58 protein-coding genes, 3 tRNA genes and 1 pseudogene (1 of these 62 running past the window's edge) are annotated in these 115,343 nt (G+C 69.5%); 25 read left to right on the top strand and 37 right to left on the bottom strand.

Annotated features, from left to right (window positions below):
* The 13 genes from FMP39_RS10315 to FMP39_RS10255 form a co-directional block, all read left to right on the top strand.
* Nucleotides 1-1,500, top strand: the 3' portion of a protein-coding gene (locus FMP39_RS10315; RefSeq protein WP_141589755.1) for a WD40 repeat domain-containing protein. 903 nt of this gene lie to the left of the window's left edge; only the last 1,500 of its 2,403 coding nucleotides appear in the window; the start codon falls outside the window, past its left edge; its stop codon occupies nt 1,498-1,500.
* Between the two features lie 221 nt (nt 1,501-1,721).
* Entirely contained in the window at nt 1,722-2,903 is a 1,182-nt protein-coding gene (locus tag FMP39_RS10310; protein WP_141589754.1) for an acetyl-CoA C-acetyltransferase, read from the top strand.
* Nucleotides 2,904-2,984: 81 nt separating this feature from the next.
* The gene (locus FMP39_RS10305; protein WP_090492653.1) at nt 2,985-3,683 is read left to right on the top strand and encodes a CoA transferase subunit A; all 699 of its coding nucleotides are present in this window, start codon (nt 2,985-2,987) and stop codon (nt 3,681-3,683) included.
* 11 nt (nt 3,684-3,694) lie between these two features.
* Nucleotides 3,695-4,351 carry a CoA transferase subunit B gene (locus tag FMP39_RS10300; protein ID WP_141589753.1) on the top strand — a complete coding sequence of 219 codons (657 nt, stop codon included), beginning with the start codon at nt 3,695-3,697 and terminating at the stop codon, nt 4,349-4,351.
* A 62-nt stretch (nt 4,352-4,413) separates the two neighbouring features.
* On the top strand, nt 4,414-4,782 hold the full coding sequence (locus tag FMP39_RS10295; protein WP_090492651.1) for a TIGR02266 family protein: 369 nt from the start codon (nt 4,414-4,416) through the stop codon (nt 4,780-4,782).
* Between the two features lie 7 nt (nt 4,783-4,789).
* Nucleotides 4,790-6,085, top strand: a complete 1,296-nt coding sequence (locus FMP39_RS10290; RefSeq protein WP_141589752.1) for a class I SAM-dependent RNA methyltransferase — start codon at nt 4,790-4,792, stop codon at nt 6,083-6,085.
* A gap of 253 nt (nt 6,086-6,338) precedes the next feature.
* Nucleotides 6,339-7,736, top strand: coding sequence for a VWA domain-containing protein (locus tag FMP39_RS10285; RefSeq protein WP_140862901.1), 1,398 nt, complete (start codon nt 6,339-6,341; stop codon nt 7,734-7,736).
* A 33-nt stretch (nt 7,737-7,769) separates the two neighbouring features.
* Nucleotides 7,770-8,279, top strand: coding sequence for a hypothetical protein (locus FMP39_RS10280; protein WP_141589751.1), 510 nt, complete (start codon nt 7,770-7,772; stop codon nt 8,277-8,279).
* Nucleotides 8,280-8,352: 73 nt separating this feature from the next.
* The gene (miaB, locus tag FMP39_RS10275) at nt 8,353-9,741 is read left to right on the top strand and encodes a tRNA (N6-isopentenyl adenosine(37)-C2)-methylthiotransferase MiaB (protein ID WP_090492642.1); all 1,389 of its coding nucleotides are present in this window, start codon (nt 8,353-8,355) and stop codon (nt 9,739-9,741) included.
* A 4-nt stretch (nt 9,742-9,745) separates the two neighbouring features.
* Entirely contained in the window at nt 9,746-10,261 is a 516-nt protein-coding gene (locus FMP39_RS10270) for a gamma carbonic anhydrase family protein (RefSeq protein ID WP_090492640.1), read from the top strand.
* A gap of 41 nt (nt 10,262-10,302) precedes the next feature.
* Nucleotides 10,303-10,773: a Crp/Fnr family transcriptional regulator gene (locus tag FMP39_RS10265; protein ID WP_141589750.1), complete on the top strand. Its 471-nt coding sequence runs from the start codon at nt 10,303-10,305 to the stop codon at nt 10,771-10,773.
* 407 nt (nt 10,774-11,180) lie between these two features.
* Complete coding sequence (locus FMP39_RS10260) at nt 11,181-11,960, top strand: DedA family protein (RefSeq protein ID WP_141589749.1); 780 nt, start codon at nt 11,181-11,183, stop codon at nt 11,958-11,960.
* 153 nt (nt 11,961-12,113) lie between these two features.
* Entirely contained in the window at nt 12,114-14,645 is a 2,532-nt protein-coding gene (locus FMP39_RS10255; RefSeq protein ID WP_228557851.1) for a patatin-like phospholipase family protein, read from the top strand.
* On the opposite strand, the gene FMP39_RS37890 is transcribed toward FMP39_RS10255, so the two are convergent.
* On the bottom strand, nt 14,632-60,816 hold the full coding sequence (locus tag FMP39_RS37890) for a non-ribosomal peptide synthase/polyketide synthase (RefSeq protein WP_228557850.1): 46,185 nt from the start codon (nt 60,814-60,816) through the stop codon (nt 14,632-14,634). The genes FMP39_RS10255 and FMP39_RS37890 overlap by 14 nt on opposite strands.
* 142 nt (nt 60,817-60,958) lie before the next feature.
* Nucleotides 60,959-63,277, bottom strand: a complete 2,319-nt coding sequence (locus FMP39_RS10225; RefSeq protein ID WP_141589747.1) for a TIGR02266 family protein — start codon at nt 63,275-63,277, stop codon at nt 60,959-60,961.
* 174 nt (nt 63,278-63,451) lie between these two features.
* On the opposite strand from FMP39_RS10225, the gene guaB reads away from it, so the two are divergent.
* Nucleotides 63,452-64,909 (top strand): IMP dehydrogenase, encoded by a 1,458-nt coding sequence (guaB, locus tag FMP39_RS10220; protein ID WP_141589746.1) that lies wholly within the window; start codon nt 63,452-63,454, stop codon nt 64,907-64,909.
* 120 nt (nt 64,910-65,029) lie between these two features.
* Here guaB and FMP39_RS10215 read toward each other — a convergent pair whose 3' ends face one another.
* Entirely contained in the window at nt 65,030-65,677 is a 648-nt protein-coding gene (locus FMP39_RS10215) for a hypothetical protein (RefSeq protein ID WP_141589745.1), read from the bottom strand.
* An 86-nt stretch (nt 65,678-65,763) separates the two neighbouring features.
* Here FMP39_RS10215 and guaA point away from each other — a divergent pair, with 86 nt between their 5' ends.
* Nucleotides 65,764-67,317: a glutamine-hydrolyzing GMP synthase gene (gene guaA, locus FMP39_RS10210; protein ID WP_141589744.1), complete on the top strand. Its 1,554-nt coding sequence runs from the start codon at nt 65,764-65,766 to the stop codon at nt 67,315-67,317.
* A 122-nt stretch (nt 67,318-67,439) separates the two neighbouring features.
* Here guaA and FMP39_RS10205 read toward each other — a convergent pair whose 3' ends face one another.
* Both FMP39_RS10205 and FMP39_RS10200 read right to left on the bottom strand, forming a co-directional pair.
* Complete coding sequence (locus FMP39_RS10205; RefSeq protein ID WP_141618081.1) at nt 67,440-69,533, bottom strand: S46 family peptidase; 2,094 nt, start codon at nt 69,531-69,533, stop codon at nt 67,440-67,442.
* Nucleotides 69,534-69,837: 304 nt separating this feature from the next.
* Complete coding sequence (locus FMP39_RS10200) at nt 69,838-72,258, bottom strand: ABC transporter permease (protein ID WP_141589742.1); 2,421 nt, start codon at nt 72,256-72,258, stop codon at nt 69,838-69,840.
* Between the two features lie 282 nt (nt 72,259-72,540).
* On the opposite strand from FMP39_RS10200, the gene FMP39_RS10195 reads away from it, so the two are divergent.
* A complete protein-coding gene (locus FMP39_RS10195) occupies nt 72,541-73,146 on the top strand; it encodes a hypothetical protein (protein WP_228557849.1) in 606 nt (201 codons plus the stop codon).
* Between the two features lie 28 nt (nt 73,147-73,174).
* Here the strand turns inward: FMP39_RS10195 and FMP39_RS10190 are convergent, their stop codons facing one another.
* From FMP39_RS10190 to FMP39_RS10130, 13 genes are all read right to left on the bottom strand, one after another.
* Entirely contained in the window at nt 73,175-73,987 is an 813-nt protein-coding gene (locus FMP39_RS10190; RefSeq protein ID WP_141589740.1) for a DUF3014 domain-containing protein, read from the bottom strand.
* Nucleotides 73,988-74,143: 156 nt separating this feature from the next.
* Nucleotides 74,144-75,025 (bottom strand): ribonuclease H-like domain-containing protein, encoded by an 882-nt coding sequence (locus FMP39_RS10185; RefSeq protein ID WP_090492618.1) that lies wholly within the window; start codon nt 75,023-75,025, stop codon nt 74,144-74,146.
* Nucleotides 75,025-75,450 (bottom strand): (deoxy)nucleoside triphosphate pyrophosphohydrolase, encoded by a 426-nt coding sequence (locus tag FMP39_RS10180; protein ID WP_141589739.1) that lies wholly within the window; start codon nt 75,448-75,450, stop codon nt 75,025-75,027. Before FMP39_RS10180 ends, FMP39_RS10185 begins: the two co-directional genes overlap by 1 nt.
* Nucleotides 75,450-76,613 (bottom strand): PQQ-binding-like beta-propeller repeat protein, encoded by a 1,164-nt coding sequence (locus tag FMP39_RS10175; protein ID WP_141589738.1) that lies wholly within the window; start codon nt 76,611-76,613, stop codon nt 75,450-75,452. Before FMP39_RS10175 ends, FMP39_RS10180 begins: the two co-directional genes overlap by 1 nt.
* Nucleotides 76,614-76,624: 11 nt before the next feature.
* Nucleotides 76,625-77,428: a tetratricopeptide repeat protein gene (locus tag FMP39_RS10170; protein ID WP_090492612.1), complete on the bottom strand. Its 804-nt coding sequence runs from the start codon at nt 77,426-77,428 to the stop codon at nt 76,625-76,627.
* Between the two features lie 71 nt (nt 77,429-77,499).
* Nucleotides 77,500-78,879, bottom strand: a complete 1,380-nt coding sequence (gene der, locus FMP39_RS10165; RefSeq protein WP_011553779.1) for a ribosome biogenesis GTPase Der — start codon at nt 78,877-78,879, stop codon at nt 77,500-77,502.
* Between the two features lies 1 nt (nt 78,880).
* The gene (gene era / locus FMP39_RS10160) at nt 78,881-79,825 is read right to left on the bottom strand and encodes a GTPase Era (RefSeq protein ID WP_090492610.1); all 945 of its coding nucleotides are present in this window, start codon (nt 79,823-79,825) and stop codon (nt 78,881-78,883) included.
* A 120-nt stretch (nt 79,826-79,945) separates the two neighbouring features.
* Complete coding sequence (locus tag FMP39_RS10155; protein WP_141589737.1) at nt 79,946-80,542, bottom strand: peptidylprolyl isomerase; 597 nt, start codon at nt 80,540-80,542, stop codon at nt 79,946-79,948.
* A gap of 3 nt (nt 80,543-80,545) precedes the next feature.
* Nucleotides 80,546-81,253 (bottom strand): peptidylprolyl isomerase, encoded by a 708-nt coding sequence (locus FMP39_RS10150; RefSeq protein ID WP_141589736.1) that lies wholly within the window; start codon nt 81,251-81,253, stop codon nt 80,546-80,548.
* Between the two features lie 47 nt (nt 81,254-81,300).
* Nucleotides 81,301-82,083, bottom strand: a complete 783-nt coding sequence (gene rnc, locus FMP39_RS10145) for a ribonuclease III (RefSeq protein ID WP_141589735.1) — start codon at nt 82,081-82,083, stop codon at nt 81,301-81,303.
* The gene (locus FMP39_RS10140) at nt 82,080-82,943 is read right to left on the bottom strand and encodes a hypothetical protein (RefSeq protein ID WP_171452231.1); all 864 of its coding nucleotides are present in this window, start codon (nt 82,941-82,943) and stop codon (nt 82,080-82,082) included. Before FMP39_RS10140 ends, rnc begins: the two co-directional genes overlap by 4 nt.
* Nucleotides 82,943-84,088: an acyl-CoA dehydrogenase family protein gene (locus FMP39_RS10135; RefSeq protein ID WP_140862874.1), complete on the bottom strand. Its 1,146-nt coding sequence runs from the start codon at nt 84,086-84,088 to the stop codon at nt 82,943-82,945. The genes FMP39_RS10140 and FMP39_RS10135 overlap by 1 nt, the downstream gene beginning before the upstream one ends.
* Nucleotides 84,089-84,159: 71 nt before the next feature.
* Nucleotides 84,160-85,689 (bottom strand): acyl-CoA carboxylase subunit beta, encoded by a 1,530-nt coding sequence (locus tag FMP39_RS10130; protein WP_141589734.1) that lies wholly within the window; start codon nt 85,687-85,689, stop codon nt 84,160-84,162.
* 203 nt (nt 85,690-85,892) lie between these two features.
* Here FMP39_RS10130 and FMP39_RS10125 point away from each other — a divergent pair, with 203 nt between their 5' ends.
* Nucleotides 85,893-86,252, top strand: a complete 360-nt coding sequence (locus FMP39_RS10125) for a YtxH domain-containing protein (protein ID WP_141589733.1) — start codon at nt 85,893-85,895, stop codon at nt 86,250-86,252.
* A 98-nt stretch (nt 86,253-86,350) separates the two neighbouring features.
* On the opposite strand, the gene FMP39_RS10120 is transcribed toward FMP39_RS10125, so the two are convergent.
* Nucleotides 86,351-87,127, bottom strand: a complete 777-nt coding sequence (locus FMP39_RS10120; RefSeq protein WP_141589732.1) for an enoyl-CoA hydratase-related protein — start codon at nt 87,125-87,127, stop codon at nt 86,351-86,353.
* Nucleotides 87,128-87,232: 105 nt separating this feature from the next.
* Between FMP39_RS10120 and FMP39_RS10115 the strand changes: the two genes are divergently transcribed.
* Complete coding sequence (locus FMP39_RS10115) at nt 87,233-89,197, top strand: TIM44-like domain-containing protein (RefSeq protein WP_141589731.1); 1,965 nt, start codon at nt 87,233-87,235, stop codon at nt 89,195-89,197.
* Nucleotides 89,198-89,272: 75 nt separating this feature from the next.
* Here the strand turns inward: FMP39_RS10115 and FMP39_RS10110 are convergent, their stop codons facing one another.
* The 6 genes from FMP39_RS10110 to FMP39_RS10085 all read right to left on the bottom strand — a co-directional run bounded on the left by FMP39_RS10110 (nt 89,273) and on the right by FMP39_RS10085 (nt 97,355).
* The gene (locus FMP39_RS10110; RefSeq protein ID WP_141589730.1) at nt 89,273-90,832 is read right to left on the bottom strand and encodes a methyl-accepting chemotaxis protein; all 1,560 of its coding nucleotides are present in this window, start codon (nt 90,830-90,832) and stop codon (nt 89,273-89,275) included.
* A 155-nt stretch (nt 90,833-90,987) separates the two neighbouring features.
* Entirely contained in the window at nt 90,988-91,965 is a 978-nt protein-coding gene (locus FMP39_RS10105) for a hydroxymethylglutaryl-CoA lyase (protein ID WP_090492594.1), read from the bottom strand.
* A complete protein-coding gene (locus tag FMP39_RS10100) occupies nt 91,958-92,686 on the bottom strand; it encodes a class I SAM-dependent methyltransferase (RefSeq protein ID WP_090492592.1) in 729 nt (242 codons plus the stop codon). Before FMP39_RS10100 ends, FMP39_RS10105 begins: the two co-directional genes overlap by 8 nt.
* Complete coding sequence (locus FMP39_RS10095) at nt 92,683-93,873, bottom strand: aminotransferase class I/II-fold pyridoxal phosphate-dependent enzyme (protein ID WP_141589729.1); 1,191 nt, start codon at nt 93,871-93,873, stop codon at nt 92,683-92,685. Before FMP39_RS10095 ends, FMP39_RS10100 begins: the two co-directional genes overlap by 4 nt.
* Before the next feature lie 36 nt (nt 93,874-93,909).
* Nucleotides 93,910-94,857 carry a phosphatase PAP2 family protein gene (locus tag FMP39_RS10090; RefSeq protein ID WP_228557848.1) on the bottom strand — a complete coding sequence of 316 codons (948 nt, stop codon included), beginning with the start codon at nt 94,855-94,857 and terminating at the stop codon, nt 93,910-93,912.
* The gene (locus tag FMP39_RS10085; protein ID WP_228557847.1) at nt 94,854-97,355 is read right to left on the bottom strand and encodes an RND family transporter; all 2,502 of its coding nucleotides are present in this window, start codon (nt 97,353-97,355) and stop codon (nt 94,854-94,856) included. The genes FMP39_RS10090 and FMP39_RS10085 overlap by 4 nt, the downstream gene beginning before the upstream one ends.
* 431 nt (nt 97,356-97,786) lie before the next feature.
* On the opposite strand from FMP39_RS10085, the gene FMP39_RS10080 reads away from it, so the two are divergent.
* The 3 genes from FMP39_RS10080 to FMP39_RS10070 are packed head-to-tail and all read left to right on the top strand — an operon-like array spanning nt 97,787 to nt 101,534.
* Entirely contained in the window at nt 97,787-99,325 is a 1,539-nt protein-coding gene (locus FMP39_RS10080; protein ID WP_141589727.1) for an aminotransferase class I/II-fold pyridoxal phosphate-dependent enzyme, read from the top strand.
* A 7-nt stretch (nt 99,326-99,332) separates the two neighbouring features.
* Nucleotides 99,333-100,505 carry an N-acetyltransferase gene (locus tag FMP39_RS10075; protein ID WP_141589726.1) on the top strand — a complete coding sequence of 391 codons (1,173 nt, stop codon included), beginning with the start codon at nt 99,333-99,335 and terminating at the stop codon, nt 100,503-100,505.
* Between the two features lie 27 nt (nt 100,506-100,532).
* Nucleotides 100,533-101,534, top strand: coding sequence for an NAD(P)-dependent oxidoreductase (locus FMP39_RS10070; RefSeq protein WP_141589725.1), 1,002 nt, complete (start codon nt 100,533-100,535; stop codon nt 101,532-101,534).
* A 68-nt stretch (nt 101,535-101,602) separates the two neighbouring features.
* Here the strand turns inward: FMP39_RS10070 and FMP39_RS10065 are convergent, their stop codons facing one another.
* Both FMP39_RS10065 and FMP39_RS10060 read right to left on the bottom strand, forming a co-directional pair.
* The gene (locus FMP39_RS10065; RefSeq protein ID WP_141589724.1) at nt 101,603-102,208 is read right to left on the bottom strand and encodes a phospholipid-binding protein MlaC; all 606 of its coding nucleotides are present in this window, start codon (nt 102,206-102,208) and stop codon (nt 101,603-101,605) included.
* Nucleotides 102,209-102,263: 55 nt separating this feature from the next.
* Nucleotides 102,264-104,015 (bottom strand): TolC family protein, encoded by a 1,752-nt coding sequence (locus FMP39_RS10060; RefSeq protein WP_194858332.1) that lies wholly within the window; start codon nt 104,013-104,015, stop codon nt 102,264-102,266.
* A 247-nt stretch (nt 104,016-104,262) separates the two neighbouring features.
* Between FMP39_RS10060 and FMP39_RS10055 the strand changes: the two genes are divergently transcribed.
* Nucleotides 104,263-105,186 carry a class I fructose-bisphosphate aldolase gene (locus tag FMP39_RS10055; RefSeq protein ID WP_026114127.1) on the top strand — a complete coding sequence of 308 codons (924 nt, stop codon included), beginning with the start codon at nt 104,263-104,265 and terminating at the stop codon, nt 105,184-105,186.
* Between the two features lie 62 nt (nt 105,187-105,248).
* Here the strand turns inward: FMP39_RS10055 and FMP39_RS10050 are convergent.
* The 6 genes from FMP39_RS10050 to FMP39_RS10025 form a co-directional block, all read right to left on the bottom strand.
* Nucleotides 105,249-105,321 (bottom strand) — tRNA-Ala (locus tag FMP39_RS10050).
* Nucleotides 105,322-105,400: 79 nt separating this feature from the next.
* Nucleotides 105,401-105,473, bottom strand: a tRNA-Ala gene (locus tag FMP39_RS10045).
* A 56-nt stretch (nt 105,474-105,529) separates the two neighbouring features.
* On the bottom strand, nt 105,530-105,931 hold the full coding sequence (locus tag FMP39_RS10040; RefSeq protein ID WP_026114128.1) for a hypothetical protein: 402 nt from the start codon (nt 105,929-105,931) through the stop codon (nt 105,530-105,532).
* Between the two features lie 56 nt (nt 105,932-105,987).
* Nucleotides 105,988-107,274 (bottom strand): RsmB/NOP family class I SAM-dependent RNA methyltransferase, encoded by a 1,287-nt coding sequence (locus tag FMP39_RS10035; RefSeq protein ID WP_141589759.1) that lies wholly within the window; start codon nt 107,272-107,274, stop codon nt 105,988-105,990.
* A 101-nt stretch (nt 107,275-107,375) separates the two neighbouring features.
* Nucleotides 107,376-108,050 (bottom strand): response regulator, encoded by a 675-nt coding sequence (locus FMP39_RS10030; RefSeq protein ID WP_141589722.1) that lies wholly within the window; start codon nt 108,048-108,050, stop codon nt 107,376-107,378.
* A 102-nt stretch (nt 108,051-108,152) separates the two neighbouring features.
* Nucleotides 108,153-108,238 (bottom strand) — tRNA-Leu (locus FMP39_RS10025).
* A gap of 96 nt (nt 108,239-108,334) precedes the next feature.
* Here FMP39_RS10025 and FMP39_RS10020 point away from each other — a divergent pair.
* The 3 genes from FMP39_RS10020 to FMP39_RS10010 all read left to right on the top strand — a co-directional run bounded on the left by FMP39_RS10020 (nt 108,335) and on the right by FMP39_RS10010 (nt 112,216).
* Entirely contained in the window at nt 108,335-109,078 is a 744-nt protein-coding gene (locus FMP39_RS10020; protein ID WP_141589721.1) for a M48 family metallopeptidase, read from the top strand.
* A gap of 399 nt (nt 109,079-109,477) precedes the next feature.
* Nucleotides 109,478-110,434 (top strand): diguanylate cyclase, encoded by a 957-nt coding sequence (locus FMP39_RS10015; protein WP_090492562.1) that lies wholly within the window; start codon nt 109,478-109,480, stop codon nt 110,432-110,434.
* A 48-nt stretch (nt 110,435-110,482) separates the two neighbouring features.
* Entirely contained in the window at nt 110,483-112,216 is a 1,734-nt protein-coding gene (locus tag FMP39_RS10010; protein WP_141589720.1) for a response regulator, read from the top strand.
* Here the strand turns inward: FMP39_RS10010 and FMP39_RS10005 are convergent.
* The 4 genes and pseudogenes from FMP39_RS10005 to FMP39_RS09990 form a co-directional block, all read right to left on the bottom strand.
* The gene (locus tag FMP39_RS10005; protein WP_194858334.1) at nt 112,204-113,130 is read right to left on the bottom strand and encodes a bestrophin family protein; all 927 of its coding nucleotides are present in this window, start codon (nt 113,128-113,130) and stop codon (nt 112,204-112,206) included. The two genes, FMP39_RS10010 and FMP39_RS10005, sit on opposite strands and share 13 nt — an antisense overlap.
* A gap of 118 nt (nt 113,131-113,248) precedes the next feature.
* Nucleotides 113,249-113,866 carry an HdeD family acid-resistance protein gene (locus tag FMP39_RS10000; protein WP_194858331.1) on the bottom strand — a complete coding sequence of 206 codons (618 nt, stop codon included), beginning with the start codon at nt 113,864-113,866 and terminating at the stop codon, nt 113,249-113,251.
* A 176-nt stretch (nt 113,867-114,042) separates the two neighbouring features.
* The gene (gene miaA / locus FMP39_RS09995) at nt 114,043-114,969 is read right to left on the bottom strand and encodes a tRNA (adenosine(37)-N6)-dimethylallyltransferase MiaA (protein WP_141589718.1); all 927 of its coding nucleotides are present in this window, start codon (nt 114,967-114,969) and stop codon (nt 114,043-114,045) included.
* A pseudogene (locus FMP39_RS09990) lies at nt 114,962-115,343 on the bottom strand (hypothetical protein); the annotation flags it as partial. The gene miaA and the pseudogene FMP39_RS09990, both read right to left, overlap by 8 nt.

Raw genomic sequence — 115,343 nt, 5'->3', positions numbered from 1 at the left:
GCCAGCATCAGCAACCTGGACACGGGCGGCGGGGAAGTGCGCTTCTGGTCCGCGGACACGGGGACGGAGCGCCGGGAACCCTTGCTGACGGAGTATCCCGTCCACCAGATCCACTGGAGCCCGGATGCACGCCGTATTGCACTCGAGGTGCAGGGCGAGATGGTGGAGATCCACCCGCTTGCCCCAGCCGGGCCGCTCTACCGGCAGAGCAATGCCCATGGCTTCGCCTGGAGCCCGGACGGAGCGCGGTACGCGGTGAGCAGCTTCCGCTACGTGCGAGTGTATGAGGCAGCGACCCACGAGCAGCAGGCCATGTGGACAGGTCCGTGGGGCCTGCTCGCCCGTCTGGACTGGAGCCGCACGAAGGATTGGCTCGTAGCGGTGGATGGACTCCGATCGCTGACGGTCCTGGAGGCAAACACCGGGACGGTGGTGGCGGATGGCTTCGAGCCTCTCCCCAACCCGCTGAGTGCATCCGGCTACGACGCTGTGCGGTTCAACCCGGTCGACAACACGTTCGTCGCGATGGAGAGGGAGCCCGCCGCGGTGTCCGTCTTCCAGGTGGATGAGGAACGCGCGCGCGTGCGGCGCACTGAGTTGCTGGCGCATCTGCGGGCGGTCAACGCCACGGCGTGGAGTCCTGCGGGAGAGCGGCTGGCATCGGCCGGCAGCGAGGGCAAGGTCCGACTCTGGAGCGATTCAGGCCAGGCGCTGGGAGCGCTGGACGGCCATGGGGGGCGAGACGTTCGTGCCTTGGGGTGGAGCGAGGAGGGCACGCGACTCGCGACGGGAGGCGATGACGGCCGGCTCTGCGTCTGGGACGCGAATGCGGGCACCCGGGTGCGCACGCCTGTCGTGCTGACGCCGTGGTCTCATGGACAGCAATCCAGGGTGGAGCACGCCGCGCTGACGCCAGACGGCTGGACCCTTGCGGGCGCAGGCACGACGTTTTCGCCCACCGGGAGGAAAGGAACCGTCCAGGTCTGGGACGTGGGCAGCGGCACGGAGCTGCTGCGCATCCCAGAAACGCCGAGCCCTGTCGTTGAGCTGGAATGGACGCCCAATGGAGCGTCGCTGATCATCGTCTACAGCCATGGGGCGTGGGACCTCTGGCACCGTGCGTCCGGTGTCCTTCGACACATGGAGCCCGGGTTGCCGGGCATCGTGGCCGCCGCGCTCAACCCCGACAGGACGCACCTGGCGCTGAGCACCAGTGATCGGCTCGCTGTCCTGGAATTGAGCACGGGTGCCTTCGTTGCGAGCGCCAGTACCTGGCTCATCCAACTGGCTCTGGCGTGGAGCCCGGATGGCACGCGGCTCGCCAGTGGCGGCGAAGGAGGATTGCTCTTCACCTGGGACGTCCGTGAAGAGGGCGCGTTCCAGCCCACTGTCATGGGCGCCCACGAAAGCACGATCCTGGGCATCTCCTGGCGGGGGGACGGCAAGGTCCTCACGACGGGCGGATGGGACGCGGAGCTGTTCTCCTGGCGTGCCCACTAGAAACCATCCGACCGGTAGGTTGGGCAGGGGCCCGCCCAGCACACCGCCAGCCTTCGTGACTTCGCGCGGTTACGAGGGTTGGCGCGTTGCGTCGTGCACAGTGGACGCTCACGCCCGTGTGACGAGCAAGGATGCTTGAACTCAGGGAAGTGGCCGGTGATAAGGGCCCCCGACACTGTTATCGAAGAGCATCCGCACATCCTCAAGAGGAGGCAGGTTTCATGGCTCGAGACGTCGTCATCGTGGGCGCGGCCCGTACCCCCATTGGTGCCTTTCAGGGCGCGCTCGCCAAGCTGACGGCCCCGCAGCTGGGCGCGATCGCGATCAAGGCGGCGCTGGAGCGCGCGGGCGTGAAGCCCGAGGCCGTTCAGGAAGTCATCATGGGCTGTGTGCTCACCGCGGGCGTGGGCCAGGCGCCCGCTCGCCAGGCGGCCATCTTCGCCGGCCTGCCCGAGACGGTTCCCGCCACCACGCTCAACAAGGTCTGTGGCTCCGGCCTCAAGGCCGTCAGCGCGGGCGCGCAGGCCATTGCCCTGGGTGACGCGGACGTCGTCGTCGTGGGCGGCATGGAGTCCATGAGCAACGCGCCGTACATCAGCCACGCGATGCGTGGCGGCGCGCGCATGGGCAACGTGGAGTTCAAGGACGCGATGATCCACGACGGCCTCTGGGACGTGTACGGCAACGTCCACATGGGCATCTGCGCCGAGGAGTGCGCCACGACGCAGGACATCAGCCGCTCGCAGCAGGACGAGTACGCGCTGGAGTCCACGCGCCGCGCCATCCAGGCCCAGAAGGAAGGCCTGTTCAAGGCGGAGATCGTCCCGGTCCAGATTCCGGGCAAGAAGCCGGAGGACGTCGTCACCGTCTCCGACGACGAGGGTCCCCGCAACGCGAAGCCGGAGAAGATTCCGGGCCTGAAGCCGGTGTTCAAGAAGGACGGCACGGTGACGGCCGCCAACGCGTCCTCCATCAACGACGGCGCCGCGGCGCTGGTGCTGATGAGCGAGGAGCGCGCGAAGGCCGAGGGCCGCGCCATCCTGGGCCGCATCACGGGCTACGCCCAGGCGGCGCGCAAGCCGGTGGAGTTCACCATCGCGCCCACGGACGCCATCAACAAGCTGCTGAAGAAGCAGGGCATCAGCGCAGGTGACGTGGACCTCTGGGAGATCAACGAAGCGTTCGCGGTGGTGTCCATCGCGAACAACCGGCTGCTCGGCCTGGACGTGTCGAAGGTGAACGTGCGCGGCGGCGCGGTGGCGCTGGGCCACCCGATTGGCGCGTCCGGCGCGCGCGTGCTGGTGACGCTGCTGCAGACGATGCAGGACCTGGACAAGAAGCGTGGCGTCGCGTCGCTCTGCATCGGCGGCGGCGAGGGCATCGCGCTGATGGTGGAGCGCTGAACTTCCTCTCCCGATAGGGGAGGGGCACGGGGTGGGGGCCTGCCAAGGGCCGTCACCCCGTTCGCACATGCGGGAGGGCGGATGAACAAGGTCTACGCGAACGCGGACGAGGCGGTCGCCGACATCCCGGATGGCTGCACGCTCATGAGCGGCGGCTTCGGGCTGTGCGGCAACCCGGAGAATCTCATCGAGGCACTTCACCGGAAGAACGTGAAGAACCTCACCATCATCTCCAACAACTGCGGCACCACCGAGCTGGGGCTCGGCATCCTGCTTCAGAACAAGCAGGTGAAGAAGATGGTGTCCAGCTACGTGGGAGAGAACAAGGAGTTCGAGCGGCAGTTCCTCTCCGGTGAGCTGGAGGTGGAGCTGAACCCGCAGGGCACCCTGGCCGAGCGCATCCGCGCGGGCGGCTGCGGCATTGGCGGCTTCTTCACCCCGACGGGCGCCGGCACCCAGGTGGCCGAAGGGAAGGAGACGCGCGTCATCGACGGGCGGCTGCACGTGCTGGAGACGCCGCTGAAGGCGGACTTCGCCATTGTCCGCGCGTGGAAGGCGGACCGCTGGGGCAACCTGGTGTTCCGCAAGACGGCGCGGAACTTCTCCCCGATGATGTGCATGGCGGCCAAGGTCACCATCGTCGAGGCGGAGCACATCGTGGAGCCGGGCGAGCTGGACCCGGATCTGGTGCACATCCCGAGCATCTTCGTGAAGCGCATCGTCCAGGCGAAGAACCTCCAGAAGTGGATCGAGCGGCGCACCGTCCGCAAGTCGGCCTGAGGAGCCCAGCCATGCCACTGACTCGTGAACAGATTGCACAGCGCATCGCCCAGGAGCTGCAGGACGGCTTCTACGTCAACCTGGGTATCGGCATGCCCACCCTGGTGGCCAACTACATCCCGCCGGGCATGGACATCGTGCTCCAGTCGGAGAACGGCCTGCTGGGCATCGGCCCCTGGCCCCTGGAAGGCCAGGAGGATCCGGACCTCATCAACGCCGGGAAGGAGACGGTGACGGCGGTGCCCGGCGCCGCGTTCTTCGACTCGGCCCTGTCGTTCGGGATGATCCGCGGCGGCCACATCGACATGGCCGTGCTGGGTGCCATGGAGGTCAGCGAAGAGGGCGACCTGGCCAACTGGATGATCCCCGGAAAGATGATCAAGGGCATGGGCGGCGCCATGGACCTGGCCGTCGGTGCCCAGCGCATCTTCGTGGCCATGGAGCACGCCAACAAGGACGGCAAGCCCAAGATCCTCAAGAAGTGCTCGTTGCCGCTGACGGGCCTCAAGTGCATCCACCACATCGTCACGGACCACGCGTACATCGACGTGACGCCGCAGGGGCTCATCCTGCGCGAGGTGGCACCCGGAGTGACGGTGGAGCAGGTGCAGAAGCTCACCGAGCCGAAGCTGACGGTGGCCCCTGACGTCCGTGAGATGAAAGTCTGAGCGTGTGGGGATAAGGTGCACCGCCGCGGGCGTCGTACGAACCCCGCGGCGGAGCGCTTCCCATGGCAGACAGTCCCAACACCTCGACCCCTCATCCCCGCGCGCCCCGTCTCGAGTACGAGCTGCCGGTGGCCTACCGCAGCGTCTCTGGCTTCGTCACCGACTGGGCGGTGAACCTGTCGAAGGGGGGCCTCTACATCAACACCGACAAGCCGCTGGCCGTGGACACGGTGGTGCGGCTGTTGGTGACGCTGCCCGGCGCGCACTTCCCCGTGGAGCTGAAGGGGCGGGTGACGCGCACCAATGCCGTGGGCGTGCCCGCGCCCCAGTCCCCAGGGATGGCGGTGGAGTTCCTGGACGTTGATGAAGACAAGCGAACGCGTATCGCGGAGTTCGTGGAGCGCCTGCGCTCGGAGCTCCCGCCCGAATAGCGCCTGAATGTTGCCGCTACCCGAACTTCCCATCGAATTGACCATCGAACGCCTCGGCCAGCTCGGCGAAGGCGTGGCCTCCTGGCAGGGGCGCACCGTCTTCATCCCGGGGACCTTCCCGGGTGACACCGTGCGCGTCCACCTGGAGACGCAAGGCCGTGTGCTGCGCGGCATCCTGCGACAGGTGGTGTCGCCAGGCCCGGACCGGCGTGACGCGCCCTGCGTGTACGCGTCCGACTGCGGCGGCTGTGACTGGCTGGGGCTGGCCGAGCCCGCCCAGCGCAGCGCGAAGCAGGAGATCGTCCTCTCCACCCTGGAGCACCTGGGGCACCTGGCTCGGGACAGCTTCATTGTGCGTCCGCTGCTGGTGGCCCCACGCGACTGGGGCTACCGGCGCCGCGCGGTGCTGCACCCCGCGGGCAAGGGCGCGCTGGGGTACTTCGGCCGGCGCAGCCACGAGCGCGTGCCCGTGGAGGTCTGCGGCGCGCTCACGCCCGTGCTCGCGGCGCTCCCCGGCAAGCTGGCCCCGCTGCTCAAGCCCCTGGCGAAGGATGCCGAGGAAGTGCTGCTGCTGGCGGAAGGGGACAAGGCCGCGTTCGCAGTGAACCTCAGCGGCCCGGTGACGGCGCGTCACCTGGAGGCCGCCGAGGCGGCCGTGCGCGCCCTGCGGCTGGAGGGCGCGGTGCTGACGCCGAAGGAAGGCTCGGCTCGGCTTCTTGGCAAGCCGGCGCTGCGCTCCTACTCACCGCTGCGGCCGGAAGTCCTCCTGTACCTGCGGCCGGATGCCTTCGCGCAGGCCCATGCCGAGGCCAACGTGGGGCTGGTGACCTCGGCCGTGTACGAGCTGGGGGCTCGCGAGTCCGACACCGTGCTGGAGCTGTATTCGGGCAACGGCAACTTCACCTTCCCACTGGCCGGAACCGCCGCGTCCGTGCTGGGCGTGGAGTCCTCCCCCGTGGGCGTCGAGCTGGCCCAGCGGAGCGCTCGCGAGGGTGGGGTGACGAATGTGCGCTTCATCCAGGGCGACGCCCGCAAGGTGTGCGACGGGCTGGTGGCCGAGCAGCGCCGCTTCGATGTGTGCCTCGCGGACCCGCCGCGCGCGGGAGCCCCGGGCCTGGCGAAGTGGATGACCGCCTTGGGCGTGCGCCGCGTGGTGTACGTGGCGTGTGACCCGGCATCCCTGGCTCGGGACGCCGCTGGCCTGGTTGCCGCGGGCTACAAGCCCCTGGCCCTCCAGGTGGTCGACATGTTCCCTCAGACGCATCACGTCGAGGCCGTGATGTCCTTCGAGCGACCAGCCTGAATCGCCCCGACACGCACTGTCAGTCTTTGCGGCGTTGAGCAGCGAGATTCGGGCGCCCTTCGGCACTCAAGCCAGGGTTTGCCCGATTCTCCTCTGAAACCGCAGTGGGTGGTCCGCAACTTCGTCCCGGGATAAGCAGTAATTCAGTAGATTTTAGTGATTACACCGCGTGTACCAGGGAGGCAGGCGTCCGCTCGCTTCATGGTTGTGCATTCCCGATTGCGCGCGGGCCATCCCCGGACATGATGGTTGCGTGGATGCCCGCATCGTCGAGTTCGCCGAGGTCCTTCGCCAGAACGGTGTGCGTGTCAGTACGTCCGAGGTCCAGGACGCGCTGCGCGCCACGTCCGAGGTAGGCCTCAAGGATCGGAACCTGTTCCGTTCGGTGCTCCGCACCACGCTGGTGAAGCGCGAGCTGGACGTGGACACCTTCAACCGGGCCTTCGAGTTCTACTTCTCCGGCGCGGCGAGGACGTTCGAGGACATCGACAAGTCGCTGGCGCAGCAGTTGGAGGAGGAAGGCTACCTGGAGGGCGACCTGCTGAAGATGGTCCTCATCCAGATGCACCAGCTCCTCCCGGAGATGTCCCCCCTGGCCCAGGCCGTGCTGATGGGAGACCGGGCCCGGCTGGCGCAGATCTTCCGGATGGCCTCGCTGCAGCTGGACCTGTCGCGGATGGAGAGCCCGCTCCAGGCCGGGTTCTTCTCCCGGCGCATGCTGGCGGCGGCTGGGGCGGACAAGGCCCGGAACGACATGAAGTCGCTCGAGGACGAGCTGCGAGCCCGCGGCCTCACCCCGGAAGGGGTGGAGATTGTCTCGCGCCATGTCGCGGCCGCGATGCGGAAGATTGAGGACGCCGCACGCCAGGAAGTGAAGCGCCAGGCGGAGGCCCGCATTCGCCGCCGCACCGACACCGCCGCGGACAAGCCGCTGCACCTGCTCACCCAGGCGGAGGTGGACCAGATGGAGTCCGCCGTGCGCACCCTGGCGGAGAAGCTGCGCAGCCGGCTCATCCGGAAGCAGCGCTCGCACCGCAAGGGGGCCCTCAACGTGCGGCGCACCCTGCGCCGGAACCTGCCGTGGGGCGGGGTGCCCATGGTGCCCCAGTTCCGCAGCCGCCGCCCCGAGCGCCCGGAGCTGGTGGTGCTCTGCGACGTGTCCGATTCCGTGCGTCAGGCCTCACGGATGATGCTGCTGTTCATGCACACGATGCAGTCGCTCTTCGTCCGCGTGCGCTCGTTCGTCTTCGTGTCCGACGTGGGCGAGGTGACGCAGTACTTCAAGGACCTGGAGGTCGACGCCGCCATCGACATGGCCACCGCGGGCAAGACGGTGTCCCTGAGCGCGAACTCCAACTACGGCCGCGCCCTGGCCGACTTCACCCGGGACCACCTGGGCAGCATCACCCGCCGGACCACCGTGATGGTGATTGGCGACGGGCGGAACAACTACAACGCGAACAACGCCTGGGCCCTCAAGGACCTGCGCCGCAAGGCAAAGCGGCTCTTGTGGATCTGCCCCGAGGAGCGTGGCAACTGGGGCATTGGCGACAGCGAGATGCTCACCTACGAGAAGCACTGTCACCAGGCCGTTGTCGTCACCTCCGTGTCGGACCTGGCCCGGATCGCCGACCAGCTCGTGCCCGCGTAGTCCCGGGCCCATTCCCCCGCAAGGCACCTCCCCATGTCTTCCTTCCTCTTCGACGACAACGGCTTCCAGGACGTCCCCAACCGGGAGTCGTCCACCGACCTCACCGCCGCCGACGACCGGACCCTCCGCTGGGCCGCCCCCCCGCTGGACGCGGCGATGCTCGACGCCCTGGTCCGCTACCAGCAGACCTACCTTGCCCGGGCCTCCGGGCAGGGAACGGAGACCCTGGCCAAGGCCCACACCGAGGCCCTGGCCGCGTCCGGGCTGGATCCCAAGACGGCGGAGCAGGGCAGCGCGCTGCTGCGAGCCTTCGGCGGGCGGCGCTGGGCGGTCCGCAAGCTCCAGGACAAGCTGGGGCAGCTCCAGGGCGGCGCGGCGGACGAGCTCAAGGGCCGCATCCAGGACGAGCTGGCCAAGCAGGAGCGCGAAACCAATGCCCTGGCGCGGCGTTACGGCGAGGACGCCCTGGTGCTGCTCCGGGCCCGCGAGGCGGAGCTGGTGGACCTGCACACCCGCCTGACGCACCTGCTCAGCCGGGGATGAAGGCGGGCGGGCGGCTGGTTGCATTCCGCGTCCGGCCATCGGATAAGGGCACGTACTTGCTCAGGGTTCTTCCATGAAGCGCTATTTCATCCACACCTTCGGCTGCCAGATGAACGTCAACGACTCGCTCCGCATGAGCGAGGTGTTGAGCCAGATGTCCTACGCGCCGACGCCGGTGCCGGACAACGCCGACCTCATCATCCTCAACACCTGCTCCATCCGGGAGAAGGCAGAGGACAAGATGCTGTCCGCACTGGGGCGGTACAAGCCGGTGAAGGCCAGCCGTGGCGCTCTGATTGGCGTGGGCGGGTGCGTGGCGCAGCAGGAGAAGGACAAGCTCCTCAAGAAGGTGCCGTACCTGGACTTCGTCTTCGGCCCCGACAACATCGCGCGCCTGCCGGACATCATTGGCCGGGTGTCCGCGGAGCGGGAGCGGGTGGTGGAGACGGCCTTCGTGAACTCGGAGGAGTACGTCTTCCCGCGCGCCGACCCGGAGACGTCCCGCGGCAAGGTCACCGAGTTCGTCACGGTGATGAAGGGCTGTGACAACGTCTGCTCGTTCTGCATCGTGCCGCACACGCGTGGCCGCGAGGTGAGCCGGGCGTTCCCCGACGTGCTCGTCGAAGTGGCGGACCTGGCGAAGGTGGGCGTGCGCGAGGTGACGCTCATCGGTCAGAACGTGAACTCGTACGCGGGCGGCATCTCCTTCGCGCAGCTCTTGCTGCGCACCGCGGAGGTCCCCGGCATCGAGCGCGTGCGCTTCACCACCAGCCACCCGCATGACCTGTCCGACGAGCTGATCGAAGCCTTCCGCGTCCAGCCGAAGATCACCCCGCATTTCCACCTGCCGGTGCAGTGCGGCAGCGACCGCATCCTCAAGATGATGCGCCGCGACTACACGGTGGTGCAGTACCTGGAGCGCCTGGCGAAGCTGCGCGAGGCGCGGCCGGGCATCGCCGTCACCACGGACATCATCGTCGGCTTCCCCGGGGAGACCGAGGAGGAGTTCGAGATGACGATGCAGCTCACCGAACAGGTCCGCTACGACAACCAGTTCTCCTTCGTCTACAGCCCGCGGCCCAAGACGGGCGCGGCCCTGCGCGAGAAGGACTGGGGCCCGGTGCCACACGAGGTGAAGATTGCCCGCCTGGAGCGGCTGCAGAAGCTGCAGCGGCGCATCAGCGGCGAAATCACCGCGGCGCTCGTGGGCTCTGAGGTGGAGGTCATGGTGGAGGGGCACTCGCGCTACGACGCCACCAAGCGCTTCGGCCGCACGCCGGAGAACCGCACCGTCAACTTCGAAGGGGACGCCCCCGCGGGCGCCTTCGTGACGGTGAAGGTGGAGCGCGCCACGCCCAACCAGCTCGCGGGCAAGCAGGTGGCCTTGCTCAAGCCCCCCACGGTGGAGCCGCTGCCGGTGCCCATGGCCGAGGCGCCGTTCCACGTCGTCGCGGAGGCGTAGACCCATGCCCCAGAGGCCATTCCGAGGTGTCTCCCCCCGCGTCCACCCGGGCTGCTTCGTGGACGACTCCGCCCAGTTGGTGGGCGACATCGAGGTGGGGGAGGACTCCTCCATCTGGTTCAACTGCGTGCTGCGCGGGGACGTGAATCCCATCCGCATCGGGAAGCGCACCAACGTGCAGGACCTGTCCCTGATTCATGTCACCAGCGGCAGGTCCGCCACCACGGTGGGGGACGACGTGACGGTGGGGCACCACGTCATCCTCCATGGGTGCACCATCGGCAACCGGGTGCTGGTGGGCATGGGCGCCACCGTGATGGACGACGCGGAAGTGGGGGACGACTGCATCATCGGCGCGGGAGCCCTGCTGACGCCGGGCACGAAGATTCCCCCAGGCTCCCTGGTGGTGGGCTCCCCGGGCCGGGTGAAGCGTCCCATCACCGAGGCGGAGCGTGAGTTCCTCTTGATGTCCGCGCAGCACTACGTGCTGCTCGCGGCCGAGTACCACACGGACCGCTGAGTCGCTCGCGAGCCTACGCTGGGCGTGTTAGGAGCACATCCATGGCTCTCGTGCCTGCCACAACGCTCAAGGCGTGTCCGCTGTTCAAGGGTTTCACGGACACCGGCATCCAGATTTTCGCCGGGGTCGCCGTCACGCGTGCGTTCCCCAAGGGAACCGTGCTCTTCGCCGAAGGCAAGACGGGGGAGTCACTCCTCATCGTGGGTGAGGGCACCGTGCGCCTGAGCGCCAAGAGCGCCGGAGGTGAGGAGGTGTCCCTGGGCGAGGTCGGCTCCGGCGAGCCCCTGGGGGAGCTGGCCCTGGTGCAGAAGGGTGAGCGGCTGTGCACCGCCACCGCCGTCACCGACGTGTCGGCCTTGGAGATTCGCGCCGCGGATTTCCAGAAACTCCTGGCCACCAAGCCGCAGGCCTGCGTGAAGCTGCTGATGGGCATCGTCGCGCACTTCGGCCAGAAGGCCCGGGACAACCGGGACATGCTGCGCACGCTCATCGGAAAAGCGCCCGCGGCCTGAGCTGAAGGAGACGCCATCCGGGCGGCCGGTGGTTAAGCTGCGCGGCGGCGCTGCCTGCTCGGAATGAGTAGGGCCTGGTGGCCAGTGCTCCCACCTCGTTCCGCGGTGCGGGCCGAGGCGGCATGGGCCTCCTGGACGATTGGAACCCAGGTGGGCAGGCTGCCCGAAGGGGCGGCGCGACGTCGGGACAGTGGGGCAGCGGGAGGCGGCGGTCGGAGAATAAGTAGAGACGACGGGCGCCGAAGAGGGCCCAAGCAGAGGCCGGGTTTCAGGGATTTTTGTGGTCGGTTCCCCTTGTTGACCCGGAGTTTTGACGACCCGCGCCCGGTTGATGTCTGGGCGCTAGAGGGGCGGCCTCAGGTGACTGCCGGGGCGGGCCCTTCGGACGTGAACGGACAGGACGACGCGTGCAAGAACTTCTCACCAACCTCCTCGGCGACTCTCAGGGCTTCTTCGCCTATGCCACGGTGTTCGGCATCCTGGTGGCCTGCGGACTGGGTGTCCCTCTGCCGGAGGACATCTCCCTCATCCTCGGGGGCTTCCTGGCCCACAAGGGGGCCGCCAACCTATCGGTCATGATGGTGGTCGGCTTCGCGGGCATCATCGTGGGCGACAGCCTCATCTATCTCGCCGGCCGCCGGCTGGGTGGGCGGCTGGGACGTGAAGGCGGCGGTGGCTTCTTCGCCCGCATCGTCACACCCGAGAAACGCGCGAAGGTGGAAGGCCTCTTCGTCAAGCACGGCCAGAAAATCGTCTGCATCGCCCGCTTCATGCCGGGCGTGCGCGCCGTGACGTACTTCACCGCAGGCTCCGTGGGCATGTCCTACTGGCGCTTCATCTTCTGGGACGGCCTGGCCGCGCTGCTGTCCGCGCCCGTGTTCATCTGGCTCGGCTTCCACTTCGGTGGCGAGCTGGACACGATGATCTCCAAGTTCAAGGAAGGGCAGTTCGCCGTGATGGGCGTGCTGGCCGTGGCCGCCATCGGCTACTTCGTGTGGCGCCGCCGGCAGGCCGCGCAGCGCGCCCAGGCCGCCGCCATCGTGGAGCCGGTGGCGGTTCCCGCGCTGGTCCACGAGTCCGTGGCCGCGCCGCTGCGTCCCCAGGTGCCCAGCACGGGCGACGCCCTGTTCGTCGCGGCGCCGGAGCAGGCCGCCGCCGACAGCTCGCACGAGCTGCAGAAGTCGTAGGCGTTCGAAACAAAGGCGCCGGGGACAACAGCTTCCCCGGTGCCTTCCGTGGTTGCCGGGCTTCCGGGATCAGGGTCAGGATTGAGGGATAGCCTCAACGTCGACCTTCATCTGAGCCCGCGAATGCCCAAAATCCTTCTTCGTGCCTGTGCCGTGGTCCTGCTCGCAGCCACCAGCACCGCGCAGGCGCAAGCCGTCCCACCGGCCCCCTCCGAGGCCGAGGACTCCTCCACGCCCGCCAACCCCGTGCCGGCGGACGCCTCACCTGACGCGCCAGCGGCGCCGCCTGAAGCCGAACCGGGCGAAGTGCCGGCCAGCGCTGTCGCTGAAGACGTTCCAGCGGTGAGCCCCGAAGTCCCACCCGTTCCGCCAAACGGTGGCGCGTTCGCGAAGGACAACGCGCTCGTCCCCGAGGGAACGCCGTTCCTGCCGCCGCACATCGAAGACCCGGCGCGGGCCCGCGCCCTGGCCGAGGAGACGGAGCGCAGCGCGCCGGCCCTGGTCGTCAGCGGCGGCATCAGCCTGGGCGCGTATCAGGCGGGGTTCCTCTCCACGCTGGTCCGGTTCTGGAGCGTCGCGCAGCGGGAAGGCGCGCAGGCGGACCTGGGCAACCCGGCGCCGCGTGTGTGGACGGGCGCCTCGGCGGGGGCGGTGAACGCGCTGCTCGGGGGACTGGCCTCGTGTGACACGGCGTTCGCCCAGCCCACGTGGTCTCCAGAGCAGAGCCTCTTCTGGACCGTGTGGATCGACCAGCTCGACCTGGGGCGGCTGCTCCCCGAGGAGCGGAATGAGCCACCTCAGGGCACGCACCTCTTCAGCGAGCCCCACATGCAGGACACCCTGCAGCTCATCCTGAAGAAGGCCCAGACGACCCGCTTCAAGGAGGACTGCACCTTCGCCTACGGCATCACCGTGACGAACCTGCGCGGGCGCGAAGTTCCCTTCGGCGAGGGCGGACCCGATGCCCAGTTCAAGCTGAAGCGCGTGACGGAGAAGCTGGTCGTCCAGGTGATGACGCAGGGCGAAGGGAAGCTCACCGCCCGGCTGCCATTCATGGAGGGCGCGGCGAGCGCGTCGTTCCCCCACATCGGGGTGAAGCCCAAGGAGCTCGCGTACTACCCGGCGCTGGGCGCCCAACCGAAGGGCGACGGCGGACACGAGGTGTCCCTGGCGAACCTGCTGCTCACGCCGCAGGCCTCCGGGGCCTTTCCGCTCGCGTTCCCGCCTGTCCCCGTCGAGGTCTCCTTCTTCAACCAGACGCAATGGGGGCCCCTGGAGTCCCTCAAGCTCATTGACGGCGGCGTGCTCAACAACAACCCCGTGGACCTGGCGGTGCGGCTCGGCTCGCGGTGGGTGGAGCGCAGCACCTCGCGGGAGACGACGCTCAATCCCGAGCGCTTCCCCGTCGTCTACCTGGACCAGGACGCGGTCGCCTGGGACTGGGCATCACCGCCCGAACGGCCAGAGCGCTCCCGCAGCCCCTTGGACGAGGCCTACTTCCAGTACCTGGGCAACGTGCTGAACGCCGCGCGCGACAGCGCCGTGCTCAACACGCTGGAGCACGACATCAATCTGTCGGGCCGCATCCAGATTCCTCGCCGCACGTCGGTGCTCCCGTCGGAATTCCAGTTCGCGATGATGGGCTTCTTCGACCGGCGCTTCCGCGAGCACGACTTCTACCGTGGCATGCAGGACGCCATCCGCTTCCTGTCGACCCAGCTCACCTCGACGCGCGCCGTCGACCTGCTGGTGCCTCGCGCCGGCAAGGAGCGGCTGAGGGATCGCGAGCGCCGCGTGCTGAACGTCCTGGGCATCGACTCGCCCGGCTTCCGCTGCATCGTGGGCAATGACTGCGCGACGACGCCGCAATTGGGGCGGCTGCGTCAGGCCACCGATGCCCTGACGCAGAAGGCGGAAGCAGGACAGCTCCGGAAGGGACAGGTCGACGACCTGCTCACCGTGCTGGGCGACGTGGGCTACCAGTACAGCGAAGGCGTCATGGAGGGGATCGAAGCCACGGGGACCCGAGAGGACCTCATCCCGGTCCGCCAACGCGTGGGCACCGCCTTCCACACCCTCGTCACGCAGCAGCGGGGCAACCTCAAGATTCCGCTCCGTCCCGCGGGCTCCGCGTTCCTGGACGAGTGGCTGACGTACTCGAAGCCGCACCACGTCTGGACGCTCAGCGCCATGCGCCAGCGCGGTGTGGGCGTGGGCGTGGAGCTTCCGTTCCTCGCATCCGAGCAGGGCCGCGAGGACTACGCCTACAGCCGCAATGAGTGGCGCTTCGGCGCCGTGCTGTCCGGGCTGGGCGTGCGGGACATGGACCAGCTCGTGCCCAACGACACCCGCATCCGTTGGGCCTCGCTGGGCCTCTACATCGACTGTGTCTCCGACATGGACGGCTTCTCCGGCGCGATTCCGTTCCTCGACCTGGGGCCGTACGTCCGGTGGCGCGCCGGACTGGGCGTGTCCGCGGGCTACCTCAGCAAGCCCAACGAATGGGCGCTGACCGTCCCAGAGGCCCGCCTGGGCGTGGACCTGGCGGAGATGGTGGGCGTGCGCCTCACGATGCCGGTCTACCTCCTCAAGAAGACGGAGGGAGACCGGCGGCTCATCCGAGGGACGCCCAAGTACTTCAAGGAGCTGGGCCTGGGCGTCGAGTTCCTCCTCACGCGGTGGTGACCTTCAGCGCGCTCCGGAGCCGGTCCGCCAGCTCGCGGACCCCCGGGGCGCGCAGCACGCCGTAGTGGTCGCCGGACACGGCGTGCTGCTCCAGTCCGGTTCCCACGAGCGCCGTCCAGCCGCCGTCCTCGGGCAGGCCCTCCGCGCCCTCCGTCGCCTGGAGCCGCAACACCCGGCCCGGGTTCAGCGCGGGCGGCTGGTAGCGGCGGGCGGCCCGGAGGTTGGCCTCGAACACCCGGAGCAGGGTCCGCAGGTGCGCGGGCTCCATTCCGGGCGGCAGGGCGCCCGCGCGCTGACCGGCTTCCCAGAGCGCTTCTACCTGGGCCTCGGGTGACTGGGACGCGTCCGGACTGGCCAGGTCCGTGAACCCGATGCCCAGCAGGTCGCTCGCGAAAGCGGAGACGACCTGCGCGGCGTCGGGCTCCGGCTCGGCGGCGTTGAGCACCGCGGGCGTGTAGGCGTCGATGAGCGCCAACAGGGCCACCGTGTCGCCACGCTCGCGAAGCTGGCGCGCCATTTCATAGGCAATGACACCGCCCACGGACCAGCCGCCCAGCAGGTAGGGCCCGGCGGGTTGGACCGTGCGGATGGCCTCCACATAGGCGGCGGCCATCTCCTCCACCGTGCCCAGCGGGGGCGTGCTGCCGTCGAGCCCTTGCGCCTGGAGTCCGTAGAACGGGCGCTCCGGCCCCAGCAGCCGGGCCAGCTCCGCGTAGGCCAGGACGTTGCCTCCGACAGGGTGCACGCAGAAGAACGGAAGCTCCGTTCCACTCCGGCCCGCGTCGAACGGGACCAGCGACGACGTCGGTCCAGCGTCCTCGCGGCGCAGGAGCGCGGCGAGCTGCTCCACCGTGGGCGCCTGGAACAGCGCGGACAGGGGAAGCGGCCGGCCCAGGGACTCGCGCAGGGCCGCGACCAGACGCACGGCCAGCAGCGAGTGGCCTCCCAGCTCGAAGAAGCTGGAGCGCACGCTGATGGGCTCCATGCCCAGGAGCTGCTCCCAGGTCCGCACGAGCCGCAGCTCGAGCCCATCCCGCGGCGCCACGTGGACCTCCTGGCTTCGGGTGTCCGCGAGCGTGGGGGAGGGCAGGGCCTTGCGGTCCACCTTTCCACTGGGGTTCAGGGGCAGGGACGGCAGTGAGACGAAGGCCGGAGGCACCATGTACTCGGGCAGCCGCTGCTGGAGGTGCTGACGCAGCGCCTCCACGGCGACGGAGCCGCCCACGACATAGGCCACGAGCCGCTTGTCGCCGGGCACGTCCTCGCGCGCCAGCACCACGGCGTCCTGGACCGCTTCGTGTGCACGGAGGGCCGCTTCGATTTCGCCCAGCTCGATGCGGAAGCCGCGCAGCTTCACCTGGAAGTCGAGCCGCCCCAGGTACTCCAGCGTGCCGTCATGCCGCCAGCGGGCCTTGTCGCCCGTGCGATAGAGCCGCTCGCCCGGCGTGGACGCGAACGGGTGGGGGACGAAGCGCTCCGCGGTGAGGCCCGGCTGGCCCAGGTAGCCTCGGGCCAGGCCATCCCCCGCCAGATAGAGCTCGCCCGCGGTGCCCAGGGGGGCCAGTTGCTGCCGCGCATCCAGCACGTACGCCCGAGTCCCCGCGAGCGGCTTGCCGATGACAGGGACCGGACTCGGGCTGTGCTGCACGCGCGCATAGGTGGCGTACACGGTGCTCTCGGTGGGGCCGTAGGCGTTGAACGCTGTCGTGCGCTCCGTGCTCGCCAGGCGGCTCCAGAGCGACGGGTCCATGGATTCACCCGCGCACAGAATCCGCGCCGGGACGTGGGCACGCTCCAGCAGCCCGGCCTGGAGCAGAAGCGTCAGTTGCGCGGGCGTGCAGTCCAGGACGTCCACGCGCTGTTGCTCCAGCCACGCCAGCATCGCCTCCGGATCCCTCCGTGTGTCGTCGGGCAGCAGGCACAGGCAGTGCCCGTCCGCCAGATGGACGAGCTGGTCCATGCTGACGTCGAAGTAGAGCGGCGCGTTGAGGCTGAACCGCTGCCCCGGCGCCTGCCCCAGGTGGAACGCGAGGTTCGAGGCCACGTGCAGCGAAGCCAGCGAGTGGTGCTGCACCATGACGCCCTTGGGCGTGCCCGTGGAGCCGGACGTGTAGATGACGTATGCGAGGTTCTCTCCGCGGACCTCCACCGCGACGTCATCCGTGGGCCGTGACGCCAGGTTCGGCGCCCCGGTGTCCAGGCACAACAGATGCCGGACCTGCGGCTTCCAGGCGTCCGCCAGCGCTTGGACGGTGAGCAGGATGGACGCGTCGCTGTCCTTCAGGACGAAGGACTTGCGCTGTGCCGGCGCTGACGGGTCGATGGGCACGAAGGCGCCCCCCGCCTTGAGCACCGCCAACACCGCGACGATGGCGTCCGGCGTGCGCTCCAGGCACAAGCCCACGCGGACCTCGGGGCCCACGCCCAGCGAGCGCAGGGATGAGGCGAGCTGGTTGGCCCTCGCGTCGAGCTGGGCGAACGACAGCACCTGCGCCCCCAGTGTCACGGCGGGTGCATCGGGCGTGAGCGCGGATTGCTGCTCGAAGCGCGTGTGGAAGAGCGCACCCCGCTCGCGGTCTGGAGCGAGGTCGTGCCAGTCCACCATCAACTGCTGCTCCTCCGTCTCGGTGTGGAGGGACAGGGTGGCGAGGGCCAGGTCCGGCGCGGCCACGGCACGCTCCAGCAGCAGCCGGAGATGGGTGGCCAGCCGTTCCGCCGTGGCGCGCTCGAACAACTCAGTGCTGTAGACGAGCGCGCCCTCGTAGCCATCCTGGGCACGCGCCAGGTCCAGGCTCAGCTCGAACAGCGTCACCCCCGAGTCGTCGGCGTCCGCGGGACGGACCGACAGCTGGGGCAAGGTCAGCTCGGGGACCTGGGTGTTCTGCAACGCGAACATCACCTGGAACAGCGGCGTGCGGCTCAGGTCTCGCGAGGGCTGGAGTTCCTCCACCAACCGCTCGAAGGGCACGTCCTGATGCTCATACGCGCCCAGCGTGGTGTCACGGACTTGCGCCAGCAACTGACGGAAGGTCATCGCCGGCGTGAGGCGGGCGCGCAGCACCAGCGTGTTCACGAAGAAGCCGATGAGCGGCTCGGTCTCCGCGTGGCGCCGGCCGGCGATGGGCGATCCGACCAACACATCGTCCTGCCCGGCATGACGGGCCAGGACCGACTGGAAGGCCGCGAGCAGCAGCATGAACGGCGTGACGCCTTCACGCTGCGCCAGCGCATCCAGCATCAGCGCGAGCTCCTGGGGCAGCTGCACCGGCACCGCCGCGCCGTGGTGACGCAGCACCGCGGGCCGGGGCTTGTCGGTGTGCAATTCCAGCGCATGGGGTGCACCGGCCAGCTGCGACTTCCACCAGCCGAGCTGCTCCTTCAGCGTCTCACCCTGCATCCACCCGCGCTGCCAGACCGCGTAGTCGGCGTACTGCACCGGAAGCTCGGGCAGGGCCGCGGGGTGCCCGTTGTGGAAGGCCTCGTAGAACGTCGTCACCTCACGCACCAGCACGCCCATGGACCAGCCGTCCGAGACGATGTGGTGCAGACACAGCAACAGGACGTGCTCGGACGGCTCCAGCTTCAGCAGCGTGGCGCGCAGCAAGGGCCCCGTGGAGAGATTGAACGGCTCTCTGGCATCCCGGGTGGCGCGCTTCATCGCCTCCGCTTCGCGCTGCGCCCGGTCCTGGATCTCCGAGAGGTCCACCACCTCCACCACCGTGGCGTGCGGAGGGTGGATGACCTGCCGGGGCTCGCCAGCCACCGACTGGAACGTGGTGCGGAGCGCTTCGTGCCGCTCCACCATGGCACTCACGGCTCGCCGCAGGGCTTCGACGTCGAGTGTCCCCGACAGCCGCAGCGCGGACGGCATGTTGTAGGACACGTCGCCCGGATTGAGCTGATCCAGGAACCACAGCCGCTGCTGCGCAAAGGAGAGCGGCAGTGCTCCGTCCCTCCCGGCGCGCGTCAGGGGCGGGAGCCGGAGGCTGGGCGTCGTGGAGGCCAGCCGCTCGGCGAGCGTCGCCACGGTGGGGGCCGCGAAGAACGCGCGCAGGTTCAGCTCGACATCGAAGGCGTCGCGGATGCGGGCCACGACCTGGGTGGCCAGCAGGGAGTGGCCGCCCAGCTCGAAGAAGTTGTCATGCCGGCCCACGGTGGGGATTCGCAGCAGCTCCTTCCAGATTTCCGCCAGCCGCTCCTCCGTGGGCGTCGCGGGCGGCTCGACGTCGCGCGTGAGCGCGAGCTGAGATGCGTCCGGTGCCGGCAGCGCGTTGCGGTCCACCTTGCCGGTGGACGTCAGCGGCAGGGCGGCCAGTGGCACGAAGACCGAAGGCACCATGTACTCCGGCAGTCGCTGCAGGAGGTGCTGGCGCAGCGACTCGGCCGTGACGGAGTCGCCCACGACGTAGGCCACGAGCCGCTTGTCGCCCGGCACGTCCTCGCGCGCCAGCACCACGGCGTCCTGGACCTGGCCGTGGGTGCGCAGGGCGGCCTCGATTTCGCCCAGCTCGATGCGGAAGCCCCGCACCTTCACCTGGAAGTCAAGCCGCCCCAGGTATTCCAGCGTGCCGTCATGCCGCCACCGGGCCTTGTCTCCCGTGCGGTAGAGGCGGGCCCCCGGCTGTCCACTGAAAGCGTCCGGGATGAAGCGCTCCGCCGTCAGTCCCGGCCTGCCAAAATAGCCCCGGGCCACACCTTCTCCCGCGATGCACAGCTCGCCCGCGGTTCCCAGCGGAGCCAGTTGCTGGCGCGAGTCCAACACGTACACCCGCGTTCCCACGATGGGACGGCCGATGACGGGGACGGGACTCGGGTTGCCCTGAACGCGCGCGGAGGTGGCGCACACCGTGCTCTCGGTCGGGCCGTAGACGTTGAAGGCCGTCGTGCGCTCCGTGCTGGCCAGCCGATTCCAGAGCATGGGCGACATGGCCTCGCCTCCGCAGAAAATCCTGGCGGGGACGTGGCTTCGCTCGAGGAGCCCGGCCTGGAGCAGGAGTGCCAGCTGCGCGGGGGTGCAATCCAGCATGTCGACGCGCTGCTGCTCCAGCCACGCCACCATCGCGTCCGGGTCCTTCCGCGTGGCCTCTGGCACCAGACACAGGCAGTGTCCCTCCGCGAGGTGCATGAGCCGCTCGACAGTGCCGTCGAAGTAGAGCGGCGCGTTGAGACTGAGGCGCTGCCCGGCGGGCTCGGCCATCTCCAGCGACTCCGTCATTCCCTGGAGCAACCACGGCAGCGAGCGGTGCTGCACCATGACGCCCTTGGGCGTGCCCGTGGAGCCGGAGGTGTAGATGATGTACGCGAGGTTCTCTCCGCGCACGTTCGCGGGGACGTTGTACGTGGGCAGTGACGCCAGCTTCGCGGCCTCGGTGTCCAGGCACAGCAGATGCCGGACTTGGGGCTGCCAGGCTTCGGCCAGGTGCTGGACGGTGAGCAGCACGGTGGCCCCGCTGTCCTCCAGCATGAAGGAGCGGCGCTGCGAGGGCGCCATCGGGTCGATGGGAACGAAGGCGCCTCCGGCCTTCAGTACCGCCAGCAGGCTGATGATGGCTTCCAGCGTGCGCTCCAGGCACAGGGCCACGCGGACCTCCGGGCCCACGCCCAGCGTGCGCAGGTGCGCGGCGAGCTGGTTCGCCTTCGCGTTGAGCTGGCTGAAGGACAGCACCTGCTCATCCAGCGCCACGGCGGGCGCGTTGGGCGTGCGTCCCACCTGCTGCTCGAAGCGCGTGTGGAAGATGCCAACGCGCTGGACGCTGGAGGTGGTGCTGTTCCAGTCCACCATCAACTGGTGCTGCTCCGCCTCCGTGTGGAGGGGAAGGGTGGACACGGGGTCATCCGGTGACGCCACGGCGCCTTCCAGCAGCAGCCGGAGATGCTCCACCAGTTGCTCCGCCGTGGCGGGCTCGAACAGCTCGGTGCTGTAGATGAGCGCGCCCTGGTAGCCCTCCGGGAGGCGGGCCAGCGCCAGCTCCAGCTCGAACCGGCTGACACCATGCGTCGGCTCCAGCTCTCGGAGGGAGAGCTCCTGGAGGGCCAGCTCGGAGCCCGGCGCGTTCTGCAGGGCGAAGATGGCCTGGAACAGCGGCGTGCGGCTCAGGTCTCGCGAGGGCTGGAGTTCCTCCACCAGCCGCTCGAAGGGGACGTCCTGGTGTTCGAATGCGCCCAGGGTGGTGTCGCGCACTTGCGCCAACAACTGGCGGAAGGTCGTCTCCGGGGAGATTCGGGCGCGCAGGACCAGCGTGTTGACGAAGAAGCCGATGAGTGGCTCGGACTCGGCCTGACGGCGCCCGGCGATGGGGGAGCCCACCAGCACGTCGTCCTGTCCCGAGTGCCGGCACAACAGCGCCTGGAAGGCCGCGAGCAACAACATGAACGGCGTGACGCCTTCCTTCTGGGCCAACGCGTCCAACGCCTGACTGAGCGCGAACGGAAGCTGGACGTGCACGCCGGCGCCTTGGTGCGTCACCACCGCGGGTCGCGGCTTGTCCGTGGGCACGTCGAGCGCGTGCGGTGCACCCGCGAGCTGCTCCTTCCACCAGCCCAAGTGCTGCTTCAGCGTCTCGCCCTGCATCCATCCGCGCTGCCACACCGCGTAGTCGGCGAACTGCACGGGGAGCTCGGGCAGGGACGCGGGCTGTCCGCGAAGGAAGGCGTCATAGAACGCGGCCACTTCCCGGACGAGAACGCCCATGGACCAGCCGTCCGAGATGATGTGGTGCATGCACAGCACCAGCACGTGTTCGGTGGGGGTCAGCGTCAGCAGGGTGACGCGCAGCAGGGGGCCCGTGGACAGGTCGAACGGCTGCTGTGCGTCATGGGTGGCGAGCTTCAACGCCTCGGATTCCCGGTACGCCCGCCCCTGAATCCCCGAGAGGTCCACCACCTTCAGCGGCAGCGCTCGCGGTGGGTGGATGACCTGGCGAGGCTCGCCGCCCTGGGCCTGGAACGTGGTGCGGAGTGATTCGTGCCGCTCCACCAGGGCATTCGCGGCGCGCTGCAAGGCGTCGACGTCCAGCGTCCCCGACAGGCGCAGCGCGGACGGCATGTTGTAGGAGGCGTTGCCCGGCTGGAGCTGATCCAGGAACCACAGGCGCTGCTGGGCGAAGGACAACGGCGCCGGCCCGTCACGCCGGGCCCGGGTGAGCGGTGGCAGCCGGGGGCCGGGCGTGGCGGAGCCCAGGCGTTCGGCGAGGGCCGCCACGGTGGGGGCCTCGAAGAACGCGCGCAGGCTCAGCTCCACGTTGAAGTCGGCGCGGACGCGGGCGACCACACGTGTGGCCAACAGGGAGTGGCCTCCCAGCTCGAAGAAGTTGTCGTGGCGTCCCACCGTGGGGACTCGCAGCAGCTCCTGCCAGACCTCCGCCAGCCGGGCCTCCATGAGCGTCGCGGGGGGCATGCTGTCGCGCTTGAGGGCCAGCTGCGAGGCCTCCGGCGCGGGGAGGGCCTTCCGGTCCACCTTTCCGCTGGGCGTCAGGGGCAGGGCGGCCAGTGACACGAAGGCGGCGGGCACCATGTACTCGGGGAGGTTCCGGCGCAGGTGTTCCCGGAGGGCGGACGCCTCGACCTGGCCCGCTTCAGGCGCGGACGACGGCACGACGTACGCCACCAGTCGCTTGTCGCCAGCGACGTCTTCGCGGACGTGCACCACGGCGTCGTGGACCGTGGGATGCGCGCGGAGGGCGGCCTCAATCTCTCCAGGCTCGATGCGGACGCCGCGGACCTTCACCTGGGTGTCGCCGCGGCCCAGGTACTCCAGGTTCCCGTCCCGGCGCCACCGCGCCAGGTCTCCGGTCCGGTACAGCCGCTCGCTGTCCACGAAGGGCGAAGGCACGAAGCGCTCCGCCGTCAGCTCCGGCCGGCCCAGGTAGCCTCGGGCCACACCCCGGCCGCCGATGAACAGCTCTCCGGGCACGCCCGGGGGGACAGGCTCCAGCTCGCGGTCCAGCACGTACATCCGCACGTTCGTCAGCGCCCGGCCAATGGGCACCTCTCGCTCGGCGCCCGGGGAGGCCAGGACTCCGGCCGCTGACAGGTTCACGGACGTGGCCACCGCCGTCACCTCGGTGAGCCCGTACGTGTTCAGCAGGGGCAGCTCGGCCCCGACGCTCCGCTGCCACTGGGCCACCCGCTCCGGCGCCACGCGTTCGCCGCCAATCACCACCCACTTCAGCCCTGGGGGGAGACGGGCGGTGCCCGCATCGAGGCTCGCCGTCACGTCATGCCAAAAGGCCGTGGGCAGGTTGAGCTGCGTCACGCCCGCCGCTTCACACTTCGCCAGGAACGCACCGGGCTCATCGAGCATGTCCGGGGTCCGGAGGACCAACGTCCCGCCGCTCGTGAGGCACGGGTAGATCTCCTCCGCGCTGGTGTCCCAACTGATGGAGGCGAACTGGAGCACCCGGTCTCCTGGCGCCACCGGAAAGGACGTCCACGCCGCGCGGGTGAAGTTCACCAGCGACTGGTGCTGGACGACCACGCCCTTGGGCCGGCCCGTGGAGCCGGACGTGTAGAGCACGTACGCGGAAGCCTCGGGGGGCACCAGGACAGCGGGGGCCTGGGGCACGCCGGAGGAGGGAGGCACCTCCGCGTCCAGCCAGACGCAGCCCTCCGCTGCCCCCAGACGCTCGCGGAACGCCGCACGGGCCACGATGACCCGGGCGCCGCTGTCCTCCAACATGAAGCGCAGGCGCTCCGCCGGATACTCCGAGTCCAGCGGCACGTACGCCCCGCCCGCCTTGAGCACCCCCAGTAGCGCGACCAGCAGCTCCACCGAGCGCTCCACGCACACCGCGACGCGATGCTCCAGTCCCACGCCCGCCTCGCGCAGGCGGAGGGCGAGCGCATTCGCTCGTGCATCCAGCTCCCGGTACGTCACGGACTCAGCGCCCGCCACCACGGCCAGCGCGTCGGGCGTGCGAGCCACCTGCGCCTCGAAGAGCGCGTGGATGTGCGCGTCCTTCGGAAGTGGCTCCCGAGCGCCGCTCGCGGCTTCGAGCAAGGCCTGACGCTCCTCGGGAAGCATCATCGGCAGCGCGGCGACACGCTCGTCCGGCCGGGCCAGGACGCCTTCCAGGAGCCGTTGGTAGTGCGAGGCCAGCCGCTGGGCGGTGGCCTCTTCATACAAGTCGGTGCTGTAGTTGAGCGTCCCGCTGAAGCCGTCCGCGCCACGGAACAGGTCCAGGCTCAGCTCGAACAGCGCCACGCCCGTGTCCTCACCGTCCGCCGGACGCACCGTCAGGCCCGGCAACACGAGCTCGGGGATGGGCGCGTTCTGCAGGGTGAACAGCGTCTGGAAGAGCGGGGTGCGGCTCGGGTCCCGCTCCACCTGGAGTTCCTCCACCAGTCGCTCAACCGGGAGGTCCTGATACTCGTAGGCCCCCAGCGTGGTGTCGCGCACCTGCGCCAGGAGCTGGCGGAAGGTCAGCTCGCGGCCGAAGCGCGCGCGCAGCACCAGCGTGTTCACGAAGAAGCCGATGAGGCTCTCCGTCTGCGCATGGTGTCGACCCGCGATGGGCGAGCCCACCAACACGTCATCCTGCCCCGAGTACCGGTTCAGCAGCATGTGGTACGCCGCGAGCAGCACCATGAAGGGCGTGACACCCTCGCGCTGCGCCAGCGCCTCCACGCCCTGGCTGTGCGCCAGGGAGAGCTGCACGGGCACCGATGCGCCCCGGGTGCTGAGGAACGCTGGGCGCGGCTTGTCGGTCGGAAGCTCCAGTGCGTGCGGTGCGCCCGCGAGCTGCTCCTTCCAGAAGCCGAACTGCTGGTTCAGCGCGTCGCCCTGGAGCCACCCCCGCTGCCACATCGCGTAATCGGCGTACTGCACCGGAAGCTCGGGCAGGGACGCGGGCTGACCAGCAAGGAAGGCGCCGTAGAGCGAGGTCACCTCGCGGACCAGCACGCCCATGGACCAGCCATCCGAGATGATGTGGTGCATGCACAGCAGCAACACGTGCTCGGACGGCGCCAGCTTCAACAGGGTGACGCGCAGCAGGGGGCCCTGGGTCAGGTCGAAGGGACGCCGGGCATCGGCGGTGACGCGCTTCAGCGCCTCCGCTTCCCGGTGCGCCTCGTCTTGGATGCCCGAGAGGTCCACCCGGTCCACCGCCACGGGGTGCGGCGCGTGGATGACCTGGCGAGGCGCGCCGTCCTCGGTCTGGAAGGTGGTGCGGAGTGATTCATGTCGACGGACGATTTCGTCCACGGCGCGCTGCAAGGCGGCCACGTCCAACGCACCCGACAGGCGCAGCGCCGTCGGCATGTTGTAGGACGCGTTCCCCGGCTGGAGCTGATCCAGGAACCAGAGCCGCTGTTGGGCGAAAGAGAGCGGCAGTGCTCCGTCCCCCCGGGCTCGCGTCAGGGCGGGAAGCCGGGGACCGGATGAGGCGGAGGACAGGCGCTCGGCGAGCGCGGCCACGGTGGGCGCCGCGAAGAACGTACGCAGGTTCAGGTCCACGTCGAAGGTGGCGCGGATGCGCGCCACCAACTGGGTGGCCAGCAGGGAGTGGCCGCCCAGCTCGAAGAAGCTGTCGCGCCGGCCCACGCTGGGGACACGCAGCAGCTCCTTCCAGACCTCCGCCAGTTGAGCCTCGAGGGGCGTCGCGGGCGGCTCGACATCGCGTTTGACTGCCAGGTTCGAGACGTCCGGGACGGGCAGGGCCTTCCGATCCACCTTGCCGGTGGGGGTGAGGGGCAGGGTGCCCATCAGCACGAAGGCGGACGGCACCATGTACTCCGGCAGCCGCTCCTGGGCGTGCTGACGCAACATCTCCGCGGTCACCGGGGCCTCGGGAGTCACCACGACGACGACGTAGGCCACGAGCCGCTTGTCGCCGGGCACGTCCTCACGGACCAGCACCACGGCTTCCTGCACCTGGTCATGGGTCCGCAGCACGGCTTCGATTTCACCCAGCTCGATGCGGAAGCCGCGCAGCTTCACCTGGAAGTCGAGCCGGCCCAGGTACTCCAGCGTGCCGTCATGCCGCCACCGCGCCTTGTCCCCCGTGCGGTAGAGGCGGGCGCCCGGCGTTCCACTGAAGGCGTCGGGGATGAAGCGCTCCGCGGTCAACTGCGGCTGTCCCTGGTACCCACGGGCCAGGCCGTCTCCCGACAGGTAGAGCTCACCCGCGATGCCCGCCGGGGCTACCCGCTGCCGCGCATCCAGCACGTAGGCCCGCGTGCCCTGGATGGGCCGCCCGATGACGGGCACGGGGGCGGTGCTGTTCCGGACGCTCGCCGTGGTGGCGCAGACGGTGCTCTCCGTGGGGCCATAGGCGTTGAACGCCGTGGTGCGCTCCGTGCTGGCGAGCTGCTTCCAGAGCGACGGGGCCATCGCTTCTCCCGCGCACACGATTCGCGAGGGCACATGCGCCTGCTCCAGCAGCCCAGCCTGGAGCAAGAGCGTGAGCTGCGCGGGCGTGCAGTCCAGCACGTCCACGCGCTGCTGCCCCACCCACGCCAGCATCGCCTCCGGATCCTTCCGCGTCTCCTCGGGCACCAGGCAGAGGCAGTGTCCGTCCGCCAGATGGGCCAGCGGCTCCAAAGCCCCATCGAAGTGGAACGGGGCGTTGAGGCTGACGCGCTGGCGGGTGGCTCCCGTTGCCTGGAACGCCTCGGTCGTTCCCGCGTGCATGGCGAGCAACGAGCGGTGCTGCACCATGACGCCCTTGGGCGTGCCCGTGGAGCCAGACGTGTAGATGACGTACGCGAGGTTCTCCCCGAGGACGTTCACCACGACGTTCCGCGTCGGGAGTGACGCCAGCTTCGAGGCCTCGGTATCCAGACACAGCAGGTGCCGGACCTGGGGCTTCCAGGCATCGGCCAGGTGCTGGAGGGTGAGCAGCACGGACGCGTTGCTGTCCTTCAGGACGAAGGACTTGCGCTGCGCCGGTGCAGCCGGATCGATGGGGACGAAGACCCCACCGGCCTTGAGCACCGCCAGCACCGCGACGATGGCATCGGGCGTGCGCTCCAGGCACAGGCCCACGCGGACCTCCGGGCCCACGCCCAGCGTGCGCAACTGCACGGCGAGCTGGTTCGCCTTCGCATTGAGCTGGCCGTACGTGAGGACCTGGGACTCCAGCGATACGGCGGGAGCATCGGGCGTCCGAGCCGCCTGCTCCTCGACGCGCAGGTGGAAGGTGGCCTCGCGGGCCATGTCCGCTGCGTCGTCCGGCTGCGGCGCCTCCTCCCTTTCGAGCGGCAGCGCGGAGACAGGGGTGTCCGGCGACGTCACGGCTTCTTCCAGCAGGACCTGGAGGTGCGCCACCAGTCGCTCCGCCGTGGCGGACTCGAACAGGTCGGTGCTGTAGACGAGCCCGCCCTGGTAGCCCTCCGTCGCCCGGGACAGGACCAGCTCCAGCTCGAAGCGGCTGACCGTGTGCTTCGACTCGAAGCCCCGGAGGGACAGCTCCGGGAGCGTCAGCTCGGGAACCGGCGTGTTCTGGAGGGCGAACATCACCTGGAATAGCGGCGTGCGGCCCTCCTCACGTGCGGGCTGGAGGTCCTCCACCAGCCGCTCGACGGGGAGGTCCTGGTGCTCGTAGGCCCCCAGCGTGGTGTCACGCACCTGGGCCAGCAGCTCCCGGAAGGTCGGGTCCTGACCGAAGCGAGCGCGCAGCACCAGCGTGTTCACGAAGAAGCCGATGAGCCCCTCCGTCTGCGCGTGGCGACGGCCGGCGATGGGCGAGCCCACCAGCACGTCATCCTGCCCGGAGTACCGGTTCAGCAGCACCTGGAAGGCAGAGAGCAACACCATGAAGGGCGTTGCCCGCTCCTTCAGCGCGAGCGCGTCCACGGCGTCGCTCAGGGCCGCCGGCAATTGGATGGGCGTGTTGTCGCCCTGGAAGGACGGCTGCTCCGGCCTCGGCTTGTCGGTGGGGAGCTCCAGGTACGGCGGCGCGTCCGCGAGCATCCCGCGCCAGTAGTCGAGCTGCGCTTCCAGGACCGGGCCCTGGAGCCACTTGCGCTGCCACGCCGCGAAGTCCGCGTACTGGAACGGGAGCGGGGGCAGGGGAGACGGCTGCCCCTGCCGGAAGGCGCCGTAGATCGCCGCCATCTCCCGGACCATCACGCCGTTGGACCAGCCGTCGGTGACGATGTGGTGCATGTTGAGCACCAGCACGTGCTCCGTCGCGGACTGCTTCAACAGGATGCCGCGGACCACCGGGCCATTCGCCAGGTCGAAGGGGCGTTGGACCTCTTCCTGGACCCGTCGCAGCGTCTCCGCCTCACGAAGATGGGCGACGGCCTCACCCGACAAGTCCAAGACCTGGATGGGAACCTGAGAGGGCGGGTGGATGACCTGGACGGGTGAGTCGCCTTCCATGCGGAACGTCGTCCGCAGCACCTCGTGGCGGGCAACCAGCGTGTCGAAGCTTCGCTGGAGCGCGGGCAGGTTCAGCGCACCCGTGAGCTGGAGCGCCAGCGGGTGGTTGTAGGCACTGCTGCCCGTTTCGCTCCACTGGCTGATGACCCAGAGCCGCTGCTGGGAGAAGGACAGTGGCAGCGAGGCGCGCCGGTCCGCGTGGGTCAGTGCCGGCACCCCGGCGTCGGACTGCGTGGGCGCGTTCTTCTGGCCGTCCAGGTACGCCGCGAGTCCGGCGACCGTGGGGGACTCGAAGAAGGCGCGCAGCGGGAGCTCGATGCCGAAGCGCGTCCGCACGCGCACCACCACCTGGGTGGCCAGCAACGAGTGGCCTCCCAGCTCGAAGAACCCATCGTGGATGCCGACCCGGCCGACGCTGAGCACCTGGGCGAAGAGCTCGGCCAGGGACTCCTCCGTCGGCGTGCGCGGTGCGACGTAGAGGCCCCGCTGGACGGTGGGCGCCTCGGGGGCGGGCAGGGCCTTGCGGTCCACCTTTCCGCTGGGCGTCAGCGGCAGGACGCCCAGGTGAACGAAGGTCGACGGCACCATGTGCTGGGGGAGCTGCTTCAGCAGGTGCGCTCGCAGCGTCTCGGCCTCCAGCGGCGCCGAGTCACCCGTGATGTAGGCCACGAGGCGGGCATCCCCTCGCGTCTCCTCACGCACCACGGCAACGGCGTCGCGCACGCCGGGATGCGTGCGCAGCGCGGTCTCGACTTCACCCAGCTCGATGCGGAAGCCGCGCAGCTTCACCTGGAAGTCGGCTCGGCCCAGGTACTCCAGCGTGCCGTCCGGCAACCACCGCGCCACGTCTCCGGTGCGGTACAGGCGCGCGCCGGGAATACCGCTGAAGGCATCCGGAATGAAGCGCTCTGCCGTCAACTGCGGCCGCTGCCAGTACCCACGTCCCACCTGCACGCCGCCAATGTGCAGCTCGCCCGGGATTCCCACCGGCACCGGCTGCCCGTGCGTGTCCAGCACGTACAGCACCGTATTGGCTACAGGGCGGCCAATCGGGACGCGGTGGAAGTCCTCGCCACGAGGGCAGGGCCAGTACGTGACGTCCACCGCTGCCTCTGTCGGGCCGTAGAGGTTGTGCACCCCCACTGACGCGGGCAGCCGCGCGTACGCCTTCTTCACCAGCTCCGCGCTCAACGCCTCGCCGCTGCACACCACCCGCCGCAGGCTTCCCAGCCCCTCCAGCCCGGGCTCCTCCACGAAGGCGCGCAGCATGGACGGCACGAAGTGCACCGTCGTCACGCCCTCCGCCTTCATCAGCTTCACCAGGTACGCCGGCTCCTGGTGGCCCCCAGGCCGCGCCACCACCAGCTTCGCCCCCGCCAGCAGCGGCCAGAAGAACTCCCACACCGACACGTCGAAGCTGAAGGGCGTCTTCTGCAGCACCACGTCCGTGCCGTTAAGCCCGTACTCCTCCTGCATCCACTTCAGCCGGTTGACGACGCCCCCGTGCGCATTCATCGCCCCCTTCGGACGCCCCGTGCTTCCTGAGGTGAAGATGACGTACGCCAGTGACTCCGGGCCCACTCGCACCACCGGCTTCGTCACCGGCTGCTTCGCCACTTCTCCCGCTGCGCTGTCCAGGCACACCACTCGCGCGGCGCTGGGCGGAAGCACCGACTTCCACTTCTCGTGCGTCAGCAGCACCGACGCACCAGTGTCCTCCAGCATCCACCCCAGCCGCTCCTTCGGGTACGCCGGGTCCACCGGCACGTAGGCCGCGCCCGCCTTCAGCACGCCCAGGAGCGCCACCACCATGTCCACCGAGCGCTCCAGGCACACGCCCACCAGCGACTCTGGTGCCACCCCCAAGCCACGCAGGTGGTGCGCCAGCTGGTTGGCCTTCGCGTCCAGCTCCCGGTACGTCAGCCGCTCCGACTCGAACGCCACCGCCACCGCGTCCGGCGTGCGCGCCACCTGCGCCTCCATCAGCGCGTGGATGGTCGCTTCCGAAGCGGGCGCCATCTCACGTCCCTGGAAGCCCTTCAGTACCTGGCGGCGCTCGTCCTCCGAGAGGATGGCGACACGTTGCAGCGGCAGGTCCGGCGTGGCGACGACCACCCGGGCGAGCTCGGTCAGATGGCCCGCGAGCCGCTCCAGGGTGACACCATCGAAGAGGCCCGTTGCGTACTCGAAGCGGCAGTACAGGGTGTTCTGCCGCTCGACGACTTCCAGGCTCAGGTCGAACTTGGAGGTGTCTGGATAGAGGCCGAGTTCGCTCAGCTTCAACGCCTGATACGACACGTCCACGGTGGGCGTGTTGATCACGTTGAGGACGGCCTGGAACACGGGCGTGCGGCTCTGGTCACGCGGCAACTGGAGCGCTTCGATGACGCGCTCGAAGGGCGCGTCCTGGTTCGCGAACGCGTCCAGCGAATGCCGCTTCACGCGGCCAAGCAGTTCTCGGAACGACGGGGCGCCCTCCAGCCGCGCGCGCAGCGCCAGCGTGTTCACGAAGCAGCCCAGCAGCCCCTCCACCTCCGGGCGGGAGCGGCCGGCCGTGGGAATGCCCACCGCGAAGTCCTCCTGACCCGAAGTGCGTCCCAGCAGTGCCTGGAACAGCGCCATGAGCGCCATGAACGAAGTAGCGCCCTCGCGCCGCCCCAAGGCGAGCAGCGGTTGGGTGACCTCGGGCGGCAGCTCGAAACGGTAGCTGCCACCCGCGTAGGACTGCACCGCGGGCCGAGGCCGATCCGTGGGCAGTTCGAGCGCCGGGACACCCGTCAGCTGCTCCTTCCACCACCGGAGCTGCCCCTCCATCACCGCGCCTTCCAGCCACCGGCGCTGCCACACCGCGTAGTCCGCGTACTGCACCTCCAGTGGCGGAAGCGGAGAGGGGATTCCCGCGCTGAAGCAGGAGTAGAGCACCGACAGCTCGCGCCCCAGCACCAGGGTGCACCACGCGTCGGAGATGACGTGGTGCTGCATCAGGCTCAGGACGTGGTCTTCCGGCCCCATCCGGAGCAGCAACGCGCGCGCCACCGGGCCCTTCTCGAGATCGAAGGGAAGCGCGGCGAGCGCCGCGCACCGCCGTAGCATCTCCGCTTCGCGCGCTTCCGCCGAGTCGCCGGGGACGTCCTCCACCAGCGCCGGTAGCGAACCCTCCGCGTGGATGATCTGCACCGCGCCGTCTTCCGTCAGTTGGTACGTGGTGCGGAGGACCTCGTGCCGCTTCACCACTTCATTGAGCGCGGCCTGGAGCGCCTCGACGTTCAGCGGACCGGTGAGACGGAAGTTGGAGCCGTTGTTGTACGCCGTGCTGCCCGGGTCCAGCTGCTGGAGGTACCAGAGCCGCTGCTGCGCGAAGGACAGGGGCAGTGGCCGCGTCCGGGACACGCGGGGAATCGCGGAGGGCTCAGGCTGCTGCGTCGGAGCCGGTGCGGGCGCCTTCGGCTGGGGCTTCGGCGCGGGGGCCTGTACCTTGGGCGCGGCGGGGAGGGTGACGTGCTCCACGTGGCCGTCCACGCGGAGCCGCGCGTGCCGCCCGGTCCGGAAGAGACGGGCCTCACTGCTCGACGGGTGCTGCACGAAACGGCGGCGCTCCTGCTCATTGGCGCGCCACAGGTCCCAGGGAAGACCTGCGCCTTCCAAGGCCAGCTCACCGACGACACCGGGGGGCACCGGCAATCCGGTCGCGTCCAGCACCCAGGACTGGAGCCCTTCGGGGACACGTTCCGTCGGAGGCCGTGGCAGCAGGCCCCCCTCGCCAGCGGCACCGGCGAGCAGCACCTCCGTTCCCAGGTTCCGGTGCAGCGACAGGGCCAGCTCCGTGGAGGCACCGTCCAGGACGAGCGCCCCCACGGGCTCCAGCGCTTCGCGGGCCTGCGGCAGCTCCACCAGCGTGCGCGCCAGCCGCGCCGAGGCATGCAGGAGGACGGCGCCTGACTGCCGGGCCAGCGCCAGCAGTTCGTCCACCGCCAACGTGCCCTCCGCCTGCCGCTGGACCTTCCGCTGCGAGGCGTCCTGCTCCAGGCGCTCGCGAATCACGGTCAACCGGCGCAGGCCCTCCAGCACCACCGGCGTGTCCAGGCCGAAGTCGATGAGGCAGGCCACCTCGTCCACGTCGGCTTCCCGGACGTGGAGCAGGCGCTGCACGCCGCTCTCCACCGTGCCGATGAGGCCGGTGCCCTTCGCGTGGTGCTCGAAGGTGTGTTCGAGCAGGGCATTCACGTCCTCCTCGGACACCTTGTCGATTTCGCCCTGGTAACCCTGCGCGGCCAGCAGTGTGGCGGTGATCTCCGCCGAACTCCGGAAGTAGCTCAGCAGCGGCTTGCGGACCGTGCGCAGCACCTCCTGTTCGTCATCGCCGATGAACGCGTGCAGCATCAACGCGACGTGGCCACGGCCCGGATGCCCGTTGCGGCGCCACGCTTCGCGGTAGAGCCCCACCTTCTGCTTCAGCTCCTCCAGTGACTGCGTGAGCAGACCGGTGAGCACGCCAGCGCCCACTTCGCCGGCCAGGCGGAACGTCTCCGGACTGCCGGCAGCCGTGAGCCACACCGGCAGGTCCTTCTGGACGGGCTTGGGCCGCAGGCCGACTTCCACCGTGACGCCGCCGCCACCCGGACGGCGGAGCTTCTCGCCTCGCCAGAGGGCGCGCACCGTCTCCAGGTTCCGCAGCAGGACGTTGCGGCGATCCTCGAAGTTCTGCGGGGCGAAGGTGAAGTCCGCCACGTGCCAGCCCGTCGCAATCGACAGACCCGCGCGGCCTCCGGAGAGGTTGTCCACCACGGACCACTGCTCGGCGACCAGCAGCGGGTCATGCAGCGGGAGGACGACGCTGCCCGAGCGCAGACTCAGGTTGCGGGTGATGGTGGCCAGCGCGCCCGCCACCACCGCGGGCTGGGGATAGAGGCCGCCGAACGAGTGGAAGTGCCGCTCCGGCGTCCACACCGCGGAGAAGCCGTTGGCGTCCGCGTACTTCGCGCCCTCGACCAACAGCTCGTACTTCGGACCCACGAGCGAGTCTTCATCGTTGGCGAAGTAGATGAGGCTCAGGTCCATCGCGCCCTGGCGAGGACCGCCGCCCTGGAGGACTTCCCACTGGGCCGTCACCTGCTCGGAGGGGAACGTCACGGTCAGCCCGCGTGACAGGGCCCACAGGGCCTCCAGCTCCGGGCGCTCCGCCGAGGACTCCGCGGCGGCCACCCACGTGGTGCCTTCCGCAGGCCGCAGCCGCTTGTCGAGCGCGTCAAAGAGCTCGGTGAGCCCCTGATGCACCAGGGCCCACGGCGACTGGTTGGCGCCCACGGGCAGCAGCCACGCCAGCGCCTCCGGGGCCGGAGCCGGGTGCTCCGCCAGCGCACCGGCAGACTCCAGCGTGTCCTCCACATGGAGCACCCGCGCCGCATCCAGCCGCGCGGCGGTCATGATGCCTTGCCACGTGACGAGCACCGGCACCCGGGCTCCGGGGGCCGCGAAGTCCGACAGGCGCCCCAGGTCCGTGGGGCCCACGGCCACGACGGCGCCACCGGCCTCCAGGACACCCCAGAGGACGGCCAGCTTCGCGGGGGACGGCTTCAGGCAGACCGCGACCGGCTCACCGGGTTGCACGCCGAGCGTTCGCAGCCGCGCGGCGACGTTGCGCGCACGCTGGGCGAGGTCGCTCCAGGTCCACGACGTCGAGCCCTGAATGACGGCGGTGGCTCCCGGCTGACGGGCCGCGCGCTGGGACAGCCGCGAGGGAATCGGCGTGGAGACGGGCCGGGGAAGGGGGGCAGGCCAGGCGCGCCGGTCCTCCTCCGTGGCCAGGGGCAACCGGGAGATGCGCTCCGAGGGCCGGGCCAGCGCCGAGCCCAACAGCACCTGGAGGTGCTCCACGATGCGCCGTGCCGTGGCTTCGTCGAACAGCTCGGTGGCGTACTCCAGCGCGCCGCTGATGCGACCGGCGTCATCGCCGAGCACGAGGGACAGGTCGGACAGCGTCGCGCCCCACTGCACCGGGGCGTCCGGCACTTCCACCATGGTTCCACGGACGCCGGTCAGCTCCAGCGCGGCGGCCGTGCCTCCCACGGTGGTGTGGAAGACGAAGATGGTGTCCGTCAGCCGTCCCCGGCCAATGTCCTTGCCGGGAACGAGGGCTTCCACGAGGTGCTCGAAGGGCACGTCCGGACGCAACTGGACGTCGTTGACCTCCTGCCGCACGCGGGCCAGGAGCTCGAGGAACGTCGGGTCATCCGCGAAGCTGGTGCGGAACGCGGCCGAGTGCGCCACGTAGCCGATGAGCGGCAGCAGCTCCGGCCGGGTGCGGTTGCCAATGGGCGTGCCGACGATGATGTCCGTCTGCCCGCTGTAGCGGTGCAGCAGCGCCTGCCAGGCGGCGAGCACCATCATGTATGGAGTGTAGCTCTCACGCTTTCCGAACTCCGCCACCTCCCGGGACAGCGCGGCCGAGAAGGACACCGGCATGCGCACCGACGTCAGCGGGCTCGTCTTGGGGCGCGGACGGTCCGTGGCGATGTTCAGTTGCCGAGGCATGGCGGCCAGCTGGTTGCGCCACCACTGCTCCTGCTCGGGCAGACGCCCTTCAGCGACGACCTGCCGCTGCCATGCGCCGAAGTCCGCGTACTGCACGGGAAGCGGCGGCAGGGGCGCTGGACGGCCCTGCTGGAAGGCCGCGTAGCACTGGAACAGCTCGTGGATGAAGATGTTGACGGACAGCGTGTCGCTGACGATGTGGTGGATGTTGCCCAGCAGGATGTGCACGTGCTCGTCGAGCTGGAGCAGCGTGGTCCGGACGACGGGGCCCTTCACCAGATCGAACGGCTTCGCGGCGTCCTCGCGGGCCAACTGCATCGCCTCGGCCTCGCGCTGTTCGGGGGTGCCGGTGAGCGTCAGGCGCACCAGCGGGACGTGCATCCGCGCGTGGAAGCGCTGGACCGGGCGGCCATCCACCACGTCGTAGGTCGTCCGCAGGGATTCGTGGCGCTGGATGATCTCCTGGACGGCGCGCTCCAGGATGACCGCGTCCACGACGCCTTCCAGCCGGAAGACGAACGGGATGTTGTACGCGGACAGGCCCGGCAGGTGCTGCTCCAGGCGCCAGACGCGCTCCTGGACGAAGGACAGCGGCAGGGGCCGGTCGCGAGGCAACGGGACGATGGGCAGCTCGCGCGTGGCCTCCACGACCGGGGCCTGACGCAGCAGGGGCTCGATGCGCTGGGCGATGCCCGCCACGGTGGGGGCCTCGAACAGCGCGGCCAGGGGGAGCTGGACCCCGAACGTGGACCGCACCTGGTTCAGGAGCTGGGCGGCCATCAGCGAGTTGCCGCCGATCTCCAGGAAGTTGTCGTCGCGGCCCACGAACGTCAGGCCGAGCCGCTCACGCCAGAGCGCCGCCAGCCGTTCCTCGATGTCGCCTCGCGGCGAGTCTTCACGCTCTGGGGTGGGAGCAGGCGCGGGCGTCCCCTGGGCCTGATGCGGCGACGTGGCCTGAGGGGCCGCGAGGCTGCCGTGGGTCTGGACGGGAGCCGAGGACCCATTCTGTCCTCCAGGCACATGGGCAGAGAGCTGCGGGGTGCCGGGCGTCGCGAAGCTCCCAGGCGCCGGGAACGCAGCCGCGGAACCGACCTGCCCCCCTGACGCTGGCGCCGGGGACGCGTGGAGCCCCCCATTCGCAGGAGATGACGGCGCCGCGACCGAGGCGAGCGCAGCCGCGTGCCCCGCGCCATGCGTCGGCGCGGGAATGGCCGCCTGCGCCGGCCGCGCCGGAGCCTCCACCCAGCAGCGCTTCTCCTGGAACGGGTACGTGGGCAGGTGCAGGCGCAGCCGCTGTTCGTGGCCGTAGAAGACGTTCCAGTCCACCGAGACGCCCAGGGTCCACAGCTCGCCCACCGCGGTCATCAGGCTCGCGTGCTCCGGGGTCGTGCCGCCACGGCGCAGCGTCGCCACCGCCTTGACCCGCTCCTTGTCGCGTCCCAGGCAGGCGCGCACCAGCGGCGTCAGGTCCTGCCCCGGGCCGACCTCCAGCAACAGGCTGCATCCCTCTTCGAGCAGGGCCCCCACGGCATTCGTGAAGCGCACCGGCTGGCGCATCTGCGCCGCCCAGTAGTCCGGCTGGGCCAGCTCGTTCGCCTGTGCCCACCGTCCCGTGACGCTGGAGGCGTAACGGAGCGTCGGCGCATGCCGCTGGAGCGAGTTCACCACGTCCGCCAGCGCCGGCATCAGCGGCTCCACGTCCGCCGAATGGAACGCGTGCGGCGCGGGCATCCGCACGGTGCCCACTTCACGGCGGCGCAGCTCATCCTGAAGCCGCTCCACCTCCGCGATGGGTCCGGCGACGACGCAGCGATCCGGTGCGTTGATGGCCGCCAGCGACAGCCGGCCCGTCAGCAGCGGCAGCACCTGCGACTCTGGCATTGCCACCGCGAGCATCGCGCCCGGAGGCATGCGGTGCATCAGCTCGCCACGTGCCACGGCGAGCCGCATCGCGTCCTCCAGCGACAGCACGCCCGACAGGCACGCGGCGGCATACTCACCGAAGCTGTGCCCCAGCACGGCGTAAGGCCGCAGGCCCCAGTCCATCCACATCCGGGCCAGCGAGTACTCCACCGTGAACAGCGCGGGCAGGGCGGCACGGGTATCAGCCACCGCCGCCGCGTCCACTCCCGGCCCGGCGAACAGCACCTCGCGGACCCGCTCCCGAAGCGCGGGCTCCAGCAGCGCCAGGCACGCATCCGCGTGAGCGCGGAAGGCCGGCTCCGCTTCGTACAGCTCGCGGCCCATGCCCGCCTGCTGCGCCCCCTGGCCCGGGAAGATGAAGGCCACTCGGCGGCGGTTCACGTCGGCATCGGCCACCTTCACCGGCGTGTACGGCTTGCGCAGCCGCGCCGCCAGGTCCGCGGCGTCCCGGGCCACCACGGTGCGCCGGAACTCGAAGGCCTTGCGTCCCACGGCATGCGTGAAGGCCACGTCCGCCAGGGACAGCTCCGCGGCGTGAGCCTCGGCATGCCCGGCGAGTTGCCGCGCCGCCGCGTCCAGCGCTTCGGCGGAGCGAGCGGACAACGTGACGACCTGGTGTGAGCGCGTGGTGGAGCCGCTGTGCGCCATCGGGGACTCCTCGAGCACTGCGTGGGCATTGGTGCCGCCAATGCCGAAGGAGCTGACGGCCGCGCGTCGCGGCGTCTCGGTCCTCGGCCACGGCCGCAGGGTGGTGTTGACGAAGAAGGGGCTGGCGTCGAAGTCGATCTGCGGATTGGGCCGCTCGAAGTGCAGGCTGGGCGGCACCTCGCCATGGTGCAGGGACAGCGCGACCTTCATGAGGCCCGCCAGTCCGGCCACCGTGTCCATGTGCCCCATGTTGCTCTTGAGCGAGGCCAGGGCGATGGTGCCCCGGTGCTCGGCGCCCAGGCCGTAGGCGCGCTGGAGCGCGGCCACTTCAATGGGGTCGCCCAGCGGCGTCGCCGTGCCGTGGGCCTCCACGTAGCCGATGTCCTGGGCCCGCACGCCGGAGCGCGCGAGCGCCTGGGAGATGACCGCGGCCTGGCCCTGGACGCTGGGGGCGGTGTAGCCGGACTTGTAGCGCCCGTCGTTGTTGGTCGCCGTGGCCCGGATGACGGCGTAGATGGAGTCGCCATCCCGCTGCGCGTCCTCCAGCCGCTTGAGGACCACGCACGCGACGCCGTTCCCGGACACCGTGCCTTGCGCGTTCGCGTCGAAGCTCCGGCAGTGTCCGTCCGGAGAGAGAATCATGCCCTCCTGGTAGACGTAGCCGGTGCGCTGCGGGACGGCGATGCGCGTGGCCCCCGCCAGCGCCACACCCGAACGACCCGCCAGCAGGTTCTGGCAGGCGAGGTGGACAGCGACGAGCCCCGTGGAGCACGCCGTGTAGACGAGGACGCTCTCACCGGTGAGCCCCAGCTTGAAAGACGCCTTGGTGGCCAGACTCTCATGGGTGGCGGTGCCGTAGAGCTCGAACAGGGCCGCACCATCCAGCGGCAGCGTGGCCCGGACCGCGTCCTTGTAGCCGGAGTCGACGGCGCCCGCGTACAGCGAGATGGCCTCGGGCGTGCGCTCCGGGTCGATGCCCGCGTCCTCCAGCGCGGACCACGCCGTCTGGAGGAAGAGCCGCTGCTGTGGGTCCATCCACTGCGCTTCACGCAGCGACAGGTCGAAGAAGCCCGGGTCGAACCCATCGATGCCATCCAGGACACCACCGGCCGGGACGAAGGCCGGGTGCTGTGACAGCTCCAAGCCTTCGGGCAGGCCGGGCATCCGCTCCAACTGCTCGGGCCTGAAGCGGGAGATGGACTCCACACCGTCGCGCAGGTTCCGCCAGAAGTCCTGGACGGAGCTGGCTCCCGGGAAGCGCCCCGACATGCCCACGATGGCGACCAGGCCGGAGCCCGTGGCGGGTTTCGCCTCGGCGCTCGGCTCGGAGGCAGGCTCGGGCCGCGCGGGGGCGGCGGCGACCTCGTCCACCTTCGCGTCGCGCTCCAGGACGGCGGCCAGCGCGTCCACGGTGGGGTGCTCGAACAGCCACACCACCGGCACCTCCCGGTTCAACGTCTCCCGCATGCGCTTGGCGATGCGCACGACCGACAGGGACGTTCCGCCCAGGTCATCGAAGAGGTGGTCATGGAGGCCGACGCGCTCCGTGCCCAGCTCCTTCGCCCACAGCGCGGCGAGCTGCTGCGCCAGCGGGCTCGACGGCTCCACGAAATGGCCCTCACGGCCCGTGGACGCGCTGTCCGGCGCGGGGAGTGCCTTCCGGTCCACCTTGCCACTGGTGCTCAGCGGCAACGTGGGGAGGACCACGAAGACGGACGGCACCATGTACTCGGGGAGCTGTTGACGCATGCCCGCGCGGAGCGCCGCGACATCCAGCGGCGCGTCATCGCGTCCCATGGCGTAGGCCACCAGTCGCTTGTCACCGGGGATGTCCTCGCGGACCACGGCGGCGGCTTCCAGCACGCCAGGCTGGGTGCGCAGCGCGGCCTCGACGTCCGCCAGCTCGATGCGGAACCCGCGCACCTTCACCTGATTGTCGATGCGGCCAATGAACTCCAGCGTGCCGTCCGGGCGCCACCGGACCAGGTCTCCCGTCCGGTAGAGGCGCGCACCGGGCTGGGTGGCGAAGGGGGCGGGGATGAAGCGCTCCGCCGTGAGGTCCGGCCGCGACACGTATCCGCGCCCGAGCCCTTCACCGCCCACGTACAGCTCGCCCGGCACCCCCACGGGGACCAGCTGGAGCTGCGAATCCAGCACGTAGGCCTGCGTGTTCGAGACAGGCCGGCCAATGGGCACGGAGGCCCCGACCTGCGAGGCCTCATAGGCCGTGTAGCTGGTGGAGATGATGGAGTTCTCCGTCGGGCCATAGCCATTGGAGACGGGGACTCCGGTGGTGGTCAGCGTGCGGCGCGTGTGGGGGGCGGACAGGATGTCACCCACCACGTGAATGGCCCGCAGCTTCTTCAGCAGGTCGGTCCGGTGCTCCACGACCTGCGAGAACAGGCCCGCGGGGAAGTGGATGAGCGTGACGCCGTGGCGCTCCACCACGCGCGACAGCGTGTCCAGGTCGCTGGCTTGCGCCTCCGGCGGATACAGGACGACGCCGCTTCCGTTGAGCAGCGGAAGCCACAGCTCCATCACCGAGCCGTCGAACGAGGCGGGCGCCATGACGAGCCCGGTCTCCCGGACGCCGAAGCGGATGAAGGGCTCACTGCACGTGAGGCGGAGCACGCCTCGGTGCGGGATGGCCACGCCCTTCGGGCGCCCCGTGCTCCCGGACGTGAACATCACGTAGGCCAGGTGATTCGGTCCCACGTCGGACACCGGGGACGTGGTGGGCCACTCCGACAGGTCCAGCTCTTCCAGGAGCAGGGTGGGAAGCCCGCCGTCGGGGAGCGGCAACCTGGCGTGGTTGGCCCGCGACGTGAGCAGCAGGCGCGGTGGCGCGTCCTCCAGCATGATGGCCAGCCGCTGCGCGGGGTACGACGCGTCCAGCGGCACGAAGGCGCCTCCGGCCTTGAGCACCGCCAGCATCGCGATGACCCACGCCGTGCCCCGGTCCAGGCTCACGGCCACGAGCACTTCCGTGCTCACCCCGCGCGAACGGAGCAGGTTCGCGAGCTGGTTGGCCCGCGTGTCCAACTGCTCGAAGGTCAGCGTCTCGTCACCACACTCCAGCGCGACGGCGAAGGGGCGCAGGGAGGCGTGCCGCGCGATGACCTCCGCGATGGTGCCGCCAGCGCCGTCATACCGGGCCGCGTTGTCATTCCACTCCCGGAGGAGCTGCTGACGCTCGCTGGGGGTGAGCATGTCCAGCGTGCCCAGCGGCTGGTCCGGCGCGGCGGTCACAGACGCCATGAGGACGCGCAGGTGCCCGGCTAGGCGGGCCACGGTGGCGGTCTCGAAGAGGTCAGTGCTGTGCTCGATGGCACCGCGCAGGCCGTCGGCGTCATCCGTAAGGGCGAGCCCCAGGTCGAAGCGCGAGGTCCCGATGTCCACGTCCGCCGGCCTCAGCGTGAGGCCCGTGGCCCGCACCGGGCCCGTGGGCGTGTTCAGCAGGGAGAAGTAGGTCTGCACCAGCGGATTGCGGCCCAGGTCCCGGCGTGGCTGGAGCTCCTCGACCAGCTTCTCGAAGGGCAGGTCCTGGTGCTCGTACGCGGCCAGGGTGGTATCGCGGACCTGCGCGAGCAGGGTGCGGAACGAGTCGCGCGGACGCACCCGAGCCCGCAGCACCAGCGTGTTGACGAAGAACCCGACCAGGCCCTCGACCTCGCCGTGGCGGCGGCCCGCGATGGGCGAGCCCACCAGCAGGTCCTCCTGCCGGCTGTAACGCGAGAGCAGCACCTGCCACACGGCCAGCAGCGCCATGTACGGAGTGGCCCCCGCCTGGCGCGCCAGCGCGAGGAACGGCGCCACCACGTCCTGGGGCAGGTGAATGGGGAAGAGCTCTCCAAACTGCGAGCGATGGGTGGGCCTCGGCTTGTCGGTGGGCAGGTCCAGGACCTGGGGCGCACCGGCGAGCTGCTCCTTCCACCAATCGACCTGCGCGGTGAGCACCTCGCCCTGGAGCCACTGCCGCTGCCAGGACGCGAAGTCCGCGTACTGGATGGGCAGCGGCGGCAGCGCCGGGCTTCGGCCCTGGGCGAATGCATCGTAGGCGGCGGCGACCTCGCGCACGATGACGCCGAGCGACCAGCCATCCGACACGATGTGGTGCATGGTCAGCACCAGCACGTGCAGCTCCGCGTCCAGCTTCAACAGCAGGGTGCGCAGAAGGGGGCCCGCGCTCAAGTCGAACGGCTGGCCCGCATCCGTGGCGGCCAACCGGCGCGCCTCGGCCTCCCGGTCGCCTTCCGGCAGGCTCGTGAGGTCCGTCAGGGGAAGCGCCCAGTCCGCCGCGGGGTGGATGACCTGGATGGGGTCGCCGTCACGCATCACGAAGCTTGTGCGCAGCGGCTCATGGCGTTTGACGAGGTACTCCAGCGCACGGCGCAGGGCCTCGGTGTCCAGCGCGCCTTCCAGCCTGAGCGCTCCCGGCAGGTTGTACTGGCTGCCGCCGGGCTGGAGCTGGTCGATGAGCCACAGTCGCTGCTGTGCGAAGGACGGCGGCAGGTTCCCATCGCGTGGCACGGGCCGGAGCGCCGGAATCTGGGGCGCGCTGACGCGCAGGAGCATGCCTTCCTCGACGAGCTCGGTGACTCGGGCCACGGAGGGCGCGTCGAAGAGCGCGTTGAGGGAGAGCTCCACGCCGAACGTCGTCCGCAGGCGGGAGATGAGCTGGGTGGCCAGAAGCGAGTGACCTCCCAGTGCGAAGAAGTCGTCGTGCAGGCCCACTTGCTCCACGCGAAGGAGTTCACGGAAGAGGGCGGCGACGCGCTGTTGGAACGGAGTCATGCGCTCTTGCACGGGCGGGGCGGAAGCCCCGGGGACAGGGGTGGCAACGGGCAGAGGTAGAGCCTTGCGGTCCACCTTTCCGTTGGGAGACAGAGGTAGGGACGGCAGCGTCACGATGGCCGTAGGCACCATGTGGGCCGGCAGGTGCTCAGCCAGCCGTGCCCGCAGCGCCGTCACGTCCGGCGCCGGTTCTCCCGTGACGTAGGCCACGAGGCGCTGATCGCCCGGGGCGTCTTCGCGAACCACGGCGACGGCGTCGCGCACGCCGGGATGCGTGCGCAGCGCGGTCTCGACTTCACCCAGCTCGATGCGGAAGCCGCGCAGCTTCACCTGGAAGTCGGCCCGGCCCAGGTACTCCAGCGTGCCGTCCGGCAACCACCGCGCCACGTCTCCGGTGCGGTACAGGCGCGCGCCCGGAATGCCGCTGAAGGCATCCGGAATGAACCGCTCCGCCGTCAACTGCGGCCGCTGCCAGTATCCGCGTCCCACCTGCACGCCGCCAATGTGCAGCTCGCCCGGAATGCCCACTGGCGCCGGCTGGCCGTGCACGTCCAGCACGTACAGCACCGTGTTCGCCACCGGCCGGCCGATGGGCACCCGGTGGAAGTCCTCTCCACGAGGGCAGGGCCAGTACGTGACGTCCACTGCCGCTTCCGTCGGCCCGTACAGGTTGTGCACCCGCGCCGGTGCGGGCAGCCGCGCGTACGCCTTCTTCACCAGCTCCGCGCTCAACGCCTCGCCGCTGCACACCACCCGCCGCAGGCTTCCCAACCCCTCCAGCCCGGGCTCCTCCACGAAGGCGCGCAGCATGGACGGCACGAAGTGCACCGTCGTCACGCCCTCCGCCTTCATCAGCTTCACCAGGTACGCCGGCTCCTGGTGCCCGCCAGGCCGCGCCACCACCAGCTTCGCCCCCGCCAGCAGCGGCCAGAAGAACTCCCACACCGACACGTCGAAGCTGAAGGGCGTCTTCTGCAGCACCACGTCCGTGCCGTTAAGCCCGTACTCCTCCTGCATCCACTTCAGCCGGTTGACGACGCCTCCGTGCGCATTCATCGCCCCCTTCGGACGCCCCGTGCTTCCTGAGGTGAAGATGACGTACGCCAGTGACTCCGGGCCCACTCGCACCACCGGCTTCGTCACCGGCTGCTTCGCCACTTCACCTGCTGCGCTGTCCAGGCACACCACTCGCGCGGCGCTGGGCGGAAGCACCGACTTCCACTTCTCGTGCGTCAGCAGCACCGACGCCCCGGTGTCCTCCAGCATCCACCCCAGCCGCTCCTTCGGGTACGCCGGGTCCACCGGCACGTAGGCCGCGCCCGCCTTCAGCACGCCCAGCAGCGCCACCACCATGTCCACCGAGCGCTCCAGGCACACGCCCACCAGCGACTCTGGTGCCGCCCCCAGGCCACGCAGGTGGTGCGCCAGTTGGTTGGCTCTCGCGTCCAACTCCCGGTACGTCAGCCGCTCCGACTCGAACGCCACTGCCACCGCGTCCGGCGTGCGCGCCACCTGCGCCTCCACCAGCGCGTGGATAGTCACCTCCGAAGCAGGCGCCATTTCCCGTCCCTGGAAGCCCTTCAGTACCTGCTGCTGTTCGTCGTCGGGCAGCATCGGCAGCGCTTGAATGCGCGTCTGCGGATCGCGAACGACTGCCTCCAGCAGTGTCTGGAAGTGCCGTGTCAGTCGAATCGCCGCTTCGGGTGAGAAGAGGTCCAGGCTGAACTCCAGCCCTCCCTCCAGACTCCCATCGCCCAGCTCCATCAGCGACAGGGTGAGGTCGAGCCGAGCCGTGTCCGTGCTGGACCGCATCTGCTCGACCGTAACGCCCGGCAGCGACGGCGGCTGCATGGGCGCGTTCTGCAGGGCGAACATCACCTGGATGAGCGGCGTTTTGCCGCCACCGCGCTCGCCGCCAACGGCCTCGACCAGCCGGTCGAACGGCACGTCCTGGCGCACGTAGGCCGCCAGGGACTCCTCGCGGACGCGCGACACCAGCTCCGCGAAGGTCGGCGCCCCGTCCAACCGGGCCCGCAGGGCCAACGTGTTGACGAAGAAGCCGATCAGGGGCTCCAGCTCGGACTGAGTGCGGTGGGCAATGGGGCTGCCCACGCAGAAGTCCTTCTGTCCCGAGTAGCGGGAGAGCAGGATTTCATAGGCCGCCAGTAGCACCATGAAGAGCGTGGCACCCTGGTCACGAGCCACCTTCTTCAGGGCTTCCGCCAGCTCCGCCGACACCGCGAAGAAATGGCTCGAGCCACGAACGGTGCGGGTCACGGGCCGGCCCAGGTCGCCGTGCAACTCCAGCGCGGGAACCCCGATGAGGTGGCTCCGCAGCTCGGCCAGCTGCGTCTGGATGCCCTGCGACTGCACCCACTGCCGCTGCCACGCGGCGAAGTCCGCGTACTGCACAGGCAGGGGCGGCAGGGAAGTCGGCTGGTTCTGACTGAGCGCGGCGTAGAGCGCGGCGACCTCACGCACCAGCACGCCCATGGACCAGCCGTCCGATGCGATGTGGTGCAAGCACAGCAGCAGCACGTGTTCGTCCGCGTCCAGACGGAGCAGCACGGTGCGGAGCAGAGGCGCGACGGACAGGTCGAACGGGAAGCGGGCTTCCTCCGTCATCCGCTGCCGCACGCGCGCATCGCGAGCCGGCCCCTTGAGCGAGGACAGGTCCTCCACCGGAAGGTCCCAGACCTCTGGCGCCGGCTGGACGTGCTGCGTGGGCAGTCCCTCCGTCGAGGAGAAGGAGGTACGCAACACCTCGTGCCGAGCCACGACTTCGGCGAAGGTGCGCCGCAGCACGTCCACGTCCAGCGCCCCGGACAGCTTCAGGGCGAAGGGCACGTTGTAGACGGCATGGCCCTTCTGGAGCTGCGCCAGGAACCACAGGCGCTGCTGCGAGAAGGACAAGGGCAGCGCCGAATCCCGGGGCACGGGCAGCAACGGAGGCATCGCGGCGCGCGACGCCTGCATCATCAGCGCTTCGATGCGCTCCGCCAGGCCCGCGAGCGTGGGCGCCTCGAACAGCGTCCTCAGCGGGACCTCCACGCCGAGCGCCGCGCGGATGCGCGTCACCAACTGCGTGGCCAGCAGCGAGTGGCCTCCCAGTTCGAAGAAGTCGTCGTGAGGCCGCACCCGCTCGACGTGCAGCACCTCCCGGAACAACGCCGCCAACTGCTGCTGGAGCAGGGGCAGATCCGCCGCCTGGGTGTCTTCGGTGGGCGACAGGTCCGGAGCTGGAAGGGCCTTGCGGTCCACCTTGCCGTTCGGAGACAGGGGCAGGGTGCCCAGCACCACCACGGCGTTGGGCACCATGTACTCGGGGAGCCGCTGGCGCAGATGCTCTCGGAGGGACGCGGTGTCCACGTCCTCCGGTGTCACGTAGGCCACCAGCCGCCGGTCCCCTGGGATGTCCTCGCGCACCACGGCAATCGCCGTCTCCACCGCGGAGTGATTGCGCAGCGCGGCCTCGACTTCACCCAGCTCGATGCGGAAGCCCCGCAGCTTCACCTGGAAGTCCACTCGGCCCAGGAACTGGAGCGTGCCGTCCGCCTGCCAACGCGCACGGTCTCCCGAGCGGTACAACCGAGTCCCCGGAGGCCCGAAGGGATTGGGCACGAAGCGCTCGGCCGTCAGCGCGGGCTGGCCCAGGTAGCCCCGGGCCAGTCCGTCGCCGCCGATGAGCACCTCACCCGGGACACCCACGGGCACGGCCTGCATCGCCGAATCCAGCACGTACACCTGGGTGTTCGCGATAGGCCGTCCAATGGAGACGGAGTCACCCACCGCGTCGCCCGGCGCCATCCTGTGGCACGCGGTGAAGGTGGTGCTCTCGGTGGGGCCGTAGCCGTTCACCAGCCCCACGCCCTGCGCCAGCCGCTCCCGGACGCGAGGCGCCGGGAGCACGTCACCACCGGCTAGCAGTTGACGCACCGTGCCCAAAGCCTCCGGCTGGTGCTGCTGCATCTGCTCGAAGAGCGCCGCCGTCAGCCAGAGCACCGACACCTGGTGTCGCACCAGCGCCTGTCCCAGTTCCGCCAGGTCCGGCGTGCGCTGCGGGTAGAGCACCAGTCGCGCCCCGTGCAGCAACGCGCCCCAAATCTCCAAGGTGGACGCGTCGAAGGCCAGCGGCGCCAGTTGCAGCACCACCTCCGACGGCCCCAGGTCCACGAAGCGAGAGCCGATGAGCAGGCGCACCACGCCCCGGTGCGGAATGGCCACGCCCTTGGGCATCCCCGTCGAGCCGGAGGTGTAGGTGATGTATGCGAGCTGCTCTGCGCCCACCAGCCCGCCCGTCACGGGCGTCGAAGGCTGGCGCTCAATCCGCGCCCATTCCTCATCCAGAACCACGATGAGCTGCGAACCGGCGGGCAGTTCGTCCTCCAACGCGGACTCGGTGAGGATGGCGGCCACACCCGAGTCCTCGGCCATGAAGGCCAGCCGCTGCGCGGGGTACGAAGCGTCCAGCGGCACATAGGCGCCGCCCGCCTTGAGGATGCCCAACAGGCCCACCAGCAAGTCCAGGCCCCGGTGCAGGAAGACGCCCACGCGCGATTCGGCGCCAATGCCCAGCGAGTGCAGGTGGTGCGCGAGTTGGTTGGAACGCGCATCCAGCTCCGCATACGTGAGCGTGCGCCCCTCATGCTCGACAGCGATGGCCTGCGGAGTCCTCAGCGCCTGCTCCGTGAAGAGCGAAGGCACGGTCGCATCCACCGGATAGGCGGCCTGGGTGGCATTCCAGGCCGAGAGCACCTGCTGGCGCTCCTGGGCCTCCATCATGGGCAGCGCACTGAGCCGCTGCGAACCGGCCCCATCCACCACCGCCGACAGCAGCACCCGCAGGTGCTCTACCATTCGCCTGGCGGTGTCCGCGGTGAAGAGGTCCTGGCTGTATTCCAACTGGCCTTCCAACTTGCCGCCGCGCGCCCTCATCGCGAGCGTCAAGTCATACCGGGCCGTGTCCGTCGCGCTCGGCAACACGTCGACGTGGAGCCCCGGAAGCGACGGCGCTTGGATGAGGTCCGAGTTCAGGAGCACGAAGAGCGTCTGGAACAGCGGCGTCCTGGACAGGTCGCGCTCACCGCCCACGGCATCCACGAGCTGCTCGAATGGCACGTCCTGATGGGCGAAGGCGCCCAGGGCCTCGTCGCGGACACGGGTCACGAGCTCGGCGAAGGTTGGATTGCCGCTCAACCGGCAGCGCAGCGCCAGGGTGTTGACGAAGAAGCCAATGAGCCCGTCGAGTTCCGGCCGCGTGCGATGGGCCACCGACGTGCCCACGCAGAAGTCCGTCTGCCCGGAGTAGCGAGCGAGCAGCGCCTGCCAGCCCGCCATCAGCACCATGTACAACGTGGCGTTGTGGGCCGAGCCCACTCGTTCCAGGCCAGCCACCAGCTCCGCGGACAGCGAGAAGAAGTACGAAGTGCCCTTGGCGCTACTGACCGCGGGACGCACATGGTCGGTGGGCAGCTCCAACGTGGGAGCGCCTTCGAGCCGCGAGCGCCACCAGTCCAGTTGCGGCGCCAGCGCCGGGCCCTCCAGTACGCGCCGCTGCCACACGGCGTAGTCCGCGTACTGCACCGTCAGCGCTGGCAATGGTGACTCACGGCCCTGCGACAGCGCCTCATAGAGCGCGGCCACTTCCCGCACCAGCACGCCCATGGACCAGCCGTCCGAGATGATGTGGTGCATGCACAACAGCAGCACATGCACGTCCGGCCCAGTGCGCAGCAGCACCGTGCGCAGCAGCAGGCCCTGCTTCAAATCGAAGGCGTGGTGAGCCTCTTCGGCGATGCGGACCTGCACGGCCGCGTCACGGGCGTCGGGCTCCAAGCCGCTCAAGTCCTCCACGGGCAGCGGCCATTCGGCGGGCGCCGGGTGGATGCGCTGGACCGGTTGACCTTCGCGCGTCACGAAGGTGGTGCGCACCGCTTCGTGACGGCGGACCACTTCCAGGAAGGTGCGCCGCAGGGACTCCACATCCAACTGTCCCGTCAGCCGCAAGGCCGCGGGCATGTTGTAGGTGACCTGTCCGGGATGCAGTTGCTCAATGAACCACAGGCGGCGCTGAGCGAACGAGACGTCGAAGGTCGCCTCGCCCTGGGCCGGCCGGGGCAGGGGCTCCAAGGGAAGCAAGGTGCCGGTCCGCGGCGCCGACTCCAGGCGCGCTGCGAGGCGCGCCACGGTGGGGGCCTCGAAGAAGGTACGGAGCGGCAGGTCCACGCCGAGCTGCGCGCGCAGCCGGGTCACGACCTGGGTGGCCAGCAGCGAGTGGCCGCCCATGAGGAAGAAGTCGTCGTTCAGGCCCACGCGTTCCAGACCGAGCGCCTCGCGGAACAGGGCCGCCAGTTGCTGCTCCAGCTCCGTTCGAGGCTCCACGTAGTCCGCCGCTCCCAGACCGAGGTCCGGAGCCGGCAGGGCCTTGCGGTCCACCTTGCCATTCGGCGTCAACGGGAAGGCGTCCAATCCGACGAACGCGGACGGGACCATGTAGTCCGGCAGATGCTGGTGCAGGTACTCACGCAGCGGAGCCACATCCGCCTGCGGGGGAACGACATACGCCACCACGCGATTGCTGCCGGAGGCTTCCTCGCGCACGACGGCCGCGGCCTCGGCGACAGAGGGATGGGCGCGCAGCACGGCTTCGATTTCACCCAGCTCGATGCGGAAGCCGCGCACCTTCACCTGGTGATCCAACCGGCCCAGGAACTCCAGCACGCCGTCCGGACTCCAGCGGACGCTGTCACCCGTGCGGTAGAGCCGGGCTCCGGGGGTGGCGCTGAACGGGTGAGGCACGAAGCGCTCGGCCGTGAGGTCCGGGCGGTTCAGGTAGCCGCGCGCGAGGCCCGGTCCTCCCAGGCACAGCTCACCCGGCACGCCCACTGGCACGGGACGCAGCGCCGGGTCGAGGACATAGACCTCGGTGTTGTCGACGGGCCGGCCAATGGGGACGGAGCGGCCCACGGAGTCCCCAGGCGACAGTGTGAACCGGGTGGCCATGGTGCTGCATTCGGTGGGCCCGTAGCCGTTGGTCAGGGAACCACCCCGCGCCAGCCGCTCCCGCGCACGGGGGGCTGGCATCGCTTCGCCGCCCATCAGCAGGTTGGGCACTCGCGCCAGGGCCTCGGGTTGGTGCTGCTGCAACAGGTCGAAGAGCGACGTCGCCAGGACGAGCCACGACACCTTGTGCTCGACGATGAGCCGGGCCACCGCGTCCGGCTCGGGCGTACCGGGCGGGTACACGACGAGCTTGCCGCCGTGCAGCAGCGTGCCCCACAGCTCGATGCTGGAGACGTCGAAGGCCAGAGGCGAGAGCTGAAGGGTGACTTCCTCGGGCGCCTGGGTCAGGAAGCGGGAGCCCTCGCTCAGCCGCAGCAAGCCCCGATGCGGCAGGGCCACGCCCTTGGGCGTTCCCGTGGACCCCGAGGTGAACGTGGCGAACGCCAGTCCCTCTGGGAACACGGGAACCTGCACAGCCTCCGGGGACTGACGGGCGATGTCCGCCGCATCCGCGTCCAGCGCCACGACATGCCACGGGCCGTCCTCGAGGGAGGGCAGCAGCGACTGCCACGTCAACACCGCGGACAGACGCGCCGTCGAGGTCGCATGCTCCAGGCGCTTGACGGGCCAGGACGGGTCCAACGGCACGTAGCAGCCACCGGCCTTGAGTGCCCCCAGCACCCCGATGATCAGCTCCAACCCGCGCGCCGCGCACACGCCAATGCGGGCCTCCGGCTCCAGTCCCAAGGACACGAGGTGCCGGGCCAACTGGTTGGAACGAGCGTCCAGCTCCGCGTAGGTGAGCGAACGGCCTTCAAAGGTCACCGCGATACGCTCCGGCGTGCGCCGGGCCTGCTCCATGAAGCGCTGATGAACGGTGGTGTCGGCGGGGTAGGGCGCAGCCGTGTCGTTCCAGGCCACGAGCACTTCGTGGCGCTCGGCCTCGCTCCACAGCGGCACCGCGCTGATGCGGCGTGAAGCGTCCTCCACGACCCCCTCGAGCAGCCGCTGGAAATGCTCCACGATGCGGCGCGCGGTCTCCGGTGTGAATAGGTCGAGGCTGTATTCGAGCTCGCCTTCCAGGCGCCCGCCGCGCTCGACCAGCAACGCTGACACATCGAACCGGGCCGTGTCCGTGCCCGTGCGCAGCACGTCGACAACCAGGCCCGGCAGCGTGGGCGGCTGCATGGGCGCGTTCTGGAGGACGAAGGCGGCCTGGAACAACGGGGTGCGCGACAGGTCGCGCTGGCCCCCCATCACCTCCACCAGCCGGTCGAAGGGGACGTCCTGGTTCGCGAAGGCCGCCAGGGATTCCTCGCGGACTCGCGCCACCAGCTCATCGAAGCGAGGATCGCCGTCCACGTTCGCGCGCAGGGCCAACGTGTTGACGAAGAAGCCGATGAGCCCTTCGAGCTCGGGCCGGGTGCGATGGGCCACCGGCGTGCCCACGCAGAAGTCCGTCTGCCCGGAGTAGCGAGCGAGCAGCGCCTGCCAGCCCGCCATCAGCACCATGTACAACGTGGCGTTGTGGGCCGAGGCCACGCGCTCCAGCCCAGTCACCAGGGAAGGCGGCAGCGTGAACGTATGCGTGGCCCCGCGCAGCGTGCGCACCGCCGGACGCGGGTGGTCGGTGGGCAACTCCAACGTGGGAGCGCCCTCGAGCCGCGAGCGCCACCAATCCAACTGCGGCGTCAGCGCCGGGCCTTCCAGCACACGCCGTTGCCATGCGGCGTAGTCCGCGTACTGCACCGTCAGCGCTGGCAGCGCGGCCTCACGGCCCTGCGACAGCGCCTCATAGAGCGCGGCCACTTCCCGCACCAGCACGCCCATGGACCAGCCGTCCGAGATGATGTGGTGCATGCTCAGCAGCAGCACATGCACGTCCGGCCCCGTGCGCAGCAGCACCGTGCGCAGCAGCGGGCCCTTGTCCAGGTCGAAGGCACGGTGGGCCTCTTCGACCATGCGGGCCTGCGCGACCGCGTCACGGGCGTCGGGCTCCAAGCCACTCAAGTCCTCGACGGGCAGTGGCCACTCGGCGGGCGCCGGGTGGATACGCTGGGCCGGTTGACCCTCGCGCATGACGAAAGTGGTGCGCACCGCTTCGTGGCGGCGGACCACTTCCAGGAAGGTGCGCCGCAGCGCCTCCTCGTCCAACCGCCCCTTCAACTGCAATGCCGCAGGCACGTTGTAGGTGAACTGTCCGGGCTGCAGTTGATCCAGGAACCAGAGCCGCTGCTGCGCGAACGAGACGTCGAAGGTCGCCTCGCCCTGGGCCGGCCGGGGCAGGGGCTCCAAGGGAAGCAAAGTGCTGGTTCGCGGCGCCGACTCCAGGCGCGCGGCGAGGCGCGCCACGGTGGGGGCCTCGAAGAAGGTGCGGAGCGGCAGGTCCACGCCAAGCTGGGCGCGCAGCCGGGTCACGACCTGGGTGGCCAGCAGCGAGTGACCTCCCAGTTCGAAGAAGTCGTCGTTCAGGCCCGTGCGTTCCAGGCCGAGCACCTCGCTGAACAGGACCGCCAGTTGCTGCTCCAGCTCCGTTCGGGGCTCCACGAAGTCCTCAGCCCCCAGACCGACGAGGTCCGGAGCCGGGAGTGCCTTGCGGTCCACCTTGCCGTTCGGAGACAGGGGCAGCGTGCTCAGCGCCACCACGGCGTTGGGCACCATGTACTCGGGGAGCCGCTGGCGCAGATGTTCCCGGAGGGCCGCGGTGTCCACGCCCTCAGGAGTCACGTAGGCCACCAGCCGCCGGTCCCCCGGGATGTCCTCGCGCACCACGGCAATCGCCGTCTCCACTGAGGAGTGATTGCGCAGCGCGGCCTCGACTTCACCCAGCTCGATGCGGAAGCCCCGCAGCTTCACCTGGAAGTCCACGCGGCCCAGGAACTGGAGCGTGCCGTCCGCCTGCCAACGCGCACGGTCTCCCGAGCGGTACAGCCGAGCACCCGGAGGCCCGAAGGGATTGGGCACGAAGCGCTCAGCCGTCAGCGCGGGCTGGCCCAGGTAGCCCCGGGCCAGTCCGTCGCCTCCGATGAGCACCTCACCCGGCACACCCACGGGCACCGCCTGCATCGCCGAATCCAGCACGTACACCTGGGTGTTCGCGATAGGCCGTCCAATGGAGACGGAGTCACCCACCGCGTCGCCCGGCGCCATCCGGTGGCACGCGGTGAAGGTGGTGCCCTCCGTGGGGCCGTAGCCGTTCACCAGCCCCACGCCCTGCGCCAGCCGCTCCCGGACGCGAGGCGCCGGGAGCACGTCACCACCAGCGAGCAGTTGACGCACCGTGCCCAAAGCCTCCGGCTGGTGCTGCTGCATCTGCTCAAAGAGCGCCGCCGTCAGCCAGAGCACCGACACCTGGTGCCGCACCAGCGCCTGTCCCAGCTCCGCCAGGTCCGGCGTGCGCTGCGGGTAGAGCACCAGTCGCGCCCCGTGCAGCAGCGCACCCCAAATCTCCAGGGTGGACGCGTCGAAGGCCAGCGGCGCCAGTTGCAGCACCACCTCCGACGGCCCCAAGTCAACGAAGCGAGAGCCGATGAGCAGGCGCACCACGCCCCGGTGCGGAATGGCCACGCCCTTGGGCATCCCCGTCGAGCCGGAGGTGTAGGTGATGTATGCGAGCTGCTCTGCGCCCACCAGCCCACCCGTCACGGGCGTCGAAGGCTGGCGCTCAATCCGCGCCCATTCCTCATCCAGAACCACGATGAGCTGCGATCCGGCGGGCAGCTCATCCTCCAACGCGGACTCGGTGAGGATGGCGGCTACACCGGAGTCCTCGGCCATGAAGGCCAGCCGCTGCGCGGGGTACGACGCGTCCAGCGGCACGTAGGCACCGCCCGCCTTGAGGATGCCCAACAGGCCCACCAGCAAGTCCAGGCCCCGGTGCAGGAAGACGCCCACGCGCGATTCGGCGCCCAGGCCCAGCGAGTGCAGGTGGTGCGCGAGTTGGTTGGCCCTCGCATCCAGCTCCGCATACGTGAGCGAGCGCCCCTCATGCTCGACGGCGATGGCCTGCGGAGTCCTCAGCGCCTGCTCCGTGAAGCGCTGATGAACGGTGGTGTCAGCGGGGTAGGGCGCAGCCGTGTCGTTCCAGGCCACGAGCACTTCGTGGCGCTCGGCCTCGCTCCACAGCGGCACCGCGCTGATGCGGCGTGATGCGTCCTCCACGACGCCGCGGAGCAGCCGCTGGAAGTGCTCCACCATGCGGCGCGCGGTCTCCGGAGTGAACAGGTCGAGGCTGTACTCGAGCTCGCCCTCCAGCCGCCCGCCACGCTCCACCAGCAAGGCGGTCACATCGAACCGGGCCGTATCCGTGCCCGTGTGCAGCACGTCGACGACAATGCCCGGCAGCGTAGGCGGCTGCATGGGCGCGTTCTGGAGGACGAAGGCGGCCTGGAACAACGGAGTGCGCGACAGATCGCGCTGGCCGCCCAGCACCTCCACCAGCCGATCGAAGGGAACGTCCTGGTTCGCGAAGGCCGCCAGGGACTCCTCGCGGACTCGCGCCACCAGCTCATCGAAGCGTGGATCGCCGTCCACGTTCGCGCGCAGCGCCAAGGTGTTCACGAAGAAGCCGATGAGCCCTTCGAGTTCCGGCCGGGTGCGATGAGCCACCGACGTGCCCACGCAGAAATCCGTCTGCCCGGAGTAGCGCGCGAGCAGCGCCTGCCAGCCCGCCATCAGCACCATGTACAACGTGGCGTTATGGGCCGACGCCACGCGCTCCAGGCCCGCGACTTGCTCCGAGGACAGCGTGAAGAAGTGCGAAGCGCCCCTACCACTACGGACCGGGGGACGCGCGTGGTCGGTGGGCAGCTCCAGCGAGGGAGCGCCTTCGAGGCGTGAGCGCCACCAGTCCAGTTGCGGCGCCAGCGCCGGGCCTTCCAGTACGCGCCGCTGCCACGCGGCGTAGTCCGCGTACTGCACCGACAACGCGGGCAGCGCGGCCTCTCGCCCCTGAGACAGCGCCCCGTAGAGCGCGGCCACTTCCCGCACCAGGACGCCAATGGACCAGCCATCCGAGATGATGTGGTGCATGCACAGCAGCAGCACATGCTCGTCCACGCCGGTGCGCAGCAGCACCGTGCGCAGCAACGGCCCCTTCTCCAAGTCGAAGGCGTGGTGGGCCTCTTCGGCCATCCGGGCCTGCACGGCCGCGTCGCGGGCCTCGGGCTCCAGGCCGCGCAGATCCTCCTCGGGCAGCGGCCATGCAGCCGGCACCGGGTGGATGCGCTGGGCGGGCTGGCCCTCGCGCGTGACGAAGGTGGTGCGCACCGCTTCGTGACGACGGACCACTGCCAGGAAGGTGCGCCGCAGAGCCTCCACATCCAACGGTCCGGTCAGCCGCAGGGCCGCGGGGAGGTTGTAGGCAGCCTGCCCGGGGTGCAGTTGCTCCAGGAACCAGAGCCGTTGCTGCGCGAAGGACGCCGCCAGTCCTTCGTCAGCGGACGGACCGCGCTCCAGCCGGACCAGTGCCGGGACACCCGGTGCGTCGGCCCGTTGGACCTGCGATTCGATGCGCTCCGCCAGACGGGCCACGGTGGGCGCGTCGAACAGGGTCCGCAGCGAGATCTCCGTGTTGAGCTGCGCGCGCACGCGCACGACCACCTGCGTGGCCAGCAGGGAGTGGCCCCCCAGCGCGAAGAAGTCATCGTTCGCGCCGACTCGGGACTGGCCCAGAATCTCACCGAAGATGCGCGCCACCTTCTCCTCGGTGGGCGTCCGGGGCGCGATGAAGGCGTCCGCGGCGCCCAGGCGCTCGGCCTCCGGCGCGGGCAGTGCCTTGCGGTCGACCTTGCCATTCGGAGACAAGGGAAGGGCGGGCAGCACCACGAAGGCCGAGGGCACCATGTGCGGCGGCAGCTTGTCCGCCAGCGCGTCGCGGAGGCGGCTCACCGCCTGTGCACTCCGAGCCCCGCGCAGCGGATCGCTGGCAAGGCCATCCCAGGAGGTGACCTGCTTGGGTTCGGGGGACAGGTCGAGCGTGCCCACCTCATCGGGGCGCGCGAACACCACGTCCAGCGCACCATCCCGGTGCGCGGAGGCCCAGCTCACCCGAACCTCGTAGCCGAGCGCCGAGCCGAGTACGTACAGTTCCTCCGGCTCCACGCCGCGGGGCCCCGGCCAGTCATGCAGGGCCTCGCGAAGACCCGCCACCGTGGGCGGAGGCGTGGCGGACAGCAGTTCAACGAGCCGAGTAGACGCCAGGACTCGCGCGTTGGGGAGCCCCCGCACGGCCAGCAGTCCGGGCCGTGCGCTCAGTTGTTCGCGCAGTCCGTCCAGGGTGAGTCCGGCGCCGGCCACCCAGTCCGGCTTCGTGCGCCGGGCGGGAGTCTTGGCGGCGTCGCCGACGTGGAGGATGACCTCGTAGCGGAAGCGGCTGAGCTCGTTGTCGTAGCGCCCGCGCTTCGGCAGCACCTCCACGCGCTGGATGCCCGGGATGCGCTCTGGCAGGGCGGTGAAGAAGGCCGGGGAGAGGACCAGTTCCTTCTCCGCCAGGATGTCGCGCTGGACGCGGTAGGCGAACTGGGACGTGGCCACGGGGCCCGCGGTCCGATGCAGGCGCACCGAGGCACGGAAGGCTTCGAGCAGCTCCAGGCTCCGCACGTCGCCCAGGAACACCCGGCCCCCCGGCTTCAGGACGCGCACGGCCCCGCGAAGCACGTCGAGCAGGAACTCAGGGCTGGAGAAGTACTGGACGACGGAGTTGATGACGACTGTGTCGAACGAGCCCGGCTCCAGGCCCGAGAAGTCGTCCACGCTCCGGTGCAGCAGGTGCACGGAGTCGAGAGCACCGCCCATGCGCTCACGCTGGCGCTCGATGCGGTCCAGGGCAGGCCGGGCGAAATCGACGCCCCAGTAGGCCTCGCAGCGAGGCGCCAGCCGGTACAGGAGGAGGCCGGTGCCGCACCCCAGCTCCAGCACCCGCTTGGGCTGGAAGCTGAGGATCTGCGCCACGGTGGTGTCCACCCACTCACGCATCTGCGAGGGCGGCAGCGACTCGCCGGTGTAGCTGTCCTCCCAGCCGACGATGTTGAAGGTCGGGTCCTCGCTCTCCGTCGTTTCGCGTGCGTAGGCCTCGTCGTAGATGGCCTGCCACTGAGAGGACGCGTCGACCTCCTGCGCCGCCGCATCGTCCAGGACGACGTAGGCTACCAGTCGCTGGTCACCCGTCGAATCCTCACGAGCCAGCACCACGGAGTCGCGGACGGCCCGGTCCGCGGCAAGCGCGGCCTCGACTTCACCCAGCTCGATGCGGAAGCCGCGCAGCTTCACCTGGAAGTCGGCCCGGCCGAGGTACTCCAGCGTGCCGTCCGGCAACCACCGCGCCACGTCTCCGGTGCGGTACAGGCGCGCGCCCGGAATGCCGCTGAAGGCGTCGGGGATGAAGCGCTCCGCCGTCAACTGCGGCCGCTGCCAGTACCCGCGTCCTACCTGCACGCCGCCAATGTGCAGCTCGCCCGGAATGCCCACCGGCGCCGGCTGCCCGTGCGTGTCCAGCACGTACAGCACCGTATTGGCTACGGGGCGGCCAATGGGGACGCGGTGGAAGTCCTCGCTACGAGGGCAGGGCCAGTACGTGACGTCCACCGCGGCCTCTGTCGGCCCGTAGAGGTTGTGCACCCCCACCGGCGCGGGCAGCCGCGCGTACGCCTTCTTCACCAGCTCCGCGCTCAACGCCTCGCCGCTGCACACCACCCGCCGCAGGCTTCCCAGTCCCTCCAGCCCGGGCTCCTCCACGAAGGCGCGCAGCATGGACGGCACGAAGTGCACCGTCGTCACGCCCTCCGCCTTCATCAGCTTCACCAGGTACGCCGGCTCCTGGTGCCCGCCAGGCCGCGCCACCACCAGCTTCGCCCCCGCCAGCAGCGGCCAGAAGAACTCCCACACCGACACGTCGAAGCTGAAGGGCGTCTTCTGCAGCACCACGTCCGTGCCGTTAAGCCCGTACTCCTCCTGCATCCACTTCAGCCGGTTGACGACGCCTCCGTGCGCATTCATCGCCCCCTTCGGACGCCCCGTGCTTCCTGAGGTGAAGATGACGTACGCCAGCGACTCCGGGCCCACTCGCACCGCCGGCTTCGTCACCGGCTGCTTCGCCACTTCTCCCGCTGCGCTGTCCAGGCACACCACTCGCGCGCCGCTGGGCGGAAGCACCGACTTCCACTTCTCGTGCGTCAGCAGCACTGACGCCCCGGTGTCCTCCAGCATCCACCCCAGTCGCTCCTTCGGGTACGCCGGGTCCACCGGCACGTAGGCCGCGCCCGCCTTCAGCACGCCCAGCAGCGCCACCACCATGTCCACCGAGCGCTCCAGGCACACGCCCACCAGCGACTCCGGGGCAACCCCCAGCCCCCTCAGGTGGTGCGCCAGCTGGTTGGCCTTCGCGTCCAGCTCCCGGTACGTCAGCCGCTCCGACTCGAACGCCACCGCCACCGCGTCCGGCGTGCGCTCGACTTGCGCTTCGATGAGCTCCGTCAGCGTGCCGGACGGAGGCGCTTCGACGCGAGGATTCCAGCCGTGGAGCGCGTGCTGCCGCTCGGCTTCGCTCATCAACGGCAGGGTGGTCAGCGGCGCATCCGGCGCCTCCACCATTCCGCGAATCACGTGCTCCAGATGGCTCAGGAGCCGGTCCGCCGTCTCCGCATCGAACAGGTCAGCGGAGTACTTGCAGCCAATCAGCAGGCCTTCAGGGCGGTGCGTCGCCTCGAAGGTCATGTCCAGCTCAGCCGTGTGGTTGTCCACCAGGGACACGTCGAGCGTCAGCCCGCCGCGAACGGACAACGCGCGCGGCAGCTCGTAGTCGTCGAGGATGAACCCCACGTTGTACAGCTCGCGCCGCTCCGCCCCAGGCTGTTGCACGGCCGCGAGAATCTGCTCGAACGGCACGTACCCATGCGCGAGCGCCCCCAGCATCCGCGACTTCACCTCGGAGAGCATGTCCGCGGACGTCGCGGCTTCGGGCAGGCGGACCCGCAACGGGATGAAGTTGGTGCAGTCGCCCATCAGCTCGCGAGTGCCCGCCGCGTCACGGCCGGAGATGACGGTGCCCACGACGAAGTCGGACTGGCCGCTCCAGCGGTGCAGCACCGTGGCCAGCGCGGACATCACGCTCATGAACGGCGTGGCGCCCTGGCGCCGTCCCAGCGCGTGCAGCCGGGCCATGAGAGACGCGGGCAGCAGGCGCAGGCGACGAGCACCGTGGACGGACAACCGCTGCGGCCGGGACCGATCGGTGGGCAGGGCCAGCAACTGGGGCGCGCCGGCCAGCGTCTCCTTCCACCACGTCAGCTCCGTGGTGAGCGCATCCGGCGTGAAGTACGCGCGCTGCCACGCGGCGAAGTCCCCGTACTGAAACTCCGGCTCCGCCAACGGCGACGGCCGTCCCTCCACGAACGCGCCGTACAGGGCCGCCAGCTCGCGCATGAACAGCGCGACGGACGTGCCGTCCACCACCAGGTGGTGCAGGACGGTCAGTAGGACGTGGTCCTCCGGCCCGAAGCGCAGCAGGGAGCACCGCACCAGCGGGCCTGCCTCCAGGTCCATGGGGCGTTGCGCATCGAGCACTGCCTGGGCTTCCAGCGTCGCCTGCCGCGCGTCACCGCTCACGCTCGTGAAGTCCAGGCACGGCAGGGAGACGGGGCCCGCCGCCTGTACGCGCTGAAGCAGCGCGCCATCGCGGGACGCGAAGCGGGTGCGCAGCACCTCGTGCCGGCGCAGCACCTCCGACAGGGCCCGTTCCAGCGCCGCCACGTCGAGCGTCCCGCGCAGCGTCAGCGCCACCGGAATCTGGTTCGACGTCCAGGATGGGTCCAGTTGGAGGAGGTACCACAGCCGCTCCTGCGTGAAGGACGCGGGGGTGGGCGCGTCACCAGCGGGACGGCGCTGGAGCGGGGGCAACCGGCGCCCCGTGCCCTCCGCGGACACGGACTCCGCCAGCGACCGCAGACTCAGGTCCTGCAACAGCGCGGCAATGGAGACGCGCACCCCCAGCCGCTTCTCCACGCGGCCCTGGAGGTCGGCGGCCCCCAGCGAGTCCAGGCCCAGCAACGTCAGCGGCGTGCTGGCGTCCTGTCCCACGGCCTCGGCGCCGAGCACCGCCACCAGCTCCTCACGCAGCGCCGTCTCCAGTGCCTCCTGGGAGAGCGCGGGCTGGATGGCCGGAGCGGGCGCGGGCGGGGACGCGGGCCCCGAGATGACACCCGTCCCGCTGCGCCACACGATGGGCAGCTCGCCGGACACCAGGGCGGCACGGCAGGCGAAGCGCTGGATCTTCCCGCTCGACGTCTTCATCACCGAGCCCGGCGGCAGCAGCGCCAGCGTGTGCGGCTGGACCTGAAGCTCCGCGACAATGGCCTTCCGCAGCGCGTCCGCCACGGCGCCCAGCGCGGCCGGGTCCGAGCCCTCCGCCAGGTCTCGCGACACCTCCGCGACCACCGCCAGGGCCTCGCCCTCCGGAGTCTCGATGGCGAACGCCGCGATACAGCCTGGACGCACCTTGCGGTGGGCCCGCTCCACGATGCTCTCCACGTCCTGCGGATACAGGTTCCGGCCCCGCAGGATGATGAGGTCCTTGCGCCGGCCGGTGACGATGAGCTGCCCGTCCTCCAGCAGCAGCCCCAGGTCGCCGGTGCGCAGGTACTTCGGACCGGCCTCCGCCCCCACCGGGACCGCCTGGAAGATGTCCACGCTGTCCTCGGGCTTGCGCCAGTAGCCCTGCGCGACGCTTCCACCGGAGACCCAGATTTCGCCCACCTGGCCCGGCGCACGTGGCACGCGCGACTCCGGGTCCACGATCAGCAGCCGCTGCTCGGCCAACGTGGAGCCGCAGCCGATATGGGGCCTCGAACCCTCGGAGCCGGGCTCGACGCGGACCGCCTGCCCGCGGCCCAGCGCGGCGTCCTGCAGGACGTGCACCCGCGGCACGCGGCCCTTCTCCTCACCGGTGACGATGAGCGTGCCTTCGGCCAGGCCGTAGCAGGGGTAGAAGGCCTCGCGGCGGAACCCGCTGGGCGCGAACACCTCCGCGAAGCGATCCAACGTGGCGGCGCGAATGGGCTCCGCGCCGCAGAAGGCCAAGTCCCAGGCCCGCAGGTCGAGCGCCTGGATGTCCTCGGGCGTGGCCCGCCGCGCGCACAGCTCGAACGCGAAGTTGGGTCCACCGCTGATGGTGCCGCCATGCCGGGACACGGCCTCCAGCCAGCGCATGGGCCGCTGGAGGAAGGACATGGGCGACATGAGCGTCACGGGGAAGCCCGCGAACAGCGGCTGGAGGATGCCTCCGATGAGGCCCATGTCGTGGTACGGCGGCAGCCAGATGACGCCCGAGCTTTGCGGCCCCGTCTGGAAGGCGCCGGCAATCAGCCCCAGGTTGTGAATCAGGTTCGCGTGGCTGAGCATCACGCCCTTGGGCGTGCCCGTGGAGCCAGACGTGTACTGGAGGAATGCCAGCGTCTCCGGGCTCACCTGGGGCTCAATCCACGACGACTCACCGCCCGCGGGTAGCTCATCCGTCGCCAGCCACTTCAGCGCCCGGAAGTCCGGAGCCTGTTCGAAGACGAAGTCCGCGAGCGAGAGGATGCCGGACGTGGTGAGCACCACCGTGGCCTCGGCGTCCTGGATGATGGCGCGAAGGCGGGGCAGGGTGCGCTCCAGCCGCACCGGGTCTGGCGGATAGGCGGGCACCGCCACCGCACCCGCGAAGAGGCAGCCGAAGAAGCCCGCCACGTAGTCCAGCCCCGGCGGGTACAGCAGCAACACACGCTGGCCCTGCGCGCCCTGTGCCTGCAACAGCGCGCCGATGCGCGCCGCCTGCGCGTGAAGCTCCCTCGCGCTCAGCGAGGCTTCCTCACCGTCTGAATCGCCGAGAAAGGCGTACTGTTTCCGGTGCGCCGTCTCGCTGAAGGCGCGTTGGGTCAGGACTTCGAGGAGGGTTCGCGGAGTCTCGTGCATGGGAGCGCGCTCGTCTGTCCGGAAGGAAGCGAGGCGCTACATAGCAGGCAAATCCGACCTTCTAGGGGCTGGCCAGATTCACCGGAAAATTCCCGGAACCACACATGACACGGAGTGTGAGCAGGGCACGCAGAGCGCATTTTCAGGCTCTTCCGAACAACCCCTTGAGCCACTCCATGAAGCCCTTCTGCTTGGGTGCAACAGCCACACTGACAGTGGGAATCGAGGGCACGGGCGGCGAAGAAGCGGGCCGAACGAGCACGGGCCGTGCGGCCGACGCGGCGGCGGCCGTGGCCATGGGCACCTTCACCGGAGCGGATGGCCCCGTGGCCGTGGCCCCCGCGTGGCCCGCGCTCCGTGCCGCGGCTGCCGGACCCGGCGCCGGCGGCGTCTCCGACTCGAGCTGCGCCAGCCGCGCCTTCACGGCCTCCGGGGTGTCGCGCGTGGTGAAGGTGCTCGTCACCTCGCGGCCCGACGAGGCCTCGCGCGCGGTGACCTTCAACAGCGACTCGTTGCTGACCTCGAAGGTGACATTCACCTGCACGGCCCCACGCGGGAGCTTCGGCAGGCCCTCCAGCTTCAGCGTGCCCAGGTACTCGTTGTCAGCGGCCTTGTCGGAGTCGCCCTGGAACACCGTGAGCTCCAGCTCCGTCTGGCCGTCGCGGTGCGTGGCCAGGGTGTAGCTCTTGGTGGATGGCAGCGACGTGTTGCGCTCCATCACCGCCTTGAAGCGGCCACCGGGCAGGCCCACGCCAATGGCCATGGGCAGCACGTCGATGAGCACCACGCCTTCCAACTGCCCCAGGCTGTGCGCCAGCAGCGCCGCGCCCAGCGCCACGGCCTCGTCCGGGTGCACGCCCTTGCTGGGCGGCTTGCCGAAGAACTTCGTGATCTTCTCGTGCACCAGCGGGAAGCGGCTCTGCCCACCGACGAGGATGACCTCGTCGATCTCCTGCGGCGTCACCTTCTTCGCGCGGAGGACCTCCTCGCAGACCTGGAGGGTGCGATCCACCAACCCCTCCGTCAGCTCCACCAGCTTCTGCCGCGAGAGCATGACGTCCAGGTCGCACGGCTTGTTGTCGATCATCGTCACGAACGCGACGTGCACCCGCACCTCCGAGCGCTCCGACAGCGCGCACTTGGCGCGCTCGGCCGCGTCGTTGATGCGCTGCAGGGCCACCCGGTCCCCTTGGAACGCGCGGCCCGTGGTCTTCTGGAACTCGTCCAGGAGGTACGTGACGAGGGAGGAGTCGAAGTCGATGCCGCCCAGGAACGTGTCGCCGCCGGTGGAGATGACCTCGTAGACGTTGTCGTTCAGCTCCAGCACCGACGCGTCGAAGGTGCCACCGCCCAGGTCATAGACGAGCACGCGCTGGTTCAGCTTGCGGCCGTAGCCATAGGCCAGCGCCGCCGACGTGGGCTCGTTGAGGATGCGCTCGATGTACAGGCCCGCCAGCTTCCCGGCCTCGCGCACCGCCTGGCGCTGGTTGTCGTTGTAGTAGGCGGGGACGGTGACGACCGCGCGGGACACCGGGTGGCCCAACTGGTTCTGCGCCACCTCCCGGACCTCCCGGAGGATGAGCGCGGAGATCTGTTGGAGCGTGTAGACGTGCTCGCCCAGCTTCACGCCCGCGTCGCCATTCTCACTGGCGGCGATCTCATAGTGGAAGCGGTCCTTGAGCTGCTCCACCACCGGGGACGCGAAGGGCCGGCCCATCAGCCGCTTGGCGCCGTACACCGTCTGGCGCGGATTGGTGAGCATCTGCCCCTTGGCGGGGTGGCCCACCACCAGCTTGCCGCGCGTGTTGACGGCGATGATGGAGGGCACCGTGTTGTGGCCCTCGCGGCTGGGCAGCACGCCCGGCTTGCCGTTGCGGACGTAGGCCGCGCACGAGTTCGTCGTCCCCAGGTCGATGCCGATGACGACCCCGGCGCGCTTCGGGTCCTCCGAGCTGAGGTTCAACGCCGCGTTGGAGATCATCCGCGGCGGGGCGCCGGCTGCCTCGGCTGAAGCACTGCCTGGCACAGGGGCCGGCGCGTAGAGCTCGGAGGCGAGGGCGACGGGCGCCTGCTCCGTGGGTGTGACGGTGTAGTCCGGCGGCCCTACATTGGGAGGAACCGGGGGAACATCCGACTGGGCGTGGGGCAGGGTGACGACCAGCGAATCCAGGAACCGGCGGGTGGGCGCATCCGCGTTCAGGAAGCGCAGGCCCATGCCGACGACGCCCTGGCCGCCCTGACCTGTGACGTAGTGAACGACAGCCGCCGCGTGGATGATGCGTTCCCCGCCCGCCAGCTTGAGATCCAGGGTGACGGCCGTCCCCGGTGGCTTCACCGCGCGTGCGCGCAGATAGATGCCTCCCCGGGTCACATTCGGCCCATACTTCGCCAGGAACTCCTCGGGCGTCGCGAAGGGCAGCTTCACGACGAGCCCGACCGCCGCCTGATTCGATTCCGTCAATGCCCGGTTCCTGAGCCGCGAGGGGATACTGGGTTGCGATTATCGCCCGAACTCCGAGGGAACGGGCGTCAAAATCAGCGCCCTTCTCCGTTGCGCCGGGGCAGCGTACCTCGTATGGAACCGCACCCGCGGGCTGTGGTGCCCCGCGGGCACCTGCCCACGGGAGCGCCGCTCATGCTCAACCCCGATATCCGGCTCGCCCTCACTTTCGACGACGTCCTGCTGGTCCCGGGCGAGAGCTCGGTCGTCCCCAAGGACGTCGACCTGACGACCCGGCTCACTCGCAATCTCCGTCTCAACATCCCCCTCCTGTCGGCGGCCATGGACACCGTCACGGAGTCCCGGACCGCCATCGCCATGGCCCAGGAGGGCGGCATTGGTGTCATCCACAAGAACATGACCCCCGAGCAGCAGGCGCTCGAGGTCCTCAAGGTCAAGAAGTTCGAAAGCGGCATGGTGGTGGACCCCGTCACCATCGAACCGGAGGCCCCGCTGGGCCGCGCGCTGGAGCTGATGCGCCTTCACGGCGTGTCCGGCATCCCGGTGGTGAAGGGCCAGCGACTGGTGGGAATCGTCACCAGCCGCGACGTGCGCTTCGAGACCAACTTCACCCAGAAGGTGGAGTCGATGATGACGCGCAAGCTCGTCACCGGCCGCGAAGGCATCACGCAGGAAGATGCGCAAAAGCTGCTGCACGAGCACCGCATCGAGAAGCTCCTCGTCGTCAACGACGCCTTCGAGCTCAAGGGCCTCATCACCATCAAGGACATCGAGAAGCGCCGCACGCACCCCAACGCGGCCAAGGACGGCATGGGCCGCCTGCTGTGCGCCGCCGCCGTGGGTGTGTCCGCGGACCGCGAGGCCCGCGTGGAGGCGCTCATCAAGGCCGGCGTGGACGTCATCGTCGTGGACACCGCGCACGGTCACTCCACCGCGGTGCTGGAAGGCGTGCGCGACACCCGGAAGAACTTCCAGGGCTTCGAGCTCATCGCCGGCAACGTCGCCACCGCCGAGGCCACCCGCGCGCTCATCCAGGCCGGCGTGGACGCGGTGAAGGTGGGCATCGGCCCCGGCTCCATCTGCACCACCCGCGTGGTGGCCGGCGTGGGCGTGCCCCAGGTGACGGCCGTGGATGACTGCGTCCGCGAGGCCCAGAAGCACGACGTGCCCATCATCTCCGACGGCGGCATCAAGTACTCGGGCGACATCGTCAAGGCGCTGGCCGCGGGTGCCAACACGGTGATGGTCGGCTCGCTCTTCGCGGGCACCGAGGAGTCCCCGGGCGACGTCATCCTGTACCAGGGCCGCAGCTACAAGAGCTACCGCGGCATGGGCAGCCTGGGCGCCATGAAGCAGGGCGCCAAGGACCGCTACTTCCAGGCGGACGTGGAGGCCGTGAAGCTGGTGCCCGAGGGCATCGAGGGCCGCGTGCCGTACAAGGGCACCCTGGCGATGAACGTCCACCAGATGCTGGGCGGCATCCGCAGCGGCATGGGCTACGTGGGCTGCCGCACCATCGACGAGCTGCGCACCCAGGCCACCTTCGTCCGCATCACCTCGGCCGGGCTCAAGGAGAGCCACGTGCACGACGTCATCATCACCGAGGAAGCACCGAACTACCGCGTCGGGTAGTCCGGAGGGCGCCAGGGGCGCGGCGGCCCGTTCTCCCGCGCCGCGTCCCGAGGCCATGAAAAAGGGCCCGCGCCTCTCGGCGGGGCCCTGGGTGTCCAGCCAGCAACGGCCGGAGCTTCCTTACCGGCCGCGCTTGCGGCCACCACCCGACGCGGGGGCGGACTCATCGGCCGCGGGGGTCGACGGGGCCACGCGCTTCTCCGCGGCGTTCACCTGGTTGAGCAGCGTGTCCTTGTCGTCCGGCTCCAGCGTCTCGATGGCCTGACGCAGGGTGTTGAAGTCGAGCCGGGCGATGGTGACGGTGTTGCCGCCCTTGATTTCCTGGACGGTGGGCACGCCCACCAGCTCCCGCATGTAGGTCTCGAACTCCACCCGGACGTCGGCCGTCTGCTGGATGCAGTTGTCCTTGGCGTTGACCAGGTGCTGGGTGCCCTCGCGGTAGCTCAGGTCCGGGTTGCGGTTCATCGCATCCTCGAACGTGGCGGTCCGCTTGCGGAGGGAGGAGTACAGCTCGATGTAGTCCACCAGCCGGTCTGTCTCCGGCCGGTTCACATTGCGTGCCTTGATGAGCGCCTCGGTGGAGTCCTCACAGGTGAGCTTCTCCAGCTCGGCCGCACCCGGCATCTCCTTCGCGGAGAGATTCTGGGTTTCGCGGTCCAGCCGCTCATCCGAGGAGATCTCCTTCACGCATCCGGAGGCGGACAGCAGGAGTAGGGTCGCAGCAGCGGTAGGGGCGGACAGGCGGCGGAGCATCCAGGCCTCGAACAATTGAAGGTACTTGGGCGTTGTATTCCGGAAGTTTGTAGCGATAAGGGCCCCCAGCCGTCAACGACGCCCCTCTTGGAGACCCCCAGGTGGACCTGCACGCCGAAAAAATCCTGATCCTCGATTTCGGGAGCCAGTACACCCAGCTCATCGCCCGGCGCGTCCGCGAGCTGGGCGTCTACTGCGAAATCCACCGCCCGGACCTCCCGGCGGAGGACATCCGCAAATACGCTCCCCGCGGCATCATCCTCTCTGGCGGTCCGGCGTCCGTGGAGGCCCCGGACTCCCCCCGGTGCGACCCGTTCGTCTTCGAAGCTGGCGTCCCCGTGCTGGGCATCTGCTACGGCCTCCAGCTCACCGCCAAGCTGCTGGGCGGCAAGATTGACCGGAGCGCCCACCGCGAGTTCGGCAACGCGGAGGTGGAGGTGCTGGCCCGCCGTGGCCCCTTCGCCGAGTTCACCCCTGGGGACAAGGTCCAGGTCTGGATGAGCCACGGCGACCGGGTGGAGACGCTGCCCCCCGGCTTCGAGGCCATTGGCCGCAGCGGCAATTCGCCCTTCGCCGCCACCGCCCACACGACGAAGCCCTGGTTCGGCGTCCAGTTCCACCCGGAGGTGGTCCACACGCCGCAGGGCAAGGCCATGCTGCGCGCCTTCGTCTTCAACGAGTGCAAGGTCAGCGGCTCGTGGACGATGAAGGGCTTCATCGACGAGGCCGTGGGCACCATCCGCCGCCAGGTGGGTGAGCACGGCCGGGTCATCTGCGCGCTGTCGGGCGGCGTGGACAGCTCCGTGGCCGCGCTGCTGCTGCACCGGGCCATTGGCCCCCGGCTCCAGTGCATCTTCGTGGACAACGGGGTGCTGCGGCAGAACGAGCGCGCCCAGGTGGAGGCGCTCTTCGTGGACCGCTTCCACGTCCCGCTGAAGACGGTGGATGCCCGCCAGCGCTTCCTGGACAAGCTGGCCGGGGTGACGGACCCGGAGAAGAAGCGGAAGATCATCGGCCGCGAGTTCATCGCCGTGTTCGAGGAGGCCGCGCGCGACGTGCAGGACGCGGAGTTCCTGGCCCAGGGCACGCTGTACCCGGACGTCATCGAGTCCGTGTCGTACAAGGGCCCCTCCGTCACCATCAAGAGCCACCACAACGTGGGCGGCCTGCCGGAGACGATGAAGCTCAAGCTGGTGGAGCCGCTGCGCGAGCTCTTCAAGGACGAGGTCCGCGCCCTGGGCCGCGAGCTGGGGCTGCCGGATGAGATGGTGTCCCGCCAGCCGTTCCCCGGCCCGGGTCTGGCCATCCGCGTCCTGGGTGAAGTCACCGAGCAGCGCCTGGAGCTGGTGCGGCGCGCGGATGCCATCGTCCAGGAGGAGATTCGCAGCGCCGGCCTCTACAAGGAAGTGTGGCAGGCCTTCGCGGTGCTGCTGCCGGTGCAGAGCGTGGGCGTCATGGGCGACGAGCGCACCTACGAGTCCACCTGCGTGCTGCGCGCCGTCACCAGCGTGGACGGCATGACGGCGGACTGGGCCCGGCTGCCGTTCCCCGTGCTGGAGCGCATCTCCACGCGCATCACCAACGAGGTGCGCGGCATCAACCGCGTCGCCTACGACATCTCGTCCAAGCCCCCCGCGACCATCGAATGGGAGTAGGGCGGTAGGGCGTTTGACGCCCTGACGCGAAAGAGGCTGCCCGGGACATGTGCCGGGCAGCCTCTTCGTGCTTCAGGGGCCCTGGCCGACCGCGCCGGGGCCCCCATCTTCGCCCGAAGGCGTTACTTCGCCGGGCTGGCCTTCACGGGCGGGACCTTGGTGCTGCCGGGACGCAGCTCCTCGAGCAGCCGCGTGGCGCCGTAGATCTTCGTCAGCGACTCGATGATGGCCTGGCTGTGGACGCTGACCGAGCGGTTGACGCTCTCGTCGAAGCCGTACTCGCCGCCCAGGGACTGGATGTTGCCGTCGAACACGATGCCGACGATCTCCGCGTCCTTGTTGATGACCGGCGAGCCGGAGTTGCCACCGATGATGTCGTTGGTGGAGACGAAGTTCATCGGCGTGGTGCCGTCCAGCGCCTTCTCGTTCTTCAGCCAGGACTTCGGCAGCGCGAAGGGCTCCTCACCCGTGGCGTGCTCGAAGGTGCCCGCCATCTGCGTGATGGGGCTGACCTGCTTGCCGTTCTCCGAGTAGCCCTTCACCGCGCCGTAGGACAGGCGCAGGCTGAACGTCGCGTCCGGGTACTGGTTGGTGCCGTAGATTTCGAACTTGGACTTGGCCACCAGCTCGCTGTTCTTGCGGATGACGGACTCCACGTTCTCCTCGTACGACTTGCGGATGGCGCGCATGTCCGGGTCCAGCGCGACGGCCAGCTGGATCATCGGGTCCTTGGAGGCTGCGATGGCCGCCTTGCCGCCCTTGTAGAGCGACTGGCGGACCTTCACGTCACGCAGCTTGGTGCCCTTCACCAGCCGGGCGGCCAGCTTCTCCGGGGACTCCTTGCCCAGCACCTTCTTCACGAAGGGGTGGTCCGAGCCCAGCTCCTCGCGCATCTTGGTGAGGCTGAACGTCAGGCGGGCAATCTCCAGCTCCGGGTAGACAGGCGCCGGGCTGAACAGCTGGGCCTCCAGCGCCGGGACGTTGGCCTGGTTGAACTCACGCAGGCGCTCGCCGTTCGCCTTCGGGAGCTCCTCGGCGCCGCGCACCAGCGTGCGGGCCACCTGGAAGAGCGTGGAGGACAGGCCGCCGCCGTTCTCCATGAACGTCAGGTCCTGGCGGATGTTGCGCAGCTGCGCCTGGGCCTTGGCGATCTCATCCCACGCCGCGGCGTACTTCTTCTTCATCTCCGGGTTGGCTTCGACCTTCTTGCGCAGCTCCTGCTCCGCGGCGACCTTCTGCGCGAAGAACGTCTTGTCCAGCAGGGCCTCGTGACGGCCCTTGAGCGCCTTCACCGAGTTCTCCACGCCGAACAGCAGGTTGGTGGAGATGCGGCGCTGCTCGGCGCCACGGCGGCCGAACTCCGTCAGCATGCCGCGCATCTCGGAGAGCGTCATCAGCGTCTTGGGCAGCACCACGTCGCGCTGGAACTCCAGCTCCGCGATGGTGAGGCCACGCGAGGTGCGGCCCGGGTGGCCGGAGATGAAGGTCAGCTCGCCTTCCTGAGCGCCCTTGTCGGACCACTTGAAGAAGTTGTTCGTCGTCGCCGGCTTGCCGTCCTCGTAGACGCGCAGGAACGTCACGTCGAGGTCGTAGCGGGGGAACTCGAAGTTGTCCGGGTCGCCACCGAAGAACGCGATGGCGTGCTCGGGCGCCATCACCAGGCGGACGTCCTGGAAGCGCTTGTACTCGTAGAGGTTGTACTGGCCGCCCTGGTACAGGGTGACCACGTCACAGCGCGCCTTGGCGTTGCCGGCGGAGCAGGCCTGCTCCAGCTCGGACATCTTCGCCTTCAGCGTGTCCGCGTACTTCTTGCCGGTCAGGCCCTGGGTGGCCTTGTTCAGCGTCTCCGTGACGTCGGTGATCTTGACCAGCTGGTTGATCTCCATCGCCGGACACTGGGTCTCCTCGCCCTGCGTCTTCGCGTAGAAACCGTTGGCGATGTAGTCCTTCTTCGCCGTGGAGAGCTGGTCGATACAGCCGCGCGCGCAGTGGTGATTCGTCATCACCAGGCCGTTGGCGGACACGAAGCTGGCCGAGCATCCACCCGCCAGACGCGCCGAGGACAGGCGCACGTTGTCCAGCCACTGCTGGGAAGGCTCGAAGCCGTACTTCTCCTTCACCTTCGCGGAGGGAAAGTTGTTGTAGGTCCACATGCCCTCGTCGGCCATCGCGGGAGCCGCGCCGAGGAGGGTGGCAATCACGAACAAACGCTTCATGAAACGGTCCTTTCCAGGGCCATGGGTGTCGCGGTTCTGCGGGAAGCTCATGGCTGGGTCAAGCCAGTAAAAAACAGGGAAGATTTCCCGGGGAACCCAACATCCGAGCAGGCTCCTGATTCCCGCCGCCAGAGGTTGGATTCCGAGGAGAAACCGACCTTGAACCAGGCCCATTGAGGAACAACGTGACGCGGAGGAAAAAGTCGCATTCGCGTCTGGATTTCCCGTCAACGCGACGTGTCATCCGGCTGCGTTCCATGACTGGGATTCCGCATCCCGCGCCTGGGACGCAGAAGTCCCGACGTCAGTCCTTCCGGAGCGCCTGAAGCGGGTCCATCCGTATCGCACGCCGGGCCGGAATCCAGCAGGCGAGCAACGCCACGGCCGCCAGCAGCGCCGCCACGGCCCCGAACGTCCACGGATCCCGCGCGCTGACGCCGTGAAGCTGGCTTGCGAGCACCTGGGACAGGACCCACGCCGCTCCAATTCCCACCCCGAGGCCCAAGGCCGTCATGCCCGCGCCCTGGCCCAGGACGAGCCGAAGCACGTCCGCGGGCCGGGCACCGAGCGCCATCCGGACGCCCAGCTCCCGCGTGCGCTGGACGACCCGGAGCGAGATGACCCCATAGAGGCCGTAGGCGGCCAGCAGGACGGCAAGGACGGCAAAACCGCCGAGCAGCCCCAGGACGAGCCTGCGCATCGCCAGGGATTCCGAGATGACCTGCTCCAGGGTGAGCGCCCGGTAGACGGGCACGGTGCCGTCCACGCGGCGGATGGCCTCCCGGATGGCCGGCAGCAGCGTCTCCGGCTGCACCGAGGTGCGCGTGACCAGGACGAGCCCGTCATCGCCCCAGGGCCTGCCATGAGGCACGTGGAACTCGGCGAGCGGTTCGCGCTCCAGTCCCGCCTGGCGGACATCGCCCACGACGCCGACGATGGTGTACGGCGTCGCCCCGATGCGCAGCCGCTGGCCCAGGGCACCGCCTGCCGGAAAGTGCCGGCGGGCCAGGGTTTCGTTGACGATGACCACGCCGGGCTGGTCCGGCGCGGCGTCCAGGGACGTGAAATCGCGCCCCTGGCGTAGGGGGATGCCCATGGCGGCGAAGTAGCCCGGACTGGTGGCGCGGCGCTCGGCGCGAGGTTCGTCGCCGGGCTCCGGCAGAGGAGCTCCTTCGACCTGATACCGAGCGTTGTTCCAGGCCCGTTGGATGGGAAGCACGGACGTCATGCCCGCCGCGGTGACGCCCGGGAGCGCGCGAACCGCCTCCAACACCGGCTCCAAGAGCCGTCCCGGCAGCCCCGCGTCCAGGGCGCCGTCCTTGAAGAACCGGTCGTCTGGGATGGACAGGTGCAGCGTGAGTACCTGGCCGGGGGCAAGTCCGGTGGAAGTCCCCAGCAGGTGCAGGAAGCCGCGTCCGAGCAGGCCCGCGCCGACGAGCAGCACCAGCGATAGGGCGATCTCCACAACCACCAGCGAGGCCCCCAGGCGACGGCCGAAGCCCGGCACCGTGCAGCCATCGCCCGCGGCGGCGAGCCCACCACGGACGTCCAGCCGGGAGACCTGGAGGGCCGGAAGCAGCCCGAAGGCCAGGCCGCTGACGCTGGTGATTCCGAGGAGGAACAGGAAGGCCGTGGAGTCCAACGCGATGTCCTGGCGCCGGGGCAGGCTCTCCGGCGCCAGGGCCAGCAGCGCATCCAGGCCCCAACGCGCCAGCAATGCGGCCAGCGCGCCGCCCAGAAACGCCAGCAGGAGGCTTTCGACCAGGAGTTGCTGGACGACCCGGGCCCGGCCAGCGCCCAGGGCTAGGCGAACGGCCAGTTCGCGCCGCCGGGTGCCGGCGCGGGCCAGCAGCAGATTCGCGACGTTCGTACACGCGATGAGGAGCACCAGGGCGACGGCCCCCAGCAGGACCTGGAGCGGCGCCCGCCAGGACTGCGTCTGGCTTTCATCGAGCGGAATGACCCGGGCGCTCCGGTCCCGGTGGGATTCCGCCTGGGCCGCCGCGGAGTTCGCGGCGACTTGCTTCAACTGGGCCTCGGCGGAGGCCAGCGAAAAGCCCGGCGCCAGCCGGGCCCGGAGGGTCAGCACCGTGGACCGGGTCCGAGCGGCGGCGTCTGGCGGAGCCACCAGGGGCAGCCACACGTCGGTGGATGCATCGAAAGACGCGGGCATCACGCCAATGACGGTGTGGGCCAGGCCATCCAGGCTCACGGAACGGCCGAGGACGGCTGGGTCGGCGCCGAAACGGGCGCGCCAGAGGCGCTCACTGAGGACCGCGACCGGGGCCTGGCCGGGCAGGTCCTCGTCGAGCGCGAAAGTCCGGCCCAGCAAGGGCGGCACGCCATGAACCGTGAAGAAGTCAGCCGTTCCGCGAAGAGCCTGGAGGCGCTCAGGCGCATCCTGGGCCTGGAGGGTGACGCCGCCGCCAGTGAATGCCGCCATGTGCTCGAAGGCCGGGCTGTGTTGGCGCCAGGCCCAGAACGTGGGCCAGGACACCGGGCCGCCATAGCCCTGGGGGCGCAGCTCGACGAGGCTGACCAGCCGCTCGGGTTCCGCGTACGGCAGCGGCCGGAGGAGGACCCCGTGAACCACGCTGAAGATGACGGCGTTTGCGCCAATGCCCAGCGCCAGGCACAGCACGGCGGCGGCGACGAAGCCGGGTGAACGGCGGAAGGTGCGGACCGCGAAGCGAACATCCGCGGCGAGCGAATCGAAGAAGGTCATGGCGGGCGTCGGGAGTGGAGATCCTGCCGGATTCGACTGCAATCGACGGACCCGAAACCGGCCCGGACGGCCCAGAAACCAGGGCGGGGAACGGCCTGAATCGACCCCAGGTTTCGCGCCCGCTTAGTTTACATAACGAATGTTATCGGACCTTCTTTCAGAGGGAGAGGTCACGTCCTGGACGGTTATCCGCAACCCCATTGCCGCCAACCCACGGCCCGGCTGGCTGCCCGGCACTCGGTGCTTTCCGGCGTCCATCCAGGCGCATACCGTGGCCGCCACATGCGTCTTCTTCGATTCGGACTCGTCGCCGCCACCTGCTGTGGCGCTCTCGTCCTCTCGGGCTGCCCGGACAAGCCGGCCGCCACCCCGGACTCAGGGGTCGCCGAGGTACCCCAGGTCCCCGCGACGCCGCCGCCGACCCGGTTCTCCCTCAGCTACCAGGCGCCGCCCAGCGCCCCCGCCGTGGCACCCGCCAACGACGCGGGCGTGGCCGAGGACGCTGGAATCGCCGCCGCGAGCCTCACGGAGATCGCCCCGGCGCCCGATGACGCGACCATCATTGAGCCCACGTCGCTCCTGGAGCTCCGGACGTCCAGCCCGCTCAAGAACTACCGGGTCCGGCTGTTCGACGAAGCCGACCGGGCCATGGTGTCCGATGACGACGTCGAGGAATCCGAAACCGGCCTCGTCTACCGAATCCATCTGCCGAAGCCGCTCAAGTCCGGCTTCAAGTACACCCTGGTCGTGGATGCCCAGACCGGCACCGCGTTCACCGACGGCCTGGGCCGTGACGTCGACGAGTTCCGCCAAACCCTTCAAATCGCTGGCGAAAAGGAAAAGCCAGCCCCTCCACCCAAGCCCGCCGGCAAGAAGAAGCGCCGTTGAGGCTGAGCGGCCCGGGACTGGCTTTGAATCAGCGGTCCGCGACCGGCGGAAGCCCCAGCGAGCTCTTCAGCTCCCGCAGCTTGGCCTGGATGAGCTGCATGTTCTGGGGCCCCATGCGCAGCAGATGCTTCTGCGCGGGGCTCAGGGCCTCGAACTCCGGCGCCGCATAGGCATACAGCGCGCCTTCGGGAACGACTTCCACCGGGCCTTCCTGCACGGGCACCTTGAGCAGATGTTGGATGGCCGCGCTCAAGACGCTGCTGAATGTCTGTCCCGGCGGCGCAATCTCCGCGTGGGCCTGGTCAATCAGCGGCTTCAGCTCACGGTACACGCTGGCCGCGGACTGCGTGTCAATGGAGCCAATCACGCGGCCCACGGTGTCGTAGCGTGCGTAGCTGGCCGGATCGATGACCGTGGTGCCGTCCACCTGGGTCACCTGGAAAGCCCCCGTGGGCGCCAGGAACCCGAGCACCGTGCGCGGGCTCGAACCCTCCGCGATGTTGTTCACCGCTGCCGTGAAGCGACGAACCAGGTCTTTTTCGCCCATCCACCGCGCGAGCTCGGGGTCAGGCGAAAGCTGGCTCGCCAGGCTGCGGACCTCGGCGTCCCGTTCTGGCAGCGACGTTTCCGGCATCGTCGGGGGCGCCGCGGCCGTCTCGGGAGCGGGCTCCAACGGAATCGCGGGCACCTCCGCGGGCAGTGACTCCTGACGCCGCAGGCCGAAATACGACGCCACCAACGCCAGACCCACCAGGCCCAGGACGACGGCCAGCGTCTTGCTCTTGGAGCTCTGAGCGGATTCGGGAACCTCGGCCGGCGTCGGATTCGTCGGGTCGTTCATTCATTCCTCCGTAGGTGGACCCTTCAACCTACAAACGCCTCCCCAGGTCATTCCACCAGACCGCTACACTTCACACGCGCAGGTGTTCACCGTCCGGTACTCGCGAACGCACGGCTGCTGCCAGGACGGTGAACCGGGCACAGTCACCCTGCCCGCTCAGCCGCCCTGCTCCATGGCCCGGACGCGAGCAAGGGTCTGCAGATCGCGTTCGGTCGGCCCCAACTCCAGGATGATGCGGCTCACGTCGTAAAGCACGTCGCCACGCTCGAAGACTGGCAGCCGGGGAACATCCTGGTTCAAGTCGTCGGCGCCGCGGTTGTAGGCCACGTCCATCAGCGTCCGGAGCTGGAAGGCGTCGTACAGGTTGTACTCGACGAGGAACCGGAGGGCCTCCACATCGCCGCGGCGCTGGTACGCGCGCCACAGCAGCACCGCGTCGTAGCCATTCACGCCCTTCATGTGCGGCGGACGCTCGGCGCCAATCTTCCCTTCGATCTCCTTCAGGCCGCCACCCATGCCCAGGCGCCGCGTCACGAACCGCAAGTCGATGTGCGCATCCGGCACCGGAAATCGCGCGGGGCCGAAGTAGTCACGCAAGACGGGCACGTCGAAGCACGAGCCGTTGAACGTCACCCACAGCCGCCGGGCCGCCATGGCCTCCGGCAGCGCGTCCATGTTCCGGCCCTGGATGAAGACGTGAAGGCCCTTCGAATCGAACAGGCTCACCACCGTGGGCGCCTGGGCCTCCCGGCCGTCCGTCTCGATATCGAAATAGACGGCGTCGTCCTGGAACTCCGGGTACAGCCGCCAGTGCTCCCGGCTCGGCAGCAGCTCCGCGAGCTTGCGCAAGTCCCGACGGGCCAGCGCGTCCTTCGCCTCGGCGATGCGCGCCCGGGCCACGTCGTCGGACTTCCGATTGAGCGCCACCCCCTGGCCGGCTTCCGGAAAGTCATCCCAGGTGCGGATGCCGCGGGACCACAGGTCCTTCTCCCGCCAGGGACCGACACTGGGGATGTGCTGGAACGTCCGCTGCAGCATCAATCGAGCGCGCCCAGCCTTCCCGCCACCAGGTCGTCCAGGAGCGGGATGTCCGCCTCGCAGAACGGCAGTGACTGCATCTGCGCCGGCGTGTGGAACGCCAGCGCGTGGGCGCCCAGGGGCCGGGGCTCGCCCGAGACAATCCGGGCCAGGAACAACACCAACTCCACCGTCAGGTCCGGATAGGAATGCTGGCCCTCCCAGAGCCGCCGGCCCACGGCGAGCTCCACGTCCAGCTCCTCGCGGCACTCACGGGCCAGCGCGGCCTCGTCCGTCTCCCCGGCCTCCACCTTGCCGCCGGGGAACTCCCACAGCAAGGCGCGGCTTCCACCGGGGAGCCGCTGCTGCACCAGGAACTGGCGTCCATCCTCCGGCCGCGGAATCAGCGCCGCCACCACGCGGACCGTCCTGCGAGCCGGAGTCATCACCCGTCAATCCCGTTCATGTTCAGGGAGTACAGGTAGCCGTTGTTCGACAGCACGAACAGCTGCCGGCCCGCCACGAAAGGCGGCGCGGTGATGCCACTCCCGGGGTTCCACGACACGCGCGAGCGCCCCGTCTTGGGCTCCAGGAACAGCAGCGAACTGGACGTGGGCACGAGCAGCATTCCCTGGGCGAACACCGGAGCGAAGGCTGCCCGTTCCCCCAGGGGATGCGACCAGAGGAGCCGTCCTGTCTCCGCCAGGTAGGCATCCACGCGGCCGTCACCCGCGGCGAAGAGCACCTGGCCGCTGACCAGCAGCGACGTCATGCCGGCCACGGCGCTGTTCCACACCAGGTCACCCGAGTCGGACTCGAGCGCGAAGATGCCGCTCTTGTACGACGCGACGTAGAGCTGCCCGTTGGCGTCCATCACCGGGCTGCTGTCCACGTCCAGGAACTCGGAACCGGCGCCGGACAGCGAGCGCTCCCAGGTGACGCCGCCGTCGTCGACACTGAGCGCCACCACGAAGCCGTCGGAGAAGCCGACGTAGGCCACGCCTTCGCGCACCAGGGGCCGCGAAGCGCCGCGGACGGTGAAGCCGGTGGGCGGATCCCGGCGGTACTGCCAGGCCCACTGCCCATCCGCAATCTTCACCGCGAAGAGCGTGTCGCTCTCCGAGGCCACGAGCACCAGGCCATTCGCGACCACGGGCACCGTGGCCAGGGCCTCGCCCGCGACGTACTTCCACTTCTCCTCGCCCGAGGCCGCGTCCAGCGCGTACAGCACGCCGTCCCCGCCCGGAACATAGGCCACGCCGTCCACCACCCGGGCCCCGGCGTTGAAGCGGCTGCCCGCCTTGTACTTCCACTTCACCTGGCCGTCGGGACCCACGCCGCGGGCGAACCCGTCCCGCGTGAGCGCGACGGTCGTCCGGCTGACGGCGTCATAGGCAGGCGTCGCCGTCTCACGCGGCCCGTACTCCAGCGTCTGCGGGGGCGCGAGCGCCGCCCACCAGTTGACGGAGAAGTACTCCAGCGGCGTGTTCGACGGCGGCCGGGGCAGCTCCGGATTGCCGTAGTACTGCACGCCACTGCAGCCGCCCAGAAGCCCTGCCGCCACAGCGCCACCCAGCCAACGCTTCCAGCTCACGAGCCGCATCGTCATGGCGAGTGTTTCTACCCCGCGTCCGGAACGGGTGCAGCCGCCGGAGCCTCCGGGGCAGGAACCTTCACACCTTCGGACGCCAGCACCGCCAGGCGCTCACCGGCCTGACGCGCCGCCGCCGTGTTCGGCTGCGCCGTGGTCAGCTTCGACAGCACCTGGGCCGCCTCTTCCTTCTTGCCCAGGAGGATGAGCATCCGGGCCTTGTGGTAGTCGCCCATGCCCACCAGGAACGGGCCACCCGCGGCGCCCATCTGCTCGAAGGCCTTGATGGCGTCCTCGTACTTGCCGTCCGCCTCGAGCGCGTAGCCCTGGCCCTCGAAGGCCTCCGCGCGGAGCGGATCGTTCTGGGCCGCGCCCTTGAGGTACTCGCCGAAGGCCGTCTGCGCCGCGGCGTAGTTGCCCAGCCGGAACTGCGCCTTGCCCTCTGCCAGGGCGGCCGTCACCGCGGCCGGGGTGCCGCCGTGCTGCTGGCGGAACTCGCCCAGCGACTTCACCACGGCCTCGTCGCGCTCCTTCACCGACTTGAAGGGGGGCTCCGTGTCACCGGGCTGCGCGGGCTCCACGCCCTCCACGGGCCGGTCGAGCACGGTCAGCGCCTGACCCAGCGCCTGGGAGGCCTTCTCCTCGCCGCGCTTGGACACTTCGCTGGCGATGGCCACGCCCACGCCGCCCAGGATGAGCACGCCCGCGGCGAGTCCGATGATCTTCTGGCGCTGCGCAAGCCAGTCGCTCGCCTCGGTGCCCACCTTCTGGAAGGAGTCCGGCTGGCTGAGCTCTTTCTGGCGAATCTTCTCGGTCTTGGTGGTTCCGGCCACGTCTGGAAACCTCTTTTAAAGAGCGGCGCACTGTATGGAGCGCGCGCCGCGAGTGTCAACGCACTGACGCCTCAGCGCTTCCCCTGGCGTTGAGGCCGCTTGCGGGCCTCGCGCTTGGCCTGCCCGGGCCGGCCCTTGAAGATGAGCCGGATGGGCACGCGCAGGTCGAACGTCTTGCGCAGCTGGTTGGTGATGTACCGCTTGTACATGTCCGGAACGCCGTCCGGATGGTTCACGGTGATGGTGAAGGTCGGCGGCGCCGCGGCCACCTGGGCGATGTAGTACATGCGCAGCGGCTTGCCCCGGACGATGGGCGCCGGGTGGTTGTCCACCATGTGGTCCAGCAGCCGGTTGAGCTGCGGGGTGGGCGCCCGGAAGCGGAACTGGTCGGCGAGCTCCGTCGCCACGTCCACGACCTTCTCCACCTTGGAGCCCGTCAGCGCGGAGGTGAAGAGGATGGGCGCGTAGCCCACGAACTTGAGTGAGTGCTTGAGGGACTCGCGGTAGGTCTCCTGCCGGCGCTGGTCCGCGCCCACCAGGTCCCACTTGTTCACCACGATGACCAGGGCGCGGCCCCGCTCCTCGGCCAGGCCCGCCAGCTTGGCGTCCTGGTCCACCGCCGGCTCCGTGGCGTCCATCAGCAGCACCGCCACGTCGCTGCGCTCCATCACCTTGAGCGCGGCCACGACGGAGAACTGCTCCACGCGCTGGGCAATGGACTTCTTGCGCCGGATGCCCGCCGTGTCGGTGAGCAGCAGCTTGCGGTCCTTGTACGTGAGCTCGGAGTCCACCGGGTCCCGCGTGGTCCCCGCCACGTCACTGGCCACCACCCGCTTCTCCTTCAGGATGGCGTTGACCAGGGTGCTCTTGCCCACGTTGGGCCGGCCGATGATGGCCAGGCGGATGATGCCGTCGTCGGGCGGCGCCTCCGCGTCCTCGCCCTCTTCCTTGGGCGGCAGCCTGGCGACGACCGAGTCGAACAGCTCCTGCATGCCCAGGCCGTGCTCGGCGGACAGGGCCTGCACGTCGCCCAGGCCCAGGCGGTAGAACTCACCGGCCAGCGCCTGCATCTGCCCGGACGTGTTGTCCAGCTTGTTGGCGGCCAGCACCACCGGCTTGCCGCTCTTGCGCAGGTAGTTGGCCACGGCCTCGTCCGCGGCGGTGAGGCCCGCCCGGGCGTCGGTGACGAAGACGATGACGTCACACTCGTCCACGGCCAGCTGCGCCTGCTCCCGCACCTGCTGGAGGAGTTGGTCCTCGTCACCGGGCACGAAGCCGCCGGTGTCGATGAAGGTGAACTGGCGGCCTTCCCACTCCGCGTCCGCGTAGTGGCGATCCCGCGTCACGCCGGGCTCGTCCTGGACCAGCGCGATGCGCCGGCCCACGAGCCGATTGAACAGCGTGCTCTTGCCCACGTTGGGGCGTCCGACAATTGCGACCAGGGGCTTCATTTCAGTCGTATCCCAGCTTCTTGAGGCCTTCGGGGCGCTCGCTCCAACGCGGTTCCACGCGGACGCGCAGGTCCAGGTACACATGCGCGCCCAGCAACCGCTGCACGGACTTGCGCGCGTCGGTGCCAATGGTCTTCAGCATCTGCCCCTGCTTGCCGATGATGATGGCCTTCTGGCTGTCGCGCTCCACGAAGATGGACGCGGCGATGCGGATGAGCCCGCCCAGTTGGTTCGGCGGCGTGCCCGGCCGGGGCTCGCGCTCGGATTCGTCGAAGATGTCCACCACCACGGCCGTGGAGTACGGAATCTCCTGGCGGCAGTGCCGCAGCACCTGCTCGCGGATGTACTCGGCCACCAGCGCGCGCTCCTGCTGGTCGGTGAGCATGTCCTCGTCGAAGACGTTCTCGCCTTCCGGCAGGTGTCCCAGGACGGTGTGGAACAGCCGCTCCACGCCGTCCTTCTCCCGAGCGGAGATGGGGACCACCTCCGCGAAGGGGAACTCCTGGCGGTACAGGTCGATGAGCGGCAGGAGCTGCGCCTTGGGGACGCTGTCGATCTTGTTGATGACCAGGAAGGTCGGCTTGCCGATCTTCTGCAGCCGGTCGAGGATGGCGCGGTTGCCCGGGCTCACCTCGGGCTTCTCGCTCGCTGGCGGCTCGATGAGGAAGAGGACCAGGTCCACCTCCTCCGCCGCCTGGAGCGCCACCTCGACCATGTAGCGGTTCAGCTCGCCCTTGGCCTGATGGATGCCCGGCGTGTCGATGAACGCCACCTGCCCTTCCGGACGGGTGACGACGCCGAGGATGCGGTTGCGCGTCGTCTGGGGCTTGGGGGAGACGATGGCGATTTTTTCGCCCGTCAGTGCATTGAGCAGCGTGCTCTTGCCCACGTTGGGGCGCCCGATGAGGGCGGCGAAGCCGCTGCGGTGTGTCTTGGGGGGGGCCATTGCTTCGGAGGTGATCTGGGACGCCGCGTACCGCGGAGGCCCGAAAAGGAAACGTCTGGACAGCGCCTATCACACCCACCGCCCGCCCGGTCATGCCAGGACGGGCGGCGAGCGGACAGGCTACGGCTGGGTCGTCGAAATGGTCAGCTTGTTGATGACCACGGGCTGGCGGGGGCGGTCATCCCCGTCGCGCGGCACGCCGGCGATCTTCTCCACCACGTCGTAGCCGCTGAGCACCTCACCGAAGATGGTGTGCTTGTTGTTGAGGTAGGTCGGCTTGGACGTGGTGATGAAGAACTGGCTGCCGTTGGTGTTGGGGCGGCCGATGTTCGCCGTGGCCAGCAGACCCACTTTGTCGAAGGTCCGGCCGCTCTGGTACTCGTCGTCCACGTTGAAGCCCGGGCCGCCGCGGCCGGTGCCCGTGGGGTCCCCGCCCTGAATCATGAAGCCCGGAATCACGCGGTGGAAGATGATGCCGTCGTAGTACGGGCGCTGCGTCTTCTCACCCGTCTTCGGGTCCTGGAAGGGCAGCTCGCCCGTCGCCAGACCCACGAAGCTGCTCACCGTCTTCGGCGCGTCCTTCGCGAACAGCTTCACCACGATCTGCCCCTGCGTGGTGTCGAAGGTGGCGTAAAGGTCATTGCCCGCGCGGGCCTCGTCCAACATTCCCATGCTACCCTCCCGTGTGGGGGTCCGTCCGAGGACGAACCCGGTCATGTGTCACGGCCTTGGTGAAACCGACTTCGCGCCCGCGTCCTTCTGGGGCGCCGCTTCCTTGCTCGCCGCGGGGGCCGTCACGCCCGCGGGAGCCTTGTCGCCCAGCACCACGCGGGTGAGCACCACCGCGGTGCGCGGGCGGTCCCGGTTGTCCCGAGGCAGGTTGCTGATCTTCTCCACCACGTCATAGCCGCGGAGCACCTCACCGAAGATGGTGTGCCTGCCGGCGAGGTGTCCGGGCGTGGAGGTGGTGATGAAGAACTGGCTGCCGTTGGTGTTGGGCCCCGCGTTGGCCATGGCCAGCAGGCCCACCTTGTCGAACGTGCGGCCGCTCTGGAACTCGTCCGCGAAGCGGTAGCCCGGGTCGCCGAAGCCGGTGCCCGTGGGGTCCCCGCCCTGAATCATGAAGCCCGGAATCACGCGGTGGAACACCGTGCCGTCATACAGCGGCTTCTTCGACATCTTCCCCGTCTTCGGGTCCCGCCATTCCTTCTCACCGGCGGCCAGGCCCACGAAGTTGGCCACCGTCTTGGGCGCGTCCTTGGCAAAGAGCCGGACGACGATGGTGCCCTCGCTCGTCTGGAGCGTGGCGTAGAGGTCCTTGCCAGCCGCGGCCTTCCGGGTCCACTTGCCGGAGTCAGCGGCGAGGACGGAGCCCGCCAGCAGGCAGGTCACCAGCGCGAGCGTCTTTCGGAGGGAGGCGGGGGGCATGTCGGCGCGGCACCTTACGCGCCGCCCCCTGCCCCATCCAAGGGGTTTCACGCCGGGGTGTCGTGTCGCGGCGTTCCGGGCGGGGGGGAGGTGGGACACGCGGCGTCTTCCCGCAGCTTCTCCAACGTCGCCTGCGCGGCGGACTGCTCCGCCTCCTTCTTGCTCCGGCCGGTGGCCCGGGCGAAGGCCGTCTCCCCCAGCATCAGCTCCACCTCGAACACCTTGGAGTGTTCCGGACCGGACTCCGAGACGACGCGGTAGCGGGGCTGGAGCTTGAGCCGCTCGTGGGCCAGCTCCTGGAGCAGCGTCTTGTAGTCGAGCCGCCCCTGGCCGCTGGAGACCTCGTCCAGCAGGTCCGCGAAATACCGGTCCACCAGCGCCACCGCGGCGTCCAGGCCGCTGGTGAGGAACACCGCGCCGAAGACGGCCTCCAGCGCGTCCGCCAGGACGGAGTTCTTCTCCCGGCCGCCGGACATGAGCTCACCCCGCCCCAGCAGCAGCAGGTCGCCCAGCGGGATGGTCCGGGCCACGCGGGCCAGGCCGTCCTCGTTGACGACGCGGGCGCGCATCTTCGTCAGGTCGCCTTCGGGGAGTCCCGGGCAGCGCGCCATCAACCGGTGGCTGACGGCCAGGTTGACCACCGAGTCGCCCAGGAACTCCAGGCGCTGGTTGTCCTTCAGCTCCTTGTCCCGGGTCTCGTTGACGTACGTCTTGTGCGTCAGGGCCTCCAGCGCCGTCTCCATCCGGGAGAAGCTCAACCCCAACCGCGACTCCAACAACTGCACCCGCTCGGACGGGCTCATCTTGTCCGCACCACTCAAACGCATCACTCCTGAGGTGCGTCCGGGCCCACCAGCCTCACGGCCGCGGGAGGGACCTTCAACAGGTCCGCCACCATCCGCACGATGCCTGGGAACTCATCCAGCTCGAACCGCCCCGCCCACTCCTTGCCCTGCGGCCCCGCCAGCAGCCCCCGGAAGGTGCGGCCCGCCACCCTGGCGGCGGCGAAGCGGTACGGGCGGCCCTCCACCTGCAACTGCGCCAGCAGCTCCAGGCTACTGCGGGGAGGCAAGAGCGCCTCCGCGCCGAACTTCTCCACGATGTCGGAGAAGCGCACCAGCCCGGCACCCACCGGCGCGGCCTGCGGACGGGCCGCCGGCTCGCCAAAGAGCGCGACCAGGTAGCCCGTCAGCGCCGCCCGCTCGCGGAACTCCGACAGCTCCAGCGTGTGGCCGCCGCCGGTGGCCAGGTCTTCCTTCCCCCGGGCCACGCGGGCCACGCGGAAGTTGCCCAGCCGGTCCGACACCAGCGTGACGGCCAGCTCACCGTCCACCACCTCGGTGGACAGCTCCAGCGTCTCCGGCTCCACGCGCGGCGTCAGCCCCAGCACCTGGAGCTCCGCGGAGCGGCGCTGAACGTGGAAGATGTGCTCGTTGAATGCGTCCGCGAGCAGCGCCTCGATGTCGGCGACGTCGCTGAGCGCGCCCACCAGGATGGGGGCCAGCCCCACCACGGCGGGCGGCGCGATGGGGATGAGACGGTCCCCCATCACCTGGAAGGTCACCTCGGGGATGAAGGCCCGGGTGACGGGATTGACCAGCGGGGACGACTCAAGGTCCAGCACCGCCTCGGTGCCGGCCGCGTCCTCCCGCAACTGCAGCCCGAGACCTTCCAGCCGCGCGGTGTCCATCAAGCCCCTTTGAAGGTTTCCCGGGCGATGATTGTACGCTGGATCTCGCTGGTTCCCTCGCCGATCTCACACAGCTTGGCGTCGCGCAGGTAGCGCTCGACCGGGAACTCGCGGGTGTAACCGTACCCACCGTGGATCTGCACGGCCTTGTTGCAAGCCCGCATGGCGGCCTCGGAGGCGAACAGCTTCCCCATGGAGGCCTCGCGCGAGTACGGCTTGCCTTCGTCGGCCAGCTTGGCGGCGCGGTGGACCAGGAGCCGGGCGGCGTCCAGCTCCGTCTTCATGTCCGCCATCATCCAGCGCAGTCCCTGGAACTCGCTGATGGGCTGGCCGAACGCGGTGCGCTCGCGCGAGTAGCCAATGGACTCCTCCAGGGCGCCCCGGCCCAGGCCCACCGCCAGCGCGCCGATGGTGATTCGGCCGCGGTCCAGGATCTTCATCGTGTCGATGAAGCCGTGGTCCAGTTCCCCCACGCGCGCCGAGTCCGGCACCTCCACGTTCTCCAGGACGAGCTCGGCCGTGTCCGACGAGCGCATGCCCAGCTTCCCGTGGATGGCGCGCTGGCTGAAGCCCGGCAGGCCCTTCTCCAGCAGGAAGGCGGTGATGCCCTTCTGCCGCTTCTGCGGCGAGGTGACGGCCAGCACCACGAACACGTCGCCCACCGTGCCCTGGGTGATGAACATCTTGGCGCCGTTGAGCACCCAGCCGTCGCCCTTGCGCACGGCCGTGGTCTTCATGCTCGACGCGTCCGAGCCGGACCCCGGCTCCGTCAGGCCCCACGCGCCCAGGTACTCACCCGTGGCCAGCTTCGGCAGGTACTTCTGGCGCTGCGCGTCCGAACCGAAGACGCGCAGGTGGCTGGTGCCCAGGCCGTTGTGGCTGGCCACCGTCAGCGCCAGCGAGCCGTCGTAGCGGGCGATCTCCTCCACCGCCACCGCCACGGCGAGCGAGTCCATGGCCGCTCCGCCGAACTCCTCGGCGACGAGCATGCCCATCACCCCGAGCTGCCCCAGCTCCCGGACGACTTCCATGGGGAACGTCTCGTCCTTGTCCCACTCACGGGCATACGGCTTCACCCGCCGTTCGCAGAAGTCACGGATGGAGGACTGGAGGGCGCGATGGCTTTCTGGAAGGTCAAAATCCATGGTGTCAGCAGGATCTATAGCAGACGGCCCAAGCGCAGCCCGGGCCTTGGAGGTGGGGTAACGCTACCTACTCAAACCGGATAGACACCGTGTTTCTTTTCCGCACGGGGCTGATGCCGCTGGGAGTAGACGCCGTAGCGCTGGGTGAGTTCTTGACGCAGCCGGTCACCCGGGACGATGTCGTCGATGACCAGTTCGCTGGCCAGCTTGTAGATGTCCACGTCCTGCTTGTACTCGTCGCGCAGCTTCTGGACGTAGGCGGGCCGGTCGGCCTCCGGCAGCTCCTGGATCTTGTTGTAGTAGACGGCGTTCACCGCCGCCTCCGGGCCCATGACGGCGATCATCGCTCCGGGCAGCGCGATGGTGGCGTCCGGGGCGAAGCCGGGGCCGCTCATGGCGTAGAGGCCGGCGCCGTAGGCCTTGCGGACCACCACACAGATGCGCGGCACGCTGGCCTCGGACACGGCGGAGATCATCTTCGCGCCGGCGCGGATGATGCCCGCGCGCTCCACCTTGGTGCCAATCATGAAGCCCGGCACGTCCGCCAGATAGAGCAGCGGGATGTTGAAGGCATCACACAGCCAGATGAAGCGGGCCGCCTTGTCCGCGCTGTCCACGAACAGCACGCCGCCCTTGTACTTGGGCTGGTTGGCGACGATGCCCACCGGGCGGCCGTCGATGCGGGCCAGGCCCGTGACGAGCTCCTGGGCGAAGAGCTTCTTCACCTCGAACCAGCTCCCCTCGTCGATGAGCTCGTTGATGAGCTCATGCATGTTGAAGGGCTTGTTCTGGTCGACGGGGACGATCTCCTCCACCTTCTTGCCGCCGGCCTTGGGGGCCTTGGGCTCGGCGCGCGGCGGCGCCTGGGAGAAGTTCTCCGGGAAGTAGCCGATGTACTTCTTCGCCGCCTCGATGGCCTCCTGCTCCGTCTTCACCAGCACGTCGCCGACGCCGGAGATGGAGCAGTGCATCTTCGCGCCACCCATCTCCTCCAGGGTGACCTTCTCGCCGATGACCATCTCCGCCATGCGCGGGCTGCCCAGGTACATGGAGGCATTGCCTTCCACCATGATGACCAGGTCGCAGAACGCGGGGATGTACGCGCCACCGGCGGCGGACGGACCGAAGAGCAGGCACACCTGCGGCACGAAGCCGGACATGTGCACCTCGTTGTAGAAGATGCGGCCGGCGCCGCGGCGCCCGGGGAACATCTCCACCTGGTCGGTGATGCGGGCACCGGCGGAGTCCACCAGGTAGAACAGCGGGCAGCGCAGGTCGCGGGCCGTCTCCTGGATGCGGAGGATCTTCTCCACCGTGCGGGCGCCCCAGCTCCCGGCCTTCACCGTGGAGTCGTTGGCCATGATGGCCACGGTGCGCCCGGCCACCTTGCCCACGCCGATGACGACACCATCCGAGGGCAGGTCCGGGTCCAGGTTGTTGGCGAGCTTCGCGTCCTCCACGAAGGAGCCTTCATCCACCAGCAGGCGGATGCGCTCGCGGGCGAAGAGCTTGCCCGCCTCCGCGTTCTTGGCGTGGTACTTCTGCGCGCCACCCTTCTCCACCTGGGCGATCTTCTCCAGCAGTCTCGAGTCTTGGGACATGGCCCGTGGCACATAGCAGAAAGGGCTACGGCTGGCTGCCTTCTCGCTGGGGAACCGGCGCGGCGTGACAGGCAGACGACGCACCGCGCAGAACGGTCCCCGCAGGGGATGCCGCTCCAGGCTCCCCTGCCTACCTTGGTGCTCAACGGGGGCGTGCTCGCGATGGATGCGCACCCGGCAACCATTGGGCCCAGGAGGGACGCATGTTCGCAGCGAAGAAAGGCAAGTGGATGGCCAAGGGAATCGCCCGGAGCGAGCTGTACCGCAAGTGGCTGGCCCATAAGCTCATCAATGACCTGCCGCGCGTGGCGCGGAACCGCTGGGATGACTTCGAGCCGGATGACGTGCTGCGGCATGTCGGATTGACCACCTACAAGCCGGCGCGCACCGGCCTGGGCGGCCTGGGCATCTTCCTCCTCGGCGTGGCCGCGGGTGGCGTGGCGGCCCTGCTGCTGGCCCCGAAGACGGGCACCGAGCTGCGGACCACCGTCAAGGACAAGGCCACCGCCTACATGAACAAACAGAACGTCAACCTGGGCCAGGAGCGCACCGCGAACGCCTGACCGGCGCGCGCGGCCTTCGCGCCATGTGACGTGACGCACTTCGGGGACGGGGCACCGGTGGGTACCGGGCCTTCCGTCCCCGATTTCGTCCGTGCGGGCTAGCGGCCCTTGTAGACGGGCGCGCGCTTCTCCGCGAAGGCGCGCAGGCCCTCCAGGCGGTCCTCCGTCTTGAGAATCTCCTCGTACTTGCGCAGCTCCAGCGCCAGCGCATCGTCCAGCTCCAGGCCCGTGCCCTCGTCAATGGCGTGCTTGGCCGTGGCCACGGCGATGGGCGCGTTCTCCACCACCGACTCCGCCAGCCCGTACGCCACGGCCAGCAGGTGGCCCTCCGGCGCCAGCCGGTTCGCCAGGCCCACGCTGAAGGCCTCGGCGGCGTTGATGCGGCGGGCGGTGAGGATGAGGTCCTTCGCGCGGCCTGGGCCCACCAGGCGCGCCAGGCGCTGCGTGCCTCCGCCGCCGGGGATGATGCCCAGCTTCACCTCGGTGAGCCCCAGCTCCGCGGCCGGGGCGGCCACGCGCAAGTCACACGCGAGCGCCAGCTCCGTGCCACCGCCCAGGGCCGCGCCGTTGATGGCGGCGATGAAGACGCAGTCGCTCTTCTCGATCGCGCGGAAGGTGCGGCGCAGCCCGTCCAGGAAGGCGCGGACCTCGTCCTCGGCCATGGTGGCGCGCTCCTTCAGGTCGGCGCCGGCGCAGAAGGCCTTGTCGCCCGCGCCGGTGATGACGACGGCGCGCACGTCACGGCCGGAAGACACGCGGGCCACCAGCTCGCCCAGCTCCTTCAACATGGCGCGGCTGATGGCATTGCGGCGGCTCTCGCCGTCGATGGTCCAGATTTCGATGGGACCACGTGCGTCGACCTTGAATTCCGACATGTTCGCTCCCCTTTTCCCGGCCTGGCAGGCGGGCTGCTCTGGGCCGCGGCAGAGTGCGGCCATAAGCCGGGTCTGGCAAGACGGAAACGGTTAGCATGGGGGGACATGGCCACGCCTCTGCGCTCCATCTCGCACCGACTCTCCCGGTGGGCCCCCTGGCTGCCCGCCATCGCCTACGTGGCGCTCCTGCTTCCGCTCGAAGCCTTGGGGCGCGGAGGTGGCGGCGAGCACTACTCCCGCCCCTCGTCCGGCAACGGCGGTGGCCGCGGCGGCGGCGATGGGGACGGCGTCGCGTTCTGGGTCGTCTACCAGCTCTTCAGCCTGGTCTTCCGCTACCCCAAGGTCATGCTGCCGCTGCTCTGCATTGGCGGCATCGTGTACTGGCTGTACCGCCGCAACCTGCACCCGGACGCCACCACCAGGAAGGCCCTGGAGCAGCGCGAGGCGTATCAGCGCACCCAGGTGTCCCAGCGTGACGTGCAAGGCTGGGTGAACGCCCTGAAGCTGAAGGACCCCGCCTTCGAGCTGGAGCCGATGCTCGACAAGACGAAGTGGCTGTTCATGGAGCTGCAGCAGGCGTGGTTCCTCCGGGACATGACGCCGGTGCGGCCCTTCCTGTCGGACGCCACCTTCCAGCGCTTCGGCGTGCAACTGGAGCTCATGCGCGCGCAGGGCGTGCGGGACGCCATCACCGACTTCGAGGTGCTGGACCTCCAGCTCATCGGTCTGGACCAGAGCCAGTGGTTCGACAGCATCCACGTCCGTGTGCACGCGCGGATGCGCGACACCGACGTGCCCGTGTCCTTCAGCGACGCGCAGGCCACCGAGGCCGCGCGCAAGGTCCCCAGCGAGGCCTTCACGGAGGTCTGGACCTTCGTGCGCAAGCCGGGGGCGCAGACGCGCATCGGCGCGGACCTTTTCCAAGGCAAGTGCCCCAACTGCGGCGCGCCGTTCAACGGTGGCGCGGCCAACAGCTGCGAGTTCTGCGGCGCGGTGGTGAACTCGGGTAACTACGACTGGACGCTGTCCGAAATCACGCAGGGCATCGAGCACGCGCCGTACCACAAGACGGTGGACGGGCTGATGCAGGCACGCGAGTCGGACCCGGCGCTCAACCTGGAGATGCTGGAGGACCGCGCGTCCCTGCTGTTCTGGAAGTGGATTGACGCGCAGAGCCGCGGCGACACGAAGCCGCTGGCCAAGGTGGCCCGGACGGACACCGTGCAGCGGCTGGAGACGGAGCTGGAGGGCCTGCGCCGCCAGGGGGCCCGCCGCGTGTTCCTGGAGTGCGCCGTGGGCTCCGCGGACGTGCGCGCGTTCCAGGTGGATCCGCAGGGCCAGGACGTGGCGCACGTGGAGATTCGCTGGAGCGCGCGCATGGGCGTGGGGCCCGCCAGCGAGCGGCCCCGCTCCCTGCCCACCGTGCCCCAGCGCTACATCTTCACGCTGACGCGCAAGCACGGCGCGCAGACGAACACCGCCAACGGCATGTCCACGAACCGGTGCCCGCAGTGCAACGCGCCGCTGACGAACAGCGCCGCCACGGACTGCGACTACTGCGGCACGCCGCTGGCCACCGGTGAGCGGGACTGGGTGCTCGCGGCGGCGCGCACGTTCGAGGCGTGGAACGCGGACGAGGACGCGCGGTTCCGGGCCCTCCCTCCACGCCAGGCCGCGCCGCAACAGCGCATGGGTGACCATGGCCACACGCCTCGGCCCGAGGACGCGGTGATGGACGTCCAGGAGCGGCAGCGCCTGCTGTACATGATGGCCGCCATCGCCGCCGCCGACGGCGAGGTGACGGCCGCGGAGCGCAAGCTGCTGAAGCTGTGCTCGGAGCGCTGGGGCGTGCTGTGGGACAACGTGGAGCTGGCGCTGAGCATGGGGCCACAGCTCTTCGACCGCCTCGTGGAGAAGGGCAGCCCCGAAGCGGAGGTGTTCCTGCGCAACATCGTGGAGATGGCGCTGGTGGACGGCCGCATCGACCGCAAGGAGCGGCGGATGCTGGTGAGCGCAGCCGCCCACCTCGGACTTCAGGACCGGCTGGAGTCCATGCTCGGCGGACGCTGAGGCGAAGGGGCGGACCCCGGGGCGCGGCGGCACCGCGCGCCCCGGCCGGCAACCTCACACTCGGCGGACGCCCGCCTACGCGTCCCGTCTGAACGCAATCACCCGGCCCGCATCGTTCGCTGGCGGCGCCTCATCCGTGCGGGTGCCCTGATAGGTGTCGATGACACCGTGGACACGGCCCGTCACCCCGCGAAGCGTCTGGGCGGCGGTGGTCGTCTGTTCGACACGCCCCAGCGTCTGCTTCATCATCGCGGACAGCTCATCCACCGCGCTGGAGATTCGCGCCACGCCCGCGGCCTGGCGCGCCACCGCCACTGAAATCTGCTGCACGCCCTCCGTGCTGGTGCGCAGCACGGTGGACAGGCCCCGCAGGCGCTCTCCCGACGCGCGCACCACCTCGATGTCCCGCGCCATCCGATCCGCCCCCTTCAGGGAGAGCTCCACGACGTGCTGGAGCGACTGGTGCACGGCGTCCAGGATGCCGCTCACCTGCCCCGCCGCCCGGACGGACTGCTGCGCGAGCCGCCGCATCTCCGTGGCCACCACCGCGAAGCCCTTGCCGTGCGCCCCCGCGCGCGCCGCCTCGATGGCCGCGTTCACCGCCACCATGTGGGACTGGTCCGCCAGGTCCTTCACCGCCAGGGTGACGCTCGAGAGCTGCCGGGCCTGGCCGTCCAATCCACGCAGGAGTCCGGCCATCTCCATCACCTGTGTGCGGATGGCCTCCAGGCCCTCCATGCTCTGGCCCAGCATGGCCTCGGCGTCAGCCCCCACGTCCCCGGCCTGGAGCGTGGAGGCGAGGATGGCATCCGCCTGACGAGAGGCCGTGGAAGACGCCCGCTGCATCTCGTTCGTCGCCATCTGCGTATCCGAGAGCGCCGCGGACTGGCGCGACAGCATCGCGCGCTGGTCATCCGTGCTCGACACGAGCGAATGAGTCGCCTCCGTCAGCGCCCGCGCCGAGTCCACCAGCGGCTCCACCACGCGCGTGCGAACCGCTCCTTGAGACAACTCCAACCAGGCCTGTCGCGCCGCCAGCGCCCGGGCATCCTTCACCGTGCCTCGCCCGCCAATCAGGAGGAACACGTTCTCGAACACGACCCAGCCGATGTGCTCCCACGCGCGCCAGGCACTGGCGGACTCCACGCCGAAGATGGACAGGGGCCAGTACAGGCCGCGAAGCAGGTGGTCCACCGCCACCAGCGCCGAGTAAAGGAACAGCACCCGCGCGTCCCGGTACATGGCCAGCAGCGCCAGGGACCCGAAGATGTGGAAGTGCGTCTCGATGCGCCCGTCCGTCAGATGGATGAGCAGCCCGGACACCAACGCCTGCGCCGTGGCGATGACGAACCGCGTGGCCGCCCGACCCGGCAACGCCCACGCCATGGCCACCGGCAGGCTCGCCAGGAGGGCGCCCAGGCCGGCCGCCGCCCAGACGTGCGGATGGACCTGACTGGACGTCCCACTCCACGTGCGGGGGGACAGCGCCAGGGCCACCACCAGCCCGCCGACCCACTGGAGCCCCATCAGCACGGCGAACATCCGGTCCGTGCGGCGGCTCAGCGCCTCCTGGTGGGCGTCGAACAGGGATTGCGAACGTCTCTCGAGGACGTCGGCATCGAGCGAGACGTTCATCTGGCACTTCCCGTTGAGGCAGCAGGTGGGGTCAAAACGACCCTGACCCTACCCGTTCACCACCTCGAAACGTAAGTCCCAACAGAATTTTTCAATGATGCCCGGATTTTAGGATTGCCGGGTACTTCATGACCTCGGGGCTGGGTATGGCCCGCTCACGTCTGGGCGCGGCGAGCGGCCTTCTTCTCACGCTCGCCCAGCGCGGCCTGGAGGTACTTGCCCGCCAGCTTCCGGCCGATCAGCTCCTGGGCAATCTCCCCGGCCTCCACCAGCCGGTCCAGATTGATGCCGGTGTCCACGCCCATGCCGTGGAGCATGAAGACGGCGTCCTCGGTGGCCAGGTTCCCCGCCGCTCCCGGGGCGTAGGGGCACCCGCCCAGGCCGCCAATGCTGGCGTCGAAGGTCGTCACGCCCGCGGACAGGCCCACCAACGCGTTCGCCAGCGCGGTACCGCGCGTGTCGTGCAGGTGCAGCGCCAGCTTCTCCACGGGGATGTGCTTCAGCAGCGCCTCCAGCAGGACCTCCGTCTGGCGCGGCGTGCCGATGCCAATCGTGTCTCCCAGGCTGAGCTGGTAGATGCCCGCGTCCACGAGCTGCCGGCAGATGTCCACCACGCGCTCCACCGGAACGTCGCCCTCGTAGGGGCAGCCCCACACGGTGGACAGGTAGCCGCGCACGCGCATGCCCGCCTGGAGCGCGGAGGACGTCACCTCGCGCGCGCCCACCACGGCCTCGGCGATGCTCTTGTTGATGTTCTTCTTCGAGTGCGCCTCGGAGGCGGAGATGAAGACGGCGGCCTCCTCCAGGCCCGCGTCCTTCGCGCGCTCCAGGCCCTTGAGGTTGGGCACCAGCGCGGAGAACACGACGCCGTCGCGACGGCCCACCAGTCGCAGCAGCTCCTCGGCGTCCGCGAGCTGGGGAATCCACTTGGGTGACACGAACGACGTCACTTCGATGCGCTTCTCCCCCGCGGCCACCAATGCGTTGATGAGGCGCGCCTTGTCCCGCGTGGGCAGCGTGCGCAGCTCGTTCTGCAAGCCGTCCCGGGGACCGACTTCGTAGACGTCGACCTGCTTGGGCAACTGGCCCAGCCAGCCCAACCTCGCCCTGGAGTGTTCCTGCATCTCAGCCATGGCGCCGCTCCGCTCCCACGATCAGGTCGGTTGACTGCGCGTCCAGCGGCCCACCCGCCAGGCCACCGTGCACCCAGACGACGGAAAATCCCGTGCTTTCCAACAGCCGCACCCAATCCGCAAGGGGATAGTAACGAAGGGAATAGGATGCGCGCAGGCATCGACCCTCCGGGGAGGTCAGCGTCCGACGTCCCTCGTCCCGCCCCGTCGAGGCGTCGAAGCAGCTCTCCTCCTCCAGGACGCTTCCATCCGGTAGCGTCTCGCGGAAGGCCGCCCGGGGGGACGCCGCCAGTCGCTCGAACGGCACCGTCTGGAACACCCACCGTCCTCCTGGCCGCAGCACGCGCGCGACCTCGCGGAGGATGTGCATGTGCTCGCCATCCGTGAAGGCGGCCAGCGTCGAGTACCACGCGTAGGCCCCCGCCAGGGACGCCTCGCGAAACGGCAGGGCCCGCAGGTCCCCCTGGATCGCCGGGAAGCCCGGGCGCCGCATGGCCAACGACAGTGCGTCCAACTCCAGCCCGATGACGCGCCCCGCCAGAGGCCCCACCGCGTTCAGCCGCGCCGCGTGGCGGCCGTGGCCACACCCCAGGTCCACCACCGGCGCCGGCCCCGCCACGTCCGCGAAGGCTCGGGCCAGGTAGTCCACCTCACGCGTGGTGACGGCCTCCGACAGGAACGGCAGCGTGCTGCGAAGGTAGAGCTCTCCGAAGAAGCTCATCGCGACGACAGGCCCGCGCGCAGGCGGCGCACGGCTTCGTCCAGCACCGCGTCCGTCTTGCAGAAAGCGAAGCGGGCCAGCCCCTGCCCCAGGTGCCGGTGCGCCGGGCCATAGAAGACGCTGGGCGGAATGGCTGCCACGCCCACCTCGGACACCAGGTGACGGCAGAAGGCCACGTCATCGGCGAAGCCCTGGCGCGAGATGTCCGCGAGGATGAAGTAGCTGCCCTCCGGGGCGAACGCCGTCAGCCCGGCCTCGCGCAGCCCGGTGAGCAGCCGCTCCCGCTTCGCCGCGTAGGACGCCGTCAGCTCCGTGAAGTACGCGTCCGGCAACCGCAGCGCCTCCGCCATGGCGGCCTGTAGCGGCGCGGCGGTGGCGAAGGTCACGAACTGGTGGGCCCGCTGCACCGCGTCCCGCAGCGGCGGCGGCGCGATGACCCAGCCCACCTTCCAGCCGGTGAGGCTGAACGTCTTCCCGCCGCTGCTCACCGTCACGGTGCGCTCAGCCAGCCCGGGCAGCGTGGCCGGACGCAGGTGGCGCGCGGGCTCGAAGACGAGGTGCTCATACACCTCGTCGGAGAGGACCTTCACGTCGAACTCGGCGCACAGCTCGCCCAGGAACGTCAGCTCATCGCGGGTGAAGACCTTCCCCGTCGGGTTGTGCGGCGTGTTGAGGATGAGCAACCGGGTGCGCGGGCTGAAGGCGGCGCGGACCTCGTCCCGGTCGAACCACCACTGCGCGTGGTCCGCGTCCGGCGGGCGCAGCGGCACGAAGCGCGCGGTGGCCCCCACGAAGGTGATGTTGGCGTCGTAGGAGTCGTAGAAGGGCTCGAAGGCCACCACCTCGTCGCCCGGGTCCACCAACCCCAGCAGCGTGTCGAGGATGGCCTCGGTGGCGCCGCTCGTCACTGTCACCATGGTGTCCGGGTCCACCGTCTGGCCGTAGAAGCGCGCCGAGTGCTCGGCGATGGCCACGCGCAACTCCCGAGTGCCCGCGCCCATGGCGTACTGGTTGCCCCCGTCGCGGATGGCGCGCTGCGCCGCTTCCTTGATGGCCGCCGGGCCGTCGAAGTCAGGGAACCCCTGCCCCAGGTTCACCGCGCCGTGGCGGGCGGCCAGGGCGCTGAACTCGGAAAAGACGGTGGTGGCGAACCGGGTGACTCGCTGCGCGGCTACGGGCCTGGACATGGACGTCGGCTCCTCGCGCCGCCAACGTCCGGGCGCTCAGGGCCTGACGATAGCGTCCACCGGCACGGAACGCGCGTCCTTCGCCACTTCGCGCTGCCGGGCCGCCCGGGAGACGCCCAGCGCCAGCCCCGTCACCACCATGACCATGGGCACCGCGCAGAGCAGGTCCGTGGCGTAGTGGAAACGGCCCACCAGCGTGGCCGCGATGAGCCCCAGGCCCGGCAGCAACATCACCCAGAAGACGCGGCGGGAGAACCGCCACGCGTAATACAGCACCAGCAGCGTGGCGCCGGTGTGTCCCGACGGAAAGCAGTCACGCGCGAACAGCGGCTTGCGCATGAGTGAATCCAGCAGCGGCGTCAGCGTGCCCTGGAGTGGCCCATCGAACGCGTCGACCAGGAAGTAGCGAGGCCCCACCGCGGGCACCAGCGCATAGGCCGCGTAGTTGAGGAAGAAGAGCAGCCCCAACGCGGTGAGGTACTCGTCGTACTCCGCGCCGCCCGGGCGCCGGTAGAGCACCAGTCCCATTACCAGCGCCCAGACGAAGTGGCCGTAGTAGCAGACCATCAGGATGTCGTTGAGCCAGGCCGGGACGACGCGCGACAGCACCACCGCCGCCTGCACGCCGAAGAGCCGCTGGTCGGCCGCCACCAACTGCGCGTCCTTGAGGAAGGGATTCACCGTGTCCACCACGGGAGCCAGCCAGCCGTGCGTCATCACCGCGGTGGGCAGCAGCCACCAATCTGCGAAGACATGGATCCACCGGTGCCCCGGGAACGACGCGGCCAGCGTCCGGAGGACGAGCGGCCCCACGCCCACCACCGCGAACAGTCCCGCGCAGCGCAGCGCATCCGGCGCCCACCGGCCCGGCCCCAACAGGAGCAGCGAAGCCAACGCGCAGGACACGACGATGATGAGGTCCACGGTGGTGAGCTGGACGCGCACCGCCTCACCGCGAACGCTTTGGGAAACCCAGGAACTCACGCCGACTTACGCTCCCCCGGCGGCGCGGCTTGCGCGCCAGAATCGCCGAGTTCGAGGCTCTGAACGACCGCTCCCTTCCCCGCCACCACATTCTCGCGCCCCTTCCACCGCTCCAACAAGGCGAGCAGCGCGGGGAAGAAGACCGTGGTCCCCAAGAAGGTGCACATGACCCCCAGCAGCGCAATCTGACCGATACTCCGCAGGCCCTGGTGGTTGGCGACCAGTAGCGCGCCATACCCGGCCGCATTGGACAGCGTGGCCACCACGGCCGCCAGCCCTGTGTGGCGCACCACCTTGCCGAGCGAGCCGGGCCCCTCTTCCTCGTACCGGTGGAAGAGATGCACCGAGTTGTCCACGGCGATGGCCAGCAGGTTCGGCAGGACCACCGCGTTGATGAAGTTGAGCTGGACGTCGAAGAGGTACATGCCACCCGCCAGGCACGTCATGCCCAGGAACAGCGGCCCGGTGACGAGCAACGCGCGCTTGAAGCTGCGCAGGCTCACCAGGATGACGACGAACACCACCGCAGCGGCGGACCACAGGATGAGCGGCCCGTCCGCGCTCACCAGCGCGAAGATGCGCGCGGCGATGCGGTTGCTGTCCAGCACGGCCAGGTCGATGCCGCGCGCCTTCACGCCCTCCACCACCTGGTCGATCTGCGTGGCCCAGCGCCGCAGCTCCTCGGTGTCGGAGTTGGAGACGGAGGGGAACAGGAGCAGGAAGGTGCCCTTCCCGTCCGTGGCCTCGAAGCGCCGGCGCACCTCCACCGGCAACGCCTCCAGACCGTAGGGCTTCGCCTCCAACATCCGCTGGAACTCCTGGAGCCGCGCGTCCTCGCGAAGCTCCGCGGGCAGGTCCTCCAGACCTTGGAAGGCCTCGCGCAAAGCGGCCAGCTCCGCCTCCCGGCGCTCGATATCGGACGGAAGCAAGTCATTGAGGGACGCGGAGTCGAGGATGGCGGAGTCCGCGCCGTTGCGCTGCTTCACCTCCGCGATGACGGCCTCCACCTGCGCCGCCTGCGCCACGTCATCCACCAGGAAGATGGCCGGGTTGAGGGGCTGGCCTAGTTGCTCGGTGACGCGGTCATCCAGGCGCGATGCCGGAGACTCGCCCTTGAGCTTGCGCATGTCCGTCTCGAAGCCCAGTTGCGGCGCCACGGACACGGAGAACGCGGCGAAGCCCACCACCGCGAGCGCCAGCGCGGCGATGGCGCCCGTGGGCCAGCGCCGCCACGCGCGCTCCGGCTGGGACACTTGGGACGCGGTGGCTTCGGCCGCCACGTCCACGCGGGCCGGACGCAGCCGCTCCGCGATGGCCAGCAGCGAGGGCGCCATCGCATACGTCGCCAGCACGGCCAGCAGCACACCCAGGCCCGCCAGCAGACCGAACTGGTTGAAGGCCTGGAACTGGGCCAGCAGCAGCACGAAGAACGCCGCCGCGTTCGTCACCGCGGACGTCACCGCGCCGCTGAAGGTGCCGCGCACTGCCGTGAGGATCGCCTCGTGGGCCGGACGCGCGCGCCGCTCCTCCCAGTACCGCATGCACAGGTGGACGCCGTACTCGATGCCCAGGCCAATCAAGATGGCGACGAGGAACCCCGTCACGATGTTGAGGTGGCCAATGGCGAGCTGCGCCGCCGCGAACGTCAACACCACGCCCACCATGACGGGGATGCCGACCACGGCCAGCGCCGCGACACGCCGCGTGGCGAGCAGGATGAGGCCCACCGCGATGAGCGCCGACAGCGTGCCGGCGCGCGACAGGTCGCCGCGCATCACCGCGTCCTCTTCGATGCGCCCCTGGAAGTTGCCCGTGGCCTGCAACGTCACGCCCGGATAGCGCTGCGCCGCGAGCGTGCGTCCGGTGCCCATGGCCTGGTCCACGAAGCGCCGCGCGAACGCCAAATCCCCGGCCGTCCCGGACGGCTTGATCATCAAATAGACTTCGGTGCCGTCCGCGCTGGCCAACGTCGCGCGCATGGGCGCGTCCGGCGCGTACTTCTTCGCGATGGCCTCGAAGTCCGGCGGCTCCGGCGTGCCCCCCAAATCGAAGAAGAACGGGTTGGCGCGTTGCCGCTCGTAACGCACACGCGCCGTCAGGTCCTGGCGCAGCGCGGCGAGTTGCTCGATGGGCAATAACAGCAGCGCATTTCGGCGGAAGAAGTCCACGTCATAGCGGTGCTCGACGTAGCGGACCTCGGGCATCGCTTCCAATTGCGTCTGCAATTCGGCCGCGTATGCCTCCAGGCGCTCCGGAGTGTCTCCCTTTGCCACGAGGACCAGGTAGCCATCCCCGCCTGCCTTCTCTGACACGCGTGTCAGATCCCGCACTTCTTGGGATCCCTGCGGGAGCAACTCCACGAACGACCCGCGGAATTCCAAGCGCGACGCCAGCGCCATACCGCCCAGCGCGAGCAGTGAGAACACCAGCAACACCTGCCAGGGGCGCGAAACCGCGGCCTGGATGAAGCCCTCGAACCACCGTTGTGACCTGGCCAACGTCGACTCCTCGGGGACCGGCGACCGAGCAAATTCCCGGCCAGTCAGCGGCGTCCTTGAACAGCGGGTGAAGCGGAGGGCTTCCAGGCGCGTCACGCCCACGGCAGGTGTGCAGCGCGATGCACACCTTGCGCTCCAATATCGACTGGAGAACACCGTGTGTCAGACGGCGGGGTGCCATCAAAGTCTCAGTGCTGTCAAGGCGAGCCCGGATACGGGTGGCGACAGTGGGATGGATGGCGCGGCGCTTGCCTTGACACTGCCGCGCTCCCTCTTTATTCACGGCCCCGCGTCCCCCGTGGGAGGCCGCCGGACGCAGAAATCCCCGAAGTGGAACGTTCCTTCAATCGGGGGAGTCGCGACTGGAGAGCCCCAGGCTCCCGGGCCGGTCCATGCCTCCCGACGCAGCCTGAGAGAAAGACCGATCACCCATGAGCGACGTCTTCGACAAGTGCCGTAACTGGAAGGACTACCGTATCGCGAAGGCTGCGGGTCTCTATCCGTACTTCCGTGCCATCGAAGCGTCGCACGGCGCCACCGAGGTGGAAATCGAAGGCAAGCGCGTCATCATGGTCGGGTCCAACAATTACCTGGGCCTGTCCGCCGATCCGCGCGTGAAGGAAGCGGCCATCAAGGCGACGGAGAAGTTCGGCACCACCAGCTCCGGCTCGCGACTGCTCAACGGCACACTGGCGCTGCACGAGGAGCTGGAAGCGCGGTTGGCGAAGTTCCTCAATCGCGAGTCCGCCATCGTCATCTCCACGGGCTTCCAGACGAACCTGGCGCTGGCGTCCATCCTGGGCCGGCACGACATCGTCTTCAGCGACCGGCAGAACCACGCGTCGCTGGTGGACGGCATCCGCCTGTCCTTCGCCACCGAGCGCAAGTTCCGCCACAACGACATGGACCACCTGGAGCAGCTGCTGTCCCAGGCGGATCCGGACGCGGGCAAGATCATCGTCACCGACGGCGTCTTCTCCATGGAGGGCGACATCTGCAACCTGCCCCGCATCGTGGAGCTGGCGAAGCACTTCAACGCGCGGGTGATGACGGATGACGCGCACGCCATGGGCGTGCTGGGCACGCTGGGCCGGGGCACCTCCGAGTACTTCGACCTGGAGAAGGAGACGGACCTCGTCATGGGGACCTTCTCCAAGAGCTTCGCGTCGCTGGGCGGCGTGCTGGCCGGTCCCTTCGAGGTCATCAACTACATCCGCCACAAGGCGCGCTCGGTCATCTTCTCCGCGTCCATGACGCCGGGCTCCATCGCCGCGGCGCTCAAGGCGCTGGAGATCATCGAAGCGGAGCCGGAGCGCCGCGCCCGCCTGCTGGACATCGCGGAGAAGATGCACAACGGCTTCCGCGCCATGGGCTTCGACACGGGCGTGTCGGTGACGCCGGTGGTGCCGGTGCACATCGGCGACCAGGTGAAGTGCTTCCGATTCTGGCGCGCGCTGCATGAGGCCGGCGTCTTCGCCAACCCGGTGATTCCGCCGGCGGTGGAGCCGGGCCACGCGCTCATCCGCACCTCGTACATGGCCACGCACACGGACGCGCAACTGGACCGCGTGCTCGACACCTTCGAGACCATTGGCCGGAAGCTGGGCGTGATTCCGGAGACGCGCCCCTCCGTCTACGAGCCGGTGCAGATTGCCCGCCCGGGCACTCGCATCCTGTCCAACCGCGCGAGCGAGAAGTGGGCCGCGGGCTCGAACGGCCTGCTGGCGGACAAGGGCGGCATCACCCTGGACCAGCTGTCGCGCATGTCGTCGCGCGAGGTGGCCGGACGCCTGTTCGACGCGGTGGAGCAGCTCACGTGGCGCGCGGCCAACCTCCAGCCGGAGGACCTGCGGAAGCTGGGCAACGCACCGATGAAGCTGTGGGAGAAGCGCGGCGAGCTGCCGGGCTTGTTGCTGGAGAAGGGCGCTCACTTCTTCATGCGCAACGGCGCCCACTCCGACCGGAACTGAACCGCCCATGGCCCTCCACGCCGAGCCAACCCCCGCGCCTTCGTCCATGCCCTCGGACGTGCAGGTGACCCCTGTCCGCGGCGAGGCGGAGCGGATGCAGTTCATCCGCCTCCCCTACGCCCTGTACAGGAGCGACCCGCACTGGGTTCCTCCGCTGGAGATGGAGCGCCGGGACTTCCTGGACCCGAAGAAGAACCCCTTCTTCGAGTACGGCGAGCTGGAGCTGTTCCTCGCCCGGCGCGGTCCGGACGTCGTGGGCCGCATCGCCGCCATCCGCAATCCGCGGCACATGGAGATTCACGGCACGAAGGAGGGCTTCTTCGGTCTCTTCGAGTGCGTGAATGACGCGGGCGTCGCCCGGACCCTGCTGGAGTCCGCCGCGACCTGGCTGCGCCTGCGGGGCATGGACGCCATGCTGGGGCCGGCCAACCTGTCCTCCAACCAGGACTGGGGCCTGCTCATCGACGGCTTCGATACGCCGCCCGCGGTGATGATGCCGCACAACCCGCCCTACTACGCGGCGCTGCTGGAGGCCTGTGGCCTGACGAAGGCCAAGGACCTGTACGCCTACGAGCTGTCGTCGTCCGCGCAGCCGCCGGAGAAGGTGGTGCGCATCGCGGAGAAGATTCGCGTGCGCGACGGCGTCGTCGTGCGTCCGGTCAACATGAAGGACCTGGACGCCGAGGTGAAGCGCATCCGCGACATCTACAACTCGGCGTGGGAGAAGAACTGGGGCTTCGTGCCCTTCACCGACGCGGAGTTCGACCACCTGGCCAAGGAGCTCAAGACGGTCGTCCGGCCGGAGCTCGCGCTCATGGCGGAGGTCCAGGGCGAGCCGGTGGCCTTCTCCCTGACGGTGCCGGATGCCAACCAGGCCATCCGCGCGGCCAACGGGCGGCTCACCACGTTCGGCCTGCCCATCGGCCTGGTGAAGCTGGCGCTGGCCTCGCGCCGCATCAACCGGCTGCGCCTCATCATCCTCGGCATCAAGGAGGGCTACCGGCGCCGCGGCCTGGACGCCATCCTGTACCTGGACACCCTGCGCACGGCGAAGCGGCTGGGCTACGTGGGCGGGGAGATCTCCTGGACGCTCGAGGACAACCACCTGGTCAACCGCGCCATTGAATCCATGGGCGCCCAGCGCTCCAAGACGTACCGCGTCTACACGCGCGCGCTCTGACCACAGCCCGACTCCGAGGAGTCTTCCTTGCGATTCCTGCTCACTGGCGGCACCGGGTTCATTGGCCAGCGGCTCGCGCGCCGCATCGTGGAGCGTGGCGACACGCTGACCCTCATGGTGCGCGCCAGTTCGCGCCGTGGGCCCCTGGAGGGCCTGGGCGCCCGCTTCGTGGTGGCGGACCTGACAACGGGCGCGGGGCTGGCCGAAGCCGTGCGCGACGTGGACTGCGTGCTGCACCTGGCGGGTGTCACCAAGTCCCGCGAGCCCGAGGGCTACATCGAGGGCAACGCGAAGGGGACCCGCCGCCTGGTGGAGGCCATGGCCGCCCTGCCCCACCCTCCCCGGCTGGTGTACTGCTCGTCGCTGGCCGCCGCTGGCCCGTCCACGCCGGAGCGCCCGCGCCGCGAGGAGGACCCGCCCGCGCCCGTGTCCATCTACGGCCGCAGCAAGCTGGGCGGCGAGGAGGCGGTACGGGCGTTCGCGGACCGGGTTCCATCCGTCATCGTCCGGCCGCCCATCGTCTACGGGCCCGGTGACGCGGAGTTCCTCCCCTCGCTGCTGCCCATGGCGAAGCTGGGGCTGGCGCTGAAGAGCGGCTTCGGGCCCAAGCGCTACTCGCTCATCCACGTGGATGACCTCTGCACCGCCCTGCTCGCGGCCGCGGATCGCGGTCCCACGGTGTCGAAGGAAGACCCGGCACGCGGCGTGTACGCCGTGTCCGACGGCGTGGAGCACTCCTGGGAGGACGTCTGCACGGCCATGGCCGGGGCGCTCGGCAAGGGCCGGCCCGCCGTGCTGCCCGTGCCGCAGACGGTCAGCTACGTGGTGGGGCTGGGCTCGGAAGCCGTGGCCCGCCTGCGCGGCACGGTGCCCATCCTCAACCGAGACAAGGTGCGGGAGATGCGGTGCCCCGCGTGGACATGCTCCACCGAGCGCGCGAATCGGGAGCTGGGCTTCCTGCCCACCATCCCCCTGGCCCAGGGCCTGGCCGGCACCCTGGCCGCATACCGCGAGGCGGGCGGGCGCTGAAAAGACGAAGGCCGAGGCACCCTGGAGGGTACCTCGGCCTGGACACGCGACACGGACCGCGCTGGGCGTCAGGGGACCGCGGTCTGCCCCGCGCTCTTCTGCGCCGACGCCGCGTTCTCCTTCTCCAACTGCGTCCGCTTGCTCTTCAGCGTGGACAGCAGGCCGTCGAAGCCCTTGTCGGCGAGCAGCTTGCGGAACTGCCCCTTGTACGTGTCCACCAGGGACACTTCGTCGGTGATGACGTCGTAGATGCGCCACGCCCCGGTCGCCGACGTGCGGTACAGGCGGTACTCGACGGGGATGGCGTCCTTCTTCACCGTCACCGTGGTGCCCACGGAGGCCTCGTTCCCGTCGATGCCCTCCTCGCCGTACTTCACCTGGGCTTGCGCCTGCCCCAGGGCCTTCTGGGCATAGGACGCGCGCAGCAGGCCCGTCATCGTCTCGGTGAACTCCTTGCGCTGGGCGGGCTGGAGGCCGGCCCAGGTCTTGTCACCCAGCGCACGCTTCGCCAGCTCCTCGAAGTCGACGAACTTCTCCACGACACTGGCCAGCGACTGCGCGGTGGCACCGGGCGCGTTGGCTGCCTTCTGCACGTCCGCATTCCCGGATTGGACGACCGTCAGTGGGCCGGGCGCGGCGGCAAGCAGGGTGGCGGCTAGCAGGGACGCAATCATTCAATGGGCTCCGAGTGATGAAAGGACGACAGGGAAGACTGTGGTGAGCGCATGGTTATTCACCCGGAGCCAGCGGCGCCCCGGTTACCCGCGCGAGGGCGGCCATACCTACCCGAACGTCGTGCCAGCTCTTGCCTTTGTCACCTGAAGCCTGGGCATAGGCCGTGAAAGCGTCCACCAGGTCACGTGTGTCACCGGTCCCCAGGTCGAACGCGGTGAAGGCGGCCGTTACCCACCGGCGGGCGCTCCGCTCCGCCTCGCCAAAGGCCCGTGCGCGACTCCAGGCGGCCACCAGCTCGCCGTGCACCTTGGAGACCTCCAGGCGGATGCCCGCGCGAATCTGCTTCTCCTGCGCGCGCAGCTTGTCCAGCTCCGCGCGGGCCTGCTCGAGCTGCGCGTTCTTGACAGGAATGTCGAACGTCCCCCGCATCACCAGGCCCACGCCCCCGGTGCGGTCGTTGTAGGGATCAAACGCGAAGGGCGTGCGCTGCCGCGTGGTGCTGGTGGTGAAGCGCACATCATAGAAGCCAGCCAGACCCAGGTCCGGGTAGTAGCTGCGCTCGCGGATGAAGACCTCCTGCTCGCGAGCGGCGATGCCGGCGGCGACGGCCGTCAATTCCGGACGGGACTGCTCCGCGCGCACCAGGGCCTGCTCCAGGCTGGGCACCGGCACGTCCTCTTCGAGCTCCAGGTCTTCTTCCACCACCGTCACGGCGTCTTCGGGCCCCACGTTCGCCAGCAGGCCGATGGCGGCGAGCGCGAACTGGCGCCCCTGCAGGGCCTCCGCCCTGCGCGCTTCGACAATCTGCCGGAAGAAGCGGACCTTGTACGAGTCCACCGCGGACACCTGGGCCGAGTCCTCCTTGAGCAGCCGTTCGATGCGCTGGCCAGCGTCCTCCAACCGCTTCGAGACCTCTTCAATCTGCTGAAGCCCGTTCCGCGCCAGCTGGTAGCCGAAGTACGCCTGCGCGGCCTGGAAGCCGACCTCGTTGCGCGTGCGCTCGCGGAGCGCGGCCCCCACCACGGGCCCCTGCGCGCCCGCCTTCTCCAGCGCCGTCAGCTTGCCGAAGGTGTAGAGCGGCAGCACCGCGTTGCCGGTGGAGAACATCGTCACGCCGACGCGGCCGAAGTTCAGGTCTCCCTTATAGGTGGCCTCCGTGGTGGGCGGTCCACCCAGGCCGTCGTTGCGGGCCTCAGGCGTGGGGCCTCCCGCGCCCACGGTGATTTCGAACTTGGGGAACCAGGCCCACCGCGCCTGTTGATAGAGCGCCTGGAACTTGCGCAGCTCCGCCGTCGCCTCCTCCACCCGGGAGTCCGCCTCGCGAGCCCGCGCCACCAGCTGCGCCAGCGTCAGCGGCGCCCGCCGCGCGGGTGTCTCCTCCGAGTCCGGCGCGCCCGTCACGCCCTCCTTCACCTGCTCCGCCTCGGAGGAGGGCTCCAGGGCTGGCGCGGGTGAAATGGCCTGCCTCCGCTGGGAGGAACCCGGCGTCTCCTCAATCGAGCTGGGCGCGATGCCCGGCGGACTCGGAGGCAGGTCCCGCCCCCCGGTCCCCACGCGCGGCGTGGGCCGCGTCCCTCCTGGCGCTCCAGTGCCAGGCACCGTCGTCGGCGCGTCAGAGCTCGGCGTCCCCACGTCCGGCGCCTCTGGCGCTGGCGTAGCGCCGGGCGTGGAGGGGGCCGGCGTGCTTCCGGTGCCGGTTGAAGGGCTGCTCCCCGTCCCGACCGAGCCGGGGGTGAGCTGCGCTCCGGCAACGCCCGCCGCGAGCATCAGCGCCACTGTCACGCCATGATCCAGGTGTCTGCGCATCAACCCGCCTTGTGTAGCTCCCCAGAGCCGAGAACCTCACGGCGGCGCAGCATGGCCGTTCGGCAGCGGGCCGTCACCGGTGTTGTTCGTCCCACGGCACCGGCCGGAGATTGTGGACGGCCGCGCCGAAAGGCACCGGGGATGTGCACTGTCGTGGAACCCGTGACACTCGCGCACGAAAAGGAGTTGGTAGGACGTGGCGCATGCAGCAGATTGCGCCTGTTCCCGAGACAGAGGATCCCCACACATGCCCCATACCGATCGCGTCAAGCAGATCCTGTCGTGGTACCCGTCTGACAACCCCGGCACGCTGACCAACCTGGCCCGGCTGCTGAACTCCGGCACGCTGGCCGGCACGGGCAAGCTCGTCATCCTCCCGGTGGATCAGGGCTTCGAGCACGGCCCGGCCCGCTCCTTCGGTCCGAACCCGGCCGGCTATGACCCGGACTACCACATCAACCTGGCCATCGAGTCGGGCTGCAACGCCTATGCAGCGCCGCTGGGCTTCCTGGAGGCGGTGGCCGGCAGGTACGCGGGTGAGATTCCCCTCATCCTCAAGGTCAACAACTCCGACACCCTGGCCAAGGTGGCCAACCCCATGTCCGCGGTGACGAGCTCCGTGAAGGACGCCGTCCGCCTGGGCTGCACCGCCGTCGGCTACACCATCTACCCGGGCTCCGGGGCGCGCAACGAGCAGTACGAGGACCTCCGCGACATCATCGCCGAGGCCAAGTCCTACGGCCTGCCCACCGTTCTCTGGGCCTACCCCCGCGGCAACCTGTCCAAGGAGGGTGAGACGGGCATCGACGTGGTGGCGTACGCGGCGCAGATCAGCGCCCAGCTCGGCGCCCACGTCATCAAGGTGAAGCCGCCGCAGGACCACATCGAGCAGGCCGAGGCGAAGAAGGCCTTCGAGAAGGCCGGCATCCCCACCAAGACGCTGGCGGACCGCGTCCGCGAGGTCGTCCGCTCCGCCTTCAACGGCAAGCGCATCGTCATCTTCTCCGGCGGCGAGGCCAAGGGCACCGACGCCCTGCTGGAGGAGATCAAGCAGATCAACGCCGGCGGCGGCTTCGGCTCCATCATGGGCCGCAACGCCTTCCAGCGTCCGCACGGCGAGTCCATCAAGCTCCTCAAGGACGTGATGGCCATCTTCGCCGGCAAGGCGTAGTCCGCTCGGCGGAAAACAAAAAGGCCCGCCAGGTTTCCCTGGCGGGCCTTTTCATTTCAGAGTGGAGCTAATCGGGATCGAACCGATGACCTCTTGAATGCCATTCAAGCGCTCTCCCAGCTGAGCTATAGCCCCGTCTTTTGCTCTGGGTGCAACCTACCGCTTCAAAACAAAAGGCCCACCAGGTTTCCCTGGCGGGCCTTTTACTTCAGAGTGGAGCTAATCGGGATCGAACCGATGACCTCTTGAATGCCATTCAAGCGCTCTCCCAGCTGAGCTATAGCCCCGTCTTTTGCTGCTGAGCCGCTTTGGGGAGCGGCCCGACCGGCGAAGTGGGTGCCTTCTACCGTTTCTTCGCTCCAGGCACCAGAACTCTTTGAGGCCGCGGTGCGTTTTTTTGTTCGTTCAACCGCTGCGCCACTTCCTCCCCTTCCCGGAGGAGGTCGGTGAGCTCACGCGCGTGGGCTTCGACCGCCTGCTCTGCTGCTTCCACCGCCTTGAGCGCGACGCCGAAACCCGCCGGAAGGTCCAGCCGACCCTTCTGGACCTGACGCCAGACGGCTTCGCCCAGCTCCTTGAGCGCCTTCTCCTTCTGATCCTTCAACACGGTGGTGCGAGCGTTCGCCCGGGCCAGGTCCGTGTTGCGCTCCACGGCCTCGCGAAGCTGGGCCAACCGGTCCTGCGCCGCCTGGAAGGCCTCGTTGATCTGCTTCACCACCTCGGACTGCTTCGAGTCGGCCGCCAAGTCAGTCACACTCCTTGAGAAATCAACGATTGCGTAGCGTGCGTTCTCGGAGCCTGTCAACCCGGCCCCGCCCCTGTCCTCCGCAGCCGGGCCGCGAAGAATCCTCCCCCGGGAACCTTGGGAGGCAACGCCTTCAGATAGGGCCCCTGCGCGGCGAGCGCCGCCCGTTCCGCGCCGAGTACGTCCTCGACCGGCTCCAGCGTGAAGTCCGGATGCTTCGCGAGGAAGGCCTCCACCACCGCCTCGTCCTCCTCTGGCATCACCGAGCAAGTCGCATAGACGATGAGTGCACCCAGCTTCGCCTGGCGTGACACCTCATCCAGCAACTCAGACTGCGTGGCCTGGTACTTGGCGATTTCCTGAGCAGTGAGCTTCCACTTCTGATCCGGCTCGCGCGCCAGGGAGCCCGTGCCGCTGCACGGCGCATCGATCAGAAGGACGTCCGCGTCGGACAGCGGAAGCGGATGCGGAAAGGCGACCTGCCGGAGCGAGAAGTGGCGCACGCGCTCACGCGCCTCGGCCAGCCGACGCCGCGAACGGTCCCCGGCCAGCACCTTGCCCCGGGGCCCGACGAAGTCCGCCAATGCCAGCGTCTTGCCGCCCGCGCCGGCGCACACGTCCGCCACGGTGAAGCCCTCCAGCGAGCCCTCCCGGGGACGGCACAACTCGGAGATGAGCTGGCTGCCCACGTCCTGCACCTGGAGCCGGCCGGACTTCATCATCCGAGTCTCGAAGACGCGGTGGCTGGAATCCGTCACCCGCACGGCATCCGGCGCCGCCGCCACGGGTTCGGCGTTGACGCCCTCTTCCTTCAGCGCCGCCAGCACCGCGTCCCGGGTCCCCGGGGGCCGCGCGCGGAAGTGCAGCGACGGCTCCTCATCGAGCGACGCCAGCAGCCCTTCCAGCACATCCTCCGGGTACACCTGGGCCAGACGCTGCACCAACCAGTTGGGGAACGAGTAGCGAATGGCCAGCCGCTCCATCTGGGACTCCGGGAGCGGCGCCTCAGGCAGCGGCTGTTCCACCACGCGCTGGAGCAGGTCGTCCTTGATGGTGCGCGGACGCACGGGCCCCGGCAGCCGGACCTCGGGACCGATGCGGGCCCAGCCCTCCCCACAGAAGATGCGGCGCCAGAGGGCGTAGCGCACCAGCGCCTGGTCCTCCGTCAGCCCCACTTTGCCCATGGTGTGGCCCAGCAACCGGGCCGCCAGGTCCAGCAAGCGCTGGTGCCGGGACAGCTCGCGCACGGCCATGGCGGCGAAGCGCCGCTCCTGGCCGCCCAGGCCATTGGCCTCTCGCAAGGCGTTGGCGAGTGCGGCCTTCAAAGGTTCGCCGCGAAGCACCGCGATGTGCGCTTCGAGTGCCGCCGTCGCACCACGACGGGAAGGACGACCCAGGCGGTCCGGGTCTACGGGCGTTGCCGGCCAGACGGAATCCACGTGCCTCAGCCCTGCCCTTTCAGTCCCACAGCCACAACCAGGCAGCCTTCCGAGCTGCGCATCCGAGGCGCCTGCCCGGCCCCCAGGAAGAAATACCCGGGCGCCGAGTACGACACGTCGTCCACTTCGAGGACACCTTCGACCACCTGAACCCCCACGCCCGAGGGCGTCGGGTGGAACGTCCAGCCGAAGTCGCCGCCGGCCGTCACGGACACCCACATTGCCCTGAGCGCGTCTTCCCGCGCGATCTGAACGTGGGCGCCCCAAGGCGACCAGGCGCTCGCGGCAGGCCGCTGCCCCTGGGTGGCCAGTTGCTCCACGTCCTGACGCAGCGCGATGAAGCGCTCCACCAGGGCGTAGATGTCGTCGATCTGAAACGGCTTGAGGAGCATGGCGTCCGCCACCTGGGGCTGGACGGCCTGGATCACCTCGTCCGGCGTCGCGGCGCTGACAATGGCCACCGCCTGATGACGCTTCCGGGCGGCCTCGACGACCGTCCGGCCGCCCAGCTCGCCTCCGGCGATGCGCAGATCACTGATGACCAGGACGAAGCGCTCGGCCTCGATGGCCGCGACCGCTTCCTCCCCGGTGCTGACCGCGTGGACCTGCGCGAGCTCCGAGATGAGCTCGCCCATGCCTTCCCGCAGGCTCGCGTCATCCTCGACCAGCAACACCCTCATTAACGGGGGACCTCCGCCGCCCCTACCTGCTGGAGCCTGTCCTTTATCAGGACCGGGCGCTTCCAGCGGAAGACCACCTCGCCGGTCCTGCCCTTCGGATGATGGCCCTCCCCGGACTCGAACCGGGACGCGGGGTCAGCCGCAGCGGATTTTGAGTCCGCCTCGTCTACCAATTTCGACAGAGGGCCCCCTGCTGTCGCGACGAGCAGACGTATACCGCGACTTGGTACCAAGTGCATCCGAAGATTGCGGTGATCCACGCACATCGCTAAGAGGGGCCCCCCATGTACAACCTTCTCATCTCCCTCGGTGTGGGAATTGCCGTCGCGCTCCTGGTGAAGGTGGCCGGCTTCTCCATCTGGGCGGGGCTCGTCCCCGGAATCCTGGCCCTCGTCGGCACCTACATCGTGCTCGCTCGTCGGGTGGCCAGCCGCGTCCAGTCGCTGATGACGGTGGTCCAGAAGGACCTCCAGTCCCAGCCCACCAGCCAGAAGGACGCCCAGGCGCGGGTGGACCGGGCGGTGAAGACGCTGGAACAGGGGCTCGTCTACGACAAGTGGCAGTTCCTGGTCGGTCCGGAGCTGCACTCCCAGATCGGCATGCTGAAGTACATGGTGAAGGACCAGGAGGGCGCCAAGGCCGCCTTCGCCAAGGGCAGCGGCCGCAACTACATGGCCAAGGCCATGGAAGGCGCCCTGTACTTCCAGCGCAAGGACTTCGACGCCATGAAGAAGGCGTTCGAGTCCGCCACGAAGAGCGGCAAGAAGGAGTCCATTGTCTGGGCGGCCTATGCCTGGTGCCTGATGCAGAACAAGGACAAGGACGGCGCGCTGCGCGTGCTCGCCCGGGGCGTCGAGCAGAACCCCAAGGACGAGAAGCTCAAGGGCAGCCTCGCCCAGCTCCAGAACGACAAGCGCCTGAAGATGAAGCCGTACGAGCCCACGTGGTGGCAGTTCGGGCTCGAGGCTCCGCCGCCGGTCATGCCCCCCATGGGCGGCCGCCGCATGCAGTTCAGCACCCGACGTTAGCGACCCGTCGCGCGGCCATTGAGCGTCCGCCCGCGCACGGGAATATCTACCGGTTTGCCCCTCAGCGCGCTGCAACGTCTTCCGACCCTGTACAACAGGGCGACGCAGAGGGTGCGCAACCGCCCGGAAACACTCTGACTGCCCTCCCCCACCGAAGGGCATGGTGCTTGCTCCCGCACCGTGCTCACGGATGACGGGGAAAGGCCTCGTCTCGCGGAGCCTGACAGGCTTGGCAGCCGGAGGTCTCGGGTGAAGGTTGTGGGCGTTGGGGTGTGCTTGCAGGACCGGGCGGCGGCGGGTGCGCGTGGGGCGCAGGGGCGTTGGGAGCACACGGCAGGGCGTGGCACCCGAGACTTTCGGCCTGCCATTTCGCAGCAGCCGAGTGAAGCGGAGTGGTGCATGGAACGGCGCGGCCGGACCTCCGAGCGGTCCCTTCTGCTCATCATCGAAGATGACGCACAGGTCCGCGAGAGCCTCGTAGACCTGCTCGCCGTACGCTTCGACGTGCTCGCCGCTCCGGATTCGGATGAGGGGCTGGAGCTGGCGCGGGAGCACCGCCCGGACCTCATCCTCCTGGACAGGTTCCTTCCCAGCGGAGACGGGCTCGCGGTGCTCGAAATGCTCCAGCGAGAGTCGCGCACCGAAGCCGTGCCCGTCATCTTCCTGACGGGCGACGCGGACGAGGCCACGCTGGAGCGCTGCCTGGAGATGGGCGCCGTGGACTTCATCCACAAGCCGGCCAGCGCGCGGGAGTTGCTGGCCCGTATCGACCGGGCGCTGCGCCAGAGCGAGCAGCAGCGCCGGCTGCAAATCCTGGCGCAGACGGACGGCCTCACGGGGCTGGCCAACTTCCGGGCGCTGAGCATCCGGATGGAAGAAGAGTTCCGCCGGGCCCAGCGCTACCAGTACCCGCTGAGCGTCGTCATCATCGACCTGGACCACCTCAAGGCCATCAACGACGGCATGGGCCATGACGTGGGCAACCGGGCGATTCTCGCGCTGGCCACCCAGTTGAAGCACGAGCTGCGTGAGTCGGACTTCGCGGCCCGCTTCGGTGGAGACGAGTTCGTCGCGCTGCTGCCGCACCAGACGGCGTTGGAAGCAGCCGTCTTCGCCGAGCGCATCCGCACCGGGCTGCGCGCCGTCGGCGTCCAGAAGAGCGACGGCCGCCCTGCCCCCTTCGGACTGAGCGTGAGCGTGGGCATCGCCGACCATACCTTCGAAGGGCCCCGCGAGGACACCGAGTCGCTGATGAAGGCGGCGGACGCGGCCCTCTACGAGGCAAAGCGCGAGGGGCGGGATCGGGTCGTCGTGTTCGGCCGGCCCGCGAATTCGCCTCCGGCGCAGCGGCACTGAACGGGGCGAGGTGAGGCAGGCAACGGCGGGGCAGCAGCGAGGGCGCGGATGATGCTGGGGAACAGACTGGCGACAGGTTCGAGGGTGGCGGTGGTGGGAGGCGGCATTGCCGGAGCGGGGCTTGCCGCCTCACTCCTTTTCAACGGGAGGGCTCGCGGGCTGGCGCTGGACGTGCGCGTCTACTCCGGGGGAACTCAGGAGCGCACCGCCCCGCCGGCGGTGCTGACGCCGGAATGCCGCTCACGCCTGGCCGCGCTGGGCTGCCGCATCCCCTCCGAATGGCGTTCCCATGAGCTGCGCGGCGTTGAAATCATCGCCGAGGGCCGGCGCGAGCTGCTGTCCTCCACGCCCGGTGGCCTCTGGGTGGTGGACGGCTGGCCCCAGGGGCTCGGCGGCCTGGAGCAGGTGCGGGACGTGCTCGCCACCGCGGCCAGCGCCCAGGGCGCCCGCTTCCTTCCCCGCCACGTCGAGCGCGTGGAGCGGCAGGCCCCCGCGCCGGATGCGCCCGCCTCCGTGCGCGGCGCGGGCTCGCTGGTGGTGCGCGCCCAGGGCAGTGGCGATCGCTTTCATGCGGTGGCGCTGGCCTCGGGCGCCGGGCCGCTGATGGGTGACGCCTTCTTCAAGGGCTTCCGCCCTGCCCCCACCATCCCGGCGGTGCAGGCCCGCCTGCGCCACGCTTCGCCTCGGCTGGAGCTGGCTCCGGTGGCCCGGCTGTGGATTGCGCCCCTGCCAACGGTCGATGGCCTGTTCCTGCTGCCTGGCGCCAACTCGGTGTACGCGCTGGCCTTCGGGCCGGCGGTGACGCCCGCGGACCTGTGCCAGGTGCTGATGATGGCCGCGCGTGACGGACTGGTGGAGGAAGGCTTCGAGCTGGCGGCCCTGGAGACCACCCGCCTGCCCTACGGACCGGGCCGGACGCTGGTGGCGCCGGGGCAGCTCGCGGTAGGGCCCGCGGCCTTCGGCCACCCGCTCCAGGTGGGACTGTCGGAGACACTGGCTTCGTGCAGCCGCGCGGCGGTGGCGCTGCTCGACGGCGGGTTGGACACGAGCCTCCTGGAGCGCCGCTACGTGCGCGAGGGCCTGGGCGAAATGCTGGAGGACGCCGCCGCGGGAGCCCGGACGATGACCTGGCTGCGCCGAGCGGGGCCTCGAGCGCCGGAGGCCTTCATCAGGGCGAAGGGGCGACGGACGCTGGGTGGCACCTTCGGCGGCGGGGTGCTGGGCCTGAGCGGCCCCTCGCCCATCGCGCTCCTGGGCGCCGCGCGCTGGCAGGGACTCAAGGAGCTGGTGGGCTCCTGGCTGCGCACCACGGTGGAGCCGGTGCCCTCGGTGGTGCCGGAGTTGGAGCCGGACCTCTACTACGTCGTGGATGACGACCCGGACGCACGCGAGGCGCTCACGGCGCTGCTGGAGAGCACCGGAGCGACGGTGGTGTCCTTCGCCGACGAGCTGGCCCTCTTCTGCGCGGTGGCCCGGCGGCCGCCCACGGCCATCCTCCTGGACGTGGTGCTGCACTGGGTGGATGGCCTGCGGCTGGCCGAGGGCCTGAAGCAGCATCCCCTCACCCGGAACACCCGCGTGCTGGTGATGAGTGGCCTCAACCGGCCGCATGTCCGGCAGCGGGCCCTGGACGCGGGGGCGGAGGCCTTCCTGCCCAAGCCCGTGGACCCAGACCGGCTGCTGCGCATCCTCACCGGCCGGGTCCCCGTCCTGGAGCCCGCGCCCTCGCCGCACGCCGCGGACGACACGCGCGAGCCGGCCGCGGACCGCTACGCGTCCTGACCACCGCCGGGAATGGCGACCACGGAGACCGGGGCGTGGATGGCCTCGGCGCTCCCGGGCATCAACGCCTTGAGGTTGCCGCGGATCGTCTCGCAGATCCGCTCCAGCGGCAGGTCGTTGTCGTCGTGGCCGAACGGGTCCTCGATCTCCACGCCAATCTCCTCGATGCCGAAGAAGACGTAGGCGACGACGAACGTGGCCGGCACCGTTATCCAGCCGAACGAATCCACCAGCGCGAACGGCAGCGTGTAGCAGTAGACGATCAACGCTCGCCGCAGGTGCATCATGTAGGCGAACGGCATGGGCGTCTTGTGGATGCGCTCGCAGCCGCCGATGTAGTCGATGAGCAGTTGGACATTCTGGTCGAGCTGCATCTGGACGTATTCGGGGTAGTAGCCCCGCAGCCGGCCCTCATCGAGCACGGCGGACATCTTCTGCGACACCGCGAGCGGGACGTGCTGGCTGCCCAGCACCGCGTCCGCTTCGTCTCGCGGCAGCTCGGAGGCGACGGGGCCCAGGTCGCGCTCCCCCCGCAGTGACGCGGCGGCGGCATAGGGGAAGGCGCTGATCCACCGCAGCAGCGTGCCGTAGAGCCCGTCGTCCCGACGCATGAAGACGCTGGATGCACGGGCCAAGTTGCGCGTCTCGTTGACGATGCCGCCCCACAGCTTCCGGCCTTCCCAGAAGCGGTCATAGGAGGCGTTGGTCCGGAAGACGAGCAACAAGCTGAGCGAGATGCCCGCCAGCGTGTGCACCGTGGCCGGGATGTCCAGGGGCCTGGTGTGATGATGGACCGCGGTGACACCCACGGCCCACAACACACAGACGAGGACCCGGGCCACAATCTCGCGGACCATGGAACCGCGGAGGTAATGGAAGTAGCTCCACCAACGGTGCGGGTCGTAGTCGATCATATTGTCGCGAGGCACATACGCTGCCGCGCCTGCGCGGGGCATGGCAAGCGCCAATCCAGGGGGACACGTGAGATGTGTCCGCCCTGGACGGGAGCCGGTGCCCTTGGCCGCCTGCCCGTCAATGGGAGATGGAGGCAGGCGTCGTCGGACCGCCCGAGCGGAGCACCTTGCGCACGGTGAGGGCGCCCGCCATCAGCGCCACGCCCCGGAAGAAGATGCCGATTCCCACCAGCGTGCCCACCAGCCAGACGGCGGAGATGGGCCACTGCCGCATCACGACGATGCCCAGGAAGATGGACACGGCGCCGTAGAAGAAGTCCCAGCCCCACCGGGGATAGCGGTCCATCACCGAGGTGACGGCGTGAAAGAGCCCGCTGGCGAAGAAGTAGCCCGCCAGCAGCAGGGTCATGGCCCCCAGTCCCGCCGCCGGGTAGACGAGGACGAACAGACCCACGACGACGGAGAGGATGCCGCTGAGCAGGTACAGCCAGAACGGCCCGCCCTCCTTGCGCGTCCGGAAGGCGGAGATGACTTCCATGACGCCTGCCGCGGCCAGCATCGCGCCAAAGAGGATGGCCGACACCAGGCTGGTGAAGAAGGCGGCCCCCAGCGCGACAATCCCCAGCAGCGTCATCAAAATCCCCATGATGAAGGGGCCGCCCCAGGCCGCCGAGGTCACCCTCGGCCTCGAGTCAGGGGTCAGGATTTCCGGTTTGCGTTCATCGGTGAAGGCCATGGTGACTGCTCCCGAAGCGAGTGCACTTCGGAGGCCGAGCCGCCTCGCGTCTCGCCCGCCTGTCGGCAGGCGACAAAGGAACCCGGCACATCCATCGCCAAACTGGGCCCCCGCGTTGGGGCCGACAACGCTCGCTGACGCCGCTCCGTCCCCTGCCCGCCCCGGCCTCCGGGCCGTCAGGGTGAGCAACAGCCGCCGAGCGGAAGCGCCGCCTCGTACGGGGGAGTCAGGAAGACAGCACCGGGCTCCTTCCGGAACCACGTCAACTGCCGCTTGGCGTAGCGGCGCGTCTCCTGCGCGGTGTCGTGAATGGCCTCTTCGCGCGTCATCCGCCCCTCAACGACGGCGCGCGCCTGCACATAGCCCACGCTGCGCATGGGCGCCGCATCGGCGTACCCCCGCGCCAGCAGCTCGCGGGTCTCCTCGACGAGCCCGCGCTCGAACAACATCCGCGTGCGCGTGTTGATGAGCCCGTACAGCACGTCGCGCGGTGGCGACAGGACGTACAGTTGGAAGGGGTAACGGTCCGGCGCGAAGGCATGGGCCTTCCGGAACGCCGAGGCGGGCACGCCGGTCTGCGCATGAATCTCCAGCGCCCGGATGACGCGGACCAGGTCCTGCGGAGGAAGCTTCGCCGCCGTCTCCGGGTCCACCTCCGCCAGCCTCCGATGCACCGCCTCGCGCCCCTCACCGGCCGCCAGCGCCTCCAGCTCCGCCCTCAACTCCGGCAAGGCCCCGGGCGCCTCGAGCACACCGTGAAGCAACACGCGCAAGTACAGCCCGGTGCCGCCCACGACGAAGACAGGCCGGCCGCGTGCGGCAATCTCCGCGATGACGGCGTCCGCACGGCGCTGGTACTCGACAGCGGAGAACGCCTCCATCGGGTCCACGGCGGACACCAGGTGATGAGGCACCGCGGCCAGCTCCTCCTCGGAGGGCTTCGCCGTGCCGATATCGAAGTGACGGTACACCTGCTGCGAGTCCGCGCTGACAATCTCGCCACCAGCACGCTGAGCCAGCGCAATCGCCAGCGCCGTCTTCCCCGACGCCGTCGGCCCGGCAATCACCGTCAACAGTAGCCGCTGCGCTCCACCCTCACCCATTCGCCAACGCTCCCTGAATCACCGCCGCCGCGGACGCATCACGCGCGAACACCAACCGCACGGGCGAAACCTCCGACAGCAACCGTCCCGCCGCGCCAAGCAGCCCACCTCGCCCCACGGGCGTCGCCTCGGGCAGCAGGGCATTGACGAGCAGCATCCGTCCGACGTCGCCAGCGGCCTGCGGCTCCCACCGCGACACGCCGTCCCACGCCAGCGTCCCCACCGCGCTCAGCGCCGCCTCGGCGGCCTGCCCCACGTTCCACGGAGTCCCCGCCGCCCGCCAGCCCTGGCCGGGCTCCGGCCACACGGCCACCAGCTCATCGGACAACACTTGCCCGCCCGCCTGCGCCCACAAGGCCCCCAGCGTGCTCTTC

Source organism: Myxococcus sp. AB056, from assembly GCF_006547365.1.
Taxonomy (GTDB): domain Bacteria; phylum Myxococcota; class Myxococcia; order Myxococcales; family Myxococcaceae; genus Myxococcus; species Myxococcus virescens.
The sequence above is the reverse complement of the archived record's forward strand: the minus strand, read 5'-3'. Positions and strand labels throughout refer to the sequence as shown.

Excerpts from the sequence above, each read along its gene's own strand:
- FMP39_RS10310 (WP_141589754.1), top strand. The coding sequence starts at position 1,722 with ATGGCTCGAGACGTCGTCATCGTGGGCGCGGCCCGTACCCCCATTGGT.
- FMP39_RS10305 (WP_090492653.1), top strand. The coding sequence starts at position 2,985 with ATGAACAAGGTCTACGCGAACGCGGACGAGGCGGTCGCCGACATCCCG.
- FMP39_RS10300 (WP_141589753.1), top strand. The coding sequence starts at position 3,695 with ATGCCACTGACTCGTGAACAGATTGCACAGCGCATCGCCCAGGAGCTG.
- FMP39_RS10295 (WP_090492651.1), top strand. The coding sequence starts at position 4,414 with ATGGCAGACAGTCCCAACACCTCGACCCCTCATCCCCGCGCGCCCCGT.
- FMP39_RS10290 (WP_141589752.1), top strand. The coding sequence starts at position 4,790 with ATGTTGCCGCTACCCGAACTTCCCATCGAATTGACCATCGAACGCCTC.
- FMP39_RS10280 (WP_141589751.1), top strand. The coding sequence starts at position 7,770 with ATGTCTTCCTTCCTCTTCGACGACAACGGCTTCCAGGACGTCCCCAAC.
- miaB (WP_090492642.1), top strand. The coding sequence starts at position 8,353 with ATGAAGCGCTATTTCATCCACACCTTCGGCTGCCAGATGAACGTCAAC.
- FMP39_RS10270 (WP_090492640.1), top strand. The coding sequence starts at position 9,746 with ATGCCCCAGAGGCCATTCCGAGGTGTCTCCCCCCGCGTCCACCCGGGC.
- FMP39_RS10265 (WP_141589750.1), top strand. The coding sequence starts at position 10,303 with ATGGCTCTCGTGCCTGCCACAACGCTCAAGGCGTGTCCGCTGTTCAAG.
- FMP39_RS37890 (WP_228557850.1), bottom strand. The coding sequence starts at position 60,816 with ATGCACGAGACTCCGCGAACCCTCCTCGAAGTCCTGACCCAACGCGCC.
- guaB (WP_141589746.1), top strand. The coding sequence starts at position 63,452 with ATGCTCAACCCCGATATCCGGCTCGCCCTCACTTTCGACGACGTCCTG.
- FMP39_RS10205 (WP_141618081.1), bottom strand. The coding sequence starts at position 69,533 with ATGAAGCGTTTGTTCGTGATTGCCACCCTCCTCGGCGCGGCTCCCGCG.
- FMP39_RS10200 (WP_141589742.1), bottom strand. The coding sequence starts at position 72,258 with ATGACCTTCTTCGATTCGCTCGCCGCGGATGTTCGCTTCGCGGTCCGC.
- FMP39_RS10195 (WP_228557849.1), top strand. The coding sequence starts at position 72,541 with ATGCGTCTTCTTCGATTCGGACTCGTCGCCGCCACCTGCTGTGGCGCT.
- FMP39_RS10190 (WP_141589740.1), bottom strand. The coding sequence starts at position 73,987 with ATGAACGACCCGACGAATCCGACGCCGGCCGAGGTTCCCGAATCCGCT.
- FMP39_RS10185 (WP_090492618.1), bottom strand. The coding sequence starts at position 75,025 with ATGCTGCAGCGGACGTTCCAGCACATCCCCAGTGTCGGTCCCTGGCGG.
- FMP39_RS10180 (WP_141589739.1), bottom strand. The coding sequence starts at position 75,450 with ATGACTCCGGCTCGCAGGACGGTCCGCGTGGTGGCGGCGCTGATTCCG.
- FMP39_RS10175 (WP_141589738.1), bottom strand. The coding sequence starts at position 76,613 with ATGACGATGCGGCTCGTGAGCTGGAAGCGTTGGCTGGGTGGCGCTGTG.
- der (WP_011553779.1), bottom strand. The coding sequence starts at position 78,879 with ATGAAGCCCCTGGTCGCAATTGTCGGACGCCCCAACGTGGGCAAGAGC.
- era (WP_090492610.1), bottom strand. The coding sequence starts at position 79,825 with ATGGCCCCCCCCAAGACACACCGCAGCGGCTTCGCCGCCCTCATCGGG.
- FMP39_RS10155 (WP_141589737.1), bottom strand. The coding sequence starts at position 80,542 with ATGACCGGGTTCGTCCTCGGACGGACCCCCACACGGGAGGGTAGCATG.
- FMP39_RS10150 (WP_141589736.1), bottom strand. The coding sequence starts at position 81,253 with ATGCCCCCCGCCTCCCTCCGAAAGACGCTCGCGCTGGTGACCTGCCTG.
- FMP39_RS10140 (WP_171452231.1), bottom strand. The coding sequence starts at position 82,943 with ATGGACACCGCGCGGCTGGAAGGTCTCGGGCTGCAGTTGCGGGAGGAC.
- FMP39_RS10135 (WP_140862874.1), bottom strand. The coding sequence starts at position 84,088 with ATGGATTTTGACCTTCCAGAAAGCCATCGCGCCCTCCAGTCCTCCATC.
- FMP39_RS10130 (WP_141589734.1), bottom strand. The coding sequence starts at position 85,689 with ATGTCCCAAGACTCGAGACTGCTGGAGAAGATCGCCCAGGTGGAGAAG.
- FMP39_RS10125 (WP_141589733.1), top strand. The coding sequence starts at position 85,893 with ATGTTCGCAGCGAAGAAAGGCAAGTGGATGGCCAAGGGAATCGCCCGG.
- FMP39_RS10120 (WP_141589732.1), bottom strand. The coding sequence starts at position 87,127 with ATGTCGGAATTCAAGGTCGACGCACGTGGTCCCATCGAAATCTGGACC.
- FMP39_RS10115 (WP_141589731.1), top strand. The coding sequence starts at position 87,233 with ATGGCCACGCCTCTGCGCTCCATCTCGCACCGACTCTCCCGGTGGGCC.
- FMP39_RS10110 (WP_141589730.1), bottom strand. The coding sequence starts at position 90,832 with ATGAACGTCTCGCTCGATGCCGACGTCCTCGAGAGACGTTCGCAATCC.
- FMP39_RS10105 (WP_090492594.1), bottom strand. The coding sequence starts at position 91,965 with ATGGCTGAGATGCAGGAACACTCCAGGGCGAGGTTGGGCTGGCTGGGC.
- FMP39_RS10100 (WP_090492592.1), bottom strand. The coding sequence starts at position 92,686 with ATGAGCTTCTTCGGAGAGCTCTACCTTCGCAGCACGCTGCCGTTCCTG.
- FMP39_RS10095 (WP_141589729.1), bottom strand. The coding sequence starts at position 93,873 with ATGTCCAGGCCCGTAGCCGCGCAGCGAGTCACCCGGTTCGCCACCACC.
- FMP39_RS10080 (WP_141589727.1), top strand. The coding sequence starts at position 97,787 with ATGAGCGACGTCTTCGACAAGTGCCGTAACTGGAAGGACTACCGTATC.
- FMP39_RS10075 (WP_141589726.1), top strand. The coding sequence starts at position 99,333 with ATGGCCCTCCACGCCGAGCCAACCCCCGCGCCTTCGTCCATGCCCTCG.
- FMP39_RS10065 (WP_141589724.1), bottom strand. The coding sequence starts at position 102,208 with ATGATTGCGTCCCTGCTAGCCGCCACCCTGCTTGCCGCCGCGCCCGGC.
- FMP39_RS10060 (WP_194858332.1), bottom strand. The coding sequence starts at position 104,015 with ATGCGCAGACACCTGGATCATGGCGTGACAGTGGCGCTGATGCTCGCG.
- FMP39_RS10055 (WP_026114127.1), top strand. The coding sequence starts at position 104,263 with ATGCCCCATACCGATCGCGTCAAGCAGATCCTGTCGTGGTACCCGTCT.
- FMP39_RS10030 (WP_141589722.1), bottom strand. The coding sequence starts at position 108,050 with ATGAGGGTGTTGCTGGTCGAGGATGACGCGAGCCTGCGGGAAGGCATG.
- FMP39_RS10020 (WP_141589721.1), top strand. The coding sequence starts at position 108,335 with ATGTACAACCTTCTCATCTCCCTCGGTGTGGGAATTGCCGTCGCGCTC.
- FMP39_RS10015 (WP_090492562.1), top strand. The coding sequence starts at position 109,478 with ATGGAACGGCGCGGCCGGACCTCCGAGCGGTCCCTTCTGCTCATCATC.
- FMP39_RS10010 (WP_141589720.1), top strand. The coding sequence starts at position 110,483 with ATGATGCTGGGGAACAGACTGGCGACAGGTTCGAGGGTGGCGGTGGTG.
- FMP39_RS10005 (WP_194858334.1), bottom strand. The coding sequence starts at position 113,130 with ATGATCGACTACGACCCGCACCGTTGGTGGAGCTACTTCCATTACCTC.
- FMP39_RS10000 (WP_194858331.1), bottom strand. The coding sequence starts at position 113,866 with ATGGCCTTCACCGATGAACGCAAACCGGAAATCCTGACCCCTGACTCG.
- miaA (WP_141589718.1), bottom strand. The coding sequence starts at position 114,969 with ATGGGTGAGGGTGGAGCGCAGCGGCTACTGTTGACGGTGATTGCCGGG.